Genomic DNA, 110346 nt, shown 5'->3' with positions numbered 1-110346 from the left:
ACGAAGCACCACCCGCCCGGTTATGGTCACGCTCGCGGTGATTTACTGCCTGGCTATCGCTGTAAAAATCGCCTACTGGCTGGTCAGCGAAGGCTGGGGCATGACCAGGATGGGTGATTTTGCAATGATCATGCTGATCCCTCCAGCACTGGCCTGCATCTTATTGGTTGTCGGCAGCCTGCTCTTCTGGGGGCGCAGCGCAAAATCCTCGTGGTTCCTATTGGGCTCATTGCTTTTCGGGCTGATGCTGATTCCGCTCACGCTGCCAGAAATTTTCCGCGTGCCGGTCAGCCAGTACATGCAAGTTGCCAGGTTCGCGCTGCCGGGAGTCTTACAGGCTGTTTTGCTGATTGCCGTCTGGGTCTACAGTCTGCAGATGCGCAGATCAGGCTACTTCAGGTAATCCACACAAATTCAAAGCGTATCCGCGCTGAGCTTTTGGCATCTTGGAATGTTTGAAATCAAATACCATTGGAGCGTCAACGCATGGAAGTGAGTACCACTCAGAACGAATACCGGAAGCCAGACAACCTGGCCGGGTTGGGGCGGCGGTTGGGAGGGCAATGGATTGATTCATTAATTACCCTTTTTGTCTTATTCGCCGTGGGAAAAGCGGCTGAGTTTGTTGGTGTATCTCCAGACGCGGTCGGGATCCTGGCGTTTGGGTCCGCCGCGGCGTACTACCTATTTTCAGACGCAATGCCCAACGGTCAAAGCGTAGGTAAAAAACTGCTGGGGATGTCAGTAATTGACGAGCGCAGCCACCTTAACTGCAATCTATATCAGTCGTTCATGCGCAACATCACTACGCCTATTCTGAGCATTTTTGACTGGATTTTTATTTTCTTCGGCTCACGGAAACGCTTGGGAGACATGCTCGCGTCCACGATAGTGGTTCGATTAAAGTAGCTATGACTGTACGGGGGCAGCGCTCAAGTTGCCCGACCTCAGCGAAGTCAGATTCAAACGAAGGCCCCGCAAATTTGGGGCTTTTGCGTTTCTGGCATTCGGTATCGGGTTCAGTTGAGCATGTACCAAGCTCAATGCCGAACGGGGTGTAGCAAAATACGGTCGAGGCCCTCAGTAGCGATGCCGCGAGTAGCTTGGTTTATGCGTACCTGAAATCGGCAAAACCAGCTACATTTCAAGGACGTATTTCCTTCGGAGAAGACGCTCATGTTCAAATCCCGCTCGCTTATAGCCGCTGTCACCTGCCTTGCCTTGTCCGTAAGCTCAGTGACGGCCCTGGCCGATCCCGGCAACGGAAAAGGCCAAGGAAATGGAAAAGGCAACGCCCAAGGCGGCCAAGGCCCTGGCAACCAGGGCAACAAGGGGAAAAGTGCTGGCGCGGATGATTGGAGCCGTGGGCCCAGCATCGACCGTGGTGGCGTATTAGGCGTGATCGGCGGGCATCGTGACTATTGGCGCTCAGGTCCTTCACTACCACCTGGCATCCAGAAGAACCTGGCGAGAGGAAAACCGCTTCCCCCTGGCATCGCCAAAAAGCTGGATGGCCGCTTGCTCGGCAGGCTGCCCCAATACGATGGCTACGAATGGCAGCAAGCGGGCGCTGATCTGATATTGGTAGCCATTGCCTCCGGCATCATTTACGAGGTGCTCAACGGAGCATTCGATTAAGTCTATCTACCGGCTTAACGCGGTGACTTTTCTGCCGAGCTTTTTCTCGTCACCTCGTTATTTTTTTACTATGATCACTCGTCTGCGCACTCAAGGAAGAGAGGCTGAGCGCCTTGAGGCTGGTAGAAATTCATGCTCGATCATTGAACGAGTTATGACCTTTACCCAGAATCTAACGACTCAGCCACCCATAAGGACCTGTTTGGTGAAACCTATGAATAAGATGTGTGGCGTTGTTGCAGTACTAGGAATTGCCCTCTCGGGATGCGCTACGAAAACGCCGGAAAAACCTGATGTGGCTCCACCGGAAGCCGTCGTCCAGCAAGCACCACCTGAAGTCGCGCCTGCGACGCCAGCAAAACCGCCTGTGCGGTATGAGGCCACACAGCCGAACGCTCGTGCTGAGAGCTCAACTCCCGTTTCGCCAGAAACGGCTCAGTCAGAGACAGATTTAAACCAGAACCGCGCCGAGCAATGCCGTAAAGAGCTGGATGTTCTAAAGGTTTACAACAAAGCGTCTTACGATAAATACGAGGCTGAATACCAAGTCATCGCCAGCAAGACCGCTAAATACATGGAAATCAAGGACTCACTCGGTCCCGATTTAAACTATATGGTTATGCCCGCTTATCAATTTCAAATTCGTGAATTCTGCTTCCGAGTTAAGACCCGCCTGTCAGAGCTTGTGCTTCGCCAAGCCAAATAATGCTGTCCATTTAGGGGGGCGTCTTCTGCCAGTTAGGAAGCTTTGAAAACGACTTCTTTGTGGTGAAGTACGCGCCTCACGCGAATCGAGCGACCCGCTTTCCAGCACACACATTCATCCGCTCTTGCGCTGCGTTCAGGTGCCGCGTCATTGTGTTTGCGGCCTTGATCATAGGCAAAAAAGTGGGTGCTGTGCTTTGCTGCTTATCAAACACTGTTTTGAGCCGACGCATTGCACAGACGCACTACTGCGGGGACATCAAGACGGCCAGCGTCAGTTTTATGAACGCTTCGTTCTCGTCAATCGTGTTCAGTGCGCCTCGGATGTTCTCGGCGACCTCGGCGGAGCCGCGCTGCTCAACCCAGTTCGACAGCTCCATGATCGCGCCTTCGAGGGCAAGCTGGTTTTCGTAGAGTTTTGATAGCAGGGAAGGAAGCAGGTCTGAGTTCGGCATGGTTGGTTCTCCGTTAAGAGCACAGCTTAGCAGCGAGCGTAACCGCAGATTTGATTTAGGTCGACAGGAGGCTCGCGAGGAATAAATGAACTGCTGATCCCACCCGCTGCCGAAACTGCTACCCACCCAGAGGACACAGCGATGACTGAAGAAAAGAACAAGGAACCCGAGCAAGAAACCCCGGCGCACGCCACTGAGGAAGAACGGGAACGCCTGAAGGACTTCAACAAAGACGGGATTCCGCCTGGCGCGTGCTGATCAGCTCGCCAGTGAACCCGCATGGATCGACGTGAGGTGGTTTGCGCCGGTCCTAAACAAAAGCCCCGCGGTTGCGGGGCTTTTTGTATTAATGGCGCTTGTTTTTGTGTTTGTGCTTATTGCCCCTGTGTTTCCTGCCGTCGGAACGGTGCTCGTCATCCGCCAAGTTGTTACCCAGCGCGCCACCCGCGGCACCGCCCAATCCCGCACCGATCGTCGATCCCGTCGTGCCGCCCAGGCGATTGCCGATCAGCGAGCCGCCCGCCGAGCCGACGCCACCGCCTATGGCGGCTTCCGCGCGATTGCCCTTCTGGGCACCGACTGCTCCGCCAGCGGCGCCGCCCAGGCCGGCGCCCACGGCCGCACCAGTGGAACCGCCAAGCTGTTGGCCGACGATGTTGCCGAGCGCACCACCGACTCCGCCGCCGAGCGCCGCTGTACCATCTCCGGCCGCCATCGCTCCTTGCGAGATCAGAACACCCAGGACCAGGGCGGGTAGTGTCTTATTCATCTTGTGAACCTCTATGGGTTGTCAACAGGCGCTCATGGTTGAAATACGCCTGGCATTAGGATTGAAACAAAAGCGCTAAGTTCTTGGGCGGCGGTATTCTGGCCCGGTTGGTTGTAACAAGGTGTGCCGTAATATCTTTCGGCCGTGATGCGTCTTGATTTTTTGACGTGTCCTAGAGGCCACCAAACCGTATGATCGAAACCAGCGCCTCATCGGGTCGCTGAGCCTCACCCGCCATAAAGGACATGAGCATGCAAAAGCACTTCGGTAATTCAGGCCTGTTCAAGGCTGCTTCGTATCACCGCAACGACACGCTCGGCAACGGCCTTGCCAGCTGGGAGCTGAAAAACAGTGCGCTGAATGCGAAGGAGTTTTTGATATGTCCAAAGAACTACTCGGAGTTTCTGCTCTAGGGTTGATGGTGATCGGTGAGTTTTGTGCGATCTACAGTGAGGTAGTCACCGCCAGGCTGGCCCAAGCAGGCGACGGCTCATGGCAGGCGTTCATCATGCCGGTGGTGTTGATGTGCTTTGCCGGGCTCTGCCTGTTGGGGGCTTATTGGCTGGGGTATCTGGCAGTGGGTGACATCTGGGTGGTCACGGTGGTGTCCGTCACCTCGTTGCTGCTGCTGGAACCGGTCGTGATCTGGGCGCTGTTCCATGAGTTTCCCGGGCGAGGCGCCTTGATCGGGTTTTGCCTGGGCGCCTTGGGCGTGCTGTCCACGGTCTTGCTGTAGCGGCACGTGCTGACCCGGCAATCTTATGTCGGGCCAGTTTATGGCTTTTGGCTGGGAATAGCCCGCACCGCCGCAACGGCGGCCGAACGTGACAGCAGTAGCGCGCAGCTCAGCAGAAAAGCTGGGCCACCGACAGCAGGCAAATAATCTGCACAACCATTTGCGCTCGAATTGGATGGTTCATTGCCGTCACCCTCATTTGAAGCTGCTGGTGAGTGCGCTGCGAGCGATGTAGACAAACGCGCCAAAACCAACGCACGCAGCAGTCGCTAGCAGTATAGAGCGTTAAACGAATTCTTCACGGTCGAGCCCGTTTACCAGCCAGACGGTCTCTGGTTACAACTATCTGCCTGCGACCACTGCACTTTTTTGGATTTCTCCGCTCTATCCTTGTCCCAGCCCCGCCGACCCCGCGCGTGGGCAGATGAACTCAGATCGGGTGCCGATGGACCGCACGTTTGCTTGCTTGACCCTTTCACGGATCCGCCAGCCTTTGCTACTGGCAGCGGTGCTGATGCTCAGTGCCGGCGGTTGCACTCAGCAACAGGGCCAGGATATCGCCAAGCAGTTCAGCAACGGCAAACCTGACGAGTTCTTCCAGACCAGTGTCGATCGCATGGCGACGCTGGGCATGCGCGACAATCTGCAAAGCCTGTATTTGCTCATGAACAAGCTCTATCTGCGTAATCCCAGCCAGTGGCGCCTGTCGGGCTATCCGGATGCCGTGACTGCTGCGCGGGAGATTCGCCAGGCTATCGAGCAACGTCGAGCGCTGCCGGCGCTGGGTGAGCGCCGCGATCTGGCGGCGCTGAGCTATTCCTTGAGCCCGGAGTTCAAGGGCGATCGGGTCGGCGCCTTCATCTATGCCATCGGCAGCATGATAGTGACCGCTCACGGCGGGCGCACCGAGTTCTACATCACCGATTCGATCAACCCGCAGTTCGTCAGCAATGCCGCGCGCAATATCGAAAAGGCCACTTGGCTGCTGAGCAAGCGCCAGGACGCCAATGGCGTGCTGTTGCTGTTTTCCAATGAGATTTCGGAGGAGGGCAGTAACCTCAGTTTTGCGGTGGAGTTCGGCAAGATCGTCGCGCGCCTCGACTTGCTGACGCAGATGCTCGATGAGCGCTACCGGCGCATCGGTCTCAATTACGCGCAGAGCCTGTTGCTGATGAATTTTCTGCCGGTGCAGTGAGGCAGGTACGGTGTTTCTCTTTCCTTTGTAGGAAGTGGCCTATCTCGTTCCCCGCTGCTTGAAACGCACCTCGGTCATCAATAGCCTCGGATTTTTCCGAAAGTTGAGGCCTCCACCATGGGTAAGCGAAAAACGGTTTGGCCTACTGATCGCGAAATACGTTTGCGCTTTATCCTCTTCGCGGTGATCGATGCGGCGAGTGTCCAGGGTGTTTGCGCCGAACTGTTGCTGCCCGCCCACAAGTTGCTGCGCGAATCGCCGACCGAGGCGCAGTTGCTTGAAGCGCTGGGCGAGATCCTGGACACCGATGAAATGTACGGCTTTCGGCTGCCGCCAGGGTCGGAAGCGGAGGAGCTGATGCAGACGCTGAAGCAGCCTGAAAGCTAGGCGCGATCTTGCAGCGAGCAGAATTGCAGAGATCCGTCCCGTTGATAAGGCGTGACCTGGCGGGCGTCCACGACTTCCCACCACGTGCTTCCCTAATTCCAAGGACCTGCCCCCGATGCTGCTGCGCCCGCCACCACTCCTTTTTGCCGCCCTGACGCTCAGCTCGCTGGCGCATGCCGAAGACCTGCAATTGGCCCCGGTCGAAGTCACCAGCAGCGAAGCCAGCGCCGGCGAGGTGGCCCAGGCGCAGCTCAAGAGCGTGCCCGGCGGCACCAATTACATCGACATGGGCAGCGTGCAGCAGGGGCGGGTGAGCACCAACGAGGATGTGTTCAAGTATCAGGCCGGCGTGTATGCCAAGGCGGCAAACAATGAAGGGGTGAAACTCTCGATTCGCGGTTCGGGCCTGAACCGTAGCCCCGGTTCCCATGCCTCCGGCTTGTACGAAATGTTCGATGGCCTGCCGTTGACCGGGCCTGGCGGCACCCCCTACGAATTAAAGGACCCGCTGTGGCAAAGCCGCGTCGAAGTGCTGCGCGGCGCCAACGGGTTTGACCATGGTGCCTTGGCCCTGGGCGGCGCGGTCAACTACGTGACCCACACGGGCTACGACGCGCCCACGTTGCAGGTGCGCTACGAAGCGGGCAGCAAAGGCTATGCCCAGCGCGAGATCAGCTCGGGCCAGGTGCTGGGAGATGCCGACTACTACATCAGCCTCACTGACTCCGAGTCCGACGGCTACCAGCGCCAAAGCGCGGCCACCGGCAAGGGGGTGGCGGCCAATTTCGGCTACCGTTTCAACCCGGACCTGGAAACGCGCTTCTACTTGCGCTACCGCGAAACCACCAACGACACCCCCGGCAAACTCACGCGCGCGCAGATCAGCCATGACCCGCGCGCGGCCAACAGCCTCAATGCCGCGCGCGACTCCAAGCGCCTGCAACCGGGCTCCACCTGGATCGCCAACAAGACCACCTTGCAGCTGGATGACACGTCACGGCTTGAAGTCGGGTTGGCCTATCACGACTACCCGATGGACCTGCGCGAAGGCACCAACCGCCTGAAAGTCGCCTACACCGACATCAGCAGCACCCTCAGGTACATTCGCCAGGACACGCTGTTCGGCCACGACAGCCAGACCACCATCGGCCTGCGCACCACCCAGGCGATGCCCAACAACGGCGCCTCGGAGTACGTGCGCACGCCTGCGGGTAACACCGTTTCCTACGCACCCGGCACCAAGACCCGCGACTACAGCTACCTGGGTTCCGACACCGTGTTGCACATCGGCAACGACCTGGAGCTGGTCCCCTCCCTGTGGCTGACCACCGGCCTTGCGGCGATCTACACCCGCCGCGAAACCGAGGTCAGCTATCCCGACGGCCAGGCGCCGCTCAGCCAGCACGACTGGGACTACGCGCCGCGCGTCGGCCTGCGTTATGACTTCACCTCGCAATTGCAGGTGTACGGCAACCTGAGCCGCTCGGTGGAGCCGCCGCATGCCTGGTCGATGATCTGGGGTTCCAACAAATATTTTACCAGCGGCCCGGCCCGGGGCCTGGCGCGCGAAGGCGTGAGCCTGAAAAACCAGACCGCCACCACCCTCGAAATCGGCGGCCGTGGCGAACAGTGGTTCGGCCAGTGGGACCTGGCGCTGTACCGGTCCGAAGTGCGCCACGAATTGCTCAGCGTGGAAACCCAGGCGCAAACCGCCACCAGCAATGCCATCGTCGCCGAAGCCAACGCCAGCCCCACCGTGCACCAGGGCGTGGAGCTGAGCCTGCTCAGCCCCTTGTGGGACGGCGGCGGCAACGGCCAGCTCGCCCTGCGCCAGGCCTACACGTTCAGCGACTTCCATTACCGCGACGATGACCGCTTCGGCGACAACACCTTGCCTGGCATCCCCAGGCACTACTATCAGGCACAGCTGCGCTACAGCCACCCGACGGGTTTCTACACCAGTTTCAACACGGAGTATTCATCAAAGGTGGCGGTGGATTACGCCAACTCCTACTACGCCACGTCCTACAGCATCTTCGGCGCCACGCTTGGCTACGACGCGCCAGGCCAGGACTGGCAGGCCTGGGTCGACCTGCGCAACCTCGCCAACCGGCATTACGCCAACACCGTCACACCGGGCTATGACGATAAGGGCCTGGATGTCGCGCGCTCGACACCGGCGGATGGCCGTGGCATCTACACCGGGGTGTCGTGGAGCTGGCGTTAACGTAGGCGCTGGCCTGCCTGCGATACTTGTAGTGAGCGGGCTTGTCCCGCGCTGGGTGGCGAAGCCGCCCCAATCTGGGCCAACGCATTCTTCCAGATATAACTAAGGCGCCTGGTTTTGGGGCGGCTTCGCCCCCCAGCGCGGGACAAGCCCGCTCACTACAGTCATGTACCTGCAATCACTGACAACGGGAGCCCCTTGCTCCTACACCGTTTTACTGGCATTGTTTGCGCAATTGGTAACCTTTCCCATTTGAGATACTTTTGCGCATGCATGACATTCCGGCCGCGCGGGGCGATTCCGTCCGGCAGCAGACCCTTACGGCGATGTACAGCGAGCACCACGGCTGGCTGCAGGGCTGGCTGCGCAAAAAACTGGGCTGTTCCCAGCATGCCGCCGACCTGGCGCACGACGCTTTCATTCGCGTGCTGATGCTGGCCGAGCCGCAAGCTATCAAGGAACCCCGCGCCTTCCTGGCCACCACGGCGGGGCGGCTGATGATCGACGGTGCCCGGCGTCGCCGCATCGAAAAAGCCTACATGGAAGCCCTGGTGATCCAGTGCGAAGACACCGGCATGCCCGACCCAGCCGCGATTCACGTGGCGCTGCAAGCGCTCGAACGCATCGCCGAGATGCTCGCCGGCTTGCCGGCCAAAGCCCGTGAAGCCTTCCTGTTGAGTCGCCTCGATGGGCTGACCTACAGCGAAATTGCCACGCGGCTGGGCGTCTCTTCCAGTACCGTCAAAAACTACATCTCCAGCGCCCTGGTGCACTGCTACCACAGCCTGCACCCGGCAGACCCGCTGGTATGAGTTCCGAGCAGATCATTCAGCAAGCGGCACAGTGGCTGACGCGCCTGCACGACGAAGACGTCACCGACGCCGACCGCAAGGCCTTCCACGCCTGGTGCCAGGCCGACCCGCGTCACGCCGTGGCCATCGAACGCATGGGAGCGTTGTGGGGCAGCCTCGATACCTTGCCCGCCAAACCTGCCCGCGTTGCCCTGAACCGCGCATTCGCCCCGCGACGCCCGCGCGGCGCGCAGGTGGTGGGCTTGCTCGGCGTGGTCTTGTGCGGCTGGCTGGGCCTGCAGCACCTGCCGGTGTGGATGGCCGACCAGCGCACCGGTGTCGGCGAGCGCCGGCAGGTCGCCCTCGCGGACGGCAGCCAGTTGCAGCTCAACAGCAACTCGGCGGTGGACGTCAAATTCGACGGCCATCAACGGGTCATCGAACTGCTGCAAGGCGAACTCTGGGTCGACGTGGCCAAGGATGCGCAACGGCCCTTCGTGGTCCGCACCGATCAGGGCACCGCCACTGCATTGGGCACGCGCTACCTGGTCAAGCGCACGGCCGACGGCACCACCGTGGTGACAGTGATCGAGTCCAGCGTAGCGGTCAAAGGCGACGCCAGCGATGGGGTCAAGGTCTCGGCCGGCCAGCGTGCGGTCCTCGACCACGGCCGCGCCCAGCCACCGCAAGCCCTTGCCGATACCGACCCCGATGCCTGGACCCGCGGCCTGCTCAAGGTCAACGACCAGCCCTTGAGCGACGTGCTGCAAACCCTCGCCGGCTACCGCCACGGCATGCTGCGCTTCGACCCCGAGGCCCTGCGTAACCTGCGGGTATCGGGTGTGTTCAAGCTGGATGACACGGCGGCGGCGCTGTCGTCCCTGGCGGATAACCTGCCGATCCAGGTGGAGTACTTCACTGACCTGCTGGTGGTGGTCAAGCCGCGCTAGATCAGCCGTCGTTCTGGCGCAGGCGCTTGTACAAGGTATTGCGGCTTACCCCCAGCTCTCGCGCCAGGTGGGAAATGTTCCCGCCGGCGGCCTTCAAGCGCTGGTTCAGGTCGATGCTGTCATCCAGGTACTCACTGGCGGGCAGCGGCGGCGCCAGGTTCAAGTCGACAAAAAAGTCATCCGGCAGATGCTCCGGGCGGATCGGTTGTTCTTCGGCCATCGCCAGCGCCACCTGCAACACGCTGCTGACTTGGCGCAAATTGCCCGGCCACGGGTGCTGCTCGAACAGCGCCAGCACCTCGCTGCTCAGCCCTGCCCATTGGGTCGGCTCACGGTGTTGCTGCCATAACTGCTGGAACAGCGCCCGTTTGTCGGTGCGCTCGCGCAAGGGCGGCAGTTCCAGGGTCAGGCCGCCGATGCGGTAGTACAAATCCTCACGAAAACGCCCTGCCTGTACCAGCTCGCGCAAGGCGCGGTTAGTGGCCGAGATGATGCGCAAATCCACCGGGAACAACTCGCTGCTGCCTACCGGCTGCACGCAACGTTCCTGTAACACGCGCAGCAGGCGCGCCTGGGTGGGCAGCGGCATATCACCGATCTCATCGAGAAACAGCGTGCCCTTGTCCGCTTTGCGTATCAGGCCGATGCTGCCTTTTTGATTGGCGCCGGTGAACGCACCTTTTTCGTAGCCGAACAGCTCCGACTCCACCAGCTCAGCCGGAATCGCCGCGCAGTTCACCGCGATAAATGCCTTCTGGCTGCGCGAACTGGCCTGGTGCAGGGCCTTGACGAACACCTCCTTGCCCACCCCTGTTTCGCCGTGGATCAGCAGCGGAATGTCCTTCTCCAGCAAGCGCTCGGCCTGTCGCACGGCTTTTTCCACGCGCACGTCGCCAAAATGCAAGGTCTTGAGGCCAATCGAGTTGGGCTTGGCGGGCGCGGGTTCGGTAAACACGCGCGCCTGCACCGGCGTTTGCCTGGGCCGCCTCAATACGCACTGGAACCGGTTGCGTCCCGCGGCCTGCAGGGAAAAGGGCAGCCCCTCCGGCTGGTTCAGCAATTCCAGCAACGACACCTTGAACAAGCTGTCGATCATCACCCGCGACAGGCTGATGCCCAGCAGGTTATCGGCGCGGCGGTTGGCCGAGAGCACCTGGCCGCTTTCATCGAAGATCAGCAGGCCGGCCCACTGGCTGTCCAGGTTGCTCAGGCCGGTATTGAAGGTCAGTTGGAAGTGCTCGTCGCGAAACAGGTTGAGGATCAGCCGGTTTTCCACGGTCTGGCTCATCATCTTGACCATGCCCAGGGTGTGGGAGGGCGGCAGGTAGCTGTCGCTGGACACATCCAGCACCGCGATGATCTCGCGCTGGGCATCGAAGATCGGCGCCGCCGAGCCGGTCATGAAACGGTTGGCCTTCAGGAAATGTTCATCGTGTTCGATATGCACGGCCTGGGCACAGGCCAATGCGGTGCCGATGGCATTGGTGCCGCTGGAACGTTCCATCCAGCTGGCGCCGGCACTGAAACCGCGGGCCAGCTTGGGCTCGATGAAGCGCTGGGTGCCCCAACTGGTGAGTACCTGGCCCTGGTTGTCGGCCAGCATGATCAGGCAATTGGAGTTGCTCAGGATGTTTTCGTAGTAGGGCAGCACTTCCTGGTGAGTGGTCTGCACCAGCGAATGCTGGCTTTCCAGCAGTTGGCTGATGCCCTCGGCGGGGAGCTGGTCGAAGCTGGGTGTGCTTTGGTGATCCAGGCCGAAGGCGCGGCAACGGCGCCAGGATTCCTGGATAAGGGTGTCGTGAGCCAGTGGTTCGGCCATGGTGTGACCTGCATTTTTATTGTTATGGGGTCTTGCGCAATCTACCTGGAGAAACCGGTTCAACTGTGGGAGCGGGCTCTGCAGTGTTCAGTCGATAGGGTTCAGAGAGTGTTGTTCAGTACTGTTCATTGTCAAGCCCAAGATTGTTCAGGTGTTCAGCCAGACTTGTTCATTTCTGTTCACTCTTGAACATCACTTTTGCTCCATTTCTTTGCACATCAAGGCTTTGCCGGTTTTGGCACGAAACTCGCTCTGACAGCTGGCCAGATTCATTCCAAATAATAAAAAGGTCGTGTCATGTCATTGACCCTGGAACATGTCTCCCGCGTTGTCGAAGGCCAAACCTGGATCGACGACGCCAACCTGCGTTTCGAAGCCGGTTCCTTCAACGTCCTGCTTGGCCGCACCCTGTCCGGCAAGACCAGCCTGATGCGCCTGATGGCTGGGCTGGACAAGCCCGACAGCGGCCGCATCCTGATGAACGGCGTGGATGTCACGCAAAAGCCGGTGCGCCTGCGCAACGTGTCGATGGTGTATCAGCAGTTCATCAACTACCCCACCATGACCGTGTTCGAGAACATCGCCTCGCCGCTGCGCCAGGCCGGTGTGTCCAACGAGCTGATCCAGAGCAAGGTGTTGGAAACCGCCAGGATGCTGCGCATCGAGAAATTCCTGCAGCGCCACCCGCTGGAGCTCTCCGGCGGCCAGCAGCAACGCACGGCCATGGCCCGCGCGTTGGTCAAGGACGCCGAGCTGATCCTGTTCGATGAGCCGCTGGTGAACCTGGACTACAAACTGCGCGAAGAGCTGCGTCAGGAAATGCGCGAGCTCTTTGCCGCGCGCCACACCATCGCCATCTACGCCACCACCGAGCCCAATGAAGCCCTGGCCCTCGGCGGCACCACCACCATCCTGCACGAAGGCCGGGTGATCCAGAGCGGCAAGGCCGCCGAGGTCTATCACCAGCCGCAAACCGTGCTGGCCGCCGAGCTGTTTTCCGAGCCGCCGATCAACCTGATGCCGGGGCGCATCAGCGGTAACGAAGTGAGTTTCGCCAATTTCGTGCACTTCCCGCTGAACGTCGACCTGCGCCCCATCGGCGAAGGCGAGTTCCGTTTCGGCGTACGCCCCAGCCATATCAGCCTGGTGCCGAGCAACGACGACGACCTGGAGCTGGCGGTGACCGTGGAAGTCGCCGAGATCAGCGGCTCGGAAACCTTCCTGCATGTGCGCAGCGAACACTTCCTGTTGGTGCTGCACCTGTCGGGGGTGCACGAATACGACGTCGACGCGCCGATCCGTGTGTATATCCCCACCCATAAACTGTTTGTGTTCGATGGCCAGGGCCGTTTGGTCCAGGCCCCCGGGCGCCGTGTTGCGAGGGTTGCCTGATGGCCGAGATCCATTTGCAGAACCTGGCGCATAGCTACAGCCCTGCGCCCAGTGGGCCTGAGGACTACGCCATTCGGGAAATGAACCACGTGTGGGAGCAGGGCGGGGCCTACGCCTTGCTCGGGCCGTCGGGCTGCGGCAAGTCGACCTTGCTCAATATCATTTCCGGCCTGCTCAGCCCATCCGAAGGCCAGGTGTTGTTCGACACCAAAGTCGTCAACGACCTCACTCCGGAAAAACGCAACATTGCCCAGGTGTTCCAGTTCCCGGTGGTGTACGACACCATGACGGTATTCGACAACCTGGCGTTCCCGCTGCGCAACCAGGGCATGGCCGAGGCGAAAATTCACAGCAAGGTGCAGGAAATCGCCGAAGTCCTCGACCTGCAAAGCCTGCTGAGCAAAAAAGCCCGCAACCTCACCGCCGATGAAAAACAGAAAGTCTCCATGGGCCGCGGCCTGGTGCGTGACGACGTCTCGGCGATCCTCTTCGACGAGCCGCTGACGGTGATCGACCCGCACCTCAAGTGGAAACTGCGGCGCAAGCTCAAGCAGATCCACGAGCAGTTCAACATCACCATGGTCTACGTGACCCACGATCAGTTGGAAGCCTCGACCTTCGCCGACAAGATCGCGGTGATGTACGGCGGCCAGATCGTACAGTTCGGCACGCCGCGTGAGTTGTTTGAACGGCCGAGCCACACCTTTGTCGGCTATTTCATCGGCAGCCCTGGGATGAATCTGATCGAAGTGCAGGCCGAGGCGGGCGGGGTGCGCTTTGCCGGCACCCACCTGCCTTTGTCCGAAGCCTTGCAGCAACGCATTGCCAGCACTGGTTACAAAAAACTGCAGGTCGGCATCCGCCCGGAATTTATCCATGTGTGGGACGAGCCCAACCCTGACGCGATGCAGGCCGAAGTCACGCACTTGGAAGACCTCGGCACCTACAAGATCATCACCCTCAACCTCGACGGCACGCCGTTGAAAGTGCGCCTGGCCGAAGACAAGCCGGTGCCCGAAGGCACGGCTTCCATCAGCTTTCCCGCGCAATGGCTGATGGTGTATGCCGACGATTACCTGCTGGAGGTGCTGCCATGAACAAGGTGCAGAACAACAAGGCCTGGTGGCTCGTACTGCCGGTGTTCCTGCTGGTGGCGTTCAGTGCGGTGATCCCGATGATGACTGTGGTCAACTACTCGGTGCAGGACATCTTCGACCAGTCCAGCCGCTACTTCGTCGGCGCTGACTGGTACAAGCAGGTGCTGCTCGATCCGCGCCTGCATGATTCGCTGCTGCGCCAGTTCATCTACTCGGCCTGCGTGCTGCTGATCGAAATCCCGCTGGGCATCGCCATCGCCCTGACCATGCCGACCAAGGGCCGCTGGTCGTCGCTGGTGCTGATCATCCTCGCCATTCCGCTGCTGATCCCATGGAACGTGGTGGGTACGATCTGGCAGATTTTCGGTCGCGCCGATATCGGCTTGCTCGGTTACAGCCTTAACGCCCTGGGCATCAGCTACAACTATGCGGCCAATACGGCGGACGCCTGGGTCACCGTGCTGGTGATGGACGTGTGGCACTGGACCTCCCTGGTGGCGCTGTTGTGTTATTCGGGGCTGCGGGCGATTCCGGATGTGTACTACCAGGCGGCTCGGATCGATCGTGCATCCGCCTGGGCGGTGTTCCGGCATATCCAGCTGCCAAAGATGAAGAGCGTGCTGCTGATCGCGGTGATGCTGCGGTTCATGGACAGCTTCATGATCTACACCGAGCCCTTCGTCCTCACGGGCGGCGGGCCAGGTAATGCCACCACGTTCCTCAGTCAGACGTTGACCCAGATGGCGGTAGGCCAATTCGACCTGGGCCCGGCTGCGGCGTTTTCCCTGGTGTACTTCCTGATCATTCTGTTGGTGTCCTGGCTGTTCTACACCGCCATGACCCACTCCGACGCCAACCGCTGAGGCCGCCAACATGAGCAAACGCAAGCTTATTCCGTTACTCATCTACATTCTGTTCCTGCTGGTGCCGATCTACTGGCTGCTGAACATGTCCTTCAAGAGCAACACCGAAATCCTAGGCGGGCTGACGCTGTTTCCGCAGCACTTCACGCTGGCCAACTACAAGGTGATCTTCACTGACCCGAGCTGGTACACCGGCTACCTCAACTCGCTGTACTACGTCAGCCTGAACACAGTGATCTCCCTGAGCGTGGCGCTGCCGGCGGCTTATGCGTTTTCGCGCTACCGCTTCCTTGGCGACAAGCACCTGTTCTTCTGGCTGCTGACCAACCGCATGGCACCTCCGGCCGTGTTTCTGCTGCCATTCTTCCAGCTGTATTCGTCCATCGGCCTGTTCGACACGCACATCGCCGTGGCCCTGGCGCACTGCCTGTTCAACGTGCCGTTGGCGGTATGGATCCTGGAAGGCTTCATGTCCGGGGTGCCCAAGGAAATCGACGAAACCGCCTATATCGACGGCTACTCGTTTCCCAAGTTCTTCGTGAAGATATTTATCCCGTTGATCGGCTCCGGCATCGGTGTGACCGCGTTTTTCTGCTTCATGTTTTCCTGGGTCGAACTGCTGCTGGCGCGCACGCTGACCTCGGTCAACGCCAAGCCCATCGCAGCGGTGATGACGCGCACGGTCTCGGCGTCGGGTATTGATTGGGGCGTGCTGGCGGCGGCGGGGGTGTTGACTATCCTTCCCGGCATGCTGGTGATCTGGTTTGTTCGCAACCACGTGGCCAAGGGCTTCGCCCTGGGTCGGGTCTGAGGAGTCGATGATGGAATGGATGGCCTGGACCACCCCCACTGCGCTGTTTTTTGGCGGTATAGCCCTGATTCTGGCGGGCATGACCACCTGGGAGCTGCGCTCGCCGAGCATCCCTCGGCGCGGTTTTTTACCGATCAGCACCACCCGTGGTGATCGCCTGTTTATCGGTCTTCTCGGCAGCGCCTACCTGCATTTGCTGGTCATCGGCGTTACCGACTGGAGCATCTGGGTGGCGTCCGCGCTCTCCCTGGTATGGCTGTTGAGTGTGATGCGTTGGGGCTAGTGCCCTTATGAATAAACAACCAGGAGGTCTCTATGTTGAATAAGAACAATAAGCTGCGACATAGCATTTCATTGGCCGCCGTACTGGCCCTCAGCGGTTTGAGCGTCACGGCGTGGGCCGATGCGTATGAAGATGCCGCGAAAAAATGGATCGGCAGTGAGTTCAAACCGTCGACCCTGACGGCCGAACAGCAGTTGGAGGAGTTGAAGTGGTTTATCAAGGCCGCCGAACCCTTCCGTGGAATGAAGATCAACGTGGTGTCGGAAACCCTCACCACCCACGAGTACGAGTCCAAGGTGCTGGCCAAGGCCTTCAGCGAAATCACCGGAATCAAGCTGACCCACGACCTGCTGCAGGAAGGCGACGTGGTGGAGAAGCTGCAAACCCAGATGCAGTCCGACAAGAACATCTACGACGGCTGGGTCAACGACTCGGACCTGATCGGTACGCACTTTCGTTACGGCAAGACCGAATCCATCACCGACCTGATGGCCAACGAAGGCGAGGACTTCACCTCGCCGACCCTGGACCTCAAGGACTTTATCGGCCTGTCCTTCACCACCGCACCGGACGGCAAGATCTACCAATTGCCCGACCAGCAGTTCGCCAACCTGTACTGGTTCCGCGCCGACTGGTTCGAACGCCCGGAGCTGAAAGCCAAGTTCAAGGAAAAATATGGCTACGACCTCGGCGTGCCGGTGAACTGGTCGGCCTATGAAGACATCGCCAAATTCTTCAGCGAAGACGTCAAGGAAATCGACGGCAAACGCATCTACGGGCACATGGACTACGGCAAGAAAGACCCATCCCTGGGCTGGCGCTTCACCGATGCCTGGTTCTCCATGGCCGGCGGCGGCGACAAAGGGCTGCCCAACGGTTTGCCGGTGGACGAGTGGGGTATTCGCGTGGAGGACTGCCACCCGGTCGGCTCCAGCGTCACCCGTGGCGGCGACACCAATGGCCCGGCGGCGGTATTTGCCACGCAAAAATACGTGGACTGGATGAAAGCCTATGCGCCACCGGAAGCGGCGGGCATGACCTTCTCCGAATCCGGCCCGGTGCCGTCCCAGGGCAATATCGCGCAGCAGATCTTCTGGTACACCGCGTTTACCGCCGACATGGTCAAGCCGGGCTTGCCGGTGGTGAACGCCGACGGTACGCCGAAATGGCGCATGGCGCCGTCGCCCGTCGGACCTTACTGGGAAAAGGGCATGAAGAAGGGTTACCAGGACGTAGGCTCCTGGACCTTCCTCAAGTCTACCCCCGAGAAACAGAAACTCGCCGCCTGGCTTTACGCGCAGTTCGTGACCTCCAAAACCGTCTCGCTGAAGAAGACCATCGTCGGCCTGACGCCGATTCGTGAGTCCGACATCAATTCCCAGGCCATGACCGACATGGCGCCCAAACTGGGTGGCCTGGTGGAGTTCTACCGCAGCCCGGCGCGGACCGAATGGTCGCCGACCGGCACCAACGTGCCGGACTACCCACGCCTGGCGCAACTGTGGTGGAGCAACATCGCCGCCGCCGCCAGCGGCGAGAAAACCCCGCAGCAGGCCCTGGACAACCTGGCCAAGGAACAGGACGCGATCATGACGCGCCTGGAACGCTCCAAGGTGCAACCGGTGTGCGGCCCGAAAATGAACCCCGAGCGTGACGCGCAATACTGGTTCGACCAGCCGGGCGCGCCAAAACCGAAACTGGCGAACGAGAAGCCCAAGGGCGAAACCGTGAACTACAACGACCTGCTCAAATCGTGGGAGGCGGCGCGCAAGTAATTGCATTGAGGGAAGGACAAAACGGCACTCCGGTGCCGTTTTTTTGCTTCAAATACAGCCTGCATGACTGAAACGCAGATCAAATGTGGGAGCTGGCTGCGAATGCGCAGTATCAGCCAGCACTGCTTTCCCTGACACTCCGCTTTCACGAGCAAGTCGCACCGCCGCATACCATTGGCGCCGCCTGCCCCCCCGCATAAAATCCGCGCCGTATCCCTCGCCTGTGGCAACCCCCGCTCATTGCCACTGATCCGCAGCTCCACAACCCCGATTGAATTTTTTGCCCACTTCAAGGCTCTTCACTCTAGAAGCGTGTGGTTGAGCGCTCTTGCGTGGCCTCCTTGTGGTGGGGCCTGGTGTATCGGACTTTGCGGAAACTGCCATCATGACTCTTTTCACAGCGCTGTCAGGCCAACCGGCCTCCATCTCCCACGCGGGGCCCGGCCATTATCAACGGCTGTACCAGCAGCTCTATGGCGAAGCCCAAGGTGCGCAAGAGGCTGCGCGGGATTTTTTGCAGGCGCAGTTGGCCCAGGTCGAGGAGGCGCCCAACGAGCTGCCGGACGAGCCCGAGCAACTGCACGCCTGGGTTGAGCAGCGGTGTGCCGAGGTGGCCCAGGCGTATGCCGAGTACCTGGAGCAACGCCAGCAGGGCCGGCCACGCCGTTACTTCCATAACAAAGCTCACGCGTTGTACGTATTGCAACGTGTGGCGCCGACCAAGCAAGTCGATGGCGCCTGGCTCTACGGCCTGTTGCGCTATTGGCAAGACCCACGTTTCGACGGCTTGCTTACCACCTACCTCGAAGAGCTGGGCGACGGCGAAGCCGCGCAGAATCATGTGGTGATCTACCGCAAGTTGCTCAACCAGCACGATGCCGACAGCGACGCTGGTTTGGAAGACCCGCATTACCTGCAAGGCGCGTTGCAAATGGCCTTGGGCCTGTGCGGCGAAGAGTTCCTGCCGGAGGTGATCGGCTACAACCTGGGCTACGAGCAATTGCCGCTGCACCTGTTGATCACCTCATACGAGCTGAGCGAGCTGGGCATCGACCCGTATTACTTCACGCTGCATGTGACCATCGACAACGCCAGCAGCGGCCATGCGTGCAAAGCCGCGCAGTCGGTGCTCAACCTGCTGCCGCTGGGCGAGGGCAGGGCGGAGTTCTATCACCGCGTGGCCCAAGGCTATCGCCTTAATGAGCTGGGGCCGGGGACCACCGCCATCATCAAGGATTTCAATTTGCACGATGAACTGGTCGCCCTGCTGGAGCGCAAGCGCTCCTACGGCCAGCACATGCATTCTGATTACTGCCGCTTCGAAGGCAAGACGGTCAACCAATGGCTGGCCCAGCCGGGCCAGATCGGTGCCTTTCTCCAGGCCCTCGAAGACAAAGGCTGGATCAGGCGCAACCAGGACCCGGGCGAGAGCCGCTTCTGGCAATTGATCGAGGGCGCGGGCGCCGCCATGTTCGGGGTGTTCAGCGGCTATGAGAAACAGGTGCTGCATGACTGGATCGCGGGCGACTGGATCAGCGACCGACGCGTGCCGCCCGCTCGTCCGGGGCGTGGCAAAAGCTTACCCCAGGACCCGCACCCACCGGCCGATCCGGACACCCAGGCGCTGGTGGACTCGTTGCGCGGCTTGCCGGATGAACAGCAGCTCCAAACACTGATTGCGTGGATGTCCGCCCGTCGTCACTGCACCCCGGCCGGGCTGTACGCCACGCGCCGCTTTATCCAATTGCGCACGCGCCTGCGCTAAGGAATGTCGTTCATGTCTGCACAACAACTGGCCGATCGCGCCTTGATCAACCTGGGTCGGGGCCTCAAGGAGAACGGCTACCGGTTCATCACGCCCACGCCCTTGACCCACGAGCGCGTTTTCGGGCGCCAGGCTTCACCGTTGGCCAAGGACCTGCGCGACGTGTTTGGCTGGTCGATGTCATTTGATGCCGACCTGCTCCCGGCGGCGTTTCGTGAGGAACTGCTGCAGGCCGAGGTCGTTGAAAAACACGATTCGCTGTGGCGCAGCGCGGTGCGTTGGTCGAGCCTGGATGAGCTGTTGTTCGCGCATTCGGCCTACCCGACCACGCAATCGGATGCGGTGTTTTTCGGTCCGGACAGCTATCGGTTCGCCCAGGTGATCGAAGCGCATCTGCAGCAGCGCTTCGAGCCCGTGCGCCGCGCGGTGGATATCGGCTGTGGTGCCGGTGTCGGTGCGCTGGTCATCGCCCGTGCGCGGCACGACGCCCAGGTGCTGGCGGTGGATATAAACCCGCGCGCCCTGCGCATGACCGCAGTCAACGCCGAGCTGGCCGGGCTGAGCAACGTTACGGCCTATCACAGCGACGTACTGGCCAGCGTGGAAGGCGAGTTCGACCTGATCGTAGCGAATCCGCCGTACATGAATGACGACCGCCAACGCGCCTATCGCCATGGCGGCGGAGCCCTGGGTGAGCAGTTGTCGGTGCGTATCGTCAGCGAATCCCTGGGCCGCCTGGCCTTGGGGGGCAGCCTGGTGCTGTACACCGGCGTGGCGATTGTCGCGGGGGAAGACCCCTTCCTGGCGGCGGCCAAGCCACTGGTTGGCAGCGATGCCTTCGGCTGGACCTACCGTGAGCTTGACCCCGACGTGTTTGGTGAAGAGCTGGCAAAACCCGGCTACGAACGCGTGGAAAGGATTGCCGTGGTTGCGCTAACCGTCACGCGCCTGCGCTGACGGAGCTCAGAGTCGTGATGACCATTGATCGGTTGCCGGCATACCAACGGAACGCTGGCGGCGACAGGGGCCCTTAATTACTGATCCTTTCCATTTGCTGGAGTGCAGAGCATGCGAGCGATGACCTTCCAAGGCGCGCACAAAGTGCAGGTCGATACGGTACCTGATCCCATCATCGAGCAACCCGACGACATCATCCTGCGGGTAACCGCCACCGCCATCTGCGGCTCGGATTTGCACCTGTATCGGGGCAAGATTCCGACGGTTGAGCACGGTGATATTTTCGGCCACGAGTTCATGGGCATCGTCGAAGAAACCGGCCCGGCGGTCACGGCGGTGCAGCGCGGCGACCGCGTGGTGATTCCGTTCGTGATTGCCTGTGGCGACTGCTTTTTCTGTCAGATGCAGCTGTTTGCCGCCTGCGAAACCACTAACGACGGGCGCGGTGCGATCCTCAACAAAAAGGCAATTCCACCGGGGGCGGCGCTGTTCGGCTACAGCCGCCTGTATGGCGGCATTCCCGGTGGCCAGGCCGAACTGGTGCGCGTGCCGAAGGCCAACGCCGGGCCGTTCAAGGTGCCCGGCACGCTGGCGGACGACAAGGTATTGTTTCTCACCGACATCCTGCCCACCGCCTGGCAGGCGGTCATCAACGCGGGCATCGAAAAAGGCTCCAGCGTCGCGATCTACGGCGCCGGCCCGGTCGGCCTGTTGAGTGCCGCCTGTGCGCAGATGTTGGGCGCTGAGCAGATCTTCATGGTCGACGACCATCCCTATCGGTTGGCCTATGCGCAAAAAATGTATGGCGTGATCCCGATCAATTTCGAGGAAGACGATGACCCGGCCGACACCATCATCCGCCAGACGCGCGGCATGCGGGGTGTCGACGGGGTGGTGGATGCCGTTGGTTTCGAGGCCAAGGGCAGCACCACTGAAACCATCCTCACCACCCTCAAGATCGAAGGCAGCAGCGGCAAGGCCTTGCGCCAATGCATCGCCGCCGTGCGCCGCGGCGGAGTGGTCAGCGTGGCCGGGGTGTATGCCGGGTTTATCCACGGCTTTATGTTTGGCGACGCTTTTGACAAGGGCCTGACCTTTAAGATGGGCCAGACCCATGTGCATCGCTTCCTGCCGGAACTGCTGGAGCATATCGAACTGGGCCATTTGAACCCTGAAGCGATCATCACTCATCGCCTGTCCCTCGAGCAGGCGGCACGCGGCTATGAGCTGTTCGACAAGGCCGAAGAGGACTGCCGCAAGGTGATCCTGCTGCCGGGGATGAGCGACCGGCCGCTGACCGAGCCGCTTGATGAGGCGCTTACGCCTGAGTTGCGCATGCAGGGCGTGCCCGGTTTATAAGCCGCAAGCAACGCCTACTATCGGTCTGCTCGCCCGATTCAAATTGTAGTGAGCGGGCTCGCCCCGCGCCGGGTGGCGAAGCCGCCCCAAACCAAGCGACTCGGTTTCGTCTGTAAATCGACGGCGACTGCATTAGGGCGGCTTCGCACCCAGCGCGGGGCAAGCCCGCTCACTACAGTCAGAACAGTGAATCAGGCAGTTATTTGCGGCTGAATCTGCAACTGGCCTTCCACATCCTTGACCAGCCCACTGGCCAGGAACAGCGGTGCAATAAGGTTATGCAGTTGCGGCTCGACAAAGGCCTTCACGGTATCCAGCACCAACACGCCGCTGAGCGGCAACTCGGCCTTGGTGTACGACAACCAGGCCTTCTTCAGCATCGCCAACACATCGCTGCCGGCCGTGGAGGCGAAGCGACGGTTGGTGATTTTGCCATCAAAGCTAAAGGTGTGCTGGTAGGCGTAACCGCTTTCATCGCCCTTGCTGGCGATGCAGCGGATGCAGGTACACGGGCCGTCACCGAAAGCACTGCGCAGGTAGGCGTTGAAGTCCATCACGGGCTTGAGTGACAGGCGCTTATCGACCTCGAACAAGTCCCCGGTCATTTTTTCGTCAGTGTCCAACGTCCATTCCTCGCAGTGTGCGGTCAGTCAAAGGGCGGCACCTTACCAGCCAGCCGCCCGTTTGTGGGCTATTAGCATAACAATAGATCTCGATATTCTTTTCCCGTCTTAAAAATCGTGGCTACCCTCGCTCACCTCTCACCGTGCGGCCAATTCCCATGACCCTCAAGCGCTTCTCCCTGACCCTTATCATTGCCTCGCTGGCTGCGGCAGGCGCCTTGCTCAGTAGCGGTGCCCAGGCTGAGGGCAAGATCAGCATCGCCCAGCAATTCGGTATCGGCTACCTGATCCTCGACGTGGTGCGCGACCAGCACCTGATCGAAAAACACGGCAATGCGCAGGGCCTGGATATCCAGGTGGAGTGGAACAGCATTTCCGGCGCCACCGCGATGAACGAATCGCTGCTGGCCGGCGCCCTCGACGTGGTTTCGGCCGGCGTGCCGCCCATGCTCACCCTGTGGGACCGTACCAAAGGCAAGCAGAACGTCAAGGCCATCGCCTCCCTCGGCTCGATGCCCAACTACCTGCTGACCAACAACCCCAACGTCAAGACCCTCGCGGACTTCAGCGAAAAGGACCGCATCGCCGTGCCCGCCGCCGGCGTGGGCTTCCAATCGCGCACCTTGCAGATCGAGACCGCCAAGCAGTTCGGCGATGCCAACTACAAGAAGTTCGACGACATCTCCATCAGCCTGGCCCACCCCGACGCCACGGCGGCGCTGATTGCCGGTGGTTCGGAAATAAACGCGCACTTTTCCAGCCCGCCGTTCCAGTATCAGGAGTTGCTCAACCCCAACGTGTACAAAGTGCTGAGTTCCTACGACATCCTGGGCGGGCAGGCGACGTTCAACGTGTTGTACACCACGCAGAAATTCCACGACGAGAACCCCAAGACCTATAAGGCGTTCTATGACGCGCTGGCCGAGGCCGAAAAGATCATCAAGGCGGACAAGTCGGCAGCGGCCAAGGCGTATATCCGCGTCGAGCAGTCGAAGTTGCCGTTGGACCTGGTGGAGAAGATCGTCCAGGACCCGGAGATCGACTTCACCATCGTGCCGCAACGTACGTATATCTATGCGGAGAAATTGCAGGAACTGGGCGTTCTGAAGAACAAGGCCGGCAGTTGGAAGGATTACTTCTTTGAAGAAGCCCATGGTGCAGAGGGGAGCTGAGCCCATCTCGACTGGTTGAAATACGGTAAAACCTGTGGGAGCTGGCTTGCCTGCGATAGCGGTATATCAGCCAGCAGATTTATTGACTGACACTCCGCTATCGCAGCGGTGCGGCGATCCGACAAGCCAGCTCCCACATTGGATTTGCTGCGTATCAGTGATATCAGCGAAAAAACTCCCCCGGCGTCGTATCAAACTGCTGGCGAAACGCATTGATAAACGCCGACGTCGATTCATACCCACACCCCAACGCCACATCGGTCACCCGCTCGCCTTGCTCCAGGGCGGGCAGGGCGCTCAGCAGTCGCAGGCGCTGGCGCCACGCCCGGAACGTCAGCCCGGTATCACTGAAAAACAACCGACTGAGTGTCTTCTCACTCACCCCCAGTTTCTGGCTCCATTGCCCCAGGGTCGTCTGCTGCTCCGGGCGCAGGTTCAAGCTGCGATAGATCTGCCGCAAACGCGGGTCCAACGGCAGCGGCAGCATCAGGTCGACCTGCGGCGCCGCGGCCAACTGATCCAGGACTACCTGGGCCAGGCGCCCATCCGGGCCGTCCTCGGCATACTCCACCGGCAACTCGCTGAAACTGCGGATCAACTCGCGCAGCAAACTGCTCACTTCCAACACATGACAGCGTTCGACCGCCCAGGCCGTGACGCTGCAGTCGAGGTACAGACTGCGCATTTCCGTGTGGGGCGAGCTGAAGACGCGGTGCGGCATGCCCGCCGGAATCCAGACGGCCCGCTGCGGCGGCGCCACGAAGCGGCCGACGCTGGTCTGGATCTCCAGCACCCCGGAAATGGCGTACGACAATTGCACCCACGGGTGGCTGTGCCGGCGGGTCAGCGCACGATTCGGCAAGGATTCGGTGCGCCCATACACGGGTCGCGGCAGGCTGGAAAGTCCAGGCACACTGCGGCGGACGGTTTTTTCATGTCCTTTAGGCGGCATTTACTGGCTCATTGGCGTTAGTCGGTAACAAGCCATTACGTTAGAGTCGCCGTGACGCTCTTGGCAACCCCCGGAAGATCCTGCTTATGACTCGCCCCCGTTTCCTGCCCGACAACTTCACCCTGACGCTGATCGCCACGGTGATCCTCGCCTCCCTGCTGCCCGCCAGCGGCCAGACCGCCGTGGCGTTCGGCTGGGTCACCAACCTGGCGATCGCGCTGCTGTTTTTCCTGCACGGCGCCAAGCTGTCGCGCCAGGCCATCGTCGCCGGCGCCGGTCACTGGCGCCTGCACCTGCTGGTGTTCAGCCTGACCTTCGTCTTGTTTCCGCTGCTGGGCCTGGCACTCAAGCCGGTGCTCTCGCCGCTGATCGGCAAAGACCTGTACATGGGCATGCTCTATCTCTGCGCGTTGCCGGCCACGGTGCAATCGGCGATTGCCTTCACGTCGCTGGCGCGCGGCAACATCCCGGCGGCGATTTGCAGCGCGGCGGCGTCGAGCCTGTTCGGGATTTTCCTGACCCCGTTGTTGGTGACCTTGCTGATGAATGTTCACGGTGAAGGCGGTTCAACCGTCGACGCCATTCTCAAAATCAGCGTGCAACTGCTGCTTCCATTTGTCGCAGGGCAAATTGCCCGGCGCTGGATCGGCGCATGGGTGGGGCGCAATAAATCCTGGCTGAAATTCGTCGACCAGGGTTCGATCCTGCTGGTGGTCTACGGTGCGTTCAGCCAAGCGGTGAATGAGGGTATCTGGCAGCAGATTCCACTCTGGGAACTGGGCGGCCTGGTGGTGGCCTGCTGCGTGTTGCTGGCCTTGGTGCTGGTGGCTGCCACCTTGCTGGGCAAGGCTTTTGGCTTCAATCAGGAAGACCGCATCACCATCCTGTTCTGTGGTTCGAAGAAAAGCCTGGCGACCGGTGTGCCGATGGCTCAGGTGCTGTTTGCCGCCTCGACCATGGGCGTCTTGATCCTGCCGTTGATGTTGTTTCACCAGATCCAGTTGATGGTGTGCGCGGCGCTGGCCCAGCGTTACGCCAAGCGACCGGAATCGATCCCGGAGCTGATGGCGCAAGTCGATCCTTGAGGCGTCGTGTTACTATTTTTCCGCGCTGCTCAAGGGCCGGCACTGGGCCGGCTTGATCAGCGCGGAAACTGAGTAGACCGACCCGTCAATGAGCATTTCAGCCGCAACCCCCCAAGCCAATTGGCAACCGGTCATCGCCCTCGCGTTGGCCGCCTTTGTGTTCAATACCACTGAATTCGTGCCCGTCGGGCTGCTCAGCGCCATCGGCGCCAGCTTCGACATGCCGGTTGCAAGCGTCGGGCTGATGCTCACCATCTACGCCTGGATCGTGTCCCTGACGTCGTTGCCGGTGATGCTGCTGACCCGCAACATCGAACGGCGCAAGCTGCTGATCGTGCTGTTCTGCCTGTTTATCGTCAGTCACATCCTGTCCAGCGTCGCCACCAGTTTCGGCCTGCTGATGCTCAGCCGCATCGGCATTGCCTTGTCCCACGCCCTGTTCTGGTCGATCACCGCCTCACTGGCGGTACGCCTGGCGCCTGAGGGCAAGCAGGTGCAAGCCCTCGGTCTGCTGGCCACCGGCACCTCCCTGGCGATGGTCCTCGGGATTCCGCTGGGCCGCCTGCTGGGCGAAGCCATGGGTTGGCGCACCACCTTCCTGGTGATCGGCGCGTTCGCCGCCGCACTGGTGTTCTGGCTGGCGCGCACCTTGCCGCTGCTGCCGAGCCAGAACTCTGGCTCCCTGCGCAGCCTGCCGCTGCTGTTCAAGCGCCCCGCGCTGGTGGCGCTCTACGTGCTCACCGCCATGACCGTGACCGCGCAATTCACCGCCTACAGCTACATCGAACCCTTTGTCGAAGGCGTGGCCGGCATGAGCGGCAGCGCGGTGACCCTGATCCTGCTGGTATTTGGCGGCGCAGGCATCATCGGCTCGCTGCTGTTCAGCCTGGTGCACCGCTTCAATCCTCACCTGTTCGTGGTCGGCGCAGTGTTTATCCTGGCCGCCTGCCTGGCACTGCTGTTGCCGTTGAGCGGTGCGCAGTCCTACCTGGTGGTACTGAGCGTTTTCTGGGGCATGGCGATCATGGGCTTCGGCCTGGCCATGCAATCCAAGGTACTGGTGCTGGCACCGGATGCGACCGACGTGGCCATGGCGATGTTCTCCGGCATTTACAACATCGGCATCGGCGGCGGCGCCCTGGTGGGCAGTTGGGTCGGCAGCCAGTTCGGCTTCGCCTGGATCGGCGCGGCGGGCGGGTTGCTGGCGGCGCTGGCGTTGGTGGGGTATTGCCTGGCGATCAGGAGGTTTGGGCAGGGTGTTGGTAGTTGAGGTCGATGAGGGTTAAGCAGGGAGATCGAACTTTTGAGTCAGTTCGTTCTCCCATCTTCTCTAGCGACTTAAGTGTCGATTGAGGTAAGCGTCTATATTGCTGGCGAGTCGCTGCTGTTCAAATAGAGATTGTGTTCGCTCTATGGCTTTCTCAAGCTCAATTTTGATAGCGTCTAACAACATACGCTCATCCTCTACCTTGATTGGAGTAAAGCTATACCGACCGTTGAACGCTGACAAAATGTTACTTTGCTCTGCAGGTCCAAGCGTTAGCAGTGTACTTACAAATTCTGTTGCGTTTATCCGTTGCATTATATGTGGCGGGATGTGCTCATCGGTCTCTCTGCTGGCGAAGGATATTTTGTGCCTGTAAACAACAGGATCTGTTGTCATATCGTTCAGCAGTTGCCCAATAATGTTGTCATGATAACGTTCGGTCACCACTAAGTTTCGATATTTGTAGTGTTCAAAAAACTCTTCAGACGCTACGGATTTGATATCGGGGAAAAATTGATATTTTTTATTGAAGATATTGTATTCGCGGCCGTCCAAATGTTGCGAGGTAAGGGGCCTTAAGGTAGCGGAATTATAAAGGTCGTCAATATAACGTTTTCCTTCTTTAATGACGTGGGCTTGACTAAGTTTTAGAAAGCCTTTGTTTGCCAGCCATAGGCGAAGACTAAAGGTAGTTAATATCTCATCGGTGTCGATGAATAGTCGATCTTTGTACTGTTTTTCGAATGTTAAAAGGGCGTGATTAAATTTAGATTCAGTTCGGTCAAATGAATTTTTTAAGGTTTCAAGTGCAGTCTCTGCTTCTTCTTTGAAATGGTATGACTGGTTGATGGAGTTGTATATTTCGTCATTCTTGAATATTCCCTTTATTAAAAAGTTGGTGAGGTCGTTGTTGCTAAGGATTTTGTCTCGGAGTTCAAGGTCTGGATGTCTAAGCTCGAGTGCTTCGAATTTACTTTGCTCGTCAGTGCTCTTTGTGAGATTTAGGTAGCTTGGTGTTCGCTGCGGTCTTTTAGTGATGTCATCTTCTTTTAAAGCGCCGGCCTTGATCGAGAGTGAGAGAGGGAGAATTAAATTCATGCAGCAGCCCAAAGCCTTCTCAACTTTCCAGTGTTTGTCTTGCAAGGCGCTGAGGAAGCGTTCTAGGTCCCATAGAGATTGTTGCAAGATGCGTAAATTATCTAGTCCCGATTGACGATAGATTTGAATGATTTCTTTAGTGTGTTTCTTCGCAAAAACCTGAACCTCAATAGGCTTAAGTTTTGCAATAAATTCGTCTAGTGCTCCTTCTAGCGAGGACTGTACTGTTAAAGTTTTCCCGATCAGCTTTTCGCGGATTCGCTGATACGTATCTAGGTCGTTTATTTCCTTTTCGTTCGCAATTATTATTGCTTTCTTTCCTTTGTGCTCTACAAATTGGTTGATGTAACCAAGGGTTTTGTTAATAGGGATGTCGCACCGCTCAAGATCATCGAATATGTATAGCGGCTTTTTAAACTTGTCAAAAAATATTTTTCTATTGACCTTGGTGCCAATTCGAAAATAGGAAGAGATGGAATTGGTAATGTTTTCGACGCTTTTTACTAATTTGCCATCGAGGAATGTGTGCATATCTGAGAATATAATGTCGTCAATGTCACTGCATGAAGTTAGACCATATAGACTTATGTAGGTGTAATGGTCTGAAGTTTTGTTATGGTTTTTCAGTATTTTTTTTACTAAATAGGTTTTGCCAATGCCCCAGCCTCCATTTAGCATTACCGCGTATCGGGGTTCTGAGTGATCTAAATAGTATTTGAGGTATTCACTAATATGCTGGTTGGCGTCATTAATCATTTGGTCGTCCATGCTTCTTGATTTCGATTAGCTACTCATTATGCAAATTCATATCCATAGATATGGATTTGGTGAATTTTACCACCGATGATGGCTATGAGCTACGCTTGATATTCGATTCGTGCATTGACTGACAATTTGATGCCGCACCTTGAGGTCGATTGCAGGGTGGTTCTAAACTTTAAGGGTTTATGTACCGCGTCATCGACTTTTGAATAGGAATGGCATAGAAGCCTTTCTGACATCACTTTTGATCTAGGTAGTTACTGAAGTAAGAAGGCCCTTCTTCTTTTATATCATTGCAAATAACTTCGTTTTCAACCCTTTTCATTTTGAATTCGTGGGTGGGTTTGCTTTTCTTGTGGAGGATCTCATCCATCTGCTGCACGCTTTCCAGCAAGTCATCAAAGAATTTACCCATAGTTAGCTCCTACGTGTGATGACTGCTTCGTTGAATGAATAAAGGGCGACCACAAGGTCGCCCCTTTTCATTTAAACCACCTTCTCTTGCAACCTGCGTTCAATCACATCTAGCAAATCGCAGCCGTCACGCAACGGAATACTCAACAGCAATGCGAAGTCCTGCAGTACTACAGCGTCGCTGCTGATCCCATCGCGAAGGGCGAGGTTTTCCAAAACTTGAGTGACGGCACGGATGCGATAAGCCGCTGCATCGTGCAGGACATCCAGTGGTGCCTGGGTGTCGATTAGCAGAGTGGGGATGGTGCTGTCAGGGCCCGTGATGGGCATGTACCGATTTTGTGCGGTCATGGATCTTGCTCCTATATCTGAATGAGCCGTCACCTTCTGCCGCCAAGCAGAATTAGGGTGGCGGATTACGCAAGGTTGGCGGACCGGGGATATAGGACCCGGCACTTCCGAAGAAGTCCCTGCGCAACCCGCCATTGCACGAAATAGCGGGCGCAAAAAAAGCGCCTGCAATCGTGTTGGGGGCGCTGTTGCGCCTATATCTGGTCGGACCGCCAAGTCCAATCGCAGCGGTTGCTGCGAGCCGGAAGATTAGCCTGCGGGGTGCTTCCTAGCAACCGGGAAATGGGCAGGATCAGGATTTTGGATGGTTTGTCCGCTGGGGCAGGCGAGCTCGAACAACGCTGACGAAGTGCGCAATTAACCAGACAGGTCCTACACAGCATTTTGATACCCATTGCTACCGTCGCCGACGACCGCCCACGTCCTGTGGTGACGGCACTTGAGCAGCAATGGAGTCGATTGTGCAAAAGCGTTTGATCGCCGAGTTTATCGGTACTTTCTGGTTGACGTTCGGCGGCTGCGGCAGCGCCATTCTGGCAGCAGCCTTCCCTGGGTTGGGCATCGGTTTCGTAGGCGTTGCGCTGGCGTTTGGCCTCACTGTGCTGACCATGGCCTACGCAGTCGGGGGTATCTCCGGTGGGCACTTCAATCCAGCGGTGACCATTGGCCTATGGGCAGGGCGGCGGATTGCTGCCGGTGATGTGCTGCCGTATATCGCGACGCAGGTTGCTGGGGCGATTGCTGCCGCGGCGGTGTTGTACCTGATTGCCAACGGGCAGCCTGGTTTCACCGTGGGTGGTTTTGCCGCCAACGGTTACGGACCCCTGAGCCCAGGCCTCTTTGACCTGAAGGCCGCACTGTTGGCTGAACTGATCGCCACGTTCTTCTTCGTATTCATCATTATGCGTGTGACTGCCCCAGAGGCTGCTCCGGGCTTTGCGCCAATTGCCATTGGCCTGGCACTGACCTTGATTCACCTGGTGCTGATCCCGGTGACCAATACGTCGGTCAACCCGGCACGCAGTACCGGGCCTGCCGTGTTTGCCGGGGCTGAGTACCTTTCGCAGCTTTGGGTGTTCTGGATGGCGCCGATTGTTGGCGGGGTGTTGGGGGCGTTGGCAGCTCGCACATTGGGCGAGAAGTGATTCGGGCGAGCCCGCTCCCACAGTTTTTCGGTGCCAGGCACACGACTGGCGGACACCATCAATCCCCTGTGGGAGCTGGCTTGCCTGCGAAAGCGGTGGATCAGCCGGCGGATTTATAGCTGACACACCGCCTTCGCGAGCAAGCCCGCTCCCACATTTTGATCGATTTACACTGATAGGACGCTGGCGACTATCAGGCCGCCACGGTAGCAAGCTCCCTCGCCACAGGAACCGTGCAACACCGAAGCCTATGGCGATAGGAGCATCACAGCGCAGCCAACACCTTTTCCAGTTTTTCCTGGTCGCGCGCAAACTGGCGGATGCCTTCGGCGAGCTTTTCGGTGGACATCGCATCTTCGTTGGAGGCCCAGCGAAATTGCGCCTCGTTGATGGATTGGCGCGCTTCGCCGGCGGCACCCGGCAGCAGTTTGCGTTCCAGGGTGCCCTGGTCTTCATCGAGTTTTTGCAGCAACTCGGGGCTGATGGTCAAGCGGTCACAGCCCGCCAGCTGTTCGATCTGGCTGAGGGTGCGGAAGCTCGCGCCCATGACCACGGTCGGGATGCCGTTGGCCTTGTAGTAGTTGTAGATGCGCGTCACCGACTGCACGCCCGGGTCATCCACGCCGGTGTAATCCAGGCCCGTGCTCTTGCGGTACCAGTCGTAGATGCGGCCCACAAACGGCGAGATGAGGAACACACCCGCGTCGGCGCATGCCTGGGCCTGGGCGAAGGAGAACAGCAGGGTCAGGTTGGTCTGGATACCGGCCTGTTCCAGGCGCTCGGCGGTGCGGATGCCTTCCCAGGTGGACGCCAGCTTGATCAGCACGCGGTCGCGGCCGACGCCGGCCTTGTCATACAGCTCGATGAGCTGGTTGGCCTTGGCCCATAGCGCGTCTTCGTCAAACGACAAGCGCGCATCGACTTCGGTGGAGATGCGCCCCGGGATCACCTTGAGAATCCCGCAACCGACCGCCACTGAAAACTGGTCGCAGGCCAGGCCGAGATCGCCCTTGGACAGGTCGAGCGCCTCGCGCAGGATGTCGCCGTAGTGTGCGATCGCCGAAGCTTTGAGCAGCAGCGACGGGTTGGTGGTGGCGTCGACCGGTTTCAGCCGGCTGATGGCCTCCAGGTCGCCGGTGTCGCAGACCACGGTGGTGAATTGCTTGAGTTGTTCGAGCTTGGATGTCATGAGCGGTCGTTCTCCAGAAATGGGGTTACTGGTTCAGCGCCTGTGCCGTGTCCAGATCGGTGATCAGGATGTCCAGGTAGCCGCCCTTGAGCGCACCGCGAATCGCCTGGACCTTGTTCAACCCGCCGGCCAGGCCGAGCACGCGCTGGATATTGCGCAATTTTGGCAGCGCCACCGAGACGACGAATTCTTCATCTTCCTCCAGCACCGGCTGGCCCTGGGCATCGAAGTAGCGCAGGCAGATATCACCCACGGCACCGCGCTCGGCCAACAGGCGCAGCATGTCTTCAGTGTAGTAGTTGCCGCTGTTGCGCAGCAGTTGCGAGGGCTCGAGCTCGCCGATGCCGACAATCGCCAGGGTGATGCTGTCAAAGCGCTGCAGCACTTCCTTGACCTCTTCCATCTGCACGATGCGCTGCTTGCTCTGCACCGATTGCTCGATGCTTTGCGACGGCAGCAGATACGCCGGGCAGTTGAGTAGGGTGGCCAGGCGCTGGGTGAGCAGGGTGGCTTCAAATGCGCCCTTGTGGCCGACACCGCCCAACAGCTGCACCACTTCCTGGGCGGCCTGTTTGCCCGGTTGCGCGTGCAGGTGGCCGACCATGGCGCGGATGGTGCTGCTCCACGACGAAATGCCGATATGGTCCTGCGGCGACAGGCTGGTTTCCAGGTAATGGGCGGCAGCCGAACCGATGGCCTGCTTGATGCTTTCATCACTGCCGGGCTCGGTGGCTTCCACCACGATCACCCGGCGTACGCCGTAGCGGCGTTGCAATTGGGTTTCCAGCTCCAGGTGCAGGCCTTGCAGGCGCATCACGCTGATCTTCACCACGCCGTCCTGCAGCGCCCGGCGCAGGGCGCGGCTGATAAACGACTGTGACAAGTCCAGTTGCGCCGATATTTCGGACTGCTTGAGCCCTTCTTCGTAATAGAGGCTCGCGATCTTGGTGATCAGGCGCTGTTCTTCGATCTGGCTCATGAAGGCCTCAGTGATGACATCAATGCGGGTGAGGATACCAAACCCTTACGACATGATCAGGCCGCCGTCGATATTGATCGCCTGGCCGGTCAGGTAGGCCGCGTCATCGGACGCCAGGAACGCCACCAGCCCCGCGACATCCGCAGGTTTGCCGGCGCGGCGCAGGGGGATGTTCTTGACCCATTCGGCCATCAGTTCACCCTTGCTGTAGCGTTTTTCGTCGGTGCTGAGGATCTCGCCCCATACGCGGTCGTTGTAGTCCCACATTTCGCTTTCGATGATGCCGGGACAGAAGGCATTCACCGTGATGTTATGCCGCGCCAACTCCAGCGCCAGGCTCTGGGTGATGCCGATCACGCCCATTTTGCTCGCGGCGTAGTGGGGCGTGTAGATGAAACCCTGGCGGCCCTGGCCCGACGAGGTATTGATCAAGCGGCCGCTGCCTTGCTTGACCATGTACTTGGCCGCTTCCCTGCAACCCAGCCACACGCCGGTGGTGTTGACTTGCAGCACCTTGTCGAAGTCGGCGCGGGGCATTTTGTCGTAGTGGTCGATGGTGATGATGCCGGCGTTCTGTACCGACACGTCGATGCTGCCAAAGCGCGCGTGGCCTTCGCGGTAGAGTTTTTCGATATCACTTTCGTCCGTGACGTCGATGCCCAGGGCCAGCACGTCGACTTTGTATTCCTGAGCCAGTTGATCGGCAGTGAACGTCACCCGCTCCAGGTCGTTGGAGGCCAGTACCAGGTTGGCGCCTTCCTTGGCGAAACGCTCGGCAATGCCGGCGCCGATGCCACGGCAGGCGCCAGTGATGACTACGGTTTTACCGCTGAAACGTTGCGACATGAGTAACTCCTACCAGCACACAAAGCCGCCATCGACCAACAGGTCGACACCGGTGCAGAAAGACGACGCCTGGCTGACCAGGAAGATCGCCGGGCCGACCATTTCTTCCACGCTGGCCATGCGACCCATGGGCGTGGTCTGTTCAAAGATCTTCACCTGATCGGCCACTTCCGGCCGTGAATTCATCGGCGTGGCGGTGTAGCCGGGGCTGATGCAATTCACGCGCAGGCCCTTGTCGGCCCATTCCATCGCCAGGCTCTTGCTCAGGTGGATCACCCCGGCCTTGGAGGTGTTGTAGTGCGCCTGCAACAGGCCACGGTTGACGATGCTGCCGGACATGGAGGCGATATTGACAATGGCGCCCTTGCCACGCGGCAGCATCACCGCAGCCTGCGCCTGGCAGCTGAGGAAGATGCCGGTGAGGTTGATGTCCAGCGTGGTCTGCCAGCGTTGCAGCTCCAGGTCCTCGGCGGCCTGGGCATTAGCGATGCCGGCGCAGTTGACCGCCACGCTGAGCTCGCCCAGTTCTGCTTCGGTGCGGGCGACAGCGGCGTCCAGGGCGGCGCGCTCGGTGACCGTGCCGCTCAAGGCGAGGGCACGGCGGCCGAGGGCCTGGATGCGTTCGACGGTGCTGGCGATGCCGGGACTACCGGGTAAATCAAAACACGCCACATCCGCCCCGGCTTCGGCCAGGCCGACGGCGATGGCCTGGCCGATGCCGCTGCCGGCACCGGTGACGAAGGCCACTTGGCCTTGAAGACTGAAAAGTTGCATTAACGACTCCAATTTTTAAATCACAGTGAACCCTGTAGTGAGCGGGCTTGTCCCGCGCTGGGCTGCGAAGCGGCCCCAAACCAGACGACCGGGTTCTATCTGGAAATCGGCGGTGCCTTTAATAGGGCCGCTTCGCAGCCCAGCGCGGGACAAGCCCGCTCAGATTTTCATTGTTTGCAGTTACGCCGTAGCCATCTCCATCACCGAAACCGGCGTAGCCTCGCCACGTTCCAGAATCCCCATCTGCCGGCCCCGGCTCATTACCATCACCCGATGGGACAAGCCCAGCACTTCATCCAGATCCGAGCTCACCACGATCACCGCCATGCCCTTGGCGGCCAGGTCCGCGATCACCTCATAAATCGCCGCTCGCGCGCCCACGTCGATGCCGCGCGTTGGCTCATCGAGGATGAACACCTTGGGATTGCGCGCCAGCCATTTGGCAATGATCACTTTCTGCTGATTACCGCCGGACAAGCTGGAGATCCGTGACTGTGGCGCGCCTTTGACCCCCAGGCGCGCCACCGCCGTGCGCGCGAACTCACGCAGCGGGGCAGGGAACACCCAGCCGCGTTTATCCAGCAGGTCGGTGTTGCCGTAGATCAGGTTGTCTTCGATGCGATGTTCTACCACCACGCCTTGCTGCTTGCGGTCCTCGGGCACCAGCACCACACCGGCCTGGATGGCCTCGAACGGCGAGCGCAGTTGACGCACTTGGCCATCGAGCTCCATATGCCCGCGGATATCCTGGGCCGCGCCGGCAATGGTGCGCACCAGTTCGGTCCGCCCGGCGCCGACAACACCGGCAATGCCGAACACTTCACCGGCGCGCACTTTGAAATCGATGCCGTGCAAGGCGAATTCGCGGCAGCTCAAATCCTTGACCTGCAACATCACCTGTTCCTGAGGCGCCTGCAGCGCGGGGAAAATCCGCTCCAGGCTGCGCCCGACCATCTGCTCGACCAATTCGCGCACCGGCACTTGCGCCGTGGCATGCAGGGCGATCTGGCGACCGTCGCGCAGCACCAGCACGCGGTCAGCGATGCGCGCGATTTCTTCCAGGCGATGGCTGATGTAGATAAACGACACGCCCTCGGCCTTGAGCCGTTCCACCTGCTTGAACAGCAACTCGGTTTCGTCCCCGCCCAACGCAGCGGTGGGTTCATCGAGAATCAACAGGCTGGCCTTGAGGGTCAGCGCCTTGGCGATTTCCACCAGTTGCTGAGCCGCCACGCTGAGGCCTTCGACCTTGCGCGACGCCGGCACCTTGAGCCCCAGGCGTTCCAGCTGGATCTGCGCCTGGGCCTCCATGTACTCGCGGTCCACCCGCCCGTAACGCATGGGCAGGCGACCGACGAAGATATTCTCGGCGATCGACAATTGCGGCAGCAGGCGGATTTCCTGGTGGATCAGGCCGATCCCGGCGCTCAACGCGGCTCCCGGCGAACCCGGGGCGTAAGGCTCGCCGAGCCAGGTCATGCTGCCGCCGGCCTCCGGTTGCACCAGGCCCGCGATGATCGATGACAGGGTCGACTTGCCCGCGCCGTTTTCACCGAGCAGGGCCAACACTTCGCCGGGGCGAATGTCGACGTTGACCTGCGACAGTACCTGCACCGGCCCATAGGCCTTGCTGATATTGCGCAGGCACAACACCGCGTCCGTGGACGTCTGCAACGCTGCTGCTTTCATCACGATCTCCAAGGCTTACGGGTGCTGTTGCAGGAACGGCGCGACGTTGTCTTTGGTGGTCAGCACGGTGGGCAGCAGTTGTTCCTTGGGCACGTCTTTGCCGGCTTTGAGGTCGATGGCGGAGGCCACGGCCAGGCGCCCCATTTTCTGCGTCTGCTGGGTCATGGTTGCGTTCAGCACGCCACTTTGCACGGCCTTGAGCCCGGCGATATCACCGTCAAAACCGACCACCACGACCTTGTGATCGAGGTTGCCGATTTTCACCGCCTGCGCGGCACCTAAGGCCATGGCATCGGCACGGCCGAAGAACACGGTGATATTCGGGTCACGCTGGAGCAGGTCCTGGGCCACGGCGAAGCCTTTGTCCTGGGCCCATTCAGCTGGTTGCTGGGCGACCACCTTGAGGTCCGGGAAGGCTTTCAGGCCCTCTTCGAAACCTTTGGCACGATCGTTCTCCGGCGTGGTACCGATCTGGCCTTGCAGGATCGCGATGCGGCCCTTGCCGTCGGTGATCTTGCCGACGTATTCGGCCAGGGTCTTGGCGCCGGCCACGCTGTCGCTGGCGATGAAGGTATCGCCGGGTGCGTCGGGGGCGTTGCGGTCGACGGCGATCACCGGGATGCCGGCGGCCTTGGCGGCTTTTACCGGTACGCCGGCGGCGGTGGCGCCCGCCGGGATGTAGATCAGCACGTCGATCTGGCGGGTGATCAAGTCTTCAATCTGGCTGACCTGGGTCGAGGAGTTGCCCTGGGCATCCACGGTGATCACCTTGATTCCCTTGGCCTTGCCCTCGGCTTCCACCGATTGCTTGATCTGGTTGAAGAAGTCTGCCTGCAGGTTGGCCACGGCCAGGCCGATGGTCAGGTCCTTGGCCCAGGTGGTGCCGGCGGCAGAGAGCGTAGCGGCCGCCAGAGCGGTGGCGATGAGCAGTTTCTTGGGGCTGAACATGTCGGTGACTCCTGGTTTTATTGTTGGAGGGTGTCAACTGTCGAACAGGTTTAACGGGCAGTGCTGGAGCGGCGTCGCAGGGTGTCGATGGTGACGGCGAGGGCGATGACCACGCCGATCACCACTTGTTGGATAAAGGGCGAGACGCCCAGCAGGTTGAGGCCATTGCGCAACACGCCAATGATCAACACGCCGACCAAGGTGCCGCCGATGCTGCCGACGCCACCGTTGAGGCTGGCGCCGCCAATCACCACGGCGGCGATGGCGTCCAGTTCCAGGCTCAGGCCGGCGCTGGGTTGGGAAGAGTCGAGGCGCGCGGCCAGGGTGACGGCAGCGATACCGGCAAGGGCGCCACTGATGGCGTACACCCAAAGGGTGATCGCGCGCACCTTGATGCCTGACAGGCGCGCCACTTCCGGGCTGCCGCCCATGGCATACAGGTTGCGCCCACCGGCCCGAAAGCGCAGAAACACCCAGGCCAGCACCAGCATCACCAGGAACAGCCCGACAGTGGCCGAGAGAAAGCCGAAATGCCGCACCGTGGCCAGGCTGGTGAACCATTCCGGGTAGCCGACGACCTGGCGGCCTTCGGTAAGGATATTCGCCAGACCGCGCGCCACCGACATCATGGTCAGCGTTGCAATGAAGGGCGGCAGCTTGGCGTAGGTGATCAACCCGCCGGACACCAGCCCGGCGAGCATGCCAGTGGCGATCGAGATCGGAATCGCCAGGCCCAGCGGCACGGCCTGATCCTGATAGAGCCAGCCGAGCATCATCATCGAGAACGCCAGCACCGACCCCACCGACAGGTCGATACCGCCAATCACGATCACGGCCGTCATGCCGATCGCCAGGATGCCCAGCACCGTGACCTGATCAAGGATGTTCAGGCCATTGCGCAAGGAAAAGAAGAATTCGGAACTGAAGGAGAAGACCAGCACCAGCAATACCAGCCCGATCAGCGGGCCGCCGATGTTGCTGGGCAGCAGTTTCACCAGGCGTGGGCGGGGCGGCGGCTTGAGTTCGGCCGGGTGCTGGACAATAGCTTTGGCGTCCACAGTGTTCTCCTGAGTTGTTTTTTTTGGAGTGCTTTCAGGGCGCTTGAATATTTATGCGTGCCTGACTGTTAATTCAGATTCCAGTGACACCGTGGCAAAGTCAAGCGCTTAATTTTTTCGACGGGCCTCTGGAACACTGTTTTGGCTGCGGGAAAAGCCGCGGAGTAGACGCGCTGGCATGGGATTTTGCCCGTTTGTCCGAGGGATATTTCGCCTATTTATTTGTTTTTTCATGGATCGCTCACTTGACCGCGCGCTGGATCGGCGTCTAAATAGAAATATATTGTCAATGCTGAATAAATATTCAAAACAGCTTTCGACACGTTTACCGCAAATGCCTCACCTCGCGTGGTCACCCACAGGAGCCGCTGCATGAATGCCTTCCAGTACGACGCCCACCAGATCAAAGAACAGGCCCGCCTGATCCGGCGCCACGTGATCCGCCTGAATGCCGACTCACCGGCTGGCGGCCACACCGGGGCGGACCTGTCGGAAACCGACATCCTCGCCACCCTGTATTTCCGTATCCTCAATACCGGCCCGGAACGCACCGAAGACCCGGAGCGCGATATCTACATCCAGAGCAAGGGCCACGGCGTGGGTGGCTTGTATTGCTGCCTGGCGCAGGCGGGCTACATTCCCACCGAATGGCTGCCGACCTACCAACACTTCAACTCCCATTTGCCCGGCCACCCGGTGCGCCAGAAAACCCCTGGCATCGAACTCAACACCGGCGCCCTCGGCCACGGCTTGCCGGTGGCGGTGGGGTTGGCGCTGGCGGCAAAAATGTCCGGCAGCAAAAAGCGCATCTATGTCTTGACCGGCGATGGCGAACTGGCCGAAGGCTCCAACTGGGAAGCGGCGATGGCGGCGGCCAAGTACGGCCTGGATAACCTGTTCGTGATCGTCGACAAGAACAAACTGCAACTGGCGGGGTTGACGGCCGACATCATGCCGCTCGACCCGCTGGACGTGAAATGGGCCGCCTTCGGCTTCAGCGTCAGCGAATGCGACGGCAACGATGTGGGCCAATTGATCCAGGCCCTGGAAAGCATGCAGGCCAAGACCGGCGCGCCCCAGGTACTGATCGCCCACACCATCAAAGGCAAGGGCGTGTCATTTATCGAAGCCCGTCCCGAATGGCACCACCGCGTGCCCAAGGGTGACGAAATCAACGCGGCACTGGAGGAGTTGAACCATGGCGAGTGAACATTTGGCGAGCGTCATGGTGCAGGCCTTTATAGACGCGGTCGACGCCGGGCTCGATGTCGTGCCGGTGGTCAGCGACTCCACGTCCACGGCCAAGATCGGGCCATTCGCCCAGCGTTTTCCCGAGAGGCTGATCAACGTCGGCATTGCCGAGCAATCGCTGGTGAGTGTGGCGGCGGGGCTGGCCCTGGGCGGCAAGATCGCCGCAACCTGCAATGCCGCGCCGTTCCTGATTTCGCGGGCCAACGAGCAGATCAAGGTCGACGTTTGCTACAACCAGGCGAACGTCAAGATGTTCGGCCTGAACGCCGGCACCAGCTACGGCCCGTTGGCAAGCACCCACCACAGCCTCGACGATATTTCGGTAATGCGCGGCTTTGGCAATGTGCAGATCTTCGCTCCGGCCGATGCCATCGAGTGCCGGCAAATCGTCGATTACGCGCTGCGGTATGAAGGGCCGGTGTACATCCGTCTCGACGGCAAGGCGTTGCCCGACGTGCACGGTGCTGGCTACCAGTTCAAACCCGGCCAGGTGGATATCCTGCGCCAGGGCGCGGACGTGAGCATCGTGGCCCTGGGCTCGGTGGTGCACGAAGCGGTCGACGCGGCGGCGTTGCTGGCGGAGCAGGGCATTGAGGCCCAGGTGATCAACCTGTCGTCGATCCGGCCATTGCAGCGTGACGTGTTGCTCAGCGCCTTGAGCGGTACGCGCGCGGTAATCACCGTCGAAGAACACAACATCAACGGCGGCGTCGGCAGCCTGGTTGCCGAGGTGCTGGCCGAAGCCGGCCTGGGCATCGGGTTGACGCGCCTGGGCATCGGCGATGGCGAATACGCCGCCGCCGGTGCACGCGAACCGACGCGCGCCTTGCATAACATCGACGCGGCTGGGATCGTGGCGGCTGCCACTCGGTTGCGGTGAAGTCCATGAACAACACACCGCTGATCCTGGCGATAGACGAAGGCACCAGCAACGCCAAGGCGGTGCTGGTCAACGAACTCGGGCAAGTGATTGCGCGCGGTTCACGCCCCTTGAGCATCACCCATCCGGCGCCCGGGTTTTCCGAACAGGACCCGCTGTCGATCTGGCACAACACCCTGGCCGCCATTGAGGAATGCCTGGCCCAGGTGGATCGGCCGATCACTGCGTTGGCCATCAGTAACCAGCGTGAATCGGTCGTGGCCTGGGACCGGCATACCGGCGAGGCGCTGTCGCCGTGCATCAGTTGGCAATGCCGGCGCTCCACCGCGTTATGTGCCGAGCTGCATGCGCAGGGTCATGAAGCGCTGGTCCTGGAAAAAACCGGATTGGCCCTTGACCCGATGTTTTCCGCCGGCAAGTTCCGCTGGATCCTCGATCACCTGGATAACGGCCACGCCCGCGCGGCGGCCGGGGATATTTGCCTGGGGACGGTCGATAGCTGGCTGCTGTGGAAACTCAGCGGTGGCCAGGTGTTTGTCACCGATTACTCCAATGCGGCGCGCACGCAACTGTTCAACCTGCACACCTGCGCCTGGGACCCGCAGCTGTTGGCGCTGTTCCGGATTCCATTGGCTGCATTGGCGCCGATCCAGCCCAGCGCCGGCTTTTTTGCCGAAACCGTCGCGGTGGGCGGTGTGCCCGCCGGCATCCCGGTGATGTCGATGATCGGCGACTCCCACGCCGCCCTCTACGGGCAGGGCGGTTTCGCACCGGGGCTGGTCAAGGCCACCCTGGGCACCGGTTCATCGCTGATGACGCCCATGAGTGGCCCGATTGCTTCCACCCATGGATTGTCGACCACCCTGGCCTGGCATGACGGTGTTAAACCCACCTTCGGCATGGAAGGCAATATCGTCCACACCGGCGCCGCCGTGCAGTGGGCCTCGCACCTGGTGGCCGGGGAATCCCTGGATGCCTTGACCGCACAGGTCGCGCAACTGCCGGATAACGGCGGCGTGTACTTTGTGCCGGCGTTGTCCGGGCTGGGGGCGCCGCATTGGCAAGCCGACGCGCGCGGGTTGATCTGCGGGCTGACGGAAGCCACCTCCGGCGCGCATATCCTGCGGGCTTCGCTGGAATCCATCGGCTATCAGATCCGCGATGTGTTCGATGCGATGCAGCAGGATATCGGCAACCCGCTCAAGGAGTTGTGGGTGGATGGCGGCGCAACGCGCAACTGCTGGCTGATGCAGTTCCTGGCCAACCTGCTGCAGCGCCCGGTGGTGCGCAGCCTGTCGCCGGAGGTGTCGGCGCTGGGCGCGGCGCATCTGGCGGGGCGGGCGTTGGGGATCTGGGCCAGTGATGAGGCGCTGGAGGCGCTGGAGCGACAGCGCGAACGGTTTGAGCCGCACGCTGATCCGCTGATGGCGGGGCGTTATGCAGAATGGAAAAAGGCCCTGGCCCGCACACTGCTCTAACGGCTTATGAAAATCAAAATGTGGGAGCGGGCTTGCTCGCGAATGCAGTGGGTCAGTTACAGAATTTGAACGTGACTCACCGCATTCGCGAGCAAGCCCGCTCCCACATTTTCCGGTGCCAGGCACAGAACCGGCGAACAGCATCAATCCCCTGTGGGAGCTGGCTTGCCTGCGAAAGCGGTGTGCCAGCCACCGGATTTATCCCAGCCTGCGATGAGTGGACGGCGAAGGGACATGATGGCGCGATCTCTAACTGAATAGCGCTGAGCTTAAAGTTCTTAAACCCCTTGGTTAAATACTGTTTTGGTCTGAGCTTAGGTACCTTCCTCTGCCTTTCGGTGAATCGGGCATAACCATAGAATTATAGAGTTCTTTCATAATTACCCATCATTAATATAATCAAATTAACTTTCCTGCCATGCCTCATGCGGTTTTTGGCATATGCAGCGCCCCCATTCCCTTCACGCCAAGGCCTTACATGACCGTCAAACAACTCATTCTGGCCGCCAGTTTGCTGTTTGCCACAGCGGCAGCCCATGCCGAACAAGCCCTGGACATCAGCTACCAACGTTCTTCCACCTTGTGGATCCTGCTCAAGCAAAATGGTCAGTTGGAACAACGGCTCAAACCCCTGGGCTTCACGGTGAACTGGCACGAGTTCAGCACCGGCCTGCTCAGCTCGCTGAACGCCGGCAGCGTTGATCTGCACGCGGACGTGGCCGACGCCTTTGCCCTGTTCACCCAGGCCGCCGACGCGCCGCTGACCTATTACGCCCAGGAAAACTCATCGCCGGGCGCCCAGGCGATCATCGTCCAGGATCAATCGCCGATCCACAGCATCGCCGACCTCAAGGGCAAGACCGTGGCCGTGTCCAAGGGTTCGGGCAGCCACTTCCTGCTGATCTCGGCGCTGAAAAAAGCCGGGCTGACGCTGGCCGATATCACTGCGCGTTACCTGGAAGCACCGGACGGCGGCGCGGCTTTCGCCAATGGCAGCGTCGATGCCTGGGTAATCTGGGACCCGTTCCTCGCCAGCCAGCAACTGGACCACCATGTGCGTGTGATCGCCGACGGCAAGGACGGCCTGGCGGATTACAACCGCTTCTATCTGGCAACCACCAAGTTTGCTAAGGCCCACCCGGATGTCTTGCAGGTCACCTTCGACACCCTGCGCGAGACCGGCCAATGGGTGAAGGCCCATCCCCGGCAGGCGGCTGAAATCCTCGGCCCGCTCTGGGGCAATATCGCCCCGGCCACGGTGGAGCGTGCCAATAGCCGCCGCAGCTACGACATCATCCCGGTCAAGCTGGAAAACCTCGCCGAGCAACAGCGCATCGCCGACATCTATTACACCGCCAAGCTGATCCCCAAGCCCTTGAAGGCCAGCGACATCAACCTGTGGACGCCAAAACCATGAGCCGCCAGATCCATTTATCCGCGTTCCTCTTGAGTGGTCCGGTGGTGCACAGCCATGCGGTGTGGCGTCACCCGGAAACCGTCGGCAATTACCTCGACCCTGAGTACTACACGCGGGTGGCCAAGGTGGTAGAGGAGGGGCTGTTCGATTTCCTGTTCTTCGCCGACCGCCTGGCCGTGGGCGACCAGATGGGCGGCTCCCGCGAGTTTGCCCTGCGCTACGGCGCCCAGGACGCCACACGTCTGGACCCGTTGCCGATCCTCTCCTACCTGGTCGGCAAGACCACCAAATTGGGGCTGGGCGCCACCCGTTCCACCACCTATTACGAACCGGCGCATATCGCCCGCGAATTCGCCACCCTCGATCACCTGTCCAAAGGCCGCGCGGCGTGGAATATCGTCACCTCGATGAACGACAGCGAAGGGCGTTTGTTCGGCAAGGACAAGCACCTTGAACATGACCTGCGCTACGACCGTGCCGATGAGTTCGTCGAAGTTGCGCTCAAGCTCTGGAACAGTTGGGGCAAGGACGCGCTGAAGCTGGATCGTGAAAGCGGGGTGCTGGCGGACCCTGAGTTGGTCCGTTCGGTGCAGCACCAGGGGGAGTGGTTCAAGGTCGAAGGCCCGCTGAATATTCCGCGCACGCCCCAGGGCCGGCCGGTGCTGATCCAGGCCGGTTCTTCCGGGCGTGGCCGCCGCTTCGGCGCGCGCTGGGCCGAGGCGATTTTTACCATCCACCCGCATTTGGCGGCGATGCGCGCGTTTCGCGATGACGTACGCGCGCAGGTGGTGCAGCAAGGCCGCGACGCCGACAGCTGCAAAGTGCTCACCGCCGTAATGCCCTTTATTGGCGGCAGCGAGGCCGAGGCCCGCGCCAAGCGTGACCGACACAACGCGCTGGCGCGGCCGGAATTGGGGCTGGTGACCCTGGCTTCGCAGCTGAATGTCGACCTGTCGCCATTCCCGCTGTCGGCGACGCTGGCCGAAGTCGCCCAGTCGCCGCTGATCCACGCGGCCGCCGCTGAAAAACTGCTGATGCAAGGCCCCGAAATCACCCTGGAACAACTCGGGCGCATCTTCGCCAGTAGCGTACGCGTGCCGCAGTTGGTGGGCACCGGGGCGCAGATGGCCGACCAGTTGGCCGAGCTGTTCGAACAGGGTGGTTGCGATGGGTTTGTGATTTCGCCGGGGTATCTGCCGGGCTCGTTCACCGAATTTGTCGAGAGCGTGATTCCGCATTTGCAGCGCAAGGGGTTGTTCCGCACGGCGTATGAAGGGTCGACGCTGCGCGAGCATTTGGGGCTCGCTGATCTCACAGGCTGAACGCGGTCAATGTGGGCTGGCCTCACAGCCGACAGGTATAGAGCTGGCGAAACGCGGGCCAAATGTGGGAGCGGGCTTGCTCGCGAATGCGGTATGTCAGTGGATGCATCTTTGACTGACCCACTGCTTTCGCGAGCAAGCCCGCTCCCACAAGTGTGCGATGGTGGCGCTCAGTCCACACAAATCGCCCGGCCCAGTTGGCCTTTTTCCACCGTCGCCGAGCAGCCGGAGTGGCTGTTATCCACCTGACATGTGCCCGCCACCGGGCCATTGCCGGATTGGGTGGTGACGCTGGTCTGGCACTCGCCTTCACACTGGCTCGAATCGGTGCACGCCTTGCCCGCATCCCGGTACGGCGTGATGCACTTCCAGCTCTGCAACTTGCCCACTTGCTTCATGGTCCCGCCGCCCGCCAGGCACGTGGACGCGGCGGAGTCCTGGGCGGGCGGGTTGTGGGTGGAGCACGCCGATACCAGCAGCAGGGCGGCCAGGCCGATCATCAATTTCATGCAAAAGTCCTCGTGGAGTTAGCGCAGCGGTGCAGTGTACGGGCATATGGACTACTTTGATTGACGAGCGATCCCTATCCGGTAACGACCCATGCGCACATTATGGAAGCGGTACGTGGTCCTGTTGGAGCATGACCTGAGCACTCAGGTCTTCGACAACGTGAAAAACCTGCTGGTGTGCGCGCTGCTGTTTGCAGCCGGCACCAATGCGCTGCTGGGTGAGCGCGACCTGTTTATCGGTGTGTTTGCGTCCAGCGTGGCAGGGTGTGGGCTGATTGTGCTGTCGGCGCTATTGATGCTGCTGAACGTGAGCGACGGCATTCGCCGGCTGGCCAAGTTGCGCTATCACCTGGCGCTGCAGCTGTTGTTGATCCTGGTTTACCTGGTGGTGGCCGAGCGGGTGGTGGAGATTGTGTGGGGGTTCCGGGCCCATTGAAGTATCCTGCGCCCCCCGCTTTCCACTGATTCGAAGACAGATGACAGGACAAGACATGCAGGCGCTGCTCGAGTCGATCCTCGACGAAGTGCGCCCACTGATCGGCCTCGGCAAAGTCGCCGACTATATCCCGGCGCTGGCCGATGTACCCGCCAACCAGCTAGGCATCGCGGTATATGGCAACGACGGCTCGGCCTACCGCGCCGGCGACGCCGATACGTTGTTCTCGGTGCAAAGCATTTCCAAGGTGTTCAGCCTGGTGCAGGCCATCGACCATGGCGGCGAAACCATCTGGGAACGCCTGGGCCATGAGCCTTCCGGGCAACCATTCAACTCCTTGGTGCAACTGGAATTCGAACGCGGTCGCCCGCGCAATCCGTTCATCAACGCCGGTGCATTGGTGATCTGCGACATCAACCAATCACGCTTCGCCGTACCGATCCTGTCGATGCGCGACTTCGTACGGCGCCTGTCGGGCAACCCGCAGATCCTGGTCAACAGCGTGGTCGCCGACTCCGAAGCCCAACACGGCGCGCGTAATGCGGCCATGGCTTACCTGATGAAGTCCTTCGGCAACTTCCACAACGATGTGGATGCGGTGCTGCACAGCTACTTCAACTACTGCGCTCTGCAGATGAGCTGCATGGACCTGGCCAAGGCCTTCAGCTTCCTCGCCAACGAAGGCACGAGCGCCCAAAGCGGCGAGCAGATATTGACGGCGCGCCAGACCAAGCAAGTCAACTCGATCATGGCCACCAGCGGGCTGTATGACGAAGCGGGCAACTTTGCCTACCGGGTGGGCCTGCCGGGCAAGAGCGGGGTCGGCGGCGGGATTGTCGCGGTGGTGCCGGGGCAGTTCACGGTGTGCGTGTGGTCGCCGGAATTGAATGCGGCGGGGAACTCGCTGGCGGGGATGAAGGCGTTGGAGTTGTTGAGTGAGCGGATTGGGTGGTCGGTGTTTTGACCGGCAGGATCGATCGTTCCCACGCTCCGCGTGGGAATGCCGCCCCGGACGCTCGGCGTCCTTCCAGTGATGAACTCAAGTCTTGCGCGAGGTGACGCGGAGCGTCACGGGATGCGTTCCCACGCAGAGCGTGGGAACGATCGGATTCAAGTGGCTGGATGGGCTTCGTCCAGGACCTTGTTCACCAGCAGTTGCACGCCTTCGAGCATGCGACAGATGCCGAGTGCGACATTACGTTGAGCGCCATCGACTTCGAAGGCCAGGTGAACGGCGATATCACTGATGGAGGCTAAATCCTGGGAGGCGTTGACCAGCAGGGTTTCCGTGCCCAGGTTGGGGCGTACGGTGAAGAGTTGGCCTGGGGGATTGGGGCTGTCTTTAATCATGGTGAAATTCCGTCGACAAGTGGAGCCGCCAGCGTTCGCGGTCAAACGAAGAGGGTGGCAGCTGTACGCGGGTTGACCGACCGGTTGTCAACGAACCCGGCATACCCGAAGGTATCCCGCGCACAACTGCCGCGACACGATACCTCAGGCACAAAAAAAACGCCTGGGATAGGTGCAGGGCGTAGCAGTTCGTTAACAAGGTCGGACGGTCAAATCCGGCCGCTGAATTGGCAGCGACGGCGAGGAGGTTAGCCAGCGAAGTTCCGAGCGACAACCTGAAACGGTTGTGGGAAATATCTGATCGGTAGGCGTTTTTTACAACACCACACATCCCCTGTGGGAGCGGGCTTGCTCGCGAAAGCGGTGGGTCAGCGCCAGATGCAGTGACTGAAATTGCGCATTCGCGACAAGCCCGCTGCCACAGGGGGACGTGGCGTAAGGATGGGGGTCAGCTCACATTCAGTCGATCCAGCAGGCTGTACCAGGCCACTCCCGCCCCAATGTAAAACCGCTGCAACCCATGCATCGGCAAGCGCTGCAACGGCGTCACCGGGTAGGCGAACTCCGCCTGGCTGTCACACAACTTGCCCGCCAACTGCTGCCCCAGGCTGGTACACAGGGCGATGCCACGGCCATTGCAGCCCAGCGCCAACGTCAGCCCCGCTGCCGGCTGGTGCACATGGGGCATGAAGTCGCGGGTGATTGCGATACGCCCGGCCCAGCGATACTCAAACTCCAACGGCCCCAACTGCGGAAACAGCAGCCCCAGCGAGCGTTCCAGATGTGCGAAATCCGCAGGCGACGTGGGGTCGTTGAACAACCCGCGTCCCCCCATCAGCAAGCGTCCATGGCTGTCTTTGCGAAAATACAGCAACAAGCGTTGCGCGGTTGAAACGGTTTCATGCCCCGGCAGGATGCTCTCGGCCGCTCGACCGGTCAGGGGCTTGGTCGCGACGATAAAGCTGTTGGCCGCCAGAATGCTCTGGGCCATGCCAGGCCACAGGTTGCCGCTGTAGCCATTGGTTGCAAGCACGACTTGATCCGCCGTGACCTGTGCACCGCAAGCCGTCTGCACTCGCCACCCTGATCCGTGGCGCCGCAACCCAGTCACCGCGCTCTGTCCATGAATGCGCACACCCGCCGCCAACGCCGCACCCATCAACCCGCGGGCATATGCCAACGGTTGAATCGCCCCGGCGCGGCCGTCCAGCCAGCCGCCGGCGAATGCGTCACTGCCCATGCGCGAAGCCACCGCCGCCGCGTCCAGGCGCTGCACCGGCACACCTCGTCGGGCCCACTGATCCGCCCGCGCGTGCATCCCGGCGACGCCTTTCTGGGTGTATGAAACCTGCATCCAACCCTTGCGTACCGGCGCACAGTCGATACCGTGTTTTTCGATCAGTTTGAACACCAGGTCCGCCGAATTCGACACGGTCGAGATCAACGCCTCGGCACGCTCCGGTCCGTACATTTGCAGCAGTTGCGCCGGGTCGTATTTGAGCGTCGGGTTGACCTGCCCGCCGTTGCGACCGGATGCCCCCCAACCCGGCTCGTTGGCCTCCAGTACGCATACACTCACGCCACGCTCGGCCAAGTGCAGCGCCGTCGACAAGCCGGTATAGCCCGCACCAACAATTGCCACATCCACCTTCACCGATTCATCCAGCGCAGGCGTTGAAAGCGCTGCCGGTGCGGTCGTTGACCATAACGACTTCATGACAGGCTCCGCGTATCGCCAGTGGGGTGCAGCACGCGCCGCAGGAAATCCTGGGTCCGCGGATGTTGCGGATTACCCAGCACGTGCTCGGCCGGGCCGCTTTCGACGATGTAGCCGCCGTGCAGGAAGCACACGCGGTCGGCCACTTCGCGGGCAAAGCCCATTTCGTGGGTCACGACGATCATGGTCATGCCTTCGTCGGCCAGGGTGCGCATCACCGCAAGCACATCACCGACCAGTTCCGGGTCGAGCGCCGAAGTGGGTTCGTCGAACAGCATGGCTTCGGGTTTCATGGCCAGGGCGCGGGCAATGGCCACACGTTGTTGCTGGCCGCCGGAGAGTTGTTCCGGATAGGCATCGGCCTTGGCGCTCAGCCCGACTTTTTCCAGCAGCACCAGCGCTTCTTCACGGGCCTGCTTCAGGGGTTCGCCTTTGACGTACACCGGGCCCTCCATCACATTTTCCAGCACGGTGCGATGCGGGAACAGATTGAAGCGCTGGAACACCATGCCCATGCGGCTGCGCAGTGCATGCACGGTCTTGCTGGCGCGCTGCACGGTTTCGCCGAACACGTTGATGTGCCCGCCGTCGTAAGCCTCCAGCGCGTTGATGCAGCGCAGCAGGGTGGATTTGCCCGAGCCCGAAGGGCCGATCAGGCACACCACTTCGCCCTTGGCTACGTCCAGGTCGACGCCGTGCAGCACGCGATGACTGCCGTAGTGTTTTTGCAGTTGGCGAATCTCGATCATGTTTTTTTCCTCCGGCCCAGGTGCTGTTCCATGCGGCGCAGGCCATACACCAGTGGCAGGCTCATCAACAGGTAGAGCAGGGCGACCAGGGTGTAGACGGTCATGTTCTGGAAGGTCGACGAGGCGATCAATTGGCCCTGGCGGGTCATCTCGGCCACGGTGATGGTCGATACCAGGGACGAGTCCTTGAGCATCATCACCAGGGTATTGCCGTAGGGCGGCAGGGCGATGCGAAACGCCTGGGGCAGGATTACCCGGCGCATCATCAAGGCCGAGCGCATGCCCAAGGCTTCGGCCGCTTCGCGCTGGCCCTGTTCGACGGCGATGATGCCGGTACGAAAGTTCTCGGCCTGGTACGCCGAGTAGGCGATGCCCATGCCGATCACACCCGCATAGAACGCGGTGAGGTGCACGCCCATGTCCGGCAGCACGAAATAGATGTAGAACAGTTGCACGATGATCGGCAGGCCACGAATCACGTTGATGATGGTGCTGGCCGTCCACGACAATGCACGGATCGGCGACAGCTTGAGCAGCGCCAGCACTAGGCCGATCGCGCTGCTGAGCAGGAACGACAACACGGTGATCTGGATCGTCACCCATGCGCCTTGCAGCAGGATCGGCAGAAAGTCCTGGGCATTTTGCAGGAACTCAGCCGCATTCATGGGCGCACCTGGGTATCTAGCCCCCACTGCTTGAGGATGCTGTCCAGGGTGCCGTCGGCCTTGATGCTGGCGATGGCTGTGTTCAGGCGATCGAGGGTCTGGGCATCGCCCTTGCGCACCACCAGGCATACTTCGCCGACGTTGGTTGGCTTGTAGTCGGGGGCAAGTTTCACGCCTTTGAACAGCTTCTGCCGGATCTGGTAAGCCACCACCGGTTGGTCACCCACGGCGGCCTTGATGCGACCCAGGGACAGGTCGCGGACCATCTCGCCAATGGAATCGTAGGTGCGGATTTCCTTGAAGATGCCCAGCTTGTTCAGTTGGTCATAGAAGATCGTACCGGCCTGCACGCCGACCACCTGGTCTTTGAGCGGCATCAGGTCCGGGTAGGCCGCATTATCGTCGGCACTGATGATCAGGCCTTCACCGTAGGCGTACACCGGTGCGCTGAAGTCAACGACCTTGGTGCGCTCTTCGGTCTTGAGCATGCCGGCGGAGATGAAGTCGAGCTTGCCCGAAGTGAGAGAAGGGATCAGCGCGGCGAAGTTGGTCTGTTCGATCTGGCTAGTAAAGCCCCCGGCCTTGCCCACGGCTTGCGCCACATCAACCATGACGCCCTGGATACTGTTGCTCTTGATATCGAGGAAGGTAAACGGCGAGCCACTGGCTGTTGCACCGACTTTGTACAAGGGCGCACTGTCCGCGTGCGCGGTGGTGGCGCACAGCGTGGCGCAGAGAACGAAGGCAAGACGGCGAAACAAGGGCGAAAGACTGTTCATCGGGTTACTCCAAATGGAAAACGGATCATCAGTACCGCAAGCGGTTAATGATGAAATCGCAAGCTCTGTGCCATTTCGATTGATAAAAATCGTATATCGCTATTAAAAATCGAATAAATGAACGCTTCGTATCGGTAGTCGATATTTTGTGGTCTATTTTTGCGTTTTAGCGTAGAAATATCACCACGCCTGATCGATTTGACCGCGAGCCCTCCATGTCCGAAGAACGCAACAGTCTGCACAATCAATCCCTGGAAAAAGGCCTGTCGGTGCTCAAGGCATTCAGCGCCCAGCGCCGCAGCATGAGCCTTGCAGAGGTGGCCGAGGCCGCTGGCATGACCAAAAGCTCGGCCCAGCGCATGGTGTTTACTCTCGAAAGCCTGGGTTACCTTCGGAAACACTCCCGCACTCGGCATTACCAACTCACACCGCGCGTGCTTGAGCTGGGTTTCAGTTATCTGGATGCGCATTCATTGATAGAGGTAGCGAACCCTTTTCTCTCGGAATTGACGCGCCTGACCGGCGAGACCTCCTGCCTAACTGAGCCTGCGGGCTACGACATGACGTACATTGCGCGGTTCGTCAGCTCCGGATTTGTGCCGGTACATATGCCGATTGGTTCGCGTGTGCCGATGTATTGCACGGCATCGGGACGGGCGTATTTGAGCGCGTTGCCTCACGAGGAGGCGCTGCTGTTGATCGAGCACAGCCAGCGGCTGGCGCATACCAGCCATACGTTGACGACGGTGGAGAAGATTCTGGACTCGCTGCAGCAGGTGCGTGAGCAGGGCTATGCGGTGAATGGGCAAGAGCTGTTCCTGGGGGATATGACCATCGGTGCGCCTGTGCTGGGCGCGAATGGCCGGCCGGTAGCGGCGGTGCATGTGGTGGCGCCGACCAGTCGGTGGAGCCGGGCGGATGCGGAGCGGCAGTTGGCACCGGCGTTGTTGCAATGCTCGCGAGCACTGAGCAACTCGGCTCGCAACCTTGAGTAACAGACGCGGGAAGTCAAAAATGTGGGAGCGGGTTTGTCTGCCAAAGCCACAGGAGAACTCGCCAGCCTTTGAAGATTGTGTAGATACCTATGCTGCGATAGCGGGGGGTCAGCAGCCCATCCGGTACTGGAAGACCGCTATCGCAGGCAAGCCAGCTCCCACCTTTGATCTTCATTGTTCTCTGGGATTGGTATTAGCCCAAACAAAAAATGCGCCCCTGAGGGCGCATTCTTTTGTTCGGTCAGCTACGGCCTATCAGGCCGTCGCATCCCAGGCCCGATCACCGTGCTCGTCCTTGATCCGAGTCGGCAAGCCCATCACATCCAGCGCCTTTAGGAACGGCTCAGCCGGCAGTTCCTCGACGTTGGCCATGTGCTTCACATCCCATTCGCCACGCGCCACCAGCAGCGCAGCGGCCACCGGCGGAACGCCTGCGGTGTAGGAGATGCCCTGGCTGTCGGTCTCGGCAAAGGCTTCTTCGTGGTCCGCCACGTTGTAGATGAACATCTCGCGCGGCTGGCCATCCTTGGTGCCTTTGACCAAGTCGCCGATGCAGGTCTTGCCGGTGTAACCGGGGGCGAGCGACGACGGGTCGGGCAGCACGGCCTTGACCAGTTTCAACGGCACGACTTCCAGGCCTTCGGCGGTGGTGACCGGCTTTTCGGAGAGCAGGCCGAGGTTTTTCAGCACGGTGAACACGTTGATGTAGTGCTCGCCGAAGCTCATCCAGAAACGCACGTTGGGCACGTCGAGGTTTTTCGACAGCGAGTGCACTTCATCGTGACCGGTGAGGTAGAGGTTCTGCGAACCGACGACTGGCAGGTCATCAGTGCGTTTGACTTCGAACATGGTGTTGCTGGTCCACTGGCTGTTCTGCCAGCTCCACACCTGTCCGGTGAACTCGCGGAAGTTGATTTCCGGGTCGAAGTTGGTGGCGAAGTATTTGCCATGGGAGCCGGCATTGACGTCGAGAATATCGATCGAATCAATGCGGTCGAAATGCTGTTGCTGCGCCAGCGCGGCATACGCGTTGACGACACCCGGGTCGAAGCCCACGCCAAGGATGGCGGTGATGTTCTTCTGCTTGCATTCTTCCAGGTGGTTCCACTCGTAGTTGCCGTACCACGGCGGGGTCTCGCAGACCTTGCCCGGCTCTTCGTGGATGGCGGTGTCGAGGTACGCAACGCCGGTGTCGATGCAGGCCCGCAGGACCGACATGTTGAGGAACGCGGAACCGACGTTGATGACGATCTGCGAGTCGGTCTCGCGGATCAGGGCCTTGGTCGCTTCCACGTCCAGGGCGTTCAGCGAAAAAGCCTGGATGTCGGCGGGCACCTTGAGGCTACCCTTGGCCTTGACGCTGTCGATGATGGCCTGGCATTTGGAGATGTTGCGCGACGCGATAGCAATACGACCGAGTTCGTCGTTGTGCTGCGCGCACTTGTGGGCCACCACCTTGGCGACACCTCCTGCACCAATGATAAGAACGTTCTTTTTCAATTGCTTTATCTCTCCTTTATCCGCCAGCTTACGAAAGGCTGGACAGGTAGTCGTCGTAACCAAATTCACGAACCACTTCGACTGTACCGTCGAGTTGTTTCACTACGATGGACGGCATTTTCAGGCCGTTGAACCAGTTTTTCTTGACCATGGTGTAGCCTGCGGTGTCGATGAACGACAGCCGATCGCCGATGGCCAGCGGACGATCAAATTGATACTCGCCGAAAATGTCGCCGGCCAGGCAGGATTTGCCGCACACCATGACGGTGTGTTCACCGTCGCTCGGCGCCAGCTTGGCGTTGAGGCGGTAGATCAGCAGGTCCAGCAGGTGGGCTTCGATGGAGCTATCGACCACCGCGAGGTTTTTGCCGTTGTAGAGGGTGTCGAGCACGGTGACTTCCAGCGAGGCGCTGTTGGTGATCGCGGCTTCGCCGGGTTCCAGGTACACCTGCACGCCGTACTTCTCGGAGAACGCCTTCAAGCGCGCGCAGAACGCGTCCAGCGCATAGCCTTCGCCGGTGAAATGGATGCCGCCGCCGAGGCTGACCCACTTGACCTTGTGCAGCAGCGCGCCGAAGCGCTCTTCGATGGTGCCGAGCATCTTGTCGAACAGGCTGAAGTCACCGTTCTCGCAGTTGTTGTGGAACATGAAGCCGGAGATCTGCTCGATCACGCCTTCGATCTTCACCGGGTCCCATTCGCCCAGGCGGCTGAACGGGCGCGCCGGGTCGGCCAGCAGGTAGTCGGAGCTGCTCACCTGCGGGTTGACGCGCAGGCCGCGGGTCTTGCCCTCGCTGCGTTCGGCAAAGCGCTGCAATTGGTTGATGGAGTTGAAGATGATCTTGTCGCAGTTCTCCAGCATCTCTTCGATTTCATCGTCGGCCCAGGCCACGCTGTAGGCGTGCGCTTCGCCTTCGAACTTCTGGCGGCCGAGCTTCAACTCATACAGCGACGAGGAGGTGGTGCCGTCCATGTATTGCTGCATCAGGTCGAACACCGACCAGGTGGCAAAGCACTTGAGCGCCAGCAACGCCTTGGCGCCGGACTGCTCGCGCACGTAAGCAATCTTCTGCATGTTGACCAGAAGCTTCTGTTTATCGATGAGGTAGTACGGCGTTTTGATCATTTTTGAGAGCCTGGGGCGGTGCCTGCCAAAAAAGGACACGCATTGTGCCCGCACTTGGATCAGATCGAAAGGTTAGCGGGCGGATTTTGCGCGCCGGGTTTTCAAGCATAGCGATGGAGTATGACTATTTATATGTACACACCGACCCCATGTGGGAGCCCGCTCACTGTTTGATCGTTCCCACGCTCCGCGTGGTAATGCATCCCGTGACGCTCTGCGTCACCTGTACGCATTGAGCTGTTCTGCGGGACGCGGAGCGTCCCAGGCGGCATTACCACGCAGAGCGTGGGAACGATCAATCCGCCTCGCTGACATCAAACTGTCACCTCCCCACCACCGTCCTGCCACATTCCGCCGCTACTGTCCTCGCCAATGAGATCGATCTCAAGCGAGACACAATGACTGACCTGAAAGACGTAGCACGCCTGGCCGGCGTATCCCGCGCCACCGCCGCCCGCACCTTTGCTTCCCCGGAACAGGTGCGCCCGGTCACCCGTGAGCAGGTGTTCGCCGCCGCCCGTGAGTTGGGCTTCCGGCCGAACCTGCTGGGCCGCCAGTTGCGCCTGCAAACCACCCAGCTGATCGGTGTAGTGGTGCCCAACCTGCTCAACCCGGTGTTCGCCGAGCAGTTCCAGGCCATGGAGCGCGCCGCGCGGTTACGCGGCTACAGCCTGGTGCTGGCCACCACCGATTACAGCAGCGAGCGAGAAAGCACAGTGGTGGAAGAACTGCTGCGCCAGCGCGTCGACGGTCTGGTGCTGACGGTGACCGATGCCGAAAGCAACGCGGTGCTCAGCAGCCTGAACACCGAAAAGACGCCCTTCGTGCTGGCCTACCATCAGCCGAGCAACCCCAACTACAGCGCCGTGTCGGTCGACAACCGCGCAGGCATGGCCCTGGCCACGCGTTACCTGCTCGAAGCCGGGCACCGACGTATCAGCATGGTCGCCGGCCCCGCGTTGCAATCGGACCGTGCCCGCCTGCGCTATGCCGGCTATTGCGATGCCATGAAGGAATACGGCCTCAAGAGCCGCCCGGTGATTGAAATGCCGGCTCACACCCAGGCCGAATTCACGGCCATCGCGCCGTTTCTGCAGCGCCCCGAGGCGCCCACTGCGCTGGTGTGTTCCAACGACTTCCTGGCGATCAGCCTGATCGCCGAACTGCGCCGCAACGCCTGGAACGTACCCGGGCAACTGTCAGTGATGGGCTTCGATGGCATCAGCCTCGGTACCCAGATGCACCCGACCCTGTGCAGCGTGGTGCAGCCCATCGCGCTGCTGGCCAGCACCGTGATCGACCAACTGCTGGCGCAAATCGCCGGCAACGCCCCGACGTCCCATTGCCTGCCTTGCCATATCCGGCCAGGCGAAAGTACCCAGCCCCATGAGGAGATCCTTGATGCGCGCACTCAGTAAAACCCTGGCCGCCGTGCTGCTGTGCGGTGCCGCGAGCCTGGCCCAGGCCGCCGACACCGCGATTTGCTACAACTGCCCGCCGGACTGGGCCGACTGGGGCACCCAGCTCAAGGCGATTGCCGCCAGCACCGGCGTGCAGGTGCCGCTGGACAACAAGAACTCCGGCCAGTCCCTGGCGCAGTTGGTGGCGGAAAAAGCCGCCCCCGTGGCCGACGTCGTTTATTACGGCGTGACCTTCGGCCTGCAGGCGCAAAAAGCCGACGTGGTCGACACCTACAAACCCAAGGCCTGGGACCAGATCCCCGCCGGCTTGAAAGACCCGGCCGGCCATTGGTTCGCGATCCATTCCGGCACCTTGGGCATCATGGTCAACGTCGACGCGCTCGGTGGTTTGCCGGTGCCACAAAGCTGGGCCGACCTGCTCAAGCCTGAGTACAAAGGCATGGTCGGTTACCTCGACCCCTCCAGCGCCTTCGTCGGCTACGTCTCGGCAGTGGCGATCAACCGCGCCATGGGCGGTGACCTGGACAACTTCGCCCCGGCCATCGACTACTTCCAGAAACTTGCGAAAAACAGCCCCATCGTGCCCAAGCAGACCGCCTATGCACGGGTGCTGTCCGGTGAATTGCCGATCCTGGTCGACTACGACTTCAACGCCTACCGCGCACGCTACAAAGACCAGGCCAATGTCGCTTTCGTGATCCCCCAGGAAGGCAGCATCAGCGTGCCCTATGTCATGAGCCTGGTCGCCAACGCGCCACACCGCGCCAACGCGGAAAAAGTCCTCGACTTCGTGCTCTCGGACGAGGGCCAGGCACTCTGGGCCAAGGCCTACCTGCGCCCGGTGCGGCCGATGAAAATGCCGGCGGACGTGGCCGCGCAGTTCCTGCCCGACAGCGACTACGCCCGCGCCGGTGTGGTGGACTACCAAAAAATGGCCGCCGTGCAGGAAGCCTTCGCCGCCCGTTACCTGAACGAGGTCAAGTAAGTGGCAACATCGGCAAGACACGCCGCCTGGGCATTGGCCCCGGCGTTTGCGGTGCTGCTCGCATTCTGGCTGTTGCCGCTGGCGCACCTGATGCTGCTTGGCGCCGAAAGTCGCGACGGCGCCGGCAGCGGTTACTGGCAGGTGCTCAGCAGCGCGCAGTACCTGGGCAGCCTGGGGCAAACCCTGATCCTGGCAATGGTGGTGACGCTGGTCGCATTGGTGATCGGCGGCATCAGCGGCGTATTCCTCGCCCGGCAACAGTTTTTCGGGCGCTCGGCGCTGGTGGCATTGCTCACGTTTCCGCTGGCCTTTCCCGGTGTGGTGGTGGGGTTCCTGGTGATCCTGCTCGCGGGGCGCCAGGGCTTGTTTGCCGCGCTGGGCCTGCAGTTAGCCGGTGAGCGCTGGATTTTTGCCTACTCATTGGCGGGGCTGTTCGTGGGCTACCTGTACTTTTCGATTCCCCGGGTGATCCTCACGGTGATGGCGGCCTGCGAAAGCCTCGACCGCAGCCTGGAGGAGGCCGCGCATTCACTGGGGGCAGGGCACTGGCGCGTGGTCTGCGATGTGATCGTGCCGGGCCTGGCGCCGGCGCTGGCGTCGTGCGGGGCGATCTGCTTCGCCACGTCCATGGGCGCCTTTGGCACGGCGTTTACCCTGGGTACGCGGCTCAACGTCACGCCCGTGGCGATCTATAACGTATTCACCAATTACGCCAACTTTGCCGTCGCCGCCGCGCTGTCGGTGGTGCTTGGCGCGGTGACCTGGGCGGTGCTGCTGCTCACGCGGCGTCTGGTGAAAAATTCGGGGACTGTGCTGTGAAGCGCTCATCGCTGTTTGTGCCGCAACTCTTGTTTACCCTGCTGGTGTGCGCCTTCATGTTGGTGCCGGTGCTGCTGTCGCTGCTGGCCGGGCTGACGCGCAACTTTTTTGTCGGCGTTTCCAGCGGCTTGACCTTCGACTGGTTGATCCAGGTGTGGCAGGCCTACTCGCCCACCGTGTGGTTGTCGCTGCAACTGGCCCTGGCTTGTGCGGTGTGCGTCTGCGTGATCGGCGTGCCGGCGGCCTATGCCCTGGTGCGCATGAACAACCGATTCAGCCGCGCCTTCGAGGAATTGATGGTGCTGCCGGTGGCTATGCCAGGGTTGGCCAGTGCGTTGGCGTTGCTGCTGACGTACGGCCAGTTCGGCGGCTTCCGTAGCAGTTGGTTGTTCATCCTGGTCGGCCATGTGCTGTTCACCTTGCCGTTCCTGGTGCGCCCGGTGATGGCGGTGATGCAGCGCCAGCAACTGCCGGTGCTGGAGGAGGCGGCGGCGAGCCTGGGCGCGGGTCCCGTCAAACGCTTTTTCAGCGTGGTGGTGCCCAACTGCCGCGCGGGCATCCTGGCCGGCGTGTTGATGGTGGTCACCCTGAGCCTGGGTGAATTCAACCTGACCTGGATGCTCCATACGCCGATGACCAAGACCCTGCCGGTGGGCCTCGCCGACAGCTACGCCTCGGCGCGCCTGGAAATCGCCAGCGCCTACACCCTGATCTTTTTGCTGATGATCGTGCCGCTGCTGATCGCGCTGCAGGCCATCAGTGCCCGTTTGTCCCGTGGAGAGCGTCGATGACCGCTATCACTATCCGCCTGCAAGGCTGCCGCAAGGCGTTCGCCGACGGCACCGTGGCCGTGCATGACTTGAATTTGACCGTCGAAGGCGGCGAAACCCTGGCGATCCTCGGCCCCTCCGGCTGCGGCAAGACCACCACCTTGCGCCTGATCGCCGGCCTGGAACGCCCGGATGTGGGAAAGGTGCTTTTCGGTGACCAGGACGTGACTCGCCTGCCCATCGAGCGCCGCGATGTGGGCATGGTGTTCCAGAATTACGCGCTGTTCCCCAACCTGGATGTGGCCGGCAACATTGTCTATGGCTTGAAGGTTCGCGGCATGGCGCCGCGTGAACGCAACAAGCGTTGCCAAGAGCTGCTGGAGTTGGTGGGGTTGCAGCAGCACGGCAAGCGCAGCATCCATGAACTCTCCGGCGGCCAGCGCCAGCGCGTCGCCCTGGCCCGCGCCCTGGCGCCACGCCCGAAAGTGCTGCTGCTGGACGAGCCCCTCGCGGCCCTCGACGCGCAACTGCGCGAACGCCTGCGCAGTGAGCTGAGCGAACTGCTGTGCGGCCTGGGCATCACCTCGGTGTTCGTCACCCACGACCAGGGCGAAGCCATGGCCCTGGGCGACCGCATCCTGGTGATGGAACACGGGCGGATCGCGCAACTGGCCAGCCCACGGGACATCTACCAGAAACCGGCCAATGCCTTCGTCGCAGGCTTTGTCGGCAACCTCAACGCCTTCGCGGTGAGCGGGCCATCGCCCAAAGGCCTGAAAGTCTGCGGCGGTGAACTGCCGTGGCAGGGCACCGACCAGCCCGACACCCTGTATTGCCGCCCTGAACATCTGCGCGTGACGGAGAGCGAAGGGCACTTGCACGGGCGTCTGCTGGCGCAGTTCTTCCAGGGCGCGCAAAGCCGTTTGCTGGTGGACGTAGGTGGCCCGCAACCGTTGCTGGTCGACAGCAGCGACAACCCGCTGTACGCCGTCGGCGCGCCGATTGCCCTGGCGATTGCGCCGCACCTGTTGTTCACCCTTAATGCGTGAGAATCCACTGTGAATCGTCCGTTCCTCGTCGCACAGATCAGCGACCTGCACCTCAAAGCCGGCCAGCGCCTCACCTATGGCGTGGTGGACACCCTGGGCGCGCTGCGCCGCGCCGTCGACCATCTGAACGCCAGCCACCCACAGCCCGACATCGTAGTAATCAGCGGCGACCTTGTGGACTTCGGCCGTGCCGATGAATACGCCGTGCTGCACCCTGAATTGGCCCGGCTGCAGATGCCGTGCTACTTGGTGCCCGGCAACCACGACACGCGCGGGCCGTTGCTGGATGCGTTCCGCGATCATGCCTACTTGCCGTTATCGGCAGAGGGCCCGCTGGACTGGGTCGTAGACACCCATCCTCTGCGCCTGATCGGCCTCGACTCCACCATCCCCGGCGGCCATGGCGGGCAGTTGCTGGACAGCCAATTGCAGTGGCTCGATGAGCAACTGGCGCTGCGCCCGCAGGCACCGACTTTGTTGATCCTGCACCACCCGCCGTTCATGAGCGGCATTGGCCATATGGACCGCGAACCCTTCATCAACGCCGCCGCCCTGGAGCGGGTGGTTGCACGCCATCCGCAAGTGGAGCGCCTGTTGTGCGGGCATCTGCACCGGCCGATGCAGCGCCGTTTCGGCGGCAGCCTCAGTTGTGTTTGCCCCGGCACGTCCCACCAGATCGTGCTGGATTTGCAAGACGTGGCGCCCGCGCATTTCAACCTGGAGCCGGCGGGCTATCTGTTGCATCGCTGGGAAGCGCAACAGGGCTTGATCAGCCATAACGGCGTGTTCGGGGAGTACCCGGGGCCGTATCCGTTTTATGACGCTCATGGGCTGATTGATTGAGTGAGGCTGCGATGGCGGCGGCGCTGCTGGAAGAGAAGTTATCTGGAGCACCGCCTTGCATGCGTTGCAGTCTTATCAACGACCTGATGAAAGCCACAACGAAGGGTCAGGCCCGATACTTGTAGTGAGCGGGCTTGTCGAATCGTCGCACCGCCCGCGCTGGGCTGCGGAGCGGCCCCAAACCAGGCGACCCGGTTCTATCTGGAGCAACTGCGGTGTCTTTATTGGGGCGGCTTCGCCACCCGGCGCGGGGCGAGCCCGCTCACTACAGAGCAACATGAAAGGATCTTGTGATCATCTGGAATAGAATGAGTTTGTCTCATCATGTGCGCCTGCCGACAATGCCTGCCATTCATATCAAGATTGGAGTTGTAAGTCATGGCAGTCGCTCATTCCCTCGGATTCCCGCGCATCGGACGCGATCGTGAACTGAAAAAGGCGCAGGAAGCGTTCTGGAAGGGCGAGCTCGACGAAGCCGGCCTGCGCGCCGTTGGCCGTGACTTGCGCAAGGTCCACTGGGACCTGCAGAAACAGGCTGGCATCGAGCTGCTGCCGGCCGGCGATTTTGCCTGGTACGACCAGGTGCTGACCCACTCATTAATGTTCGGCGTGATCCCGGAGCGTTTCCGCCCGGCCGATGGCAAGGCCACCCTGCACACGCTGTTCGGCATGGCCCGTGGCGTCAGCGACAGCTGCTGCGGCGGTGCCCATGCTCAGGAAATGACTAAGTGGTTCGACACCAACTACCACTACCTGGTCCCTGAATTTCGCGCCGACCAGCATTTCCACCTGGGTTGGGATCAGTTGTTCGAAGAAGTGCAGGAAGCCCGTGACCTGGGCCACGCGGTCAAGCCCGTGGTGATCGGCCCGCTGACTTACCTGTGGCTGGGCAAGGCCAAGGGCGGCGACTTCGACAAGCTCGACCTGCTTGACCGCTTGTTGCCGCTGTACGGCCAGATCTTCCAGCGCCTGGCGGAACTGGGCGTGGAATGGGTGCAGATCGACGAGCCCATCCTGGTACTGGACCTGCCTCAAGACTGGAAAAACGCCTTTGAGCGTGCCTACAACCAGATCCAGCGCGACCCGCTGAAAAAGCTGCTGGCCACGTACTTCGGCGGCCTGGAAGAGAACCTGGGCCTGGCCGCCAACCTGCCGGTGGATGGCCTGCACATCGATCTTGTACGTGCGCCGGACCAGTACCCCACGATCCTCGACCGCCTGCCAGCCTATAAGGTACTGTCCCTGGGCGTGGTCAACGGCCGTAACGTATGGCGTTGCGACCTGGAAAACGCCCTGGCGACCTTGCAGCATGCCCATGAGAAACTGGGCGACCGCCTGTGGGTGGCGCCATCCTGTTCCTTGCTGCACAGCCCGGTGGATTTGGGCCGTGAAGACGCACTGGATGCCGAGCTCAAAGGCTGGCTGGCGTTTGCCGTACAGAAGTGCGCTGAAGTCGCCGTGCTGGCGCAAGCGGTGAACGCGCCGCAAGCGCCTGACGTACTCGCCGCCTTGGCGCAAAGCCGCGCCGTACAAACTGCCCGTGCCGCTTCGCCGCGTATCCACAAACCTGCGGTGCAGGCCCGTGTCGCGGCCATTACCGCCAAGGACAGCCAGCGCCAGTCGCCGTTTGCCCAACGCATCGCAAAGCAACGGGCCGGCCTCAACCTGCCGTTGTTTCCGACTACTACCATCGGTTCGTTTCCGCAGACCGCCGCGATCCGCCTGGCGCGTCAGTCCTACAAAGCCGGCCGGTTGAGCGAAGCCGAATACGTCGAAGCCATGCACAGCGAGATCAAGCATGCCGTTGAGGTGCAGGAAAACCTCGGCCTGGATGTGCTGGTGCACGGCGAAGCCGAACGCAATGACATGGTCGAGTACTTTGCCGAACAGTTGGACGGTTATGCGTTCACCCGTTTTGGCTGGGTGCAGAGCTACGGTTCGCGTTGCGTGAAACCGGCGGTGATCTTCGGCGACCTGAGCCGCCCCAAAGCCATGACGGTAGAGTGGATCCGCTACGCCCAGGGCCTCACCGATAAAGTCATGAAAGGCATGCTGACCGGCCCCGTGACCATGCTGATGTGGTCGTTCCCCCGCGAAGACGTGAGCCGTGAGACGCAGGCCCGTCAGCTCGCCCTGGCGATCCGTGACGAAGTGGTGGACCTGGAAGCCGCCGGCATCAAGATCGTGCAGATCGACGAAGCCGCCTTCCGCGAAGGCCTGCCGTTGCGCCAGGCGCAGTGGCAGCCTTACCTCGACTGGGCCACCGACGTGTTCCGCCTGTGCGCCTCGGGCGTGCGGGACGAAACCCAGATCCACACCCACATGTGCTACAGCGAATTCAACGATGTGATCGAGTCCCTCGCGGCCATGGATGCCGACGTGATCACTATCGAGACGTCACGTTCGGACATGGAGTTGCTTGAAGCGTTTGAAGCCTTCGCTTACCCGAATGACATCGGGCCGGGGGTCTATGATATTCATTCGCCGCGGGTGCCGCAGGCCTCGGAAATGGCCAATCTGCTGCGCAAGGCGTCCAAACGGATACCCGCCGAGCGGTTGTGGGTGAACCCCGATTGCGGGTTGAAGACACGGGGTTGGCCGGAGACGGAAGCGGCGTTGATCCACATGGTGACGGCAGCGCGGCAACTGCGGGCAGAACTGGCCTGACTCAATCTAAGTGTAGAAGCCAGCTCCCACAGAAAAGCCACCCAGTTTTACAGGTATTTGAGCCAGGCCAGGTCGCGGCGCCGTGCCTTGAGCCCGGCAAACCAGCGCACCGGCAGGTAAAGCGCCAAGGGCAACAACAGCGACACCAGCCAAATGGCGCCGATGGAGTCGAAGCCGAAATAGTTGCCGTGATTGAGGCCAAACAGCGCCACACAGGCGACGTAGAGCATTTTCAGCACATACAAATGCAGCAGGTAAAAGAACATCGGCGCCGCGCCGAACGTGGCCAAGATGCCAATCCAGCGCTTGTGCCCGGCCCGTTCAAACGCCAGCAACAGCAGCAAGCCAATGCCCAAGGTCAACGCCAGGAACAACAGCGAAGGCGGGTACTTGGTCACGTTAAAAAAGCTCATTAACGTCTGCGCGCCGTCGGCATATGCCTGCCACGGTTTCTCGCCATACCCGTTGACCGCCCGCAACAGCACAAACCCCACCAACGCGCCCACGCCACCGAGCAACAGGTAACGCTGGCGCAACGCCGGTTCCAGGCTATTGGCGAACCACGGGCCAAGGCCGTAGCCCAGGGCGATCACGCCGATCCACGGCAACACCGGGTAGGTCACGCGCAGGCGCAGGGCGTCGCCCGCCTCGATCCAACTGCGCTCATGCAGGATCGACCACGGCACCTGCAACGCCGACCCCGCGCCCACGTGCAGCCCATCCAGCAGGTTATGCCCGCCAATGATCACCAGCGCCACGCCGATCAACAGTGGACGCGGCAGCCATACCAGCGCGGCGAGGGCGATCATGCTCACGCCGATCGCCCAGATCACCTGCAGGTAGATCACGCTGGGCGGCAACTGGAAGGTCCAGGCGAAGTTGACCAGGGTAAATTCCAGCACCACCAGGAACAGCCCGCGCTTGAACAGGAACGCCGACACATCGCGCCGGCCCTGGTATTTCTGCCCGTACAGCCAGGCCGACAAACCTGTGAGCAACACAAACACCGGCGCGCACAGGTGGGCGAGGGTACGGCTGATAAACAGCGCCGGCTCGGTGCTGTCGATGTTCATAGGGTCGCTGACCTGGCGGTGCAGCAGGAAGGTCTCACGCACGTGGTCCAGCAGCATGAACAGGATCACCAGGCCGCGCAGGGCGTCGATGGAAAGCAGGCGTTGGCGCAAGGGAACAGCGTCAGTCATGGGCGAGTTTCACAGGGCAGGGTGGAAGTGGGGCGTTATCCTATAACATTAATTTGCGCGTTGCCGCGATTCGTTGCTCGGATTAGAATGCGATCAATTCTTAATTACTCCTTGGCCACCGCGCCGGTGATTTGCATGTCGTCCTCCCTCAATCGGCCTATCCAGGATTTGTACTGCGAACACCACGGGTGGTTGTACCGCTGGCTCGACCGCAAGTTGGGCAATGCCAGCGATGCGGCCGACCTGGCCCACGATACGTTCATGCGCTTGCTCACCCGCCAGAACGGCGCCGGTTTCGGCAGCGAGCCGCGCGCGTTGCTTACCCATATCGCCAAGGGCTTGATGATCGACAGCTGGCGCCGCCAGGAAGTCGAGCGCGCCTACCTGGAGGCCATCGCGCACCTGCCCGAGCAGGAGGTGCCGTCGCCGGAAACCCGCTGGCTGATCCTCGAAGCGCTGTACCGCATCGAAGCCATGCTGCGCGACTTGCCGGCGAAAACCCGCCAAGCCTTTCTGATGTCGCAGATCGATGGCCTCACCTACCAACAGATCGCCGATGAGCTCGCGGTGTCGCTGGTCTCGGTCAAACGCTACATGCGCGATGCATTCCTTGCGTGCCTGAGCGTGGCATGAGCCCGTCCATCGACCCGCAGATTCTCGGCGAAGCCGCTGATTGGATGGTGCAGCTGCAATCCGGCAGCGCCACCGACGACGACCGCCGCTCCATCGCCCAATGGCAGGGCCGCAGCGCCCAGCACGCCCTGGCCTGGCAACGCGCGCAGGCGATCCTGGAGGATTTCGACAGCGTGCCGGCCGCGATTGCCGGCGATACCCTCAAGCGCATCGGCCGCAAAAAATCCCTGGGCCGGCGGCAAGCGCTCGGGCTGTTGCTGCTGGCGGGGCCGGCGAGCTGGCTGGCGTACCGGCAAAAACCGTGGCAGCCATGGACCGCCGACCAGCACACCGCAGTGGGCGAGCAACGCAACGTCACCTTGCCCGACGGCACGCACCTGCTGGTCAACACCGCCAGCTCGCTGAATATTGCCTTCACTGATCAGGTGCGACGCATCGACCTGTTGCAGGGCGAAGTGATGGTCACCACCGCCAAGGACCCCGCACCGACCCATCGCCCGTTTATCGTGCAGACCCGCCACGGCACCGCCCGCGCCCTGGGCACACATTTCAGCGTACGGGTGGACGAGCAGAACAGCCGCGTCGCGGTGCTCGAAGGCGCGGTGGAGATGGTGCCGCAGCACGCCGGCGGTGGGCGGGTGCTCAAGGCCGGTGAACAAAGTGCATTTGGCAGCGATGCCATGGCAGCGGTGCAGCCATTGAATATCAGTGCGACGACCTGGGAAAACGGCATGCTGCTGGCCCAGCACATGCGTCTGGCCGATCTGCTCGATGAGCTGGGGCGTTACCGTCACGGCGTGCTGCGTTGCCACGCCAGTGTGGCCGGGCTGACCGTGTCCGGGGCGTTTCCCCTGCGCGACACCGACGCCAGCCTGCGCCTGCTGCAGGACACCTTGCCGGTCAAGGTCAGCAGCTTGACCGGTTACTGGGTGACCCTCGAGCCGCGCTGAGATTATTGTCGAGCGTTGCTGATACCTTTTTCGTTGTCGCCCGGTGTAAGGGGAGAACCCTCAACATCGCACCGCGCCGACAGGAATGCCCATGACCTTCACACCCCACCCCATCCGCCCTTTGAAGGCCTTGAGCCTGGCCATCGCCCTTGCGGCCATCGCACCGTTGCACAGCGCCGTGGCGGCGGACGCGGGGTCGGCCAGCGCGGCGCGCAGCTACAGCATTGCGCCGGGGCCGTTGGGCAATGTGCTGGCGCAGTTCGCGGCGATGTCCGGCGTGCCGCTTTCATTTGATTCCACGCTGCTCAACGGCCAGCAAAGCGCCGGTTTGCAGGGCAGCTTCACCGCGCAGTCAGGCTTCATGCATTTGCTGCAAGGCAGCGGTTATACGCTGCAAAGCACCGGTGCGAACGGTTACACCCTGGTGCCCGAAGCAACGGGCGATGCGCTGCAACTGGGCGCGACCACCATCAGCGGCGACAGCGGCGCGCAGGCGGATACCTATGCCGGTGGCCAGGTCGCGCGTTCGGCGCGTATGGGCGTGCTGGGCAATCGCTCGATCAACGACGTGCCGTTCAGTGTGGTCAGCTACACCGCCAAGACCATCGCTGACCAGCAGGCGCGCACCGTAGGGGATGTGCTGCTCAATGACGCGTCGGTGCGCCAGTCGTCAGGCTTCGGCAATTTTTCCCAGGTATTTACCATTCGCGGGCTGCCGCTGAATACCGATGACATTGCCTTCAACGGCCTGTACGGCGTACTGCCACGGCAGATCATCACCACCGAAGCATTGGAACGGGTCGAATTGTTCAAAGGCCCCAATGCGTTCGTCAACGGCGTGTCGCCGGCGGGCAGCGGCATTGGCGGCAGCGTCAACCTGGTGCCCAAGCGCGCCGAAGACACACCCACCCGCAGCATCACCCTCGACACCACCACCGATGGCCAGCGCGGCGGCCACCTCGACCTGGGCCAGCGGTTCGGTGAAGACAACCGCTTCGGCGCGCGCGTCAACCTGGCCAGGCATGGCGGCGACACGGCCATCGAAGACGAATTCAACAGCTCGCAACTGGTGGCGGTCGCCCTGGATTACCGGGGTGATCGCCTGCGCGTGTCCACCGATTTCGGCTACCAGAAAGAGCGCATCAACAATGGCCGTTCCGTGGTGTATCCCAATGGCAGCAAGGTGCCGAAGGCGCCATCGGCCAGGCACAACTACGCCCAGGACTGGAGTTGGTCCGAGTTGGAAGACACCTACGGCATGTTCAACGCCGAGTACGACTTGAATGAAAGCTGGACCGCCTACGTAGGCGGCGGCGCCAAGCACACGCGGGAGAATGGCCAGTATTCGTCGCTGTACGTGGGCAACGATGGCAGTGGCCGCGTGGGCTTTTTGTACTCGCCCCATGACGAAGACAACAAGAGCGCCATGGCCGGCCTGAACGGGCACTTCAATACCGGACCGGTGACCCACCAAGTCAACGTCGGTTTGTCCGGCATCTGGGGGGAGCAGCGTTCGGCGTTTGAAGCGATCACCCAGGCCAATCGTCAGCCGGGCAATCTGTACAACCCGGTGCAGATTCCGCGTCCTTCGGTCACTTACTTCGGCGGCGATATCCATGACCCGCGCATCGTAGGCAAGAACCGCATCAAAAGCGCCGCTGTGTCCGACACCCTGGGCTTTATCGATGACCGCGTGTTGCTGACACTCGGCGTGCGGCGCCAGACCATCGAAGTGGATGGCTGGAACACCACCTCCGGGGTGCGCAATGCCAACTATGCCGAGACCATCACCACGCCGGTGTATGGGCTGGTGGTCAAGCCGTGGCAGCACGTGTCGTTCTATGCCAACCGTATCGAAGGGTTGGCCCAGGGGCCGACTGCGCCGTTGACCAACGTCACCAACCCCGGCGAGGTGTTTGCGCCTAACCGCAGCAAACAGACGGAGGCGGGGGTCAAGATGGATTGGGATACCTTTGGCGCGACCCTGGGCGTCTACCGCATCGAGCAGCCGAGCAGCGCCACCAACACCAATGCCAATGGCACCAGCACCTTCAGCGTCGACGGTGAGCAAATCAACAAGGGCGTGGAGCTGAACCTCTTCGGCGAACCGCTTGACGGCCTGCGCCTGCTGGCCGGTGCGACCTGGATGAACACCGAGTTGAACAATACCTCCAACGGTCTGAGTGACGGCAACCGCGCCGCCGGCGTGCCGCGCTTCCAGTACAACGTCGGCGCCGATTGGGACATTCCCGGCCTGCAGGGCGCCGCCGTCAACGCGCGACTGTTGCGCACCGGTGGCGAATACGTCAACGCCAGCAACACCCTGAGCATCCCCGCCTGGACCCGCGTCGACCTCGGCGCGCGCTATGGCTTCAAGGCTGACGACAAGTACATCACCTTGCGCGCCAACGTGGAGAACGTGGCGAACAAGGCGTATTGGGCGTCGGCGTCGACGGCCAACAACTACCTGACCCAGGGGGAGCCGCGTACAGTCAAGCTGTCGGCCACCGTCGATTTCTAAAGCAAGACACAAATCAATGTGGGAGCTGGCTTGCCTGCGAGGCGCATAGGTATCTTGACGCTGAAGCCCCAGAGAACGGGCTGTTGTGGCGAGCGGGCTTGTCGAATCGTCGCACCGCCCGCGTTGGGCTGCGAAGCAACCCCAGTAAGGAGAATGCGGTATATCAGACATTCCGCAGAGCCTGATTTTAGGGCTGCTTCGCAGCCCAACGCGGGACAAGCCCGCTCGCCACAGGGAAACTTGCCAGCCTTTGAAGGTTGTGTAGATAGCTATGCTGCGATGCGGACACTCGGTCCATCTGTAAAACCACAGTGATGCTATCGCAGGCAAGCCAGCTCCCACATTTGATCCTCGCCGTGCCCTGGATTCTGATACGGTCAGACCAAATCGTCTGCGCAGGCCCTGACCATGACTACCCCACACGCCGTCATCGACTTTTGGAAACAAGCCGGCCCCAAACGCTGGTTCGCCAAGAACGCAGCCTTCGACGCCACGTTCCGCGACGCCTTCCACATCGCCCATCTGCAAGCCGCCCGGCGTGAGTTGGAAAGCTGGCTGGACTCGGCGCAAGGGGCGCTGGCGTTGCTGATCCTGCTCGACCAATACCCGCGCAATGCATTTCGTGGCACCGCCCATATGTTCGCCACCGACCCACTGGCACGGCTTTACGCCCAGCGCATGCTCGACGCCGGCCTGGATCAGCAGATCGAGCCGTCATTGCGTGCGTTCTGCTATCTGCCGTTCGAACATTCGGAAGACCCGGCCGATCAGCAGCGCTCCCTGGTTCTCAACCAGCCACTGGACGCCAACACCTACCGCTGGGCCAGGCAACATGCCGAGAGTATCCAGCGGTTCGGGCGTTTCCCCCATCGCAATGCGGTGTTGGGCAGGATGACCACTGAGCAAGAGCAGGCGTTTTTGGACCAAGGCGGATTTGCGGGATAGCCGTGTAACGGGGCGCTTATTCAAGCGCCTCGGGAATGACCAAGTGTCGCTTTGAATGTCCTAGGCATATCTGTGCATCCCGTTGAATGCACTCATTATAAATTGAGGAATTTGCCTACGAAGTTTTGGCCTTAATCCCATATTCTACCTGCTTGTAAATTTTTTTTGCCTGTTTAAGTATTCCTACTGACTTGTCATTCTCAACATGGATAGGTAGGTGTATGAACAGTTATTCAAATATACAAAAGATTTCTGCAGCGGGAGATCCCTTTTGGGATCGCACCGAAGAAGCTGGTATGAGTGGGATTATCGCTAAACACCTGGGTAATGGATTAATGGCGTCATCCGAGAAAGAGTTTATTAATATGTGCTCTTACTCATACCTGGGTCTGGATTCAAATCCAAAAATAGTAGAAGGAAGCATGGCAGCACTGAGAAATACCGGCGTGCTGAACTCTTCTACGTCCAGAGTTAGAATCAAGCTGCCATTGCTGGAAGAGGTAGAGTCTTCCCTGTCTGATTTGTTCTCCCTTAACGTGCTGACGACATCGTCATGTGCGTCAGCTGCGTCTGCTGTGCTACCCCTGTTGGCGGCGGGTTTCTTTACCGAGGGTAAATCGCCTTTGATGGTGTTTGATCGTGCTGCACATTTTTGCTTGAGTTTAATGAAGCCGGTGTGCGCAGATGAAACACAGGTTGTCACTGCCCCTCACAATGATCTGGACTTCCTAGAGGAATGTTGCAGGAAAAACTCGCGAGTCGCCTATGTGGCGGATGGTGTCTATAGCACCGGAGGGATTGCAAAAATAAAGGAATTGACGGCGCTGCAAGACAGATATGGCTTGTTTGTTTTGTATGACGAAGCCCACGGACTGTCGATCAGAGGCCGAAATGGACGGGGCGTGGTCCTTGAAACAATGGGTGGGTTGAATGCCCAGACGATGATTGTTACATCATTGAATAAAGGCTTTGGGGGCTCCGGCGGCGCCATATTTTTTGATAATACGATTAAGCGTTCAAGCCTGCTGCGATTCGGTGGTCCGCTTTCATGGTCTCAGCGGATCAATACAGCGGGCCTCGGAGCAATATTGGCTTCCGCTCAGATACATGCAACTGATGAAATAAATATTTTACAAAAAAGACTGGCTGGAAATATAAAAAATTTTGATGAGCTTATTCCCACTGCTGCGGTCGGGGACGGCTTACCGATACGGCTGATTCCAATGGTTGACGAAGGTCACGCGATTTCAGCAGCGGCAAACTTGATGAGCCAGGGGTTCTATACCTCTCCGTTATTTTATCCGGTTGTGCCCAAAAGCATGCCTGGCTTGCGAATCATGTTGAGAGCGAATCTAGAGGAAGCTGATCTGGTGAGGTTCTGTGCTGCCGTGAGATCGGTATTCTAGCTATTCACTCCCCCTCAAATGGCGCTGGAGAACGGAAAGTGCAGTCAGACGCAAGGATGTTAGGGTTAGCCTGCAGTACAACGATGATGGCGCAGTTGGGCGTTACACTCTATTTGCCTGTCATGCCGGCTATTGTCGGCGCGCTTAATATGAGTGAGGTCGAAGGATATAACTCCCTGCTGATGTATTTAGGCGGTGCAGTAGTTCCACTCACCTTCGCGGTTCGTGTTATTCGTGCATTTGGTCGTTCGACCGTGCTTTTGGCATTCTGCTGTATTTTTTTGAGCGCAAGTCTAATGTCGATATTGGCACGCTACGATACAGGTTTCTATCTCTCCAGGCTACTGCAAGGCTTTGGCGCAGGGGGTGCTGCCTTGATAGGACGGGCGCTATTATCTGAAATTTTCTCGGGTGCGCGCTTGGCGAAGCATTTAACATTATTGTCCTACTCATTTGTTTTTGCATTGATCATGGGGCAAGTCGCCGGCGGACATGTGGTTTCGTTCGGTCGCTGGGAAGTCATTTCTTTTATTATGGCTTTCGGTTCGGTCACTACGATTTTCCTTGTGTTGAGTGTAAAAAATACGCTGTGCGGCCTTGATACCTGTGAACGGCAGCGCACTAACAGCAAAAAGTATGCATTTATAATACGCAAGCGCCATTTTTATCTGCCCGTGATATTAGGCGGTTGCGGGTACGGGGTGTTTGTCGTGTTTCAAGGCGTGGGTGTTTATGTCTTTGAAATGCTTATGGGTTGGGGGAGTTCGGAGTATGGGATGTTCGGAACCTGGTTGGGGCTTGCTTACTTTCTCGGAACGCTGTCTGTAAGAATAGCATTGAAGTCGATTAGTCTTAATGCGCTATCGGTAGTGGGTTCCAGCGTGATGATTTTAGCGGCCTTAATATTTTTATTGACAATATTGGCGTATGTGAAGCAACACTTTGTCGTCATGGCATATCTTGCGGTTTGGTATGCTCAGGCAATGATGTATCCCTGTGTCGCATCCATGGCGGTAAAAAATTACCCGGGTATTGAGTCGATGATGCTGTTCAGTTTTTTACAGCAGTTAGTAGCCCTGTTACTCGGAACTTTGGCGTCACTGGTTATTCCCGTTGGAATGCACGGCGTTGCTTGGCTGGCTTTTGGTTTAGGCGGGCTGGGAGCGGCAGTGGCGATTTTACTATCAATAAAAAGGAGTTTTTATGGATATGCTGGCTAGAAGTTGGTTGTGTATACCAGCCTTAAAGGAAGGTTTGAAAGAAAAAATTGCCCGGTCAGCAGCAGACATAACACTATTGGATTTGGAGGACTCCATACCTGGGCACAAGAAACAGTTGGCGCGTGCAAGACTGTTAACGTTAGAGAAAACAATGTGGAGCCGATGTGAACTGGCCATCAGAGTGAATGCTCTCTCCAAACCAGAGGGTATCAGGGATTTGGTATTTCTCATGGACAACAATATTGTTCCGAAGTATCTGGTCATTCCGAAGGTGGAGTCGTCCGGTGAGTTACGCATACTTGGCGAGTTAATGTCCGTTACTGGGGCGTGTACTAAAATATTTGGAGTTGTTGAAACGCTAAAGGGCTTGCGCAGAATTGACGCTATCATTAATGGTTCCGTAGATATATGCGGCTTGATTTTAGGTGGCGCTGATCTGTCGTCTGAAATCGCCTTTCGTCTTTCCAGGTCGGCATTGATGCAAGTTAAGTGCGAGATGGCTCTTGCTGCATTGAGTGCGGGGGTGAAGGTTATAGATACACCGTGCTTTACTTTGATGAGTGAGTCACAGTTGAGAGATGAGATTGAATCAGCTAGAGAGCTCGGCTACTCGGGGAAAATTGCAATACATCCTTCACAAGTCAATTTGATTAATGAACTATTTTCCCCGACTCAAATAGAATTGGAAAAAGCCAAAGCTATTATTGCGTCACTGAGTTCGTCTGAATTGCCCACGGCGGTCACCTCTATAGACGGAGAAATGATCGGACCACCTTTTGAAATTTTGGCGAAAAAATTGCTTGCCACTCAACAGTTGATTGTAAGTAAAGATAGGAAGAAAGCTCTATGAGTATTCAGGATATGCCTTATAAGGCACTAAGCAGGTTGGTTGAGCTTTCACCTGGACGTTATCGAGAGGATCATGGGCTCAGTTTTAATGATTTTGAGGTGGGTGAGATTTATGAACATAGACCCGGTCGCACAATTACTGAGGCTGATAATATATGGATGTCTCTGGTCAGCATGAATAATCACCCTTTGCATATCGATTCAAACTTTGCAAGGGATACGGAATTTGGCGTTGTTCTGGTATCGAGCCTCGTTACATTTTCGATCGTTGGTGGGATGAGCTTGGCAAGTACCAGTGCAAAAGGTATCGCAAATCTTGGCTGGGATAAGGTGCGCCTTTTAAGTCCGGTATTCGTAGGAGACACGATCTACGCCGAAAGTGAGGTGATAGCGAAGCGCCGCTCTCAAAGTCGCCCAGGGCAAGGCATTGTGAGCGTAAGGACAAAGGGGCTTAAAGATTCCGGTGAAGTGTTTTTAACTTGTGAGCGCAGCTTTTTAATTAATCTCGTATAGGTAGCGATTGCCAAGAGGTCAATATGCTTATTTTGGATGAGCCAGCCATACAGGGTGTGATTAGCATGAAGGAGTCTATTGAGGCCTTGCGTGCCGGTTATGCTTGTTACGACAAGTTAGAGGGTTGTCCACCTCGTACCTTGATCAGAGACGATGAGAATAAAGCAACGTTTGGTGTGATGCCGTACTATTCCAAATACGATAATTTTTTCATTGTGAAGGTAATTTCTCATCATGCTTGCAATATGAATAAAGGGTGCAAGTCTATTAACGGTGTGGTAGTGGTTCAGGAGGGTTTTACTGGTCAGATAATGGCTCAATTTGATGCTGGCGCAATTACCTCTTTGCGGACCGGCGCAACTGCGGGGCTCGCTACTGATCTACTTGCACGTGAGCCGTCAGCAAAGCTTGCTGTCATTGGCACCGGGGCTCAAGCGATGGCCGCTCTGAATGCGGTCTTATGTGTGAGGGATATTAAGAGTGTGGCTGTGCATTCTCGCAACCAGCACCATGTGGAGCGCTTCATCGTCCGTGCTGTCGATCAGTTTGCGCGCGGCATAGTATTCCAAGGCTGCGAGGATGTCCGCTCGGCGGTTGAAAATGCGGACATTGTTTGCACCGCTACCACATGCGCGGAGCCACTGTTTGCCGCTCGTGATGTTATGGAAGGCGTCCATGTGAATGCGATAGGAAAACACACGCTGACTTCTCGCGAATTTCCGCTTGAACTGGTTCCACGGTCGCTACTGGTGGTAGAGGATCGAGGGGCGGCGATCAGTGAAGCAGGCAGTTATCACCGAGAGTCGGTTTCAATTTCGCAACTATTGCGGGAGGATTATCAAAGATATCAAAGTAGAACTACTATTTTTTCCTCAGTAGGTACCGCTTTTCAAGATGCCTGTATTTGTATTGCGATATTGAAAAAACTAAAGCGGGCGGAATCGTAGACCTTGCCCTGCCGTTTTATCGCTCAGGCCGCGATCTTCTGCCAGTGCTCAGTATCGCGACGGGGCCAGCCCTGCATCCGTGTGAGCTCGATGTTGTAACTGTCGCCCTCTATTCCCACCAGGAATGCCCCTATAAAAACAATGCATTTGTCATTATCGAACTTGATCTCGTAGCGTAGCGCTTCATCCAAGGAGATCGTCCATGAGCCATCGCCCGCTGCGCCTCTACGTTGATTCGTTGTACACCAGCCCCTACGCCCTGTCGGTGTTCGTCACCCTGCGGGAAAAAGGCCTGGCTTTCGACACACTCACCCTGGACCTGGACGCCGCGCAGCAGCAGGCGGCTGACTTTGCCCAACTGTCCCTGACCCGGCGTGTGCCGACGCTGGTGGACGGTGACTTTGCGTTGTCGGAGTCGTCGGCGATTACCGAGTATCTGGAAGAGGTTTACCCGCAGACGCCGGTGTACCCGGCCGATCCCAGGCAGCGGGCGAGGGCGCGGCAGGTGCAGGCGTGGCTGCGCAGCGATTTGCTGCCGATCCGCCAGGAGCGCTCGACGCTGGTGGTGTTCTACGGGCAGAAAATGCCGCCGTTGTCACCCGTGGCCGAAGCGGCAGCCACCAAGTTGATCAGCGCAGCGCAGACGCTGTTGGCGGATAATGCGGCTTACCTGTTCGGCGAATGGTCGATTGTCGACGTGGACCTGGCGGTGATGCTCAACCGCCTGATTCTCAATGGCGACCAGGTGCCGGCCGAACTGGTGGTTTACGCGCAACACCAGTGGCAGCGACCGTCCGTGCAGGCGTGGGTCAACCTGCAACGCCCTGCGCTGTAGGGCTTTGGGCCATTTGCGCGACGCGCCGGTCCAGGTCTTCCCAATCCGCCATGCCCAGCACCCGCGTGGTATTCAAGCCACGCAGGTAACCGCGCAACTGCTGGGCGCTGGCCTGGAACCGGGTGGCGTCAACGGCGGTGTCTTGCAGCACGCCTTCATAGTCGGCCAGATAATCGGCGACCCGCTCACGAAATTCCGGCAGGACGGCTTCGCGGATGCGGTCGAAGGTTTTCTGGTGGGGCTTCATGGCGTGGTCCTTATAGGTTTTATAGGTGCACTATCGGTTCAGATAATAGTCACCATCACGGATCGCAAGTTCTGTTTTTGCAGCAAAAGCGCAAAATCGCCCCATCGAGACGCTTTCAAGGAAATGCGCGATGAGGACGTTTATTCAGCTGGCTTTAATGATGGTGATGCTGGGCACCGCTGTGATCAACAACGCGGCGATCGCCGATGATCTGCGTACAGGCCATTTGCTACCTATCGTCGGTAGCGTAAACTCTCTGCAGCGCGCGCAATCGGTGGGTGTATTGTTGAGCGATAATACCCGCGACAACCTCAGCTACCTTGAACGCTACCACGACATGGCCTTGAATGGCGCCAAGGATGCCCTCGACGGGCGCATCCGCCAGGCGTTCGTCAATAGCTCCGACCCGGAGCTGGCCATTGATTGGTTGATGAGCTCGCTGCAAGGCACTTTTTTGTCGGTCACCGTGTACGACAACCTGGACACCCTGGTGCAGGCTCGCCCCGACGTGGTGGTGATGCTCGATACCCATAACCAACTGCTGACCCAGCGTAACGATCAGGTCGAAGCGCGGTTTATTGCGCGGTTCTACGACGCGAACCTGCAGTACATCGCCAAGGCCGAGGGCGCGGTGCACAAGCGGGTGCCGTCGGTATGGGTGCATGACAAGGCCGCGCCGGAAGTTGCCGCGCAGATCGAGCAGCAGCGGGATGTGCAGCTCGACGCCTTGAAGCAGTTCGATGCGTCGCTCAAGGCACTGCTTCACGCTGGGCAACGTGCGGGTTGATGTGAACTTTTATTTTTTTATAGTCAGGAATTTTTCATGCGCGCTTTTTTCGCCCCGGGCTTGGCCTTTGCTTCCCTGTTGCTGGCGGGATGTGTGTCCGCCCCTAACGCTCCGACGCTGACCCTGCAGACCACCAAGGACCCCGAGGCCTATGTCAAATGTGTGCTGCCCAAGCTGGAAAAGCATGGCATCACCTCCACTGTGACGCAGAACTCGCGTCACGCCAAAGTGCTGTTGACCAGCAAGTTTGCCGCCGATGATGTACTGGAAGCCTACAAGTCCCAGGAGGGCGGCAAGGTGTTCCTGTATGAGCGCAAGCCGTTGGCCTCGGCGATCAAGCCGTCGCGGTTGGAGCTTGCTGCGCAGGAATGCATATAGCTGCCGACGCCGCATAGCCCCAAATGTGGGAGCGGGCTTGCTCGCGAATACGGAGTGTCAGACCCGAATGAGCTAACTGACACACCGCCTTCGCGAGCAAGCCCGCTCCCACATTTTGGATGGGTGTAAGGCTCAGGGTTTTGCTTCGTTGCTGAAGTTGTTAACCGTTTTGATCAGGCCTTGCGCCGCCAGCGCCACCAACTCTCCACCTTTCTCCACCGTCGCCAACGCCGGATCGGACCCCATACGCCCATCCGGAAACCGTGCGCGAAAGTCCATCGCTTCACGGATCGGCCCGGTATTGGCGATTCGCGGCGAGTAGTCGGCGGTCTTGATCGAATCCGGGTACGCCCACTGCGTCACCGCGATCTCAGACGGGGTGGCATGGCTGCCATGGCCGACCGGGAATTGGCGCTGGGCCAGGTCGGTCACGCCTTCCAGGTCCCACCAATTCACCAGTTTCAGCGCAAACCCGGCCGGGCGGCGGGCGAAGCTCGCTTCGGCGTACAGCTCGGAGAATGCCGCTTCGATGGTGGCGATATTGCCGCCATGGCCGTTCAGAAACAGGATCTTGTCGAAACCATGCCCGGCCAGCGAGCGCACCCAATCACCAATGGCGGCGATAAAGGTGGAAGGGCGCAGGGAAATGGTGCCGGGAAAGCCCAAGTGGTGCTGGGCCATGCCGATATTGAAGGTCGGACCGATCAGGATGTCGGCGTTCTTCTGCGCCTCATGGGCGATGATTTCCGGGCACATCCAGTCGGTGCCCAACAGGCCGGTGGGGCCGTGCTGTTCGTTGGAGCCGATGGGGATCACCACCGTGCGGCTGCGCTCCAGGAACTGACCGATCTCAATCCAGGTGGACGTGTGTAGAAGCATTCGACGCTCTCTTTTATCGATGAAGACAGGCTAACCGCCACGGATTGTACGACTACTTGCCACCTGCTGGGGTTTGCAATTGAGGTAGGTCGACGACTTCAGCCAGCGCTGGTCCGGGTACCACGAGAACATGAACTGCCCATCCTTGAGCTTGTCCACCACTTGGCGCGCGACTTGCGGGCGCACGGCCGGGCAACCCTGGCTGCGGCCGATGCGGCCTTCGCGTTTGCTCCACAGCGGGCTTACGTAATCGGCGGCGTGGATCACAATCGCGCGGTCGCGGGCCAGGTCGTTGAAGCCCGGTTCCAGGCCGTCCATGCGCAGCGAGTAACCGTGGGTGCCCAGGTAACTTTCCTGGGTGCGGAACAGGCCCAGGCTGGATTGGTGGCTGCCTTCGAGATTGGAAAACTCGGTGGCGAAGTTTTCTCCGGATTTTGCGCCATGGGCCACCAGGTCACGCAGGACCAGGGTTTTCTTGCGCAGGTCGAAAATCCACAGGCGACGGGCGGTCGAAGGCTGGGAATAATCAATCACGGCCAGGCGCTCGGAGCGTTCTTCGCCATTGTTGACCGCGCATTGCACCGCATTCAGTGCGCTTTTGAGCACCGTGGGATTGAGTTCTGGAGCCGATCGCGCCAGGCTGCTATACAAGGAAGGAGGGGTGCCATTGGCGGCGAGCGCAGAATTGCTCAACATAGCCAGGCTCAGGGTGAACAGGCCCAGGGCGGACATCGTGACCCGGCACATGAAAGTCAGCATCTACAGTACAACCCCCCACTGTGGATTGGAGCAAGTCTTGTTCAAAAAACACGCATGTTACTTGAGCATTTGCCTGCTCGTTGCACCATTGGTCGCCACAGCCGAAGCGCTGCCGGCAGAGCCGTTGCCGGTTGCCATGCCTGCGCCGGTGGACCTGGCCCCGGTGCAACAGGCCCTGGCGCAACTGCCCAGTGTCTGCCCCGGCCTGGCGCCGCAGATCGACGTCGCCGGCCAATTGCGCCTGCAAGTTTTCTACCAACAGCAGGGTAATGCGCCGCTGTGGCCTGCCGATGAACGCCGCCAAGCCCTGCAATCCCAGTTGCTGATGCTTGCCGACGACGGCCTGGACCCCACCCACTATAGCCTGCCCGCCGTGGATGCCGCGGCCAATGTGCTGTGCAGCGATATCGACATCAGCCAGCGCTACCTGCAAGCCCTGCACGACTTGCATTACGGACGCCTGCAGCAGTCGCGCTTCGAGCCGCTGTGGCATTCCCGGCCGCCGGAGCGCGACCCCGACACCGAGGTGCTGGTCTTCGCCGCGTTGGGCCTGCAGGACATGGCCCAGGCATTCGACCAGGCAAGGCCCAGTGCCGATTTGTACCGCAGCCTGCGCAACGCCTATTCCAGTGTGCGCCAGCAACCGTTGCCGCATTGGGGCCCGGTCGCCAGCGGCCCGCTGTTGCGCCCCGGCATGGAAGACCCACGCGTGCCGGAACTGGCACAGCGCCTGGTCAACGGTGGCTACCTCGTCGAGGCGCCCAGCGGCCAGCAATACCGCGACGAACTGGTCAAGGCGGTCAAGGCCTTCCAGCTCAGCCACTCGCTGCAGGCCGACGGCGTGATTGGCGCCGGCACCGTGGCCGAACTCAACATCAGCCCGTCGATCCGCCGCGAGCAACTGCGTATCAACCTTGAACGCTTCCGTTGGCTGGCCCAGGACCTGGAGCCCGAAGGCGTGCTGGTCAACGTGGCCGCCGCCCAGCTGAGCGTCTACCAGAGCGGCATCCCCGTGTGGCAAACCCGTCTGCAAGTGGGGCGCGCGGAACGCCAGACACCGCTGCTCAAGTCGCGCATCACGCGGCTGACCCTCAACCCGACCTGGACCATCCCGCCCACCATCATGCGCGAGGATAAGCTGCCGGCCATCCGTCTGAACCCCGAATACCTGCGCCAGCAAAACCTGCAAGTGCTCGACGCCGAAGGCCAGCCGCTGGCGCCCGAACTGATCGACTGGGCGCATCCCGGCAATATCCTGCTGCGCCAGGAGGCCGGCCCGCGCAACCCGCTGGGCAAAATCGTAATGCGTTTCCCCAACCCGTATTCGGTGTATCTGCACGATACGCCGAGCCAGCCGCTGTTCACCAAAGGGCCACGGGCGTTCAGCTCGGGCTGTGTGCGGGTCGAGCAGCCCTTGTTATTAAGGGATCTGCTGGTGAGCCCGGCCGAACGCGCACGTACCGATGAACTGCTGGCCACAGGCGTGACCCACGAGTTCAGGCTGGCGACCCCGGTGCCGGTGTTGTTGGGTTACTGGACGGTGGAGGTCGATCGTCAGGGAGGCTTGGTGTATGCGCCGGATATTTATGCGCGCGACCTGGTGTTGATGAAGGCGATGGGGAGTGTGCTCTGAGACACGCGGTGCTTTTTTGAAGAACGCGCTTCTTGTGGCGAGCGGGCTTCTGTGGCGAGCGGGCTTGCCCCAATGCCAGTCAGTTAAGCGCAATCCCCTGTGGGAGCGGGCTTGCTCGCGAAAGCGGTGGGTCAGTCAACATCAATGTTTGCTGTGCCGACGTCTTCGCGAGCAAGCCCGCTCCCACATTTGATCTTCGTTGCTTTAAGCATTGCGTTCGCTTAACTGATCGGCATTAGGGCAAGCCCGCTCGCCACAGAGATTTCTTTCTATACCAATATGAGGTTCTTCAGGATTAGTGCGACAGCCTGGTCCGGTGTGAGCAGGGCGGTATCGAGCATGACCGGCACCTCATCCCATTCCTCGTACTCATGCGCCAGAACGGATGGCCACGTGGGCGGAACCAGGCCGGGAATATCGCCTGCGCGGCTTTCGACCCGCCGTTGATGTACCTGCCGGTCCGAGCAAATCACCTGGACATCCAGCAACGCCACGCCTGCCGTGGCAGCCACGCGCTTCCACGCTTCGCGGCTCTCCCTGACCGGGTTCACGCAATCGGCGACCACCGTATGGCCCAAGCGCAGGTTACTCAGCGCCAACGCATTCGCCACGCCGTAGCCGCTGGTACCCACATCGCCCGCCAGCACGCCGGCATCGCGAATGGCCTGTTCGATCAGGTCGATACGCAGGTAAACGGCGCTGATCTGCTGTGCCAGTGCTCGAGCAATCGTGGTTTTGCCGGTGCCGGGCAGGCCGCTGAAGACAATGAGCATGGGGCACTCCGGGTGAGTGTTCAATTGAGTCTGGGCAGGTGGCAGTGTCAACGCAGCGCTGGGATTGTGGCGTGTTTGGTCATGCTTGAACAATGGCGGCGATCAGGGTTGGGTGCGCCGGTCCTGCTCGAACTGCGGGATGCGCCCATTCAGGGAGGGCAGGTAGCGCCACCTCTGCCACTAACTCCGCAGCCAGCATTGGCGCGGCTCGCAGGGTTTCCAGCAGGTCAGGCTGACGCTGGAGCGCAACCAGGCTATTGCCGATCAGGCCGGCGGTGGCCTCGCAGGTCTGTGACAACAGGCCGATCAGGTTAGCGATCAACGCATCGCGATCTTCCCAGGCACGGGTTTCACCGCTGTTGCGCAGCGCGCTCAACAAGCAGCTCCCTTCAGCCTCGTTATTGAGCAGCTCACTGAATACCTGGCTGAGCCGAGTGGCCGCGCCATTGGCCTTGCCGAGCTGAACGTCGTCGCTCAGCGGCGACAGGCAGGCGACGAAATCCCGGGTCAGCTTGGCAACCTCACGTAGCTGGCGGGGCGGGACGCCGATCACCGATGCAATGACGCACGCCGGTAACGTGAACATCAACTCATCAAGGTTATCGCCCGGATTATCGAGGCCCTCGACCACGCGTGACACAGTGTCTGCAAGGCCTTGCGGGTCGACGGCCGCCAGGGCCGGTTCGATCGCCATTCTCGGGCACAGGTGCCGCGCGCCCTCGTTCATACGCATCAACCGGCCGAAAACCCTGCCTGCGGCGCTTTGCGCAATGGCCGCTGGCACAGGCTCGTTCAAGGGGCGTACCCGGCAGTCGGGATGCCTCAGCACGGCTTCGACTGCGTTGGCACTGCTCGCAATCCATAAGCGCAGAGACGTATCGAATAGCAGACCGTTCTGCTGCCTGAGACCCGCGTAATAAACGTAGGGATCAGTCTGTGTAACCGCTTCAAAAGGCGTCATTGCGTAGGTCCTGTCCACGAAGAACCGCTACTATCGAACACCTTTGAACCCGATGATTCGCTCAGGAGCGAAATATGGATGCCCTCGGTAACGACAGCGCAGTTTCTCGGGTAGCCGGCGCCATCGCCGAACCTGCAAGAACGAAAATGCTCTGTTCGCTGATGGACGGTCACGCCCGCACCAGTACCGAAATGGCCGTGATCGCCGAGGTCAGTGCCTCCACGGCCAGCGCCCACCTGGCAAGGCTCAAAGAGGATGGGTTGATCAGGCTGCATACGCAGGGCCGCCATCGCTACTACAGCCTGGCGGACGCGCAAGTGGCCCAGGCTATCGAGGCGCTGATGGTCATCGGCCAGAACGTGGACTCACGCTTTGTGTGCGCAACGCCCACCCGGTTGCAGTTCGCGCGTACCTGTTATGACCACATGGCAGGTACCTTGGCGGTGCGGCTTCACGACCATTTCATGGTGTCGGGTTGGTTGGCACCGACCGTTGCCGGGGAGGGTGCCTACACACTGACGGTGACCGGCGAAACAGCCATGGCTGAACTCGGTATCGACACAGACAAAGTCAGGGCGCAGCGACGTCGTTTCGCCTGTTCGTGCCTGGACTGGAGCATGCGGCGCCCGCATCTTGCCGGCGCGCTCGGCGCGGCTGTTCTGCACGCCGTCATCCGCCGCGGCTGGGTGATCCAGGACCTCGACAGTCGGGCGCTTGCATTGACCTCCACGGGCCGCAAAGCGCTGGCTGAGCGATTCGGGATCCGGCTGGAAAGCGCCGAACGGGCCGGACCTTCTCAACCAATGGCGCTGCCCAACTATTACTGAAAACGGTCCGGATGACACGCCACCCACAGGACAACTGCTCATGCCTCTGCCATTCGTAAAGATGCACGCCCATGGCGATGACTTCATCATCATCGATCGTCGTGGCCAGCACGATCCCATCACCGCGCAAATCGTCCGCCAACTGGGCAATCGCCACACCGGGATTGGCTTCAACCAACTGGCCGTGGTGCTCGACTGCGAGGATGCCGCCGCGCGTATCCGGTTCTGGAACGCCGACGGCACGCCACTGCAAACCTGCGGCAGCGCCACGCGCGGAGTCGCCGATCGCCTGATGCATGAAGCCGGCGCCGATTCAGTCGTGCTGCGCACCGCTCGCGGTTTGCTCACCTGCGTGCGTGCACCGGGCCGGCAAGTGTCGGTGAACATGGGCGAGCCGTCTCTGGACTGGGCGGCGGTGCCGTTGGCCGAAGCGCTGGATACGCGCACCTTGCCGATCGAAGGCGACCCGGCGGCGTGCGGCATGGGCAATCCGCACTGTACGTTTTTCGTAGAGGACATCGCGGCTGTCGATGTGGCGGCCTTGGGTCCTGCGCTGGAGGTCCATCCGTTGTTTCCGGCGAAGACCAATGTGCATTTCGTACAGGTGCTCGATCGAGGGCATATCCGTCTGCGCATCTGGGAGCGTGGCGGCGGTGTGCCGTTGGGCAGCGGTTCATGTTGCTGCGCGGCGGTGGTCAATGGCATCCGGCGTGGCTTGCTGGATGCCACGGTGCGGGTGCAGTGCGATGGCGGCACGGTCACGGTGCAGTGGGCAGGCGAGGGTGGGGTCGTATTGACCGGCAGTGTCGAGCCGGTGATGCAAGGTAGCGCCTATGGGTTCTGAAACGTCACGGTAAACGTAGTGCCCTCACTGGCCCAGGACGTCACCGCCACATCGCCGCCATGCACCTTGGCCAGTTCGCGCACGATATACAGGCCCAGGCCCACGCTGCGCACATCGCTGCCCTGGGCGGTGCCACGGGTCATGGGTTCGAACAGCCCGGCCAGCAGCGCTTCGGGGATTGCCTGGCCATGGTTGTGCACGCTGATCTCAACAGCGCCGTCGCCCAGCCGCGACGTCACGGTAATCGGCCGCTGCAGGTCGCCATAGGCCACGCTGTTGGCCACCAGGTTGCCGATGATCTGCTGCACGCGGTCGCCGTCCAGGCAGGCATCGCCGTGGCCTTCGGCGCGATGTTCGAGGATCGCTTTGGGGAAGGCTACGCGCAGTTCGTCCACGGCGCGGTGGATGACCGCATGCAAGTCCAGCGGCGCCACTTTGATGCTGATGCCTTGGCCCACCCGTGCCTGGGTGAAGTCCAGCAGGTCGGCGATCATGCGTTGGGCGCGTTCGGACGACTGGCCGATGTGCCCCAGCAGTTGCTGTTCCTTGGCCGAGCGTTGGCCGCGGCGGAGAAAGCCCGAGGCCATGCGAATCGCCGTCAGCGGGTTTTTCAAGTCATGGCTGACGATCGCCATCATCTGCTCGGCAAACAGCGCGCGGCGCTGGGCGATGGCGTAGGCCTCGTTCAGTTCGGCCTGGGCCTGCTTGAGGGCCAGTTCGGTGGCGGTTTTTTCCTGCAACAGCGCTTCGGCCAGGTGCCTCGCGTTGAGCAGCTCGCGCTCGTACTTGTCGCGGTCGGTGGTGCCGAACAGTGCCAGGTCATACACCACGGCGTCGGCCTGTTCGCGCTGGTTGCCGTTGAGCAGCACGGTCAGCTTGTGACCGTCACGGTGCAGCATGTCGAGTTTGACCTCGGTAATGCTGCCGTGCATGCGCAGCATCGGCGCCAGGTGGGTCTGGTGGAAGATGCGCCCGCCCATGGTCAGCAGATCCTGGAAGCGCTTGCCGCACAGTTCGGCCGTGCTGAACCCCAGCCATTCGCTGAAGCGCGCGTTGACTTTGAGGAGGGTGCCATCCTGCGCGGTGACGGCCAAGGCGCAGGCGGCGCTATCAAACACCTCAGCCGGCACGCGCGGCCGCCCAGGGTGCCAGGAAGCGCTGCATGGCTGCGGCACAGGCCTGCGGTGCGCTCATGTGCGGGCAGTGGCCGACGTTGTCCACCAGGCAATACGTGCTGTTGGGCAACACGCTGTGCAGGTATTCACCCACGGCCACGGGGGCGATCAGGTCGTCGCTCGATTGCAGGATCAGCACGGGCGTGGTCAGGCCGATCACGTCCTGGCGGTTGTCCGACAAGAAGGTTACGCGTGCGAAATGCTTGGCGATGTCCGGCTCGGTGCGGCAGAAACTCTGGGTGAGCTCTTCGCTCAGCGCCGGTTGGTCGGGCGCACCCATGATCACCGGGGCCATGCTGCTGGACCAGCCCAGGTAGTTGCTGTCGAGGGTGTCGAGCAGGTCGTCGATATCGCCGCGCTGGAAGCCACCCACGTAGCCGTCCGCATCGATGTAGCGCGGCGACGGGCCGATCATCACATGGGCGGCGATACGCCCCGGCGCCATGCGGTCGGAGAGGGCGCCGATCATCGCGCTGACCGAGTGGCCGACCAGGATCAACGGGCCTTCGGCATAGGCCTCGATGATCTCGTTCAAGTCACGGGCGTATCCGTCCAGGGTGGCGTATTTGGCCTTGTCGAAGGCACCGAGGTCGGAGAGACCGGCGCCCACCAAGTCATACAGCACCACGCGGAAACGTTCCAGGAATTGCGGCGCCAGGGCATTCCACATGGCTTGGTTGCAGCCGAAACCGTGGGAAAACACCAGGGTGCAGGCCCCGTTTCCCATCACGGTAATGTTATTGCGGTGACGTAAATCCATGGGGTTCCTGAAGTGGTGGCTCATTGCCATAATTGCGACAGTTTAAATAGTCAAGCGCGTGGGGTCACGTGTTATAGCGCGGATAGGTTACAGTCCACGGCTTCAGGAAGAAACTTCAGGTAACAAATATGCTGCGTTGGTCCCGGCAAGTGGCTTTGAGTCTGTTGATCGCGATGTGCGCCGGTCTGTTGATGACCGCCCAGGCTGACACTTCGCCCCTCGGGGTCGCCCTCGACCAGCGGGTGATCGACCTTACCGGCACGCTCGACAGCGGCACCACCGAGCGGCTCAAAAGCCAGCTCGCCGAGCTTGAACAGCGCAAAGGCGCACAGGTTGCGGTGTTGCTGGTGCCCACCACGGGCGAGGCCAGCATCGAGGACTACGCTAATCAACTGTTCCGCGCCTGGAAGCTGGGGCGCAAGGACGTCGACGACGGTATTCTGCTGGTGGTGGCCAAAGGTGATCGCAAGGTGCGCATTGAGGTGGGGTATGGCCTGGAGGGCACCGTCACCGATCTATTGGCGCATCGAATCATTGAAGAGCACATCACGCCGGCGTTTCGCCAAGGGGATTACCCAGGTGGTGTCTCTGCGGGCGTGAATGCCCTGGTGCTGCTGGTGGACGGCGGTGACCTGCCCGCGGTCGCCGCGCCAGAGGGGGCGCTGCAGGCGTTCGCGGTATTGCTAGCGTTTATCCTCGGCGCTGTCGGCGGCGTGCTGATCGCCGCGCGCAAGCTGGGTTGGCGCGGCGCGTTGATTACCACGGCGGTGGGCACGGTAGCGCTGGTGGTGTTTGCCGGTGGCCACGAATGGGCTGTGTACCTGCTGGTGCTGCCCCTGACCATGCTGGTGGGCGGCGCTATCTTCGGCGCGTTGTGGCTGGCGCGCACCGCGTTTTATTGCGTGATGGGGCTGCTGGCCTACATTCTCGCAGTGGTGGTGGCCAATCGGTTTGTGGCGGTCAGCTATGTTCATTGGCTGGCGTGGCCGCTGGGCGTGGCGCTGGTGCTGGGCCTGTATTTTGGCTTGTTCCTGATCATCAAGGCCTCCTGGAAAAAGCGCCCGCGCTTTTTTATCCTGCGTGCGCTGGCGGTGGTGGTTATTTACGTCGCGGCGGGCATGTTGTTCGGGCACGGTTACCAGGGCTGGCTGGTGGCGATACCGCTGGCCACCGTTGTGGCGTTTATTATTTTTGTGCAGAGCATCGCCGAGTCGGGCTCCGGTTCGGGCGGGTCTGGTTCAAGCTCCAGCCGTTCCAGCTCAAGTTCCAGCAGCAGCTCATCAGGGGGTGGCGGTTCCAGTGGCGGTGGTGGCGCGTCGGGGAGTTGGTGACAGACCCAGTGCGGCTTTACGCTTCAGGTGCGTAGTTGCGGATACCTGCTTCGCTGAGCTTTTCCTGGAACTCTCGCTGAAAATCAGCAAACCGCAACCGCAGGGCGGGACTATTGAGGCTTTCGCTTTCGTGTCCATTTTCTTTTGGGTTGGGCTGCAACTGGAATGCGAGCGTGTTGTACAAGCCAACGCCACCGCCGTAATCACTCATTTCAAAAGTATCGGACTCTAGTCGGGTACGGATGACTTTTGATTGGGCCAGATCATTGAAGATTTTCATTGCGTCACGATAGTCTTCGAGTTTCACCGTAAAGCGCATTGGTGTGCTGTGTGGAGTTCCCGGCTCTGGAGGCAAGCGTAGTGCTCCAAGTGCCTGCGGCGCTTGTACGGGCGGAGTATTCAGAGAAGCGTGCATAATCATTTCCTCAAAGTGATTAACAGATGATCGGCAAAACTGACCACCTCCGTCTGTGGGGCATGAAAGGCGCTCGGTTCCTCTCTTGCCGATCATCGTGGCAGCTCGTTGGTATTACGCTCGCTGCCATCCGCCCATGTCGTCGGCCTTGATTTCGAAATCTATCGCCTCGCGGTAAGGATCACCGAGTGGGGCATATTGGCCTTTACCCGCTGCCTGGGTGGGTTGCCAGCTTTGCGTATTGGGGTCGAAGACTTCGGCGTCGTCGCCTGCGGTGTGGTCCAGCGGGTTGTGGCGTGGCTGGTCATTATCGATGCGGGTTGCTAGTGCTTGATATGCCGACAAATGGGGGTTGAAACCGGTGACTGAAGACATCGTGTTACCTCTCTGATGGATAAACAGGCGCCCGCCGGAGCCTGAACTGACGGGTCGCATCGCAGGCTGCAGCGGCCTTCTGGGCCATTTCAATCAGGCGGATTCAAGCGTATGTAACCGCTTAAAACCGCCTCGCACTGCATTCACGGAAACGCTTGCGTGGCTGTCAGGTATGTCTTTGATCTTTGTGTGTAAGCGCAGGCGGGCTTTCAGATAGCAGGGACGCACATCAGGTTCCTGCTTGGTGAAACGCATTGGCGTCTTGAGCTGCGCGTGACGCCACAAACGTCTCGATACATAAGCCAGGCCAGAACCACGAGGCCTGGAGCTCCCACAGGAATCTGAGCTATGGCTAATATTTCGGCAGCCATGGAGATCAAATGTGGGAGCTGTCGAGCTTCAGCGAGGCTGCGAAAGCGGTGGGTCAGGCGCAGAAAATGCCAGCAATGCCGGCCCCTTCGCAGCCTCGCTGGGGCTCGACAGCTCCCACAGGAATCTGAGCTATGGCTAACATTTCGGCGCCATGGAGATCAAATGTGGGAGCTGTCGAGCTTTAGCGAGGCTGCGAAGGCGGCCGCCAAGACGCCCTAAATTCCCCGGTTAATCCGCAATTTTCAGCCCCCCGGAAACCAGAAAACCCGCCAAAGCGGGTTCTCTCGCAGCTCACATCACATCAGCTCACAGCAGGCGAACCAAACCCCCGCCGCTCGATCACGGCAAACACATCCGCCACATCCTGGACCATGATCCGGGCGGTGTTGGCGACGGTATTGATGTCGTGCTCGGCATAGTCGGACACGTTGGAACAGGCCATCAGGTGCAGGTAGGCCAGCGCCGCGTTCAAGCGCTCGCTGGCGCAGGCGTGTAACTCGCCGAGCGGTGCTTCGCTGTCGATCAGCAGCACGGGGTAGTCGGTTGCGGTTTGGGACATGGGGGTGAAGCGGCGGGGCGGATTTTGATTGGTCATAAGGTTCGATTCTATTTTGGGTGAAAAGAACTGCCACCTTGCTGCTGCGAAACAGACTGGGTGGCAACTGTGCGCGGGTTCGCAGACCAGGAAGAATCACCCCCGGCAGACCCGAAGGTCTCCCACGCACAGCCGCCATAAACAAGACGCAGGCGGGCTCCGCCTGAGGGTCTGATGACTGTGCAGGTTGATTCTATTTTGTAGGGCTGCGAAACCCTGCCGCCGACCAAAGCCAGCGACGGGGCGAACTATAAAGTGACCTTCGCACAGGCGCAACCGAGAGGATGTATCAAACCCCACCCACCCTGTTTTACCTGAGGGTTGTTGACGGACAAGGCGGTTGTCACTGTTTGGAATGTGTTCCGATGACGAAGTTGATTTGCTGAATCGCGTTGTACACAAGAGCCATTTGCTTGTTACCCAATATCCGCTCCGCCTGTCACCCTCGGCGCGCGGTCAATAATTGCCGATGTTATAGTCGCGGCGCTTTTCTAAGTTTTGATCGTGCCGGGAGGCTCCAGGAGAATCCGCATGACCCTTTACACAGCAGGCTATGAGGGCCTGACCATAGATGCATTCATCGCGCGTCTCAAACAGGCGGGTATCGACAAAGTGCTCGACGTACGCGAGTACCCGTTGTCACGCAAAAAGGGTTTTTCGAAAAATGCCTTTGCTCAGCGCCTGGCCGCTGAAGGTATCGGTTATGAACACAATCGGGCGTTGGGATGCCCGAAACCGGTACGCAAGCAGTACAAGGAAGATGGCGAATGGAACACTTATGCCCGTGATTTCAGAGCCTATGTTCGCACGCAGGGGCCGGTACTGGAGGCGTTAGTGTCCAGTGTGCTTGGCCAGCGAATTTGCATGGTGTGCTATGAGGCAGATGCAAGCTTTTGCCATCGCAGTTTGATCGCCGAAGCAGCCGAGGAACTGGAAGGTTCCCTGACAACACAGCACCTGCCCGTTAAAGCAGGCGCATCTGATGTGTATCTTCGGTCTGTCGCTTAGGCGGATATATCAGGCTGACAATCAACCATTGCCCCGCAAAGCGATGGATGGTGCCCATCAGCAGCATTAGGTCCTTCGTAGGTAGCTCCGTTTCCAGTTTATGCCGAAACGCAGCTTCCCATCCTTCGGGACCGTGTTTGCGGTAAACATTTCGATAGAGTTGGCCGGCTTCCCAATCAACGATTTTGTGAGTGTAAGATTTGACCTCGCCGTCTATAAGGCACTCATAGACGTAGTGATTTTCCAGGCGCCTGATACTTGCGCGCTCCTGGTCTTCAAATAGACTGGGTTGGCGCTGCATGGACTCCAGTTTCTCAATCTCATCCGGCGTCCATTTCTCGGACGCTGACTTCTGAATGCGTAACGCGGCAATCCGTGACGGCTTGATCAAACCTAGCGTAACGTTGCTCTCGATCCTGGCTGTTTCCAGTACGTCAAAGTTGTCATAAACCTTCAGCTTGTCCAGCCATATGCGTCGTTCATGCCAATCCCCGGCGGGCAGTGTTTTTCCCGGGCAGATGCTGCCTATGCCAATCTTATGGCTTTCTGGCCTGCGATCAGCGGGGCTTCTTTCGATGAATGCCTCAATCCATTGCCACTTTGCAAATTGCTGGTCCCCGGTAACTAGACGAAAGGGAACCGGGTAGAGCCGTATCAGATTGCCGCTCTCGTCCATGCCGGCGACACACGACGTTTCAGCATATTTGGCACTGGGCGAAGGATAGGTTTTGCATAAAATCAGGATTCGAACTTTGCGTTTCATGGGTACCGGTATTCCAAGTCTTTTCTGAACTGTATCCGGACATCAGAGATCTGCCAGTAAGACTTGTAACGGCACATGCATAAAGGATTTCCAATCCTGAAAGTAAAAGCTGCATCACTCGGGTCAACTGGGTTGATTCGAGTGATGCTGAGGTGCTCTATGAAGGTGGGTGTTGATTGATCAAACCCCACCCACCAACTTCCCCCCATCCATCCGGCGCTTATACGCGCTGTCCCGACTCGCCAACCAGAAATACAATGGCGACGTCACCACCAACCCCACCACCCACGACAGGTCCGCGCCGTTGATGTGCTCCGCAATCGGCCCCACATACAGCGGCGTGTTCATGAACGGAATCTGCACCGCAATCCCCACCGCGTACGCCAACAAGGCCTGCGGGTTGTAGCGTCCATAAATCCCGCCGTCGACACGGAAGATCGAGGCAATGTCGTACTTGCCCTTATGGATCACATAGAAGTCGATCAGGTTGATCGCCGTCCATGGCACCAGCACCACGAGCAGCACCAGCACCATGTCGACAAAGTGGCCGATGAAGTCTTTGGAGGCGAACACCGCCGCCACCGCGCAGGCCGCCAGCACGATGATCGAGATGACCGCGCGGCTTTTCGCCGTGGGAATCCAGCGGTACGCAAAGGTCTGCACCAGGGTGATGATCGACAGCACCGCGCCGTACAGGTTGAGGGCGTTGTGGCTGATCACGCTGAGCAGGAACAGCACCAGCATCAACGGCCCGATGGCGCCGGTGGCGAGCTTGACCGCTTCCATGGTGTCCATGCCCACCGGCGTGGCGAGCACGGCGACGGCGCCGAAGATGAACGACAGGCTCGAGCCCAGGGCCGAGCCGAGGTAGGTGGTCCAGAAGGTCGACGCGACGGGTACGTCGGCGGGCAGGTAACGCGAGTAGTCGGACACGTAGGGTGCGAAGGCGATCTGCCACAGCGCCGCCAGGGAAACCGTCGCCAGCCACCCGGAGATGTTGAAGCTGCCGCGGGTCAGGAAGTCGGTGGTCTGTACGTGGGTAAAGATGTAGCCAAACCCCAGCACGATCCCCGCGCCCAGCACCCAGGTGCCGATGCGGTTGAGCACGTGGATAAAGCGGTAGCCGATGATGCCGATGATCCCGGAGCCGATGGCGCCGATCACGATGCCCACCGGTACGGGAACTGCATCGACCACGCCGTGCAGGGATTTACCCGCCAGTACGATGTTGGACGCGAAGAAGCCGATGTACATGACGCCGGCGATTACCACCACCAGCAAGGCACCGAGGGAGCCGAACTGCGCACGGCTCTGGATCATCTGCGGGATGCCCATCTGCGGGCCCTGGGCCGAGTGCAGCGCCATCAGCACGCCGCCGACCAGGTGACCGACGAGGATGGCGACGATGCCCCAGATCAGGTTGAGGTGGAACAGTTGCACACCCAGCGCACCGGTGACGATCGGCAACGGCGCGATGTTGCCGCCGAACCACAGGGTGAACAGGTCCCTGACCTTTCCATGGCGATCTTCCGGGGGCACGTAGCCGATAGTGTGTTTTTCGATGAGCGGGGCGGAGGATGTTGCAGTGGTAACCATGACGAGCTCCAAGGCAAGTGAGTACGTGGACGTACTTCGCTGTGCGGCGCGTGGGCGACGCTTTGTTGTTGCAGCGATCATCTGCAATGGACGCGGGCAGGTAAATTAGTAAGTTTGTTGCTATAGACCTTAAAAAATATCGCTCGTCCGAGTTTTTGCTCCGGTATGTTGCAGGGGCCTGAATTGATAAAAAAAGTCGGCGTTTTTCGCACCGGCATGGGGCGAATTCCCGCGTTTACGGAGACCTTGATGGCTGCCTACAACCTGCGCCAACTCAGATATTTCGTCACCACGGCCGAGTGCGGCAGCGTCGCCGAGGCCTCGCGCAAGCTGTATATCGCGCAGCCGTCGGTGTCCACGGCCATCAAGCAGTTGGAGGACAGCTTTGGCGTGCAACTGTTTATCCGCCATCACGCCCAGGGTGTCTCGCTGACGCCCAGCGGCGCGCGGTTCTATCGCAAGGCGCTGGAGCTGCTGCGGGTCGCCCATGAATTCGAACAAAATGCCCTGGCGGACAATGACGTGGTGGCGGGGCAGATCGATATCGGCTGTTTTGAGACGGTCGCGCCGTTGTACTTGCCGCGTTTGATCGCGGGCTTCAAGGCGCGCTGGCCGGGTGTGGAGATCCGTATTCGCGATGGCGAGCAGCAGGAGCTGGTGCAAGCGCTGACGGCGGGCAGCATCGATGTGGCAATGCTGTTCGAGCACGATTTGGGCGGCACCATCGAGACCACGCCGTTGATGCCGCCGCAGCAGCCTTACGCGTTGCTGCCGGCGGATCACCGCTTTGCGCGGCAAGCCAAGGTGTCCTTGGCGGACCTGGTGCTGGAACCGATGATTTTGCTGGATGTGCTGCCCAGCCGGACTTACTTCGTAAGCATCTTTGAAGAGCGTGGGTTGACGCCGAATATTGTGTTCAGCTCGCCGTCGATCGAGATGGTGCGGGGGATGGTGGGGCGCGGGTTCGGGTTCTCGATTTTGGTGACGAAGCCGTTCAGCGAATACACCTATGATGGGCAGACAGTGGTGTGTGTGCCGTTGGCCGAGACCGTGACCGGTTCAGGCTTGTCGGCGGTCTGGCTGCGGCGTGCGCCGCTGACCAAGCCGGTGCAATTGTTTGTGGATTATTGCCGCGAAGAGCTGGCCAGGCTCTTGGGGTGAGCGCAAGACCAAAATGTGGGAGCGGGCTTGCTCGCACACTAAATAGGTACTGCCTTCAAAGGCGAACCCAATCCAGCATCCGCAGCAACATCGCATCACACCCCGCCAACTGCTCCACTTTCACAAACTCATCCGGCTTATGCCCCTGGTCCATGCTTCCCGGCCCGCACACCACCGTGGGAATGCCCACCGCATCGAACAACCCGCCTTCAGTGCCAAACGCCACCGTGCCGAATGCCCGCGAGCCGCAAAACGCTGCGATCAACTCCGCCGCCTGGCTGCGCTCATCCGTCACCAACCCGGGATACGCCGACAACTCGGTAAAACGAATCGCGCTCTGTGCACTCACCGCGCGCATGCGCGGCAGCACATGCTGCTCGGCATAGGCTTTCAGTTCGTCCGCCACCGCGCCGGGGTCCTGGGCCGGCAATGCGCGCACCTCAAAATCAAACCGGCAATCGGCGGGGACGATATTCAGTGCCTTGCCGCCGCTGATCACGCCGGTCTGCACCGTGCTGAACGGCGGATCAAAGCGCGCATCCTGAGTCTGCCGCAACCGCTGCCCGATCCGTCCCAGCTCACCAATCAACTCTGCGGCCTGTTCAATCGCATTCACCCCATACGGCGCATACGCCGAATGGCACGCCTCGCCCTGCACATCACAGCGCATCGCCAACTTGCCCTTGTGGCCGAGCACCGGCTTGAGTTCGGTCGGTTCGCCGATGATGCACAGCAGCGGCTTCACGGGACGGTCTTCCAGCACCTTGAGTAACGAGCGCACGCCCAGGCAGCCCACCTCTTCGTCGTAAGACAGGGCGATGTGCACCGGCATTCGCAAGGGGGCCTCAACCAGCGCCGGCACCAGCGCCAACACGCAGGCGATATAGCCCTTCATGTCCGCCGTGCCGCGGCCAAACAGCTTGCCGTCGCGCTCGGTCAGTGCGAACGGCGGCACTGTCCACGGCTGCCCATCCACCGGCACCACATCGGTATGCCCCGACAGCACAATGCCCGGCACCTGCACCGGGCCCACGCTGGCAAACAGGTTGGCCTTGCTGCGTTCGGCGTTGAACACCAACTTGCTGGCCACCCCGAACTCCGCCAGATAATCACGCACAAACTCGATCAATTGCAGGTTGGACTCGCGGCTGGTGGTGTCAAACCCCACCAACGTGCGCAGCAGTTCGCGGCTGCTGCTCATCGCTCGTCTCCGGCCACGCCGTAGCCGGGCGAGCGGTCCGGAGCGAGCGCGCGGTCGATGTAGTCCTGCACTTGCGGGCGGTAGGCGTCCCAGAGTTTTTGCAGTTCACGGATCGGCTGTTCATCGGCCCAGTCCACGCGCAGGTTGATGATCGGCCACGTCAGTTCGCCCACTACCACCAGCGCCGCGGAATGCACCGGGCCGGCTTCGCCGCCGGCGGCAATGGCAGCGTGCATGGCGGCCAGCAGGCGATCCGCCAATTGGCCTTCGCCTTTTTCAAAAGCCGCGACCATCGCCTCGACTACCGCGCGGTCGGCAAGCATATTGCCCGCCGCCACGCACTGTCCGCCCGACACCGCGTTGTGAGTGCCGAGGGTTTCGCTGCCACTGAAATGCACGCTGCGCCCCAAGTGATCGATCGCCGTCAGTTGCCGGTACTGGCTGTAGCCGTTGCGGGTCAGGGCCTTGTCGATAGCGTCGGCGGGCGCGAGGCCCTGTTCCAGCAAATCCAGCACATCCGGGCCCAGCGCCGGCAGCGTGATGTTCTGCGTCGACACCGCACCCACACCGGGCCGCAGCCACGGGCAACGGGCGCCCACCGCGATGCTCGAGGGACTGATGGCGATGCCCAATTGGCCGGTTTCGGCGCAGCGGCCGACAATTGAAAAGGTCATGTGCAACTCCTTACTCGGGGATAACGGCGATCACATCAATTTCCATCAGCCACTGCGGCTGGCCCAGGGCCGACACCACCAGCCCGGTGGAAATCGGGAACACGCCCTTGAGCCATTTGCCGACTTCCTGGTACACCGGCTCGCGGTAGCGCGGGTCGATCAGGTAAGTGGTGGTCTTGACGATATGGCTGAGGTCGCTGCCGGCTTCTTCCAACAGTTGCTTGACGTTTTTCATGGCTTGTTCGGCCTGGGCGCGAGGGTCGCCAAGGCCGACCAGGTTACCGTCGAAATCGGTGCCGACCTGGCCGCGTACGTACACGGTATTGCCGGCGCGCACGGCCTGGCACAAGTCGTTGTCCAGGCTCTGGTTGGGGTAGGTTACCTGGGTGTTGAACATGCGGATGCGAGTGTGAGTAGGCATCGAAAAAACTCCGGCAATAGAGGGATCAGGCGCTGACAGGGGATGGTTGAGCCAGCGGGGCGGGTTCGCGGTATTCCAGGTATTGCCGTTGGATGGCGATGTGGTCGGCCACGTACTTGGCGTCGTGCCAGACCCCCCAGATAAACGACGAGCCGCGACGTGACTGCCACGGCAAGCCGAGAAAGTAGACCCCCGCTTCGCTGGACACGCCGCGCTGGTGCTGCGGCTTGCCGGCGGCGTCGAAGGCCGCGACTTTCAACCAGCTGTAGTCCACCGCAAAACCGGTGGCCCAGATGATGGTGGTGACACCGGCCGTGGCCAGGTCCAGTTCCAGGATCGGCTGCTGGATGCACTGCGCATCCGGGAACACACGGCGCGCTTCGGGCTCCGGCGGCAAGTCCAGGCCGTTGCGCTCGATGTAGGCATCCGCCGCATCCAGCAGGGCCAGGTAGTTTTCATCGCCGCGCGCCAGGTTTTCCACCAGGTTCGGCTGGAACGTGGCGACGCTGCCGTTGAACGCTTGCGTCAGGCCGACCAGGACCATGCCTTGCTGGGCCAGCTCGCGGAAGTCGATGGTCTTGCCGCCGTGGGCGCCGCTGACCGCGATGGTCACGTGCTCACGGCCAGGCTTCATCGCCGCCTGGTCCCACTCGCCCAGCACGCCGAGCCACCAGCAGAAGTCGCGGTTGCGGTAGGCGCGGGGCGGGCGATCGTGGGCCCCGACCGAGAGGTACACCTGGCGGCCAGAGCGTTGCAATTCATCGGCGATCTGCACGCCGGACGAGCCCGCTCCCACCACCAGCACGGCGCCGGCCGGCAGTTGCGCAGGGTTGCGATAGTCGGCGGAATGGATCTGGTGCAGCGCCGTGTCGGTGGGCTCGATGGCCGGGATCACAGGCTTCTGGAATGGCCCGGTCGCCGCCACAACGCGGTCGGCCTCAATCAGGCCTTTGCTGGTGTGCACGGTGAAGCCTTGGCGGCCGACATTGCGTACAACCGACAGCACCTCGACACCGGTACGGATCGGCGCATTGAACTTGCGGGCATAGGCTTCAAAGTAATCGGCCACCTGTTCTTTGGGCGCAAAGCCATCCGGGGCGACGGTGTCGAATGCCAGGCCGGGAAACCGGTCATGCCAGGCCGGCCCGTTGGCCACCAGCGAATCCCAGCGCCCGGTGCGCCAGCGCTCGGCAATCCGGCTGCGCTCCAGCACCAGGTGTGGCACGCCTTGCTTGCTCAGATGCTCACTCATGGCCACGCCCGCTTGGCCGGCGCCCACCACCAGGGTATCTGTTTTTGTTATTGCTTGAGTCATGTCTCTGTCCTTGCGTCATGCAGTTGGATTCAGCGTTGGCATGACTTCAAGGCTAGGGGGAGGGGGGTTATAAATAAAATATTATTAAGCTGGGAAGTGAGCATAAATATCGAATGCAAGAGGGGCAGGCGGCTAAAATGCGCGCGGCTGGATGACACGATGGGTCATGGAAGGAAACACAAATGCTGGAGATAAAACGGGCTACCCCGGAGGATGCCCAGGTGGCGTTCGACATTCGCTTGCAGGCTATCCGTAGCCAATGCATCGGCGCCTATACGCGCGAGCAAATGATGAGGTGGACACAGGGTAAAGCCGAGGACGGGTACAGCGCCCTGATGGGCAAGTTGTTTTACCTGGGAAGTGTGGAGGGCCAACCGGTGATCACCGGAATGCTTGACCTGGACAACAACGAAGTCGGCGCATTGTTTGTGCTCCCGGAATTCACCGGACGCGGCTATGGCAAGGCGATGCTCGATCACCTTGAGCACGTTGCGCGCGGGCTGCAGATTGAAACCGTGGTGTTGGATGCAACATTGAATGCGGCGAGTTTCTACCGGTCGTGCGGGTATGTGGGGGATGAAGAGGCGATTTATCACTCGCCCTCGGGGTTGGCGTTGGCGTGTGTTCCGATGACCAAGCGACTGAGCCACTGACTGGACACCGTTTAACCTGTGGGAGCTGGCTTGCCTGCGATAGCGGTTTAGCCGGCACACCGAAATCGCAGGCAAGCCACCGCCCCCATGGATCACTTAGTCTTTAGCCCACCGGCAACTCCCCCGTCACAATCGCCGTAATCAAAAAGATGAAAAACATCGGGATCGACCATTTGAAGAATTCCTTCTGGTACTCCCCGAATGTCATCTCCGTGCGGTTCATCAACAGGAACAACCAGGCCACCGTCGGGCTGGCGTAACGCAGCGACTGGCCCATGAACGACGCCACGCCGATTTCGGTTGGGCTGATGCCGAACTTGTAGGCGATGGGAGCCACCACCGGCAGGATGCCGAAGTAGTAGGCGTCCACTGGCAGGGCGTAGCAGGCCAGGGCGCCGAGGAAGGCGAAGATCAGCGCGGTATGGCTGCCCATGGAGTCCGGGATCAGGCTGGCCATGTGTTCGGCCACGGCGCCGGCCATGCCGCTGCCGTTGAAGATCCCCAGGAAGCAGCCAGCGGCGAGGATGATCGAGGCCACTGCCACGGCGTCGCCGCCGTTGGCGGTGATGCGCTCGCGTTGTTCCACGGCGCTGTAATTGACGGTCAGCGCAATCGCGGTGCCGAGCATGAACACCACCGCGCCGCTGGCCCAGCCGGCGATGAGGATGACCAACATGCCCAGGGTCAGGGCCAGGTTGAACAGGAATATCCTGGGACGCTTGAGTGCCTTGTCGTGGTCCTTGATCACATTGACCATCTGCACAATCTGCTCGGGCGTCACGATGCCTTTTTCGCCCTTTACGAAACCCAGGCGCTTGCGCTCCTTGATCCCCATCAGGTACGCCATGAGAAAAACGTAGAGAAACGACACGCCGAGGATCGGCAAAATCGCCACGAACAGCGTATTGACCTCCACGTTCAACACCGCTGCGGCCCGCGCTAACGGCCCGCCCCACGGCAGGCAGTTGCCCAGGCCGCACGGAAGGATGATCAACATCGCCAGGTTCGACAGCTTCATGCCCATCTGCTTGTACAGCGGCAGGAACGCCGTGGTGATAATCAGGATGGTGGTGGTGCCGTCACCGTCCAGAGTGACCACGGCGGAGGTGAAGGCCGTGACCAGGATGATTTTCAGCGGGTCGCCATTGGCCTTGCGAATCAGGAAGGTGCACAGCGGATCGAACAGCCCCACGTTCATCATCAGGCTGAAATACAGCACGGCAAACAGGATCATCACCGTGGGGTTGACCGTACCGAGGGAGACCTTGCCGGCCTCATTCTGCGAGTAGAACAGCCCTTCGCGCACCCAGGTCATGATGGTGCCCATCGGCACGCCGCTGATCAGGCACACCAGCACCCCCACGGCCAGCGATACCACGATCAAGCCGGTGAACGGCGAGAGTTTTTGCTTGATGACCAGCCACAGAAACGAGGTGATCAACACGTAGCCCAGAACGGTCAGCATCTGAACGTCTCCACATTTTATTTTTATAGTGAGCGCAGCAGGTTGGGGCGCGACGCGCCCCGGGTACAGCCTTGAGCGTTACTGGCCTTCCAGCAATAGGGTGACCCAGGCCGGGGCCAGCGCCGGCAAGGGCTGGCCGCTGTCTCGGGCGCGAGTGTAGGCGTCGATCACCTCGCGGCGTTGGTTTTCATAGGCGCTTTTTTTCTCGGAGGCCTCCAGCACTTCCAGCAAGCGCGCCCGGGGCACCACGGTGACGCCGTCGTAATCGCCGAAGACCAGGTCGCCCGGCGCCACGTCGACACCCGCGCAGGTCACGGTGGCGTTGATCTTGCCGGGGCCTTGCTTGCCGGGGCTGCGCTGCATGAAACCCTTGGCGTAGATGGGGATATCCAGCTGCGCCAACGGCACCTTGTCGCGCACGCAGCCGTCGATGACCATGCCGGCCAGGCCCACGGCCTGGGCGGCACCGGCCATCAGATCGCCGATGTAGGCGCGGCCGGGGTAGGCCTTGCCGGCCACCACCAGCACGTAGCCCGGTTGGCCCTGGTACACTGCCACGTGGATGGGGAAGTTGTCGCCGTCTTCGGTGTCGACGGTGTAGGCAGTGCCGAGCATTACCTTGCTTTCATCCAGGGGCATGAGGTCTGCGTCCATGCAGCCGTTGCGCGGGATGCCGAGGCTTTGCATGCCGTCGCACAGTTGCGCCGGGCTGAGCTGGCGAAAGCGCTCCAGCAGATCGGCCGGGATCAGATCGGGCAGGGGAAAATACTGTTCAGTGTTCATGGCAGGCTCTCAGTCGTGGGCAGTCAGGCGGGTGATGGCGGTGCGAAAATCCATGTCGCTGCCGCCGGGGCCGAGCAGGCTGGCCCAGTCGGTAGCGGCCAACTTATCCAGCTGGGCCTGGGTGGCACGGGTCATGGAAGCGTCGACGCCGGCGGCTTCGAGAGTGGCGATCGCATCAATCATTTCCGCGCTGCGGCGCTTGGCGTGGATCAGTGTGCGTGCGGTGAAGGTATCCGCCAGTTGCTCCACGGTCTTGCCGTTCAACGAGTCGCCCAGAGACGCAACCAGCGTGTCCAGCACGCCGAATTTCTCGCCGGCCTGGAAGGCTTCCAGCAGCAATTGCGGCAGGCCTTTCATGACCACGCTTTTGAGCATCTTGATCGCAGAGGCGGCGCCGGCTTCGGCTTCCAGCACGGTCAAGCGCATGCCCCGCGGCGTGAAGGCTTCGGCGAATGCCGCAGCACCGCTGCCGGCCAGCAGCATCGGCACGCGGTGGTTATTGCCGGGCACGGTGCCCATCACGGCGCTGTCGCAAAAGTCCACGCCGGTGGGGCGAGGCAATTGGTCGATGGCCTGTTTGACGGTGGGCGCGGCCGAGTTCATGTCGACGTAGGTTTGCCCGGCCACCAGAAGCGGCAGGACCTTCTGCGCGATGCCCAGGGCGCTGCTGGCGCTGGTCAGGCACACCACGAAGCGCGCGCCATGGCAGGCGTGTTCCAGTGAGTCGAAGAGGGTGACGTGCAGTTGTTCGGCGCGTTGCTGCAGTTGCGGGCTGACGTTGGCGTCGAATGCGCCGATGCGTAGCTCGCCGGTGGTGCGCAGGCCCGTGCAGAGGTGGTAGGCGGCTTCGCCAAACCCGATGAAGACGATATCCATGCAGTGTTTCCTTCATTATCTTTTTTATTGATGAAGGAAGAGCAAGCGCTGTGCCATGACTTTAATTTTTTTTAAAAACAATGGCTTAGAGCAGATTATCGAAACTGATGGTGCACGTGCTGATTTCAGGATCTTTCAAATAATAACGATGTGAAATAGTCTGCAATTCCCGTTCGCGTTATCCGAGGCCTGCCATGCAAGGCACCATCGCCGTCATTTCCCCTTCCAGTACTCTGACTGCCGTGATGCGCGGCATCCTTGAACAGCGTGGGTTGTCGCTGGTGGTGGTCGAAGCGGCCCAGCACGACGCTGTGCTCAAGGCTCGCAAGTTGATCGAGGGTGGCGTCAGCGTGATCATCAGCCGTGGCCGCACCGCCAGCGTTTTGCGCGAGCAACTGCGCGTGCCGATCGTCGAGGTCAAGCACACGTTCTTCGACTGCATCAATGCCTATCATCGGGCGCAGCAGGCCTCGGGGAAGATCGCCTTTCTCGCGACGTCCGAGGGCTACGCGACGATCCTGGAGAAAGCCCGGCCATTCATGCCTCGGGTATCGATCTGCCTGATCGATCCGCTGGGCAGCAACCAGGCCACCGAAGCGCAGCTCGACGGTCTGCTGGCCGAGGGCATCGAGGTGGCGATTGGCGGTCTTTCGTTGCGCCAGGCGGTGCTCGCACGGGGCATGCATTACATCATGTCCGAGGCCGACGCGGATGCGGCCGATGAGGCCATCGATGAAGCCCTTCACCTCTTGCAGATCGAGGAAGAACGGCGGCTCAAAAGCCTGGAGCTGCAGAGCCGCTATGAAATGATTCAGTCGATCCTCAACTGCGTGTCCGAGGGCATTTTCAGTGTCGACAGCCAACGCACCGTCACCAATATGAACAGTGTGGCCACCGCCTACCTGGGCAGCCTGATCGTCGGCGACAGCATCGACGGACTACTGGCCCAGGACTACTTCAGCCAAGTGCTCAACCAGGGCCGCCCGGTGCGCGGGGCGCTGATTACCCTGGGGCGCCTGTCGCTGACACTGAGCATCGCGCCGATCACGCTCGACCGCCAAGTGATCGGCGCCGTGGCCACCCTGCAACGCCAGACTGAAATCACCGCCATCGAACGCAAGATGCGGCGCGTGCTGGCGCGCCAGCACCTGGCCGAAAAAACCTTCGACGACATCATCGGCACCAGCCCGGCACTGGCGAAAGCCAAGCGCCTGGCCCAGACCTACGCGGCGGTGGACAGCACGGTGATGATCGAAGGTGAAACCGGCACCGGCAAAGAGTTGTTCGCCCAGAGCATCCACAATGCTTCGCGCCGCAGGCAGGGCCCGTTCGTGGCGATCAACTGCGCAGCGTTTGCCGCGGGCGTACTCGAGAGCGAGTTGTTCGGCTACGTGAAGGGCGCGTTCACCGGTGCACTCAACGAAGGCAAGGCGGGCGTGTTTGAACTGGCGCACACCGGCACTATCTTCCTCGATGAAATCAACGAGACCTCCACCGATATCCAGGTCAAGCTGCTGCGTACGCTGCAGGAGCGCAAGGTGGTGCGTATCGGTGATGACAAGGTCACGCCCGTCGACATCCGCATCATCACCGCCAGCAACAAAAGCCTGCCGCAGTTGGTGGCCCAGGGGCGGTTTCGCGAGGACTTCTTCTACCGCATCTGCGTGCTCAAGTTGCACCTGCCAGCGCTGCGTGAACGCCGCGCCGACATCCCTGAACTGGTGCGCCACCTGCTGCGCAGCCTGCCGATCGACGCCGCCGAGCCATCCGAAGAACTGCTGGCGCGCCTGAGTGCTTATCCCTGGCCGGGCAACATCCGGCAATTGGGCAATATCGTCGAACGTCTGGCGGTGATGAGCCAGGGCCGGCCGTTTGCGCAGCCTTGGCTGGAGGATGTGCTGGAGGATCTCACCGAGGGCGCGACGATTGAACCGCACACCCCTATCAAGAGTGAGCTGGCGCTACTGCATGAAGCGCTCGCCAGCGTACGCGGCAACCGCGAAGAAGCGGCCAGGCGTCTGCACATCAGCACCACCACCTTATGGCGGCGCATGAAGAAATACCTGGATGAAGACCCAGGGTGTTTTGACAGTGCGCGGTACTGATGGCATGAGGGGATTTCTGTAAGAAGCTGTCGAGCCCCAGCGAGGCTGCGAAGGGGCCGGCATTGCTGGCATGTTCATCGCCTGATCCACCGCCTTCGCAGCCTCGCTAAAGCTCGACAGCTCCCACATTTGATCTCCATGGCTGCTGAAATGTCGGCCACAGCGCCGAACCCTGTGGGAGCTGTCGAGCCCCAGCGAGGCTGCGAAGGGGCCGGCACTGCTGGCATGTTCAGCGCCTGACCCACCGCCTCCGCAGCCTCGCTAAAGCTCGACAGCTCCCACATTTGATCTCCAAGGCTGCTGGAAATGTTGGCCACAGCGCAAACCCCTGTGGGAGCTGTCGAGCCCAAGCGAGGCTGCGAAGGGGCCGGCACTGCTGGCATGTTCAGCACCTGACTCACCGCTTCCGCAGTCTCGCCAAAACCCGACAATACCTGTATCCCACAAAAGCGCTCGATCTGTGTCTATCCCCCGTCGTTCCAGCCCGATAGCCTCAAGCCACATTAACCACCACCACCGAGCCCATCATGGACCTGACCGCTGTCCCCTTTGGCATCACCGACTGGTCAACGGTCGAACCCACAACCCACCCAGGCGCTACCGGCCATGCGGTGTGGCGCACCTGCCATTTCGGCACCACCCGCGTGCGCATGGTCGAGTACACGCTCGGTTACCTGGCGGATCACTGGTGCTGGAGAGGGCACATCCTGCTGTGCCTGGAAGGCGAGTTGCACACGGAACTGGAAGACGGCCGCCAGTTCACGCTGACGGCCGGAATGAGTTACCAGGTGGGCAACGAGAGGGAGGGCCATCGCTCATCGACGGGAGTCGGGGCGAGGCTGTTTATTGTGGATTGAGCAAAAAATACCGACCTCGATCAATGCATCTTGCTGTGATCCATCCCATCCAGCCCACGGGCCGGCGCCTTCAGTTCAATCGTCTGCTTCTGCCCCTTGGCGTCTTGCACGGTCAGGGTCAGCGGCACCTGGTCGCCTTCCTTGATCTGGCCGGTCAGGCCCATCAGCATCACGTGGTAGCCGTTGGGGTCGAGGGTGACGGCCTTGCCGGCCGGCAGCGCGACCGCATCCACCGGGCCCATGCGCATCACGTCGTCCTTCATGCTCATTTCATGGATCTGCACGTCCTTGGCCACGGGCGAGGCCACGCTCAGCAGTTGGCTGTCGCTGTCGGCGGTGACGGACATGAACGCGCCGCTGGACGGCTGGCCCGGCACAGTGGCACGTACCCAAGCGTCGGTCACTCGGACCTCGGCGTTGGCGTGCGCGGCAAGGCCCAGCAGAGTCAGGCCGATCAGGGTGCGTTTGAGGTGTTGAACGGCAGTCATTAGCAGACCTCCATGACGGTGAGCAGGTCTTCTGCGCACTCTTTAGCGGTAAGGGACGCCTGCAGGCCCAGGCGCAGGTTGCCACGGGTGTCGAACACGAAGCTGGTGGCGGTGTGGGACAGGGTATAGGTGTCGCCGGCAGGAATCTTTTCATAAAAGATCCCGAATTCCTTGGCGGCCACGGCGATTTCTTCCGGGGTGCCGTACAGCGCTTCGAAGCTGGGGTCGAAGGCCTTGACGTACTTGTCGAGCATCTCGGGGGTGTCGCGTTCCGGGTCCAGGGTGATAAACACCACTTGCATGATTTCGCCGTCGCGGCCCATCAGTTTCTTGGCCTGGGCGGCGCGTGCCAGGGTGGTCGGGCACACGGCCGGGCACTGGGTGAAACCGAAAAACACCACCGGCATCAGGCCACGGTACGAGCTCAGGGTGACGGTTTCGCCGTCGGTGTTCTTGAGCTTGAAGGTGCGACCCATGATCTTGTCGCTCAGGTCCTTGCCGTACTTGAAATCCAGCTTGGGGCTGTAGTCACAGCCGCCCAGCAGGCCGCCAAGGCCCAGCAGGCCCATACCGGTCAGCACTTTGCGGCGGGTGAATAACGTACTCATCAGCGGTGCGTCCTGTGAAACGCCTGCATTGCTCTGGATCTACACATCAGGCTTTGAAAAGGAGTAAAGGAGCAGGGCGCCAGTCTACCAACCCTGGCTGCGGCGCGGAATCTGCGACGTTCTGCCACAGGGGGCGCGGCGCGCTTCATGCTTTTGCGGCGGCGGTGGTAGAGTCGCCGCCATGAAATCGAGCCACCCCGACCGTTCGCTGATCGCCTGGGCCCTGTACTTCTGCGTGCTGATGAACCTGTTCGTGTGCGGTTTGGGGCATGGGCAGATGACGGGCCAGGTGCTCAACGGCATTGGCGGGGCGTTCTGTTCGGTGGATGGCAAACAGGCGCCACTTTCCGACCAAGGGTCGGGCAGCCCGGCTTCCAGTAACATCTCGAACTACTTTGCCTGCCCAGTCTGCTACGCTTTGACGCTTGCCCTGGTGTTTCTGGTCGGCCTGGCCTGGCTGTTGGGCCTGGGCCAACCCCCGCGCCCGGCCCATGAACGGCGCAACAAGGCGCCGCCGCGTTATGCCTGGCCCTCGGCCAACCCCCGCGCTTCCCCCGCAGCCTGACGTATGCCTTGGGCCTCCCTTGACCGGGAGGCGTGCCATCGTCATGACTGTGAGTGCATCCCATGAACCACCTGTTGCCCGCAGGCGCCAACCGCCCCAAGCCGACCATCAATGGCAGCAAGGCGCCCCGTCGCCTGCACGCGGAACCGCCGTGCCCTGAATACCCCAGCAATTGCCGTAGCTTCGTGCACTTGGATGCACGCCTGCTGCCGTATTGGCACAGCCTGTTCGACATCTGCCCGGCGCTGCTCAAGCTGGACCCGCCCGAGGGCTTGAACCTGTTTCGCAGCTTCATGACCTGGGCCTACCACAACCGTCCGCCGCAGGACTGGACCTACCACCTGAACGTCTGTCGTTGGCTGCTGGGCTCGGTGTATCGCTCGCAGATCGACGACGAACTCATCGAGGCGTTCATGGCGGCGGCGGCCGCGTGCTGGGTCAATACGGACGACAGCCAGGCCGAGGGCGTGGTCCTGGCATGGCGCTCATCAACGGTTTTCGATTGGAAAGACGCACGGCTGATCGATGCTGAGTACCTGGCATTGCCAATCCCACCCTGGGATTTTGCCTGGTGCCCGTTGACGGCGCCGGGTGGCTTCAGGGGATGGTTGCCGGTGCCTTGAGATTCTGCCGAATCCATTGCGCAACGTCTGTCACGGCGATGTGTTGCTGAGCATTGAACGTCACGGCGGGGTCCCAGGCCACGCCGTTGCCCTGGGCAAACACGGCACGGTATTTCTTCAGGTTGTCCTCTGGATCGTACGCCAACTCGGCCTCCAGCATCGGTACAGACCACACCTCGCGCTGAAGCGTGCGGCCAAGCGTGGCGTCGACGGTATTCGCCAGTTGACCATAGGTCAGGGTGTCGCCCGCGGTGAATACCACCTGGTTGCTCAGCGTCGGTTCAGCCAGCACGATGCGTGCGGTCAGCCGGCCGATATCCTCGGGCGTTGTGACGGTGACCGCCGTGTCCCAGTCGCCCAGGGCGCGCACGGTGTTTTGCGCCAGGTCAACCACGCCAAACGACGGTTCGAACAGAAAACTGGTGAACATCCCGGTGGAAATGATCAGCCACTGCGTGCCTTGCTGGTCGCGCAGCAGGTCACGTACGTCGAGCTGTTCGTCGAACAGATCCTGCGGGCTGCCACGGCCGATCACATCGTAGTCCACGCCGAATTGCCAGGGCACATAACGCCGCACGCCGCCTTGGATCGCGGCGAGCGCCAGTTTGCGCTGAGTGCCGGCGCCAGCGGCAAAACCGGTGCAGCAAACGACGTTATCGAACGCGGCAAAAATGCCGGCGAGGGTGCGTTGGCTGTCATTCTGCAAATCGCCGGGTATCAACTCGATACCCCGATCAAGCAAGCTATTGGCCGCCGCCGATTGCACGCTGGCGGGGCGCAGCAATACGGCGATGCGCGTGCCGCGCGGTGCAGCGAGATCGGCCAGTGCTTGCAACACGGCCATGCCCAGTTCGCCGGCGCCCAGTACCAAGATGGAAGAGGGGGTCATAGGAAGCTCCGTCTGTGGTGAAAGTCGTGGCATGCTTGCAGAATTAATCGCCCTGCATAAGAAGGCACACCCGTGATACCGAGTCAGCGCCATGGATAACGCAGAAATCATTCGCCGCTCCCAAGCCGCCTGCGACGCCCTGAGCGCCGACGATGATGGCCTCAAACGCGAGGTGCTGACCCATGCGGGCAACCGTTGGTCATTGGGTATCGTGCACGTGCTGGGGGTGAGCGGCCGTCTGCGCCATGCCGAGATTGGCCGGCGCATGCACGGCGTGACCCAGCGCATGCTGACCCGCACCTTGCGTCAATTGGAGCGCGACGGCCTGGTGCTGCGCCATGACTTCCATGAAATTCCTCCCAGGGTCGAGTACGAATTGTCGCCCCTGGGCACGGAACTGCTGGTTCATATGATCCCGCTCTGGACCTGGGTGGTGGAGAAGGGCGAGGATTTTCGCCAGGCGCGGCAGCGTTTCGATCTGACTTGATCGGCATCAAGGCCCCCTCACGCTGAGGCCACCACACTGAGGCATCAACGCCACCTGTGAGGCCACCGTGCTTTACCTGCTGTTTCTACTGGCCCATCTGTTCGCGGCGCTGATCTTTATCGGCACGGTGTTTTTCGAGGTGCTGATCCTGGGGCGCCTGCATCGGCAATTGCCCGCGCGCGTAATGCTTCTGGTGGAGCAGGGCATCGGGCAACGCGCCCGAGCCCTGATGCCGTGGGTGCTGCTGATGTTGTTCGGTGCCGGGGTGGGGATGGTCTGGTTGCGTTATTTGCCGGTACTGGCGGCGCCTTTTGCCTCGTCGTTCGGCACATTACTGACGCTCAAGCTGATCCTCGCCGCCAGCGCGCCTGAAGCTTACCGACGCAGCCTGGCCCAGGAAATCCATTTGGTCAGCTGTCACCTCGGCAGCCGCCAACCGGTGGACTACTTCCAGTGGCGCGGCCCGGCGCCCGTCGGCGATGTGCAGGCGCTGATGGCGCCGCTGTTCGATCGCCTGCATTTCCTTGAACATGACCGCGGCGACTACGGCATTGACCTTGACCCTCGGCATACCGACTGGGCCAGCGTCGGCGTGTTACGCGAACTGGGGTTCAATCGCGTGTGCATTGGCGTGCCCGATGCGCCTGCCGAGGATGATTACTCCCAGGCGTACTACCGCGACCCGGCGCCGATCGAGTCGTTGATCGATGCCGCGCGAACTTTCGACTTCCGCTCGGTCAGTGTCGACCTGGGCTACGGCAGCGCCTGGCAGACCCTGGCCAGTTTCGAGGCCAAGCTGGCCAGCCTGATCGCCCTGGAGCCGGACCGCCTGCAGGTGTTCGGCTACGCCACGCCGCCAAGTCGCTACCCGGCGCAACCGGCCCAGGCCCAGTGCCGCGCGGCGGATAAGACCGCCATGCGCCAGCTGTGCTTCGCACGCCTGGACGCGGCGGGTTACCACTACATCGGCCTGGGCCAGTTCGCCCGAGGCGACGATGACCTTACCCAGGCCCAGGAACGCGGCCGGCTGAGCCGCACTGCCGGCGCAGTTCTTGTGCGTGCTGCCAGCGGGGCGCACGCGGGTGGATGAGTTGTGCGGGTTGTTCGAGGGGACCTGATGGCAGACTGAGGTGGGTGAGCGACGGCGCGACTTGATTTGCGACAAGTGCAACGCGCGCGCGGCGGCGCAAGATCGGCACCGTGATGAATGAGGAGCCTTGGCATGCAAGTACTGGATCGGCGTAAAGCGATGTCGATAACACCGTTGTTTCGCCTGGCGTTTCGGCCGTTTTTCCTCGGTGCCTGCGGGTTGGCGGCGCTGGCGATTCCCCTGTGGCTGCTGGCCCTCGGCGGTGGTGCCGGCACCTGGCAACCCGCCGGTGGCTGGCTGGCGTGGCATCGGCATGAGCTGCTGTTCGGCTTCGGCCTGGCGATCATCGCCGGGTTCCTGCTCACCGCCGTACAAACCTGGACTGGCCGCCCCGGCGTCAGCGGCACGCCGCTGGCGCTGTTGGCGGCCTTGTGGCTGGCCGCGCGGCTGGGTTGGCTGCTCGACGCGCCGTGGCCGTTGCTGGCGCTCATGGAACTGAGCTTTCCGCTGGCCGTGGCCGGGGTGATGGGCTGGACGCTGTGGAAAGTGCGGCAGACGCGCAATTACCCGATTGTGCTGGTGCTGGTGTTGCTGACCGTCGCGGACGGGTTGTCGCTGCATGGGCTATTGCGCCATGACGAAGGCGGGCAGCGGGTGGCGGTGTTGACGGGGCTGTGGTTGGTGGCGGCCATGATGGGGCTGATCGGTGGCCGCGTGATTCCCTTCTTTACCCAGCGCGGCCTGGGTCGGGTAAACCCCGTCAAGCCTTGGCCCTGGCTGGACCGGCTGCTGCTCGGCGGTTCGATCCTGGTGGCGCTGCTCTATGCCTGCGGATGGGCGCTGTTTCCAAGCCACTGGACCGGCGCGCTGTTTGCCGCGCTGGGCCTGGGCCATCTGCTGTGCCTGTCGCGCTGGCATGATCGCGGCCTGTGGCGCGTGCCGCTGCTGTGGTCGCTGCACCTGGCCTATGTCTGGCTGGCCGTGGCCTGTCTTGGCATGGCGCTGTGGCATTTCGGCGCGCCGCTCAATCCCAGCCTGGCGGTGCACGCGCTGACCATCGGCGCCATGGCCGGGTTGATCCTGGCGATGATTGCGCGCGTCAGCCTCGGCCATACCGGCCGTCCGCTGCAGCCGCCGAGCGGGATGACCCTGGCGTTTGTGCTGCTGAACCTGGCCTGTGTGTGCCGCGTCGTGCTGGTGCTGGCATGGCCGTCAGCGGCCTTGTGGCTGGCGGGCTTGTGCTGGAGCGTCGGCCTGGGCCTGTACCTGTGGCGGTACGGGCCGATGCTGTGGCGGGCGCGTGTCGATGGGCATCCGGGTTAGGAGAAACGCATGCTGTATTCGCTGTTATTGATTGTGCATCTGCTGGCGGCTATCGCCTTTATCGGCACACTGTTCTTTGAAGTGGTGATCTGGCACAGCGCCCGGGAGGAACTGGCCTGGTCGGCGCAATTCACGTCGGAACAGGCCATCGCCCGGCGTGCGCGGCGTGTGCTGCACCTGGTGGTTGTCGTGCTGTACGGCGCGGGCCTGGGCCTGGCCTGGCATTACTGGGGTGTGCCCTGGAGCAGCCGCTTCGGGGGGTTGCTGAGTCTGAAGATCGGGTTGGCGTTGAGCATTGTTGGGCATTATCTGGTGCTTGCGTATTGGTTGTCGCGCAAGCGCCTGAGTGCACGGCGAGCGTTGTGGGTTCGGCGGAGTATTTTGGGGCATATGCTGGTGATTGTGGTGCTGGCGAAGTGGATGGTGCGTTGAGCGAGTTGCTGGGTGGGGGACCGCGTACATATCCATTCCTGCGGTAACGGCTGCTGGCGGTTCCGCTCTTACAGCGGGTCACTTTTTGAAGGACCGGAATGCCGGCCCAGCCAAAAGTAACCAAAAAGTCCTCGCCCCAACACTCGGCACCTCGCCTAGGCTCGGTGTGCCCTCACGCAGGCTTTGGAGCGTGGGCCGCCGCAATGGGCCATCCATGGCCCAGTGCGGCTAACCCGGCGTCCTGCCGGGTTACCCACGCTCCAAAGCCTGCGTTCGGCCAGCGGGTTTGACGGGGCGATTCGAGATCAAAAGCAGAAGCGCGGCGGCCTTAGAGCCGACCGGTATTTCATGTCGAATTCGGTTAAAACTGTGGGAGCGGGCTTGCTCGCGAAGGCGGTGTGTCAGCAACTACATCTGTAACTGACACACCGCTTTCGCGAGCAAGCCCGCTCCCACATTTAGATTTCTATGCATTCAGCTGCTCTTGATCTGCTCTTGATCTGGCTTTTGATCTTGATCTCAGGCGCCCGTCAACCACGCTGGCCGAACGCAGGCTTGAATCCGTGGGTAACCCGGCAGGACGGCGGCCCATGGATTCAAGCCTGCGTTCGGCATACCGAGCCTAGGCGAGGTACCGAGTGGTGGGGCAAGAGCGCTAATGAGATGGTCAGCCCGGCGAGAACCTCAGGTCTAAACTACTGGGGTTCTCACTTTCTTGAGGAGGCTTTCTCATGAACAGCGTAACGCTTCTAGGCATCGACATTGGCAAGAACAGCT

112 protein-coding genes and 2 pseudogenes (2 of these 114 only partly in view) are annotated in these 110346 nt (G+C 60.6%); 67 read left to right on the top strand and 47 right to left on the bottom strand.

What is annotated here, in order from left to right; all coding sequences use genetic code 11:
- From ACLH0H_RS01550 to ACLH0H_RS01535, 4 genes are all read left to right on the top strand, one after another.
- Positions 1–403, top strand: partial view of a hypothetical protein gene (locus ACLH0H_RS01550; RefSeq protein WP_411380715.1) — the 3' portion only. It extends 23 nt beyond the left edge of the window; 403 of the gene's 426 nt are visible here — the last part of the coding sequence; its start codon lies beyond the left edge, outside the window; it ends in the stop codon at positions 401–403.
- An 83-nt stretch (positions 404–486) separates the two neighbouring features.
- Positions 487–909 carry an RDD family protein gene (locus tag ACLH0H_RS01545; RefSeq protein WP_411380714.1) on the top strand — a complete coding sequence of 141 codons (423 nt, stop codon included), beginning with the start codon at positions 487–489 and terminating at the stop codon, positions 907–909.
- A 267-nt stretch (positions 910–1176) separates the two neighbouring features.
- On the top strand, positions 1177–1638 hold the full coding sequence (locus ACLH0H_RS01540) for an anti-virulence regulator CigR family protein (protein WP_411380713.1): 462 nt from the start codon (positions 1177–1179) through the stop codon (positions 1636–1638).
- 214 nt (positions 1639–1852) lie between these two features.
- Positions 1853–2344, top strand: a complete 492-nt coding sequence (locus ACLH0H_RS01535) for a hypothetical protein (RefSeq protein WP_411380712.1) — start codon at positions 1853–1855, stop codon at positions 2342–2344.
- A gap of 244 nt (positions 2345–2588) precedes the next feature.
- Here the strand turns inward: ACLH0H_RS01535 and ACLH0H_RS01530 are convergent, their stop codons facing one another.
- Together ACLH0H_RS01530 and ACLH0H_RS01525 are read right to left on the bottom strand one after the other, a co-directional pair.
- Complete coding sequence (locus ACLH0H_RS01530) at positions 2589–2798, bottom strand: hypothetical protein (protein ID WP_186689893.1); 210 nt, start codon at positions 2796–2798, stop codon at positions 2589–2591.
- Positions 2799–3144: 346 nt separating this feature from the next.
- Positions 3145–3567: a glycine zipper domain-containing protein gene (locus ACLH0H_RS01525; protein WP_411380711.1), complete on the bottom strand. Its 423-nt coding sequence runs from the start codon at positions 3565–3567 to the stop codon at positions 3145–3147.
- Positions 3568–3818: 251 nt separating this feature from the next.
- Between ACLH0H_RS01525 and ACLH0H_RS01520 the strand changes: the two genes are divergently transcribed.
- The 7 genes from ACLH0H_RS01520 to ACLH0H_RS01490 all read left to right on the top strand — a co-directional run bounded on the left by ACLH0H_RS01520 (position 3819) and on the right by ACLH0H_RS01490 (position 9853).
- Positions 3819–3980: a hypothetical protein gene (locus ACLH0H_RS01520; RefSeq protein WP_411380710.1), complete on the top strand. Its 162-nt coding sequence runs from the start codon at positions 3819–3821 to the stop codon at positions 3978–3980.
- A 5-nt stretch (positions 3981–3985) separates the two neighbouring features.
- The gene (locus ACLH0H_RS01515; RefSeq protein ID WP_411382481.1) at positions 3986–4303 is read left to right on the top strand and encodes a hypothetical protein; all 318 of its coding nucleotides are present in this window, start codon (positions 3986–3988) and stop codon (positions 4301–4303) included.
- A gap of 424 nt (positions 4304–4727) precedes the next feature.
- Positions 4728–5498, top strand: a complete 771-nt coding sequence (locus tag ACLH0H_RS01510; protein WP_411380709.1) for a hypothetical protein — start codon at positions 4728–4730, stop codon at positions 5496–5498.
- 117 nt (positions 5499–5615) lie between these two features.
- Entirely contained in the window at positions 5616–5885 is a 270-nt protein-coding gene (locus ACLH0H_RS01505; RefSeq protein WP_411380708.1) for a hypothetical protein, read from the top strand.
- 115 nt (positions 5886–6000) lie between these two features.
- Positions 6001–8112 carry a TonB-dependent receptor family protein gene (locus ACLH0H_RS01500; RefSeq protein ID WP_411380707.1) on the top strand — a complete coding sequence of 704 codons (2112 nt, stop codon included), beginning with the start codon at positions 6001–6003 and terminating at the stop codon, positions 8110–8112.
- A 269-nt stretch (positions 8113–8381) separates the two neighbouring features.
- Positions 8382–8924: a sigma-70 family RNA polymerase sigma factor gene (locus ACLH0H_RS01495; protein WP_411380706.1), complete on the top strand. Its 543-nt coding sequence runs from the start codon at positions 8382–8384 to the stop codon at positions 8922–8924.
- Positions 8921–9853 (top strand): FecR family protein, encoded by a 933-nt coding sequence (locus tag ACLH0H_RS01490; protein ID WP_411380705.1) that lies wholly within the window; start codon positions 8921–8923, stop codon positions 9851–9853. Before ACLH0H_RS01495 ends, ACLH0H_RS01490 begins: the two co-directional genes overlap by 4 nt.
- Before the next feature lies 1 nt (position 9854).
- Here ACLH0H_RS01490 and ACLH0H_RS01485 read toward each other — a convergent pair whose 3' ends face one another.
- Complete coding sequence (locus tag ACLH0H_RS01485; protein ID WP_411380704.1) at positions 9855–11672, bottom strand: sigma-54-dependent Fis family transcriptional regulator; 1818 nt, start codon at positions 11670–11672, stop codon at positions 9855–9857.
- A 297-nt stretch (positions 11673–11969) separates the two neighbouring features.
- Here ACLH0H_RS01485 and ACLH0H_RS01480 point away from each other — a divergent pair, with 297 nt between their 5' ends.
- The 9 genes from ACLH0H_RS01480 (at position 11970) to ACLH0H_RS01440 (ending at position 21974) form a co-directional block, all read left to right on the top strand.
- Positions 11970–13064, top strand: coding sequence for an ABC transporter ATP-binding protein (locus tag ACLH0H_RS01480; protein WP_076950731.1), 1095 nt, complete (start codon positions 11970–11972; stop codon positions 13062–13064).
- On the top strand, positions 13064–14161 hold the full coding sequence (locus tag ACLH0H_RS01475; protein ID WP_411380703.1) for an ABC transporter ATP-binding protein: 1098 nt from the start codon (positions 13064–13066) through the stop codon (positions 14159–14161). Before ACLH0H_RS01480 ends, ACLH0H_RS01475 begins: the two co-directional genes overlap by 1 nt.
- Positions 14158–15024, top strand: a complete 867-nt coding sequence (locus ACLH0H_RS01470; RefSeq protein ID WP_017735078.1) for a carbohydrate ABC transporter permease — start codon at positions 14158–14160, stop codon at positions 15022–15024. The genes ACLH0H_RS01475 and ACLH0H_RS01470 overlap by 4 nt, the downstream gene beginning before the upstream one ends.
- A gap of 10 nt (positions 15025–15034) precedes the next feature.
- Positions 15035–15835 carry a carbohydrate ABC transporter permease gene (locus tag ACLH0H_RS01465; protein ID WP_076950728.1) on the top strand — a complete coding sequence of 267 codons (801 nt, stop codon included), beginning with the start codon at positions 15035–15037 and terminating at the stop codon, positions 15833–15835.
- 10 nt (positions 15836–15845) lie between these two features.
- Positions 15846–16118 (top strand): DUF2160 domain-containing protein, encoded by a 273-nt coding sequence (locus tag ACLH0H_RS01460; protein WP_003232363.1) that lies wholly within the window; start codon positions 15846–15848, stop codon positions 16116–16118.
- 32 nt (positions 16119–16150) lie between these two features.
- Positions 16151–17893: an ABC transporter substrate-binding protein gene (locus tag ACLH0H_RS01455; RefSeq protein ID WP_411380702.1), complete on the top strand. Its 1743-nt coding sequence runs from the start codon at positions 16151–16153 to the stop codon at positions 17891–17893.
- 385 nt (positions 17894–18278) lie between these two features.
- Complete coding sequence (locus tag ACLH0H_RS01450) at positions 18279–19658, top strand: iron-containing redox enzyme family protein (RefSeq protein ID WP_411380701.1); 1380 nt, start codon at positions 18279–18281, stop codon at positions 19656–19658.
- A 12-nt stretch (positions 19659–19670) separates the two neighbouring features.
- Complete coding sequence (locus ACLH0H_RS01445) at positions 19671–20615, top strand: methyltransferase (protein WP_411380700.1); 945 nt, start codon at positions 19671–19673, stop codon at positions 20613–20615.
- Between the two features lie 111 nt (positions 20616–20726).
- Positions 20727–21974 carry a zinc-dependent alcohol dehydrogenase gene (locus ACLH0H_RS01440; protein WP_411380699.1) on the top strand — a complete coding sequence of 416 codons (1248 nt, stop codon included), beginning with the start codon at positions 20727–20729 and terminating at the stop codon, positions 21972–21974.
- A gap of 191 nt (positions 21975–22165) precedes the next feature.
- On the opposite strand, the gene ACLH0H_RS01435 is transcribed toward ACLH0H_RS01440, so the two are convergent.
- Entirely contained in the window at positions 22166–22597 is a 432-nt protein-coding gene (locus ACLH0H_RS01435) for a hypothetical protein (RefSeq protein ID WP_411380698.1), read from the bottom strand.
- Positions 22598–22755: 158 nt separating this feature from the next.
- Here ACLH0H_RS01435 and ACLH0H_RS01430 point away from each other — a divergent pair, with 158 nt between their 5' ends.
- Positions 22756–23769 carry an ABC transporter substrate-binding protein gene (locus ACLH0H_RS01430; protein WP_411380697.1) on the top strand — a complete coding sequence of 338 codons (1014 nt, stop codon included), beginning with the start codon at positions 22756–22758 and terminating at the stop codon, positions 23767–23769.
- Between the two features lie 163 nt (positions 23770–23932).
- Here ACLH0H_RS01430 and ACLH0H_RS01425 read toward each other — a convergent pair whose 3' ends face one another.
- Positions 23933–24721, bottom strand: a complete 789-nt coding sequence (locus ACLH0H_RS01425; protein WP_411380696.1) for an AraC family transcriptional regulator — start codon at positions 24719–24721, stop codon at positions 23933–23935.
- An 86-nt stretch (positions 24722–24807) separates the two neighbouring features.
- On the opposite strand from ACLH0H_RS01425, the gene ACLH0H_RS01420 reads away from it, so the two are divergent.
- Together ACLH0H_RS01420 and ACLH0H_RS01415 are read left to right on the top strand one after the other, a co-directional pair.
- On the top strand, positions 24808–25806 hold the full coding sequence (locus ACLH0H_RS01420) for a bile acid:sodium symporter family protein (protein ID WP_076950718.1): 999 nt from the start codon (positions 24808–24810) through the stop codon (positions 25804–25806).
- A gap of 88 nt (positions 25807–25894) precedes the next feature.
- A complete protein-coding gene (locus ACLH0H_RS01415; protein ID WP_411380695.1) occupies positions 25895–27076 on the top strand; it encodes a sugar transporter in 1182 nt (393 codons plus the stop codon).
- 60 nt (positions 27077–27136) lie between these two features.
- Here ACLH0H_RS01415 and ACLH0H_RS01410 read toward each other — a convergent pair whose 3' ends face one another.
- The 3 genes from ACLH0H_RS01410 to ACLH0H_RS01400 form a co-directional block, all read right to left on the bottom strand.
- Entirely contained in the window at positions 27137–28927 is a 1791-nt protein-coding gene (locus tag ACLH0H_RS01410) for a P-loop NTPase fold protein (RefSeq protein ID WP_411380694.1), read from the bottom strand.
- Positions 28928–29171: 244 nt separating this feature from the next.
- Positions 29172–29348, bottom strand: a complete 177-nt coding sequence (locus tag ACLH0H_RS01405) for a hypothetical protein (protein ID WP_411380693.1) — start codon at positions 29346–29348, stop codon at positions 29172–29174.
- A 71-nt stretch (positions 29349–29419) separates the two neighbouring features.
- A complete protein-coding gene (locus ACLH0H_RS01400) occupies positions 29420–29677 on the bottom strand; it encodes a hypothetical protein (RefSeq protein WP_411382480.1) in 258 nt (85 codons plus the stop codon).
- A gap of 470 nt (positions 29678–30147) precedes the next feature.
- Here ACLH0H_RS01400 and aqpZ point away from each other — a divergent pair, with 470 nt between their 5' ends.
- Positions 30148–30843 carry an aquaporin Z gene (aqpZ, locus tag ACLH0H_RS01395; RefSeq protein WP_411380692.1) on the top strand — a complete coding sequence of 232 codons (696 nt, stop codon included), beginning with the start codon at positions 30148–30150 and terminating at the stop codon, positions 30841–30843.
- A 265-nt stretch (positions 30844–31108) separates the two neighbouring features.
- On the opposite strand, the gene tal is transcribed toward aqpZ, so the two are convergent.
- From tal to ACLH0H_RS01360, 7 genes are all read right to left on the bottom strand, one after another.
- Positions 31109–32032, bottom strand: a complete 924-nt coding sequence (gene tal / locus ACLH0H_RS01390) for a transaldolase (protein WP_411380691.1) — start codon at positions 32030–32032, stop codon at positions 31109–31111.
- A gap of 25 nt (positions 32033–32057) precedes the next feature.
- A complete protein-coding gene (locus ACLH0H_RS01385) occupies positions 32058–33011 on the bottom strand; it encodes a sugar-binding transcriptional regulator (RefSeq protein ID WP_076950714.1) in 954 nt (317 codons plus the stop codon).
- A 45-nt stretch (positions 33012–33056) separates the two neighbouring features.
- Positions 33057–33857 carry an SDR family oxidoreductase gene (locus tag ACLH0H_RS01380; protein ID WP_411380690.1) on the bottom strand — a complete coding sequence of 267 codons (801 nt, stop codon included), beginning with the start codon at positions 33855–33857 and terminating at the stop codon, positions 33057–33059.
- 9 nt (positions 33858–33866) lie between these two features.
- Positions 33867–34631 (bottom strand): SDR family oxidoreductase, encoded by a 765-nt coding sequence (locus tag ACLH0H_RS01375; RefSeq protein WP_411380689.1) that lies wholly within the window; start codon positions 34629–34631, stop codon positions 33867–33869.
- Between the two features lie 180 nt (positions 34632–34811).
- Positions 34812–36320: a sugar ABC transporter ATP-binding protein gene (locus ACLH0H_RS01370; protein ID WP_411380688.1), complete on the bottom strand. Its 1509-nt coding sequence runs from the start codon at positions 36318–36320 to the stop codon at positions 34812–34814.
- Between the two features lie 15 nt (positions 36321–36335).
- The gene (locus ACLH0H_RS01365) at positions 36336–37268 is read right to left on the bottom strand and encodes a sugar ABC transporter substrate-binding protein (RefSeq protein ID WP_076950710.1); all 933 of its coding nucleotides are present in this window, start codon (positions 37266–37268) and stop codon (positions 36336–36338) included.
- Between the two features lie 50 nt (positions 37269–37318).
- On the bottom strand, positions 37319–38326 hold the full coding sequence (locus tag ACLH0H_RS01360; protein WP_169375708.1) for an ABC transporter permease: 1008 nt from the start codon (positions 38324–38326) through the stop codon (positions 37319–37321).
- A 372-nt stretch (positions 38327–38698) separates the two neighbouring features.
- Here ACLH0H_RS01360 and ACLH0H_RS01355 point away from each other — a divergent pair, with 372 nt between their 5' ends.
- The 5 genes from ACLH0H_RS01355 (at position 38699) to ACLH0H_RS01335 (ending at position 44674) form a co-directional block, all read left to right on the top strand.
- A complete protein-coding gene (locus ACLH0H_RS01355) occupies positions 38699–39535 on the top strand; it encodes a transketolase (RefSeq protein ID WP_411380687.1) in 837 nt (278 codons plus the stop codon).
- On the top strand, positions 39525–40457 hold the full coding sequence (locus ACLH0H_RS01350) for a transketolase family protein (RefSeq protein ID WP_411380686.1): 933 nt from the start codon (positions 39525–39527) through the stop codon (positions 40455–40457). The genes ACLH0H_RS01355 and ACLH0H_RS01350 overlap by 11 nt, the downstream gene beginning before the upstream one ends.
- 5 nt (positions 40458–40462) lie before the next feature.
- Positions 40463–41935, top strand: a complete 1473-nt coding sequence (locus tag ACLH0H_RS01345; RefSeq protein ID WP_411380685.1) for an FGGY family carbohydrate kinase — start codon at positions 40463–40465, stop codon at positions 41933–41935.
- Between the two features lie 478 nt (positions 41936–42413).
- Positions 42414–43352, top strand: coding sequence for an aliphatic sulfonate ABC transporter substrate-binding protein (locus tag ACLH0H_RS01340; protein ID WP_411380684.1), 939 nt, complete (start codon positions 42414–42416; stop codon positions 43350–43352).
- The gene (locus ACLH0H_RS01335; protein ID WP_411380683.1) at positions 43349–44674 is read left to right on the top strand and encodes an LLM class flavin-dependent oxidoreductase; all 1326 of its coding nucleotides are present in this window, start codon (positions 43349–43351) and stop codon (positions 44672–44674) included. Before ACLH0H_RS01340 ends, ACLH0H_RS01335 begins: the two co-directional genes overlap by 4 nt.
- Positions 44675–44844: 170 nt before the next feature.
- Here the strand turns inward: ACLH0H_RS01335 and ACLH0H_RS01330 are convergent, their stop codons facing one another.
- Positions 44845–45183 (bottom strand): hypothetical protein, encoded by a 339-nt coding sequence (locus ACLH0H_RS01330; RefSeq protein ID WP_411380682.1) that lies wholly within the window; start codon positions 45181–45183, stop codon positions 44845–44847.
- 91 nt (positions 45184–45274) lie between these two features.
- Between ACLH0H_RS01330 and ACLH0H_RS01325 the strand changes: the two genes are divergently transcribed.
- Together ACLH0H_RS01325 and glsB are read left to right on the top strand one after the other, a co-directional pair.
- On the top strand, positions 45275–45619 hold the full coding sequence (locus tag ACLH0H_RS01325) for a hypothetical protein (RefSeq protein ID WP_411380681.1): 345 nt from the start codon (positions 45275–45277) through the stop codon (positions 45617–45619).
- A 55-nt stretch (positions 45620–45674) separates the two neighbouring features.
- Entirely contained in the window at positions 45675–46583 is a 909-nt protein-coding gene (gene glsB, locus ACLH0H_RS01320) for a glutaminase B (protein WP_411380680.1), read from the top strand.
- 146 nt (positions 46584–46729) lie between these two features.
- Here glsB and ACLH0H_RS01315 read toward each other — a convergent pair whose 3' ends face one another.
- The 5 genes from ACLH0H_RS01315 to ACLH0H_RS01295 all read right to left on the bottom strand — a co-directional run bounded on the left by ACLH0H_RS01315 (position 46730) and on the right by ACLH0H_RS01295 (position 50879).
- Positions 46730–46969, bottom strand: coding sequence for a DUF6124 family protein (locus tag ACLH0H_RS01315; protein WP_411380679.1), 240 nt, complete (start codon positions 46967–46969; stop codon positions 46730–46732).
- Between the two features lie 448 nt (positions 46970–47417).
- Positions 47418–48686 carry an NAD(P)/FAD-dependent oxidoreductase gene (locus ACLH0H_RS01310; RefSeq protein WP_411380678.1) on the bottom strand — a complete coding sequence of 423 codons (1269 nt, stop codon included), beginning with the start codon at positions 48684–48686 and terminating at the stop codon, positions 47418–47420.
- The gene (locus ACLH0H_RS01305; protein ID WP_411380677.1) at positions 48683–49435 is read right to left on the bottom strand and encodes an amino acid ABC transporter ATP-binding protein; all 753 of its coding nucleotides are present in this window, start codon (positions 49433–49435) and stop codon (positions 48683–48685) included. Before ACLH0H_RS01305 ends, ACLH0H_RS01310 begins: the two co-directional genes overlap by 4 nt.
- On the bottom strand, positions 49432–50100 hold the full coding sequence (locus ACLH0H_RS01300) for an amino acid ABC transporter permease (protein WP_411380676.1): 669 nt from the start codon (positions 50098–50100) through the stop codon (positions 49432–49434). Before ACLH0H_RS01300 ends, ACLH0H_RS01305 begins: the two co-directional genes overlap by 4 nt.
- Positions 50097–50879, bottom strand: coding sequence for an ABC transporter substrate-binding protein (locus ACLH0H_RS01295; protein WP_411380675.1), 783 nt, complete (start codon positions 50877–50879; stop codon positions 50097–50099). Before ACLH0H_RS01295 ends, ACLH0H_RS01300 begins: the two co-directional genes overlap by 4 nt.
- A gap of 215 nt (positions 50880–51094) precedes the next feature.
- Here ACLH0H_RS01295 and ACLH0H_RS01290 point away from each other — a divergent pair, with 215 nt between their 5' ends.
- A complete protein-coding gene (locus ACLH0H_RS01290; RefSeq protein ID WP_411380674.1) occupies positions 51095–51874 on the top strand; it encodes an IclR family transcriptional regulator in 780 nt (259 codons plus the stop codon).
- 255 nt (positions 51875–52129) lie between these two features.
- Here the strand turns inward: ACLH0H_RS01290 and ACLH0H_RS01285 are convergent, their stop codons facing one another.
- Together ACLH0H_RS01285 and ACLH0H_RS01280 are read right to left on the bottom strand one after the other, a co-directional pair.
- Entirely contained in the window at positions 52130–53374 is a 1245-nt protein-coding gene (locus ACLH0H_RS01285; RefSeq protein ID WP_411380673.1) for a saccharopine dehydrogenase family protein, read from the bottom strand.
- Positions 53375–53402: 28 nt separating this feature from the next.
- The gene (locus ACLH0H_RS01280; RefSeq protein ID WP_411380672.1) at positions 53403–54500 is read right to left on the bottom strand and encodes a carboxynorspermidine decarboxylase; all 1098 of its coding nucleotides are present in this window, start codon (positions 54498–54500) and stop codon (positions 53403–53405) included.
- Positions 54501–54898: 398 nt separating this feature from the next.
- On the opposite strand from ACLH0H_RS01280, the gene ACLH0H_RS01275 reads away from it, so the two are divergent.
- From ACLH0H_RS01275 to metE, 7 genes are all read left to right on the top strand, one after another.
- The gene (locus ACLH0H_RS01275) at positions 54899–55918 is read left to right on the top strand and encodes a LacI family DNA-binding transcriptional regulator (RefSeq protein ID WP_411380671.1); all 1020 of its coding nucleotides are present in this window, start codon (positions 54899–54901) and stop codon (positions 55916–55918) included.
- Positions 55902–56906, top strand: a complete 1005-nt coding sequence (locus tag ACLH0H_RS01270; protein WP_411380670.1) for an ABC transporter substrate-binding protein — start codon at positions 55902–55904, stop codon at positions 56904–56906. The genes ACLH0H_RS01275 and ACLH0H_RS01270 overlap by 17 nt, the downstream gene beginning before the upstream one ends.
- Positions 56907–57725 carry an ABC transporter permease gene (locus ACLH0H_RS01265; protein WP_411380669.1) on the top strand — a complete coding sequence of 273 codons (819 nt, stop codon included), beginning with the start codon at positions 56907–56909 and terminating at the stop codon, positions 57723–57725.
- Positions 57722–58516 (top strand): ABC transporter permease subunit, encoded by a 795-nt coding sequence (locus tag ACLH0H_RS01260; protein ID WP_186689959.1) that lies wholly within the window; start codon positions 57722–57724, stop codon positions 58514–58516. The genes ACLH0H_RS01265 and ACLH0H_RS01260 overlap by 4 nt, the downstream gene beginning before the upstream one ends.
- Complete coding sequence (locus tag ACLH0H_RS01255; protein WP_411380668.1) at positions 58513–59544, top strand: ABC transporter ATP-binding protein; 1032 nt, start codon at positions 58513–58515, stop codon at positions 59542–59544. Before ACLH0H_RS01260 ends, ACLH0H_RS01255 begins: the two co-directional genes overlap by 4 nt.
- Before the next feature lie 9 nt (positions 59545–59553).
- Positions 59554–60387 carry a phosphodiesterase gene (locus tag ACLH0H_RS01250; RefSeq protein WP_411380667.1) on the top strand — a complete coding sequence of 278 codons (834 nt, stop codon included), beginning with the start codon at positions 59554–59556 and terminating at the stop codon, positions 60385–60387.
- Positions 60388–60765: 378 nt separating this feature from the next.
- On the top strand, positions 60766–63054 hold the full coding sequence (metE, locus tag ACLH0H_RS01245) for a 5-methyltetrahydropteroyltriglutamate--homocysteine S-methyltransferase (RefSeq protein WP_411380666.1): 2289 nt from the start codon (positions 60766–60768) through the stop codon (positions 63052–63054).
- 47 nt (positions 63055–63101) lie between these two features.
- On the opposite strand, the gene ACLH0H_RS01240 is transcribed toward metE, so the two are convergent.
- Positions 63102–64256 carry a DUF1624 domain-containing protein gene (locus ACLH0H_RS01240; RefSeq protein WP_411380665.1) on the bottom strand — a complete coding sequence of 385 codons (1155 nt, stop codon included), beginning with the start codon at positions 64254–64256 and terminating at the stop codon, positions 63102–63104.
- A gap of 135 nt (positions 64257–64391) precedes the next feature.
- On the opposite strand from ACLH0H_RS01240, the gene ACLH0H_RS01235 reads away from it, so the two are divergent.
- The 9 genes from ACLH0H_RS01235 to ACLH0H_RS01195 all read left to right on the top strand — a co-directional run bounded on the left by ACLH0H_RS01235 (position 64392) and on the right by ACLH0H_RS01195 (position 74240).
- The gene (locus tag ACLH0H_RS01235; protein ID WP_411380664.1) at positions 64392–64889 is read left to right on the top strand and encodes a sigma-70 family RNA polymerase sigma factor; all 498 of its coding nucleotides are present in this window, start codon (positions 64392–64394) and stop codon (positions 64887–64889) included.
- Positions 64886–65839, top strand: a complete 954-nt coding sequence (locus ACLH0H_RS01230) for a FecR domain-containing protein (protein WP_411380663.1) — start codon at positions 64886–64888, stop codon at positions 65837–65839. The genes ACLH0H_RS01235 and ACLH0H_RS01230 overlap by 4 nt, the downstream gene beginning before the upstream one ends.
- 91 nt (positions 65840–65930) lie before the next feature.
- Complete coding sequence (locus ACLH0H_RS01225; RefSeq protein ID WP_411380662.1) at positions 65931–68360, top strand: TonB-dependent siderophore receptor; 2430 nt, start codon at positions 65931–65933, stop codon at positions 68358–68360.
- A 408-nt stretch (positions 68361–68768) separates the two neighbouring features.
- Complete coding sequence (locus ACLH0H_RS01220) at positions 68769–69305, top strand: DUF924 family protein (protein WP_411380661.1); 537 nt, start codon at positions 68769–68771, stop codon at positions 69303–69305.
- A 221-nt stretch (positions 69306–69526) separates the two neighbouring features.
- On the top strand, positions 69527–70711 hold the full coding sequence (locus tag ACLH0H_RS01215; RefSeq protein ID WP_411380660.1) for an aminotransferase class I/II-fold pyridoxal phosphate-dependent enzyme: 1185 nt from the start codon (positions 69527–69529) through the stop codon (positions 70709–70711).
- An 83-nt stretch (positions 70712–70794) separates the two neighbouring features.
- Positions 70795–71931, top strand: coding sequence for an MFS transporter (locus tag ACLH0H_RS01210; RefSeq protein WP_411380659.1), 1137 nt, complete (start codon positions 70795–70797; stop codon positions 71929–71931).
- Positions 71915–72781 (top strand): HpcH/HpaI aldolase/citrate lyase family protein, encoded by an 867-nt coding sequence (locus tag ACLH0H_RS01205; protein ID WP_411380658.1) that lies wholly within the window; start codon positions 71915–71917, stop codon positions 72779–72781. The genes ACLH0H_RS01210 and ACLH0H_RS01205 overlap by 17 nt, the downstream gene beginning before the upstream one ends.
- Positions 72778–73293 carry a MaoC family dehydratase gene (locus ACLH0H_RS01200; RefSeq protein ID WP_411380657.1) on the top strand — a complete coding sequence of 172 codons (516 nt, stop codon included), beginning with the start codon at positions 72778–72780 and terminating at the stop codon, positions 73291–73293. Before ACLH0H_RS01205 ends, ACLH0H_RS01200 begins: the two co-directional genes overlap by 4 nt.
- Before the next feature lie 23 nt (positions 73294–73316).
- Positions 73317–74240, top strand: a complete 924-nt coding sequence (locus ACLH0H_RS01195; protein ID WP_411380656.1) for an ornithine cyclodeaminase family protein — start codon at positions 73317–73319, stop codon at positions 74238–74240.
- A 23-nt stretch (positions 74241–74263) separates the two neighbouring features.
- On the opposite strand, the gene ACLH0H_RS01190 is transcribed toward ACLH0H_RS01195, so the two are convergent.
- Positions 74264–74431, bottom strand: coding sequence for a hypothetical protein (locus ACLH0H_RS01190; protein ID WP_411380655.1), 168 nt, complete (start codon positions 74429–74431; stop codon positions 74264–74266).
- Between the two features lie 11 nt (positions 74432–74442).
- On the opposite strand from ACLH0H_RS01190, the gene yfcF reads away from it, so the two are divergent.
- Complete coding sequence (yfcF, locus tag ACLH0H_RS01185; protein WP_411380654.1) at positions 74443–75075, top strand: glutathione transferase; 633 nt, start codon at positions 74443–74445, stop codon at positions 75073–75075.
- Here yfcF and ACLH0H_RS01180 read toward each other — a convergent pair.
- Positions 75050–75322, bottom strand: a complete 273-nt coding sequence (locus ACLH0H_RS01180; RefSeq protein ID WP_411380653.1) for a hypothetical protein — start codon at positions 75320–75322, stop codon at positions 75050–75052. The genes yfcF and ACLH0H_RS01180 overlap by 26 nt on opposite strands.
- A gap of 130 nt (positions 75323–75452) precedes the next feature.
- On the opposite strand from ACLH0H_RS01180, the gene ACLH0H_RS01175 reads away from it, so the two are divergent.
- Complete coding sequence (locus ACLH0H_RS01175; RefSeq protein ID WP_411380652.1) at positions 75453–76109, top strand: ATPase; 657 nt, start codon at positions 75453–75455, stop codon at positions 76107–76109.
- Between the two features lie 36 nt (positions 76110–76145).
- A complete protein-coding gene (locus ACLH0H_RS01170; protein WP_411380651.1) occupies positions 76146–76487 on the top strand; it encodes a hypothetical protein in 342 nt (113 codons plus the stop codon).
- Between the two features lie 132 nt (positions 76488–76619).
- Here the strand turns inward: ACLH0H_RS01170 and ACLH0H_RS01165 are convergent, their stop codons facing one another.
- Both ACLH0H_RS01165 and ACLH0H_RS01160 read right to left on the bottom strand, forming a co-directional pair.
- The gene (locus ACLH0H_RS01165) at positions 76620–77366 is read right to left on the bottom strand and encodes a creatininase family protein (protein WP_411380650.1); all 747 of its coding nucleotides are present in this window, start codon (positions 77364–77366) and stop codon (positions 76620–76622) included.
- A gap of 30 nt (positions 77367–77396) precedes the next feature.
- On the bottom strand, positions 77397–78125 hold the full coding sequence (locus ACLH0H_RS01160) for a murein L,D-transpeptidase catalytic domain family protein (RefSeq protein WP_411380649.1): 729 nt from the start codon (positions 78123–78125) through the stop codon (positions 77397–77399).
- Positions 78126–78162: 37 nt separating this feature from the next.
- On the opposite strand from ACLH0H_RS01160, the gene ACLH0H_RS01155 reads away from it, so the two are divergent.
- Positions 78163–79758, top strand: coding sequence for a L,D-transpeptidase family protein (locus ACLH0H_RS01155; RefSeq protein ID WP_411380648.1), 1596 nt, complete (start codon positions 78163–78165; stop codon positions 79756–79758).
- Positions 79759–80027: 269 nt separating this feature from the next.
- Here the strand turns inward: ACLH0H_RS01155 and ACLH0H_RS01150 are convergent, their stop codons facing one another.
- Together ACLH0H_RS01150 and ACLH0H_RS01145 are read right to left on the bottom strand one after the other, a co-directional pair.
- Positions 80028–80531 (bottom strand): AAA family ATPase, encoded by a 504-nt coding sequence (locus ACLH0H_RS01150; protein ID WP_411380647.1) that lies wholly within the window; start codon positions 80529–80531, stop codon positions 80028–80030.
- A 166-nt stretch (positions 80532–80697) separates the two neighbouring features.
- A pseudogene (locus ACLH0H_RS01145) lies at positions 80698–81492 on the bottom strand (cytochrome P450); the annotation flags it as partial.
- A 74-nt stretch (positions 81493–81566) separates the two neighbouring features.
- On the opposite strand from ACLH0H_RS01145, the gene ACLH0H_RS01140 reads away from it, so the two are divergent.
- Both ACLH0H_RS01140 and dapF read left to right on the top strand, forming a co-directional pair.
- Positions 81567–82319 carry an ArsR/SmtB family transcription factor gene (locus ACLH0H_RS01140; protein WP_411380646.1) on the top strand — a complete coding sequence of 251 codons (753 nt, stop codon included), beginning with the start codon at positions 81567–81569 and terminating at the stop codon, positions 82317–82319.
- 40 nt (positions 82320–82359) lie between these two features.
- Positions 82360–83163, top strand: a complete 804-nt coding sequence (dapF, locus tag ACLH0H_RS01135; RefSeq protein ID WP_411380645.1) for a diaminopimelate epimerase — start codon at positions 82360–82362, stop codon at positions 83161–83163.
- Here the strand turns inward: dapF and ACLH0H_RS01130 are convergent.
- Both ACLH0H_RS01130 and ACLH0H_RS01125 read right to left on the bottom strand, forming a co-directional pair.
- Positions 83151–84293: an ATP-binding protein gene (locus ACLH0H_RS01130; RefSeq protein ID WP_411380644.1), complete on the bottom strand. Its 1143-nt coding sequence runs from the start codon at positions 84291–84293 to the stop codon at positions 83151–83153. The genes dapF and ACLH0H_RS01130 overlap by 13 nt on opposite strands.
- Positions 84283–85098, bottom strand: a complete 816-nt coding sequence (locus ACLH0H_RS01125; protein ID WP_411380643.1) for an alpha/beta fold hydrolase — start codon at positions 85096–85098, stop codon at positions 84283–84285. The genes ACLH0H_RS01130 and ACLH0H_RS01125 overlap by 11 nt, the downstream gene beginning before the upstream one ends.
- 128 nt (positions 85099–85226) lie before the next feature.
- Here ACLH0H_RS01125 and ACLH0H_RS01120 point away from each other — a divergent pair, with 128 nt between their 5' ends.
- Entirely contained in the window at positions 85227–86429 is a 1203-nt protein-coding gene (locus tag ACLH0H_RS01120; RefSeq protein WP_411380642.1) for a TPM domain-containing protein, read from the top strand.
- A gap of 16 nt (positions 86430–86445) precedes the next feature.
- Here ACLH0H_RS01120 and ACLH0H_RS01115 read toward each other — a convergent pair whose 3' ends face one another.
- From ACLH0H_RS01115 to ACLH0H_RS01105, 3 genes are all read right to left on the bottom strand, one after another.
- Positions 86446–86844 carry a hypothetical protein gene (locus ACLH0H_RS01115; RefSeq protein WP_411380641.1) on the bottom strand — a complete coding sequence of 133 codons (399 nt, stop codon included), beginning with the start codon at positions 86842–86844 and terminating at the stop codon, positions 86446–86448.
- Between the two features lie 114 nt (positions 86845–86958).
- Positions 86959–87219 carry a hypothetical protein gene (locus ACLH0H_RS01110; protein ID WP_411380640.1) on the bottom strand — a complete coding sequence of 87 codons (261 nt, stop codon included), beginning with the start codon at positions 87217–87219 and terminating at the stop codon, positions 86959–86961.
- A gap of 673 nt (positions 87220–87892) precedes the next feature.
- On the bottom strand, positions 87893–88186 hold the full coding sequence (locus ACLH0H_RS01105) for a fructose-bisphosphate aldolase (RefSeq protein ID WP_411380639.1): 294 nt from the start codon (positions 88184–88186) through the stop codon (positions 87893–87895).
- Positions 88187–88717: 531 nt separating this feature from the next.
- Here ACLH0H_RS01105 and ACLH0H_RS01100 point away from each other — a divergent pair.
- The gene (locus tag ACLH0H_RS01100) at positions 88718–89194 is read left to right on the top strand and encodes a DUF488 family protein (RefSeq protein ID WP_411380638.1); all 477 of its coding nucleotides are present in this window, start codon (positions 88718–88720) and stop codon (positions 89192–89194) included.
- Here ACLH0H_RS01100 and ACLH0H_RS01095 read toward each other — a convergent pair.
- Both ACLH0H_RS01095 and ACLH0H_RS01090 read right to left on the bottom strand, forming a co-directional pair.
- Positions 89151–89957 (bottom strand): hypothetical protein, encoded by an 807-nt coding sequence (locus tag ACLH0H_RS01095; RefSeq protein ID WP_411380637.1) that lies wholly within the window; start codon positions 89955–89957, stop codon positions 89151–89153. The genes ACLH0H_RS01100 and ACLH0H_RS01095 overlap by 44 nt on opposite strands.
- A gap of 180 nt (positions 89958–90137) precedes the next feature.
- Complete coding sequence (locus ACLH0H_RS01090; RefSeq protein ID WP_411380636.1) at positions 90138–91553, bottom strand: purine-cytosine permease family protein; 1416 nt, start codon at positions 91551–91553, stop codon at positions 90138–90140.
- 249 nt (positions 91554–91802) lie between these two features.
- Between ACLH0H_RS01090 and ACLH0H_RS01085 the strand changes: the two genes are divergently transcribed.
- Entirely contained in the window at positions 91803–92714 is a 912-nt protein-coding gene (locus ACLH0H_RS01085; protein ID WP_411380635.1) for a LysR substrate-binding domain-containing protein, read from the top strand.
- A gap of 55 nt (positions 92715–92769) precedes the next feature.
- On the opposite strand, the gene argE is transcribed toward ACLH0H_RS01085, so the two are convergent.
- Genes argE through ACLH0H_RS01065 form a run of 4 tightly spaced genes read right to left on the bottom strand, consistent with a single transcriptional unit; the run spans position 92770 to position 96325 of the window.
- The gene (argE, locus tag ACLH0H_RS01080; protein WP_411380634.1) at positions 92770–93915 is read right to left on the bottom strand and encodes an acetylornithine deacetylase; all 1146 of its coding nucleotides are present in this window, start codon (positions 93913–93915) and stop codon (positions 92770–92772) included.
- Complete coding sequence (locus ACLH0H_RS01075) at positions 93912–94589, bottom strand: DUF1028 domain-containing protein (protein WP_411380633.1); 678 nt, start codon at positions 94587–94589, stop codon at positions 93912–93914. The genes argE and ACLH0H_RS01075 overlap by 4 nt, the downstream gene beginning before the upstream one ends.
- A 10-nt stretch (positions 94590–94599) precedes the next feature.
- Positions 94600–95010 carry a RidA family protein gene (locus tag ACLH0H_RS01070; RefSeq protein WP_411380632.1) on the bottom strand — a complete coding sequence of 137 codons (411 nt, stop codon included), beginning with the start codon at positions 95008–95010 and terminating at the stop codon, positions 94600–94602.
- A gap of 25 nt (positions 95011–95035) precedes the next feature.
- Positions 95036–96325: a flavin-containing monooxygenase gene (locus ACLH0H_RS01065; RefSeq protein ID WP_411380631.1), complete on the bottom strand. Its 1290-nt coding sequence runs from the start codon at positions 96323–96325 to the stop codon at positions 95036–95038.
- Between the two features lie 182 nt (positions 96326–96507).
- Between ACLH0H_RS01065 and ACLH0H_RS01060 the strand changes: the two genes are divergently transcribed.
- Entirely contained in the window at positions 96508–96978 is a 471-nt protein-coding gene (locus tag ACLH0H_RS01060; RefSeq protein ID WP_411380630.1) for a GNAT family N-acetyltransferase, read from the top strand.
- A gap of 103 nt (positions 96979–97081) precedes the next feature.
- Here ACLH0H_RS01060 and ACLH0H_RS01055 read toward each other — a convergent pair whose 3' ends face one another.
- From ACLH0H_RS01055 to ACLH0H_RS01045, 3 genes are all read right to left on the bottom strand, one after another.
- The gene (locus tag ACLH0H_RS01055; RefSeq protein WP_076950660.1) at positions 97082–98443 is read right to left on the bottom strand and encodes a CitMHS family transporter; all 1362 of its coding nucleotides are present in this window, start codon (positions 98441–98443) and stop codon (positions 97082–97084) included.
- Positions 98444–98521: 78 nt separating this feature from the next.
- Positions 98522–99226: an RraA family protein gene (locus ACLH0H_RS01050; protein WP_411380629.1), complete on the bottom strand. Its 705-nt coding sequence runs from the start codon at positions 99224–99226 to the stop codon at positions 98522–98524.
- A 9-nt stretch (positions 99227–99235) separates the two neighbouring features.
- Entirely contained in the window at positions 99236–100102 is an 867-nt protein-coding gene (locus tag ACLH0H_RS01045; RefSeq protein ID WP_411380628.1) for a DUF1932 domain-containing protein, read from the bottom strand.
- 194 nt (positions 100103–100296) lie between these two features.
- Between ACLH0H_RS01045 and ACLH0H_RS01040 the strand changes: the two genes are divergently transcribed.
- Both ACLH0H_RS01040 and ACLH0H_RS01035 read left to right on the top strand, forming a co-directional pair.
- Complete coding sequence (locus tag ACLH0H_RS01040) at positions 100297–102207, top strand: sigma 54-interacting transcriptional regulator (protein WP_411380627.1); 1911 nt, start codon at positions 100297–100299, stop codon at positions 102205–102207.
- Positions 102208–102734: 527 nt separating this feature from the next.
- Positions 102735–103064 (top strand): DHCW motif cupin fold protein, encoded by a 330-nt coding sequence (locus ACLH0H_RS01035; RefSeq protein ID WP_411380626.1) that lies wholly within the window; start codon positions 102735–102737, stop codon positions 103062–103064.
- A gap of 20 nt (positions 103065–103084) precedes the next feature.
- Here ACLH0H_RS01035 and ACLH0H_RS01030 read toward each other — a convergent pair whose 3' ends face one another.
- Positions 103085–103552 carry a copper chaperone PCu(A)C gene (locus ACLH0H_RS01030; protein ID WP_411380625.1) on the bottom strand — a complete coding sequence of 156 codons (468 nt, stop codon included), beginning with the start codon at positions 103550–103552 and terminating at the stop codon, positions 103085–103087.
- Positions 103552–104160, bottom strand: coding sequence for an SCO family protein (locus ACLH0H_RS01025; RefSeq protein ID WP_076950653.1), 609 nt, complete (start codon positions 104158–104160; stop codon positions 103552–103554). The genes ACLH0H_RS01030 and ACLH0H_RS01025 overlap by 1 nt, the downstream gene beginning before the upstream one ends.
- 181 nt (positions 104161–104341) lie before the next feature.
- Between ACLH0H_RS01025 and ACLH0H_RS01020 the strand changes: the two genes are divergently transcribed.
- Complete coding sequence (locus ACLH0H_RS01020) at positions 104342–104725, top strand: DUF2946 domain-containing protein (RefSeq protein WP_411380624.1); 384 nt, start codon at positions 104342–104344, stop codon at positions 104723–104725.
- A gap of 62 nt (positions 104726–104787) precedes the next feature.
- Positions 104788–105348: a putative natural product biosynthesis protein gene (locus tag ACLH0H_RS01015; protein WP_411380623.1), complete on the top strand. Its 561-nt coding sequence runs from the start codon at positions 104788–104790 to the stop codon at positions 105346–105348.
- Here the strand turns inward: ACLH0H_RS01015 and ACLH0H_RS01010 are convergent.
- Positions 105323–106237, bottom strand: coding sequence for an aromatic alcohol reductase (locus tag ACLH0H_RS01010; protein ID WP_411380622.1), 915 nt, complete (start codon positions 106235–106237; stop codon positions 105323–105325). The genes ACLH0H_RS01015 and ACLH0H_RS01010 overlap by 26 nt on opposite strands.
- A gap of 91 nt (positions 106238–106328) precedes the next feature.
- On the opposite strand from ACLH0H_RS01010, the gene ACLH0H_RS01005 reads away from it, so the two are divergent.
- From ACLH0H_RS01005 to ACLH0H_RS00985, 5 genes and pseudogenes are all read left to right on the top strand, one after another.
- Positions 106329–106724 carry a winged helix-turn-helix transcriptional regulator gene (locus ACLH0H_RS01005; protein WP_411380621.1) on the top strand — a complete coding sequence of 132 codons (396 nt, stop codon included), beginning with the start codon at positions 106329–106331 and terminating at the stop codon, positions 106722–106724.
- Positions 106725–106791: 67 nt separating this feature from the next.
- Positions 106792–107088 (top strand): annotated as a pseudogene (locus ACLH0H_RS01000) (hypothetical protein); the annotation flags it as partial.
- Positions 107089–107946: 858 nt separating this feature from the next.
- On the top strand, positions 107947–109137 hold the full coding sequence (locus ACLH0H_RS00995) for an NnrS family protein (protein ID WP_411380620.1): 1191 nt from the start codon (positions 107947–107949) through the stop codon (positions 109135–109137).
- Positions 109138–109146: 9 nt separating this feature from the next.
- The gene (locus tag ACLH0H_RS00990; protein ID WP_411380619.1) at positions 109147–109569 is read left to right on the top strand and encodes a hypothetical protein; all 423 of its coding nucleotides are present in this window, start codon (positions 109147–109149) and stop codon (positions 109567–109569) included.
- 731 nt (positions 109570–110300) lie between these two features.
- A protein-coding gene (locus ACLH0H_RS00985; protein WP_411380618.1) for an IS110 family transposase crosses the window boundary here: on the top strand, positions 110301–110346 show its beginning. 446 nt of this gene lie beyond the right edge of the window; only the first 46 of its 492 coding nucleotides appear in the window; the start codon lies at positions 110301–110303; the stop codon falls past the right edge of the window.

This window comes from Pseudomonas sp. MPB26 (assembly GCF_046605355.1).
Taxonomy (GTDB): Bacteria; Pseudomonadota; Gammaproteobacteria; order Pseudomonadales; family Pseudomonadaceae; genus Aquipseudomonas; species Aquipseudomonas cedrina.
Note: the sequence above shows the minus strand (reverse complement) of the source record. Positions and strands in the feature narration are given on the sequence as shown.

What these genes read in the sequence shown, in the direction of transcription:
- ACLH0H_RS01525 (WP_411380711.1), bottom strand. Translation starts at nt 3,567, where the DNA reads ATGAATAAGACACTACCCGCCCTGGTCCTGGGTGTTCTGATCTCGCAA.
- ACLH0H_RS01045 (WP_411380628.1), bottom strand. Translation starts at nt 100,102, where the DNA reads ATGGATATCGTCTTCATCGGGTTTGGCGAAGCCGCCTACCACCTCTGC.
- ACLH0H_RS01425 (WP_411380696.1), bottom strand. Translation starts at nt 24,721, where the DNA reads ATGCCGCCTAAAGGACATGAAAAAACCGTCCGCCGCAGTGTGCCTGGA.
- ACLH0H_RS01445 (WP_411380700.1), top strand. Translation starts at nt 19,671, where the DNA reads ATGTCTGCACAACAACTGGCCGATCGCGCCTTGATCAACCTGGGTCGG.
- ACLH0H_RS01290 (WP_411380674.1), top strand. Translation starts at nt 51,095, where the DNA reads ATGTCCGAAGAACGCAACAGTCTGCACAATCAATCCCTGGAAAAAGGC.
- ACLH0H_RS01200 (WP_411380657.1), top strand. Translation starts at nt 72,778, where the DNA reads ATGAGTATTCAGGATATGCCTTATAAGGCACTAAGCAGGTTGGTTGAG.
- ACLH0H_RS01535 (WP_411380712.1), top strand. Translation starts at nt 1,853, where the DNA reads ATGAATAAGATGTGTGGCGTTGTTGCAGTACTAGGAATTGCCCTCTCG.
- ACLH0H_RS01400 (WP_411382480.1), bottom strand. Translation starts at nt 29,677, where the DNA reads ATGCCCATCACGGGCCCTGACAGCACCATCCCCACTCTGCTAATCGAC.
- ACLH0H_RS01355 (WP_411380687.1), top strand. Translation starts at nt 38,699, where the DNA reads ATGAATGCCTTCCAGTACGACGCCCACCAGATCAAAGAACAGGCCCGC.
- ACLH0H_RS01475 (WP_411380703.1), top strand. Translation starts at nt 13,064, where the DNA reads ATGGCCGAGATCCATTTGCAGAACCTGGCGCATAGCTACAGCCCTGCG.
- ACLH0H_RS01510 (WP_411380709.1), top strand. Translation starts at nt 4,728, where the DNA reads ATGAACTCAGATCGGGTGCCGATGGACCGCACGTTTGCTTGCTTGACC.
- ACLH0H_RS01545 (WP_411380714.1), top strand. Translation starts at nt 487, where the DNA reads ATGGAAGTGAGTACCACTCAGAACGAATACCGGAAGCCAGACAACCTG.
- ACLH0H_RS01150 (WP_411380647.1), bottom strand. Translation starts at nt 80,531, where the DNA reads ATGCTCATTGTCTTCAGCGGCCTGCCCGGCACCGGCAAAACCACGATT.
- ACLH0H_RS01385 (WP_076950714.1), bottom strand. Translation starts at nt 33,011, where the DNA reads ATGAGCCAGATCGAAGAACAGCGCCTGATCACCAAGATCGCGAGCCTC.
- dapF (WP_411380645.1), top strand. Translation starts at nt 82,360, where the DNA reads ATGCCTCTGCCATTCGTAAAGATGCACGCCCATGGCGATGACTTCATC.
- ACLH0H_RS01295 (WP_411380675.1), bottom strand. Translation starts at nt 50,879, where the DNA reads ATGAACAGTCTTTCGCCCTTGTTTCGCCGTCTTGCCTTCGTTCTCTGC.
- ACLH0H_RS01015 (WP_411380623.1), top strand. Translation starts at nt 104,788, where the DNA reads ATGAACCACCTGTTGCCCGCAGGCGCCAACCGCCCCAAGCCGACCATC.
- ACLH0H_RS01405 (WP_411380693.1), bottom strand. Translation starts at nt 29,348, where the DNA reads ATGGGTAAATTCTTTGATGACTTGCTGGAAAGCGTGCAGCAGATGGAT.
- ACLH0H_RS01375 (WP_411380689.1), bottom strand. Translation starts at nt 34,631, where the DNA reads ATGCAACTTTTCAGTCTTCAAGGCCAAGTGGCCTTCGTCACCGGTGCC.
- ACLH0H_RS01275 (WP_411380671.1), top strand. Translation starts at nt 54,899, where the DNA reads ATGACTGACCTGAAAGACGTAGCACGCCTGGCCGGCGTATCCCGCGCC.
- ACLH0H_RS01440 (WP_411380699.1), top strand. Translation starts at nt 20,727, where the DNA reads ATGCGAGCGATGACCTTCCAAGGCGCGCACAAAGTGCAGGTCGATACG.
- ACLH0H_RS01315 (WP_411380679.1), bottom strand. Translation starts at nt 46,969, where the DNA reads ATGATTAAAGACAGCCCCAATCCCCCAGGCCAACTCTTCACCGTACGC.
- ACLH0H_RS01450 (WP_411380701.1), top strand. Translation starts at nt 18,279, where the DNA reads ATGACTCTTTTCACAGCGCTGTCAGGCCAACCGGCCTCCATCTCCCAC.
- ACLH0H_RS01235 (WP_411380664.1), top strand. Translation starts at nt 64,392, where the DNA reads ATGTCGTCCTCCCTCAATCGGCCTATCCAGGATTTGTACTGCGAACAC.
- ACLH0H_RS01105 (WP_411380639.1), bottom strand. Translation starts at nt 88,186, where the DNA reads ATGACCAATCAAAATCCGCCCCGCCGCTTCACCCCCATGTCCCAAACC.
- yfcF (WP_411380654.1), top strand. Translation starts at nt 74,443, where the DNA reads ATGAGCCATCGCCCGCTGCGCCTCTACGTTGATTCGTTGTACACCAGC.
- ACLH0H_RS01100 (WP_411380638.1), top strand. Translation starts at nt 88,718, where the DNA reads ATGACCCTTTACACAGCAGGCTATGAGGGCCTGACCATAGATGCATTC.
- ACLH0H_RS01530 (WP_186689893.1), bottom strand. Translation starts at nt 2,798, where the DNA reads ATGCCGAACTCAGACCTGCTTCCTTCCCTGCTATCAAAACTCTACGAA.
- glsB (WP_411380680.1), top strand. Translation starts at nt 45,675, where the DNA reads ATGCAGGCGCTGCTCGAGTCGATCCTCGACGAAGTGCGCCCACTGATC.
- ACLH0H_RS01115 (WP_411380641.1), bottom strand. Translation starts at nt 86,844, where the DNA reads ATGCACGCTTCTCTGAATACTCCGCCCGTACAAGCGCCGCAGGCACTT.
- ACLH0H_RS01515 (WP_411382481.1), top strand. Translation starts at nt 3,986, where the DNA reads ATGGTGATCGGTGAGTTTTGTGCGATCTACAGTGAGGTAGTCACCGCC.
- ACLH0H_RS01495 (WP_411380706.1), top strand. Translation starts at nt 8,382, where the DNA reads ATGCATGACATTCCGGCCGCGCGGGGCGATTCCGTCCGGCAGCAGACC.
- aqpZ (WP_411380692.1), top strand. Translation starts at nt 30,148, where the DNA reads ATGGAGTCGATTGTGCAAAAGCGTTTGATCGCCGAGTTTATCGGTACT.
- ACLH0H_RS01110 (WP_411380640.1), bottom strand. Translation starts at nt 87,219, where the DNA reads ATGTCTTCAGTCACCGGTTTCAACCCCCATTTGTCGGCATATCAAGCA.
- ACLH0H_RS01415 (WP_411380695.1), top strand. Translation starts at nt 25,895, where the DNA reads ATGAGCATTTCAGCCGCAACCCCCCAAGCCAATTGGCAACCGGTCATC.
- ACLH0H_RS01025 (WP_076950653.1), bottom strand. Translation starts at nt 104,160, where the DNA reads ATGAGTACGTTATTCACCCGCCGCAAAGTGCTGACCGGTATGGGCCTG.
- ACLH0H_RS01540 (WP_411380713.1), top strand. Translation starts at nt 1,177, where the DNA reads ATGTTCAAATCCCGCTCGCTTATAGCCGCTGTCACCTGCCTTGCCTTG.
- ACLH0H_RS01460 (WP_003232363.1), top strand. Translation starts at nt 15,846, where the DNA reads ATGGAATGGATGGCCTGGACCACCCCCACTGCGCTGTTTTTTGGCGGT.
- ACLH0H_RS01060 (WP_411380630.1), top strand. Translation starts at nt 96,508, where the DNA reads ATGCTGGAGATAAAACGGGCTACCCCGGAGGATGCCCAGGTGGCGTTC.
- ACLH0H_RS01050 (WP_411380629.1), bottom strand. Translation starts at nt 99,226, where the DNA reads ATGAACACTGAACAGTATTTTCCCCTGCCCGATCTGATCCCGGCCGAT.
- ACLH0H_RS01165 (WP_411380650.1), bottom strand. Translation starts at nt 77,366, where the DNA reads ATGCTTCTACACACGTCCACCTGGATTGAGATCGGTCAGTTCCTGGAG.
- ACLH0H_RS01040 (WP_411380627.1), top strand. Translation starts at nt 100,297, where the DNA reads ATGCAAGGCACCATCGCCGTCATTTCCCCTTCCAGTACTCTGACTGCC.
- ACLH0H_RS01520 (WP_411380710.1), top strand. Translation starts at nt 3,819, where the DNA reads ATGCAAAAGCACTTCGGTAATTCAGGCCTGTTCAAGGCTGCTTCGTAT.
- ACLH0H_RS01380 (WP_411380690.1), bottom strand. Translation starts at nt 33,857, where the DNA reads ATGTCGCAACGTTTCAGCGGTAAAACCGTAGTCATCACTGGCGCCTGC.
- ACLH0H_RS01020 (WP_411380624.1), top strand. Translation starts at nt 104,342, where the DNA reads ATGAAATCGAGCCACCCCGACCGTTCGCTGATCGCCTGGGCCCTGTAC.
- ACLH0H_RS01340 (WP_411380684.1), top strand. Translation starts at nt 42,414, where the DNA reads ATGACCGTCAAACAACTCATTCTGGCCGCCAGTTTGCTGTTTGCCACA.
- ACLH0H_RS01160 (WP_411380649.1), bottom strand. Translation starts at nt 78,125, where the DNA reads ATGCTGACTTTCATGTGCCGGGTCACGATGTCCGCCCTGGGCCTGTTC.
- ACLH0H_RS01280 (WP_411380672.1), bottom strand. Translation starts at nt 54,500, where the DNA reads ATGATCAAAACGCCGTACTACCTCATCGATAAACAGAAGCTTCTGGTC.
- ACLH0H_RS01330 (WP_411380682.1), bottom strand. Translation starts at nt 45,183, where the DNA reads ATGAAATTGATGATCGGCCTGGCCGCCCTGCTGCTGGTATCGGCGTGC.
- ACLH0H_RS01230 (WP_411380663.1), top strand. Translation starts at nt 64,886, where the DNA reads ATGAGCCCGTCCATCGACCCGCAGATTCTCGGCGAAGCCGCTGATTGG.
- ACLH0H_RS01255 (WP_411380668.1), top strand. Translation starts at nt 58,513, where the DNA reads ATGACCGCTATCACTATCCGCCTGCAAGGCTGCCGCAAGGCGTTCGCC.
- ACLH0H_RS01010 (WP_411380622.1), bottom strand. Translation starts at nt 106,237, where the DNA reads ATGACCCCCTCTTCCATCTTGGTACTGGGCGCCGGCGAACTGGGCATG.
- ACLH0H_RS01085 (WP_411380635.1), top strand. Translation starts at nt 91,803, where the DNA reads ATGGCTGCCTACAACCTGCGCCAACTCAGATATTTCGTCACCACGGCC.
- ACLH0H_RS01310 (WP_411380678.1), bottom strand. Translation starts at nt 48,686, where the DNA reads ATGAAGTCGTTATGGTCAACGACCGCACCGGCAGCGCTTTCAACGCCT.
- ACLH0H_RS01035 (WP_411380626.1), top strand. Translation starts at nt 102,735, where the DNA reads ATGGACCTGACCGCTGTCCCCTTTGGCATCACCGACTGGTCAACGGTC.
- ACLH0H_RS01170 (WP_411380651.1), top strand. Translation starts at nt 76,146, where the DNA reads ATGCGCGCTTTTTTCGCCCCGGGCTTGGCCTTTGCTTCCCTGTTGCTG.
- ACLH0H_RS01465 (WP_076950728.1), top strand. Translation starts at nt 15,035, where the DNA reads ATGAGCAAACGCAAGCTTATTCCGTTACTCATCTACATTCTGTTCCTG.
- ACLH0H_RS01335 (WP_411380683.1), top strand. Translation starts at nt 43,349, where the DNA reads ATGAGCCGCCAGATCCATTTATCCGCGTTCCTCTTGAGTGGTCCGGTG.
- ACLH0H_RS01030 (WP_411380625.1), bottom strand. Translation starts at nt 103,552, where the DNA reads ATGACTGCCGTTCAACACCTCAAACGCACCCTGATCGGCCTGACTCTG.
- ACLH0H_RS01055 (WP_076950660.1), bottom strand. Translation starts at nt 98,443, where the DNA reads ATGCTGACCGTTCTGGGCTACGTGTTGATCACCTCGTTTCTGTGGCTG.
- ACLH0H_RS01210 (WP_411380659.1), top strand. Translation starts at nt 70,795, where the DNA reads ATGATGGCGCAGTTGGGCGTTACACTCTATTTGCCTGTCATGCCGGCT.
- ACLH0H_RS01195 (WP_411380656.1), top strand. Translation starts at nt 73,317, where the DNA reads ATGCTTATTTTGGATGAGCCAGCCATACAGGGTGTGATTAGCATGAAG.
- ACLH0H_RS01215 (WP_411380660.1), top strand. Translation starts at nt 69,527, where the DNA reads ATGAACAGTTATTCAAATATACAAAAGATTTCTGCAGCGGGAGATCCC.
- ACLH0H_RS01485 (WP_411380704.1), bottom strand. Translation starts at nt 11,672, where the DNA reads ATGGCCGAACCACTGGCTCACGACACCCTTATCCAGGAATCCTGGCGC.
- ACLH0H_RS01205 (WP_411380658.1), top strand. Translation starts at nt 71,915, where the DNA reads ATGGATATGCTGGCTAGAAGTTGGTTGTGTATACCAGCCTTAAAGGAA.
- ACLH0H_RS01305 (WP_411380677.1), bottom strand. Translation starts at nt 49,435, where the DNA reads ATGATCGAGATTCGCCAACTGCAAAAACACTACGGCAGTCATCGCGTG.
- ACLH0H_RS01225 (WP_411380662.1), top strand. Translation starts at nt 65,931, where the DNA reads ATGACCTTCACACCCCACCCCATCCGCCCTTTGAAGGCCTTGAGCCTG.
- ACLH0H_RS01370 (WP_411380688.1), bottom strand. Translation starts at nt 36,320, where the DNA reads ATGAAAGCAGCAGCGTTGCAGACGTCCACGGACGCGGTGTTGTGCCTG.
- ACLH0H_RS01240 (WP_411380665.1), bottom strand. Translation starts at nt 64,256, where the DNA reads ATGACTGACGCTGTTCCCTTGCGCCAACGCCTGCTTTCCATCGACGCC.
- ACLH0H_RS01430 (WP_411380697.1), top strand. Translation starts at nt 22,756, where the DNA reads ATGACCCTCAAGCGCTTCTCCCTGACCCTTATCATTGCCTCGCTGGCT.
- ACLH0H_RS01470 (WP_017735078.1), top strand. Translation starts at nt 14,158, where the DNA reads ATGAACAAGGTGCAGAACAACAAGGCCTGGTGGCTCGTACTGCCGGTG.
- ACLH0H_RS00995 (WP_411380620.1), top strand. Translation starts at nt 107,947, where the DNA reads ATGCAAGTACTGGATCGGCGTAAAGCGATGTCGATAACACCGTTGTTT.
- ACLH0H_RS01095 (WP_411380637.1), bottom strand. Translation starts at nt 89,957, where the DNA reads ATGAAACGCAAAGTTCGAATCCTGATTTTATGCAAAACCTATCCTTCG.
- ACLH0H_RS01270 (WP_411380670.1), top strand. Translation starts at nt 55,902, where the DNA reads ATGCGCGCACTCAGTAAAACCCTGGCCGCCGTGCTGCTGTGCGGTGCC.
- ACLH0H_RS01065 (WP_411380631.1), bottom strand. Translation starts at nt 96,325, where the DNA reads ATGACTCAAGCAATAACAAAAACAGATACCCTGGTGGTGGGCGCCGGC.
- ACLH0H_RS01075 (WP_411380633.1), bottom strand. Translation starts at nt 94,589, where the DNA reads ATGACCTTTTCAATTGTCGGCCGCTGCGCCGAAACCGGCCAATTGGGC.
- ACLH0H_RS01345 (WP_411380685.1), top strand. Translation starts at nt 40,463, where the DNA reads ATGAACAACACACCGCTGATCCTGGCGATAGACGAAGGCACCAGCAAC.
- tal (WP_411380691.1), bottom strand. Translation starts at nt 32,032, where the DNA reads ATGACATCCAAGCTCGAACAACTCAAGCAATTCACCACCGTGGTCTGC.
- ACLH0H_RS01120 (WP_411380642.1), top strand. Translation starts at nt 85,227, where the DNA reads ATGCTGCGTTGGTCCCGGCAAGTGGCTTTGAGTCTGTTGATCGCGATG.
- ACLH0H_RS01070 (WP_411380632.1), bottom strand. Translation starts at nt 95,010, where the DNA reads ATGCCTACTCACACTCGCATCCGCATGTTCAACACCCAGGTAACCTAC.
- ACLH0H_RS01505 (WP_411380708.1), top strand. Translation starts at nt 5,616, where the DNA reads ATGGGTAAGCGAAAAACGGTTTGGCCTACTGATCGCGAAATACGTTTG.
- ACLH0H_RS01455 (WP_411380702.1), top strand. Translation starts at nt 16,151, where the DNA reads ATGTTGAATAAGAACAATAAGCTGCGACATAGCATTTCATTGGCCGCC.
- ACLH0H_RS01300 (WP_411380676.1), bottom strand. Translation starts at nt 50,100, where the DNA reads ATGAATGCGGCTGAGTTCCTGCAAAATGCCCAGGACTTTCTGCCGATC.
- ACLH0H_RS01220 (WP_411380661.1), top strand. Translation starts at nt 68,769, where the DNA reads ATGACTACCCCACACGCCGTCATCGACTTTTGGAAACAAGCCGGCCCC.
- ACLH0H_RS01090 (WP_411380636.1), bottom strand. Translation starts at nt 91,553, where the DNA reads ATGGTTACCACTGCAACATCCTCCGCCCCGCTCATCGAAAAACACACT.
- ACLH0H_RS01410 (WP_411380694.1), bottom strand. Translation starts at nt 28,927, where the DNA reads ATGATTAATGACGCCAACCAGCATATTAGTGAATACCTCAAATACTAT.
- ACLH0H_RS01365 (WP_076950710.1), bottom strand. Translation starts at nt 37,268, where the DNA reads ATGTTCAGCCCCAAGAAACTGCTCATCGCCACCGCTCTGGCGGCCGCT.
- ACLH0H_RS01325 (WP_411380681.1), top strand. Translation starts at nt 45,275, where the DNA reads ATGCGCACATTATGGAAGCGGTACGTGGTCCTGTTGGAGCATGACCTG.
- argE (WP_411380634.1), bottom strand. Translation starts at nt 93,915, where the DNA reads ATGAGCAGCAGCCGCGAACTGCTGCGCACGTTGGTGGGGTTTGACACC.
- ACLH0H_RS01490 (WP_411380705.1), top strand. Translation starts at nt 8,921, where the DNA reads ATGAGTTCCGAGCAGATCATTCAGCAAGCGGCACAGTGGCTGACGCGC.
- ACLH0H_RS01125 (WP_411380643.1), bottom strand. Translation starts at nt 85,098, where the DNA reads ATGGATTTACGTCACCGCAATAACATTACCGTGATGGGAAACGGGGCC.
- ACLH0H_RS01480 (WP_076950731.1), top strand. Translation starts at nt 11,970, where the DNA reads ATGTCATTGACCCTGGAACATGTCTCCCGCGTTGTCGAAGGCCAAACC.
- ACLH0H_RS01350 (WP_411380686.1), top strand. Translation starts at nt 39,525, where the DNA reads ATGGCGAGTGAACATTTGGCGAGCGTCATGGTGCAGGCCTTTATAGAC.
- ACLH0H_RS01180 (WP_411380653.1), bottom strand. Translation starts at nt 75,322, where the DNA reads ATGAAGCCCCACCAGAAAACCTTCGACCGCATCCGCGAAGCCGTCCTG.
- ACLH0H_RS01500 (WP_411380707.1), top strand. Translation starts at nt 6,001, where the DNA reads ATGCTGCTGCGCCCGCCACCACTCCTTTTTGCCGCCCTGACGCTCAGC.
- ACLH0H_RS01175 (WP_411380652.1), top strand. Translation starts at nt 75,453, where the DNA reads ATGAGGACGTTTATTCAGCTGGCTTTAATGATGGTGATGCTGGGCACC.
- metE (WP_411380666.1), top strand. Translation starts at nt 60,766, where the DNA reads ATGGCAGTCGCTCATTCCCTCGGATTCCCGCGCATCGGACGCGATCGT.
- ACLH0H_RS01005 (WP_411380621.1), top strand. Translation starts at nt 106,329, where the DNA reads ATGGATAACGCAGAAATCATTCGCCGCTCCCAAGCCGCCTGCGACGCC.
- ACLH0H_RS01420 (WP_076950718.1), top strand. Translation starts at nt 24,808, where the DNA reads ATGACTCGCCCCCGTTTCCTGCCCGACAACTTCACCCTGACGCTGATC.
- ACLH0H_RS01140 (WP_411380646.1), top strand. Translation starts at nt 81,567, where the DNA reads ATGGATGCCCTCGGTAACGACAGCGCAGTTTCTCGGGTAGCCGGCGCC.
- ACLH0H_RS00990 (WP_411380619.1), top strand. Translation starts at nt 109,147, where the DNA reads ATGCTGTATTCGCTGTTATTGATTGTGCATCTGCTGGCGGCTATCGCC.